This is a genomic window from Pseudonocardia sp. OZ21 (assembly GCF_059359135.1).
This window is the reverse complement of record NZ_JCADBN010000005.1, coordinates 453,394-567,042: the sequence shown is the minus strand read 5'-3', so window position 1 is coordinate 567,042 and position 113,649 is coordinate 453,394. Positions and strand designations below refer to the sequence as shown.

The 113,649-nt window shown below is 72.5% G+C and carries 112 protein-coding genes (2 of these 112 cut by a window edge); 51 read left to right on the top strand and 61 right to left on the bottom strand.

The window, feature by feature from the left end; genetic code table 11:
* The 5 genes from AC5L35_RS15720 to AC5L35_RS15700 form a co-directional block, all read left to right on the top strand.
* Positions 1-107 carry the end of a pentapeptide repeat-containing protein gene (locus tag AC5L35_RS15720; protein ID WP_495060407.1) on the top strand. Its footprint begins 175 nt before the window's first position, so the window shows 107 of its 282 coding nt (coding positions 176-282); its start codon lies beyond the left edge, outside the window; the stop codon is at positions 105-107.
* Positions 108-157: 50 nt separating this feature from the next.
* Positions 158-1,012 carry a bifunctional methylenetetrahydrofolate dehydrogenase/methenyltetrahydrofolate cyclohydrolase gene (locus AC5L35_RS15715; protein ID WP_495060406.1) on the top strand — a complete coding sequence of 285 codons (855 nt, stop codon included), beginning with the start codon at positions 158-160 and terminating at the stop codon, positions 1,010-1,012.
* Between the two features lie 70 nt (positions 1,013-1,082).
* Complete coding sequence (locus AC5L35_RS15710; protein ID WP_495060358.1) at positions 1,083-1,400, top strand: DUF3017 domain-containing protein; 318 nt, start codon at positions 1,083-1,085, stop codon at positions 1,398-1,400.
* Positions 1,401-1,442: 42 nt separating this feature from the next.
* Positions 1,443-2,024 (top strand): carboxymuconolactone decarboxylase family protein, encoded by a 582-nt coding sequence (locus AC5L35_RS15705; protein WP_495060357.1) that lies wholly within the window; start codon positions 1,443-1,445, stop codon positions 2,022-2,024.
* 57 nt (positions 2,025-2,081) lie between these two features.
* Positions 2,082-3,392: a DUF2252 domain-containing protein gene (locus AC5L35_RS15700; protein ID WP_495060356.1), complete on the top strand. Its 1,311-nt coding sequence runs from the start codon at positions 2,082-2,084 to the stop codon at positions 3,390-3,392.
* Here AC5L35_RS15700 and AC5L35_RS15695 read toward each other — a convergent pair whose 3' ends face one another.
* The 4 genes from AC5L35_RS15695 to AC5L35_RS15680 form a co-directional block, all read right to left on the bottom strand.
* The gene (locus AC5L35_RS15695; protein ID WP_495060355.1) at positions 3,393-4,334 is read right to left on the bottom strand and encodes an ABC transporter ATP-binding protein; all 942 of its coding nucleotides are present in this window, start codon (positions 4,332-4,334) and stop codon (positions 3,393-3,395) included.
* Entirely contained in the window at positions 4,331-5,155 is an 825-nt protein-coding gene (locus AC5L35_RS15690) for an ABC transporter permease (RefSeq protein WP_495060354.1), read from the bottom strand. The genes AC5L35_RS15695 and AC5L35_RS15690 overlap by 4 nt, the downstream gene beginning before the upstream one ends.
* Before the next feature lie 61 nt (positions 5,156-5,216).
* On the bottom strand, positions 5,217-6,002 hold the full coding sequence (locus AC5L35_RS15685) for an ABC transporter permease (protein WP_495060353.1): 786 nt from the start codon (positions 6,000-6,002) through the stop codon (positions 5,217-5,219).
* Positions 6,003-6,150: 148 nt separating this feature from the next.
* Positions 6,151-8,364, bottom strand: coding sequence for an NADP-dependent isocitrate dehydrogenase (locus tag AC5L35_RS15680; RefSeq protein WP_495060352.1), 2,214 nt, complete (start codon positions 8,362-8,364; stop codon positions 6,151-6,153).
* Between the two features lie 219 nt (positions 8,365-8,583).
* Here AC5L35_RS15680 and AC5L35_RS15675 point away from each other — a divergent pair, with 219 nt between their 5' ends.
* The 4 genes from AC5L35_RS15675 to AC5L35_RS15660 all read left to right on the top strand — a co-directional run bounded on the left by AC5L35_RS15675 (position 8,584) and on the right by AC5L35_RS15660 (position 11,772).
* Positions 8,584-8,931, top strand: a complete 348-nt coding sequence (locus tag AC5L35_RS15675) for an SH3 domain-containing protein (protein WP_495060351.1) — start codon at positions 8,584-8,586, stop codon at positions 8,929-8,931.
* A gap of 14 nt (positions 8,932-8,945) precedes the next feature.
* Entirely contained in the window at positions 8,946-9,737 is a 792-nt protein-coding gene (locus tag AC5L35_RS15670; RefSeq protein ID WP_495060350.1) for an exodeoxyribonuclease III, read from the top strand.
* Complete coding sequence (locus AC5L35_RS15665) at positions 9,734-11,155, top strand: serine/threonine-protein kinase (RefSeq protein ID WP_495060349.1); 1,422 nt, start codon at positions 9,734-9,736, stop codon at positions 11,153-11,155. The genes AC5L35_RS15670 and AC5L35_RS15665 overlap by 4 nt, the downstream gene beginning before the upstream one ends.
* A 125-nt stretch (positions 11,156-11,280) precedes the next feature.
* Positions 11,281-11,772, top strand: a complete 492-nt coding sequence (locus tag AC5L35_RS15660) for a YbaK/EbsC family protein (protein ID WP_495060348.1) — start codon at positions 11,281-11,283, stop codon at positions 11,770-11,772.
* 41 nt (positions 11,773-11,813) lie between these two features.
* On the opposite strand, the gene AC5L35_RS15655 is transcribed toward AC5L35_RS15660, so the two are convergent.
* Positions 11,814-12,791, bottom strand: coding sequence for an SDR family NAD(P)-dependent oxidoreductase (locus AC5L35_RS15655; RefSeq protein WP_495060347.1), 978 nt, complete (start codon positions 12,789-12,791; stop codon positions 11,814-11,816).
* 73 nt (positions 12,792-12,864) lie between these two features.
* On the opposite strand from AC5L35_RS15655, the gene AC5L35_RS15650 reads away from it, so the two are divergent.
* Entirely contained in the window at positions 12,865-13,830 is a 966-nt protein-coding gene (locus tag AC5L35_RS15650; protein ID WP_495060346.1) for an AraC family transcriptional regulator, read from the top strand.
* On the opposite strand, the gene AC5L35_RS15645 is transcribed toward AC5L35_RS15650, so the two are convergent.
* Positions 13,815-14,516: an NAD(P)-dependent oxidoreductase gene (locus AC5L35_RS15645; RefSeq protein WP_495060345.1), complete on the bottom strand. Its 702-nt coding sequence runs from the start codon at positions 14,514-14,516 to the stop codon at positions 13,815-13,817. The genes AC5L35_RS15650 and AC5L35_RS15645 overlap by 16 nt on opposite strands.
* Before the next feature lie 22 nt (positions 14,517-14,538).
* Positions 14,539-15,252, bottom strand: coding sequence for a hypothetical protein (locus AC5L35_RS15640; protein WP_495060344.1), 714 nt, complete (start codon positions 15,250-15,252; stop codon positions 14,539-14,541).
* Between the two features lie 70 nt (positions 15,253-15,322).
* Here AC5L35_RS15640 and AC5L35_RS15635 point away from each other — a divergent pair, with 70 nt between their 5' ends.
* The 8 genes from AC5L35_RS15635 to yhjD all read left to right on the top strand — a co-directional run bounded on the left by AC5L35_RS15635 (position 15,323) and on the right by yhjD (position 24,641).
* Positions 15,323-15,805 (top strand): MarR family winged helix-turn-helix transcriptional regulator, encoded by a 483-nt coding sequence (locus tag AC5L35_RS15635; RefSeq protein WP_495060343.1) that lies wholly within the window; start codon positions 15,323-15,325, stop codon positions 15,803-15,805.
* Between the two features lie 60 nt (positions 15,806-15,865).
* Positions 15,866-16,918: an iron-siderophore ABC transporter substrate-binding protein gene (locus AC5L35_RS15630; protein ID WP_495060342.1), complete on the top strand. Its 1,053-nt coding sequence runs from the start codon at positions 15,866-15,868 to the stop codon at positions 16,916-16,918.
* 99 nt (positions 16,919-17,017) lie between these two features.
* Positions 17,018-19,618 carry a bifunctional FO biosynthesis protein CofGH gene (locus AC5L35_RS15625; protein ID WP_495060341.1) on the top strand — a complete coding sequence of 867 codons (2,601 nt, stop codon included), beginning with the start codon at positions 17,018-17,020 and terminating at the stop codon, positions 19,616-19,618.
* Between the two features lie 315 nt (positions 19,619-19,933).
* On the top strand, positions 19,934-20,926 hold the full coding sequence (locus tag AC5L35_RS15620; protein WP_495060340.1) for an isopenicillin N synthase family dioxygenase: 993 nt from the start codon (positions 19,934-19,936) through the stop codon (positions 20,924-20,926).
* Between the two features lie 131 nt (positions 20,927-21,057).
* Positions 21,058-21,228, top strand: coding sequence for a hypothetical protein (locus AC5L35_RS15615; RefSeq protein WP_495060339.1), 171 nt, complete (start codon positions 21,058-21,060; stop codon positions 21,226-21,228).
* A 39-nt stretch (positions 21,229-21,267) separates the two neighbouring features.
* The gene (locus AC5L35_RS15610; RefSeq protein ID WP_495060338.1) at positions 21,268-22,494 is read left to right on the top strand and encodes a CoA transferase; all 1,227 of its coding nucleotides are present in this window, start codon (positions 21,268-21,270) and stop codon (positions 22,492-22,494) included.
* Between the two features lie 64 nt (positions 22,495-22,558).
* A complete protein-coding gene (gene trpS, locus AC5L35_RS15605) occupies positions 22,559-23,584 on the top strand; it encodes a tryptophan--tRNA ligase (RefSeq protein WP_495060337.1) in 1,026 nt (341 codons plus the stop codon).
* Positions 23,585-23,594: 10 nt separating this feature from the next.
* Positions 23,595-24,641 (top strand): inner membrane protein YhjD, encoded by a 1,047-nt coding sequence (gene yhjD / locus AC5L35_RS15600; RefSeq protein ID WP_495060336.1) that lies wholly within the window; start codon positions 23,595-23,597, stop codon positions 24,639-24,641.
* A gap of 132 nt (positions 24,642-24,773) precedes the next feature.
* Here the strand turns inward: yhjD and AC5L35_RS15595 are convergent, their stop codons facing one another.
* On the bottom strand, positions 24,774-25,928 hold the full coding sequence (locus tag AC5L35_RS15595) for a D-alanyl-D-alanine carboxypeptidase family protein (protein ID WP_495060335.1): 1,155 nt from the start codon (positions 25,926-25,928) through the stop codon (positions 24,774-24,776).
* 829 nt (positions 25,929-26,757) lie between these two features.
* Here AC5L35_RS15595 and AC5L35_RS15590 point away from each other — a divergent pair.
* The 5 genes from AC5L35_RS15590 to AC5L35_RS15570 all read left to right on the top strand — a co-directional run bounded on the left by AC5L35_RS15590 (position 26,758) and on the right by AC5L35_RS15570 (position 32,268).
* Positions 26,758-27,891, top strand: a complete 1,134-nt coding sequence (locus AC5L35_RS15590; protein WP_495060334.1) for a BMP family lipoprotein — start codon at positions 26,758-26,760, stop codon at positions 27,889-27,891.
* A gap of 85 nt (positions 27,892-27,976) precedes the next feature.
* Complete coding sequence (locus tag AC5L35_RS15585; RefSeq protein ID WP_495060333.1) at positions 27,977-29,521, top strand: ABC transporter ATP-binding protein; 1,545 nt, start codon at positions 27,977-27,979, stop codon at positions 29,519-29,521.
* Positions 29,518-30,615: an ABC transporter permease gene (locus tag AC5L35_RS15580; protein WP_495060332.1), complete on the top strand. Its 1,098-nt coding sequence runs from the start codon at positions 29,518-29,520 to the stop codon at positions 30,613-30,615. Before AC5L35_RS15585 ends, AC5L35_RS15580 begins: the two co-directional genes overlap by 4 nt.
* Positions 30,612-31,880, top strand: coding sequence for an ABC transporter permease (locus AC5L35_RS15575; RefSeq protein WP_495060331.1), 1,269 nt, complete (start codon positions 30,612-30,614; stop codon positions 31,878-31,880). Before AC5L35_RS15580 ends, AC5L35_RS15575 begins: the two co-directional genes overlap by 4 nt.
* Positions 31,873-32,268, top strand: coding sequence for a cytidine deaminase (locus AC5L35_RS15570; protein ID WP_495060330.1), 396 nt, complete (start codon positions 31,873-31,875; stop codon positions 32,266-32,268). Before AC5L35_RS15575 ends, AC5L35_RS15570 begins: the two co-directional genes overlap by 8 nt.
* On the opposite strand, the gene AC5L35_RS15565 is transcribed toward AC5L35_RS15570, so the two are convergent.
* Positions 32,265-32,417: a hypothetical protein gene (locus tag AC5L35_RS15565; RefSeq protein WP_495060329.1), complete on the bottom strand. Its 153-nt coding sequence runs from the start codon at positions 32,415-32,417 to the stop codon at positions 32,265-32,267. The two genes, AC5L35_RS15570 and AC5L35_RS15565, sit on opposite strands and share 4 nt — an antisense overlap.
* 257 nt (positions 32,418-32,674) lie before the next feature.
* Between AC5L35_RS15565 and AC5L35_RS15560 the strand changes: the two genes are divergently transcribed.
* Entirely contained in the window at positions 32,675-32,854 is a 180-nt protein-coding gene (locus AC5L35_RS15560; protein WP_495060405.1) for a hypothetical protein, read from the top strand.
* Here the strand turns inward: AC5L35_RS15560 and AC5L35_RS15555 are convergent.
* Positions 32,844-33,563 carry an alpha/beta fold hydrolase gene (locus AC5L35_RS15555; RefSeq protein ID WP_495060328.1) on the bottom strand — a complete coding sequence of 240 codons (720 nt, stop codon included), beginning with the start codon at positions 33,561-33,563 and terminating at the stop codon, positions 32,844-32,846. The two genes, AC5L35_RS15560 and AC5L35_RS15555, sit on opposite strands and share 11 nt — an antisense overlap.
* Positions 33,564-33,688: 125 nt before the next feature.
* Between AC5L35_RS15555 and AC5L35_RS15550 the strand changes: the two genes are divergently transcribed.
* Positions 33,689-34,639, top strand: coding sequence for an AraC family transcriptional regulator (locus AC5L35_RS15550; RefSeq protein ID WP_495060327.1), 951 nt, complete (start codon positions 33,689-33,691; stop codon positions 34,637-34,639).
* A 40-nt stretch (positions 34,640-34,679) separates the two neighbouring features.
* The gene (locus tag AC5L35_RS15545; protein ID WP_495060326.1) at positions 34,680-35,960 is read left to right on the top strand and encodes a thymidine phosphorylase; all 1,281 of its coding nucleotides are present in this window, start codon (positions 34,680-34,682) and stop codon (positions 35,958-35,960) included.
* Between the two features lie 114 nt (positions 35,961-36,074).
* Here AC5L35_RS15545 and AC5L35_RS15540 read toward each other — a convergent pair whose 3' ends face one another.
* Together AC5L35_RS15540 and AC5L35_RS15535 are read right to left on the bottom strand one after the other, a co-directional pair.
* Positions 36,075-37,142, bottom strand: a complete 1,068-nt coding sequence (locus AC5L35_RS15540; protein WP_495060325.1) for a PA containing protein — start codon at positions 37,140-37,142, stop codon at positions 36,075-36,077.
* A 195-nt stretch (positions 37,143-37,337) separates the two neighbouring features.
* On the bottom strand, positions 37,338-38,096 hold the full coding sequence (locus AC5L35_RS15535) for an SDR family NAD(P)-dependent oxidoreductase (RefSeq protein WP_495060324.1): 759 nt from the start codon (positions 38,094-38,096) through the stop codon (positions 37,338-37,340).
* A 61-nt stretch (positions 38,097-38,157) separates the two neighbouring features.
* Here AC5L35_RS15535 and AC5L35_RS15530 point away from each other — a divergent pair, with 61 nt between their 5' ends.
* Together AC5L35_RS15530 and AC5L35_RS15525 are read left to right on the top strand one after the other, a co-directional pair.
* Positions 38,158-39,549, top strand: a complete 1,392-nt coding sequence (locus tag AC5L35_RS15530; RefSeq protein ID WP_495060323.1) for a serine/threonine-protein kinase — start codon at positions 38,158-38,160, stop codon at positions 39,547-39,549.
* Between the two features lie 185 nt (positions 39,550-39,734).
* A complete protein-coding gene (locus tag AC5L35_RS15525) occupies positions 39,735-40,823 on the top strand; it encodes an adenosine deaminase (RefSeq protein WP_495060322.1) in 1,089 nt (362 codons plus the stop codon).
* A gap of 21 nt (positions 40,824-40,844) precedes the next feature.
* Here AC5L35_RS15525 and AC5L35_RS15520 read toward each other — a convergent pair whose 3' ends face one another.
* The 11 genes from AC5L35_RS15520 to AC5L35_RS15470 form a co-directional block, all read right to left on the bottom strand.
* A complete protein-coding gene (locus AC5L35_RS15520) occupies positions 40,845-42,065 on the bottom strand; it encodes a SatS C-terminal domain-containing protein (RefSeq protein ID WP_495060321.1) in 1,221 nt (406 codons plus the stop codon).
* Between the two features lie 25 nt (positions 42,066-42,090).
* Complete coding sequence (locus tag AC5L35_RS15515) at positions 42,091-42,975, bottom strand: aldehyde dehydrogenase family protein (protein WP_495060320.1); 885 nt, start codon at positions 42,973-42,975, stop codon at positions 42,091-42,093.
* Between the two features lie 98 nt (positions 42,976-43,073).
* Positions 43,074-43,730, bottom strand: coding sequence for a response regulator (locus AC5L35_RS15510; RefSeq protein WP_495060319.1), 657 nt, complete (start codon positions 43,728-43,730; stop codon positions 43,074-43,076).
* A gap of 17 nt (positions 43,731-43,747) precedes the next feature.
* On the bottom strand, positions 43,748-45,340 hold the full coding sequence (locus AC5L35_RS15505; RefSeq protein ID WP_495060318.1) for a sensor histidine kinase: 1,593 nt from the start codon (positions 45,338-45,340) through the stop codon (positions 43,748-43,750).
* A complete protein-coding gene (locus AC5L35_RS15500; RefSeq protein WP_495060404.1) occupies positions 45,303-45,986 on the bottom strand; it encodes a phosphatase PAP2 family protein in 684 nt (227 codons plus the stop codon). Before AC5L35_RS15500 ends, AC5L35_RS15505 begins: the two co-directional genes overlap by 38 nt.
* A 112-nt stretch (positions 45,987-46,098) precedes the next feature.
* The gene (locus tag AC5L35_RS15495; protein WP_495060317.1) at positions 46,099-48,858 is read right to left on the bottom strand and encodes an ATP-binding protein; all 2,760 of its coding nucleotides are present in this window, start codon (positions 48,856-48,858) and stop codon (positions 46,099-46,101) included.
* Positions 48,855-50,234: an MFS transporter gene (locus AC5L35_RS15490; RefSeq protein ID WP_495060316.1), complete on the bottom strand. Its 1,380-nt coding sequence runs from the start codon at positions 50,232-50,234 to the stop codon at positions 48,855-48,857. The genes AC5L35_RS15495 and AC5L35_RS15490 overlap by 4 nt, the downstream gene beginning before the upstream one ends.
* A 68-nt stretch (positions 50,235-50,302) precedes the next feature.
* The gene (locus tag AC5L35_RS15485; RefSeq protein ID WP_495060315.1) at positions 50,303-50,887 is read right to left on the bottom strand and encodes an NADPH-dependent FMN reductase; all 585 of its coding nucleotides are present in this window, start codon (positions 50,885-50,887) and stop codon (positions 50,303-50,305) included.
* A 143-nt stretch (positions 50,888-51,030) separates the two neighbouring features.
* The gene (locus AC5L35_RS15480; RefSeq protein ID WP_495060403.1) at positions 51,031-52,464 is read right to left on the bottom strand and encodes an aldehyde dehydrogenase family protein; all 1,434 of its coding nucleotides are present in this window, start codon (positions 52,462-52,464) and stop codon (positions 51,031-51,033) included.
* Positions 52,461-53,357: a deoxyribose-phosphate aldolase gene (gene deoC, locus AC5L35_RS15475; protein ID WP_495060402.1), complete on the bottom strand. Its 897-nt coding sequence runs from the start codon at positions 53,355-53,357 to the stop codon at positions 52,461-52,463. The genes AC5L35_RS15480 and deoC overlap by 4 nt, the downstream gene beginning before the upstream one ends.
* A 306-nt stretch (positions 53,358-53,663) precedes the next feature.
* Positions 53,664-53,900 carry a hypothetical protein gene (locus AC5L35_RS15470; protein WP_169395244.1) on the bottom strand — a complete coding sequence of 79 codons (237 nt, stop codon included), beginning with the start codon at positions 53,898-53,900 and terminating at the stop codon, positions 53,664-53,666.
* Positions 53,901-54,491: 591 nt separating this feature from the next.
* Here AC5L35_RS15470 and AC5L35_RS15465 point away from each other — a divergent pair.
* Together AC5L35_RS15465 and AC5L35_RS15460 are read left to right on the top strand one after the other, a co-directional pair.
* Positions 54,492-55,403, top strand: coding sequence for a haloalkane dehalogenase (locus AC5L35_RS15465; RefSeq protein WP_495060314.1), 912 nt, complete (start codon positions 54,492-54,494; stop codon positions 55,401-55,403).
* Positions 55,400-56,983, top strand: coding sequence for a metallophosphoesterase family protein (locus tag AC5L35_RS15460; protein WP_495060313.1), 1,584 nt, complete (start codon positions 55,400-55,402; stop codon positions 56,981-56,983). The genes AC5L35_RS15465 and AC5L35_RS15460 overlap by 4 nt, the downstream gene beginning before the upstream one ends.
* 66 nt (positions 56,984-57,049) lie before the next feature.
* Here the strand turns inward: AC5L35_RS15460 and AC5L35_RS15455 are convergent, their stop codons facing one another.
* A complete protein-coding gene (locus AC5L35_RS15455) occupies positions 57,050-58,414 on the bottom strand; it encodes an MFS transporter (protein ID WP_495060312.1) in 1,365 nt (454 codons plus the stop codon).
* Between the two features lie 112 nt (positions 58,415-58,526).
* Between AC5L35_RS15455 and AC5L35_RS15450 the strand changes: the two genes are divergently transcribed.
* Both AC5L35_RS15450 and upp read left to right on the top strand, forming a co-directional pair.
* A complete protein-coding gene (locus AC5L35_RS15450) occupies positions 58,527-58,979 on the top strand; it encodes a winged helix-turn-helix transcriptional regulator (RefSeq protein WP_495060311.1) in 453 nt (150 codons plus the stop codon).
* A 53-nt stretch (positions 58,980-59,032) separates the two neighbouring features.
* Positions 59,033-59,656 (top strand): uracil phosphoribosyltransferase, encoded by a 624-nt coding sequence (gene upp / locus AC5L35_RS15445; RefSeq protein ID WP_495060310.1) that lies wholly within the window; start codon positions 59,033-59,035, stop codon positions 59,654-59,656.
* Between the two features lie 31 nt (positions 59,657-59,687).
* Here the strand turns inward: upp and AC5L35_RS15440 are convergent, their stop codons facing one another.
* The 4 genes from AC5L35_RS15440 to AC5L35_RS15425 all read right to left on the bottom strand — a co-directional run bounded on the left by AC5L35_RS15440 (position 59,688) and on the right by AC5L35_RS15425 (position 64,032).
* The gene (locus AC5L35_RS15440; RefSeq protein WP_495060309.1) at positions 59,688-60,257 is read right to left on the bottom strand and encodes a TetR/AcrR family transcriptional regulator; all 570 of its coding nucleotides are present in this window, start codon (positions 60,255-60,257) and stop codon (positions 59,688-59,690) included.
* A 17-nt stretch (positions 60,258-60,274) separates the two neighbouring features.
* Positions 60,275-61,897: a phospho-sugar mutase gene (locus AC5L35_RS15435; protein ID WP_495060308.1), complete on the bottom strand. Its 1,623-nt coding sequence runs from the start codon at positions 61,895-61,897 to the stop codon at positions 60,275-60,277.
* Positions 61,894-62,694, bottom strand: coding sequence for a purine-nucleoside phosphorylase (locus tag AC5L35_RS15430; RefSeq protein WP_495060307.1), 801 nt, complete (start codon positions 62,692-62,694; stop codon positions 61,894-61,896). The genes AC5L35_RS15435 and AC5L35_RS15430 overlap by 4 nt, the downstream gene beginning before the upstream one ends.
* A gap of 84 nt (positions 62,695-62,778) precedes the next feature.
* Complete coding sequence (locus tag AC5L35_RS15425) at positions 62,779-64,032, bottom strand: serine/threonine-protein kinase (protein WP_495060306.1); 1,254 nt, start codon at positions 64,030-64,032, stop codon at positions 62,779-62,781.
* A 478-nt stretch (positions 64,033-64,510) separates the two neighbouring features.
* Here AC5L35_RS15425 and AC5L35_RS15420 point away from each other — a divergent pair, with 478 nt between their 5' ends.
* On the top strand, positions 64,511-65,692 hold the full coding sequence (locus AC5L35_RS15420) for an amidohydrolase (RefSeq protein ID WP_495060401.1): 1,182 nt from the start codon (positions 64,511-64,513) through the stop codon (positions 65,690-65,692).
* A 93-nt stretch (positions 65,693-65,785) separates the two neighbouring features.
* Here AC5L35_RS15420 and AC5L35_RS15415 read toward each other — a convergent pair whose 3' ends face one another.
* Positions 65,786-66,235, bottom strand: coding sequence for a gamma-glutamylcyclotransferase (locus AC5L35_RS15415; protein ID WP_495060400.1), 450 nt, complete (start codon positions 66,233-66,235; stop codon positions 65,786-65,788).
* 72 nt (positions 66,236-66,307) lie between these two features.
* Between AC5L35_RS15415 and AC5L35_RS15410 the strand changes: the two genes are divergently transcribed.
* Positions 66,308-67,711, top strand: a complete 1,404-nt coding sequence (locus AC5L35_RS15410) for an NAD(P)H-quinone dehydrogenase (RefSeq protein ID WP_495060305.1) — start codon at positions 66,308-66,310, stop codon at positions 67,709-67,711.
* Between the two features lie 210 nt (positions 67,712-67,921).
* Here AC5L35_RS15410 and AC5L35_RS15405 read toward each other — a convergent pair whose 3' ends face one another.
* Positions 67,922-69,277, bottom strand: coding sequence for an FAD-dependent oxidoreductase (locus AC5L35_RS15405; protein ID WP_495060304.1), 1,356 nt, complete (start codon positions 69,275-69,277; stop codon positions 67,922-67,924).
* Between the two features lie 251 nt (positions 69,278-69,528).
* On the opposite strand from AC5L35_RS15405, the gene AC5L35_RS15400 reads away from it, so the two are divergent.
* Complete coding sequence (locus AC5L35_RS15400; protein ID WP_495060303.1) at positions 69,529-69,894, top strand: hypothetical protein; 366 nt, start codon at positions 69,529-69,531, stop codon at positions 69,892-69,894.
* A gap of 40 nt (positions 69,895-69,934) precedes the next feature.
* Here the strand turns inward: AC5L35_RS15400 and AC5L35_RS15395 are convergent, their stop codons facing one another.
* From AC5L35_RS15395 to AC5L35_RS15370, 6 genes are all read right to left on the bottom strand, one after another.
* Entirely contained in the window at positions 69,935-71,020 is a 1,086-nt protein-coding gene (locus AC5L35_RS15395; protein WP_495060302.1) for a peptidoglycan recognition protein family protein, read from the bottom strand.
* Between the two features lie 95 nt (positions 71,021-71,115).
* Entirely contained in the window at positions 71,116-71,910 is a 795-nt protein-coding gene (locus AC5L35_RS15390; RefSeq protein WP_495060301.1) for an ESX secretion-associated protein EspG, read from the bottom strand.
* Between the two features lie 188 nt (positions 71,911-72,098).
* Complete coding sequence (locus tag AC5L35_RS15385; RefSeq protein WP_495060300.1) at positions 72,099-72,338, bottom strand: tautomerase family protein; 240 nt, start codon at positions 72,336-72,338, stop codon at positions 72,099-72,101.
* A 33-nt stretch (positions 72,339-72,371) separates the two neighbouring features.
* Positions 72,372-73,088, bottom strand: a complete 717-nt coding sequence (locus AC5L35_RS15380) for an SDR family NAD(P)-dependent oxidoreductase (RefSeq protein WP_495060299.1) — start codon at positions 73,086-73,088, stop codon at positions 72,372-72,374.
* Positions 73,089-73,132: 44 nt separating this feature from the next.
* Positions 73,133-74,320 (bottom strand): YbfB/YjiJ family MFS transporter, encoded by a 1,188-nt coding sequence (locus AC5L35_RS15375; protein ID WP_495060298.1) that lies wholly within the window; start codon positions 74,318-74,320, stop codon positions 73,133-73,135.
* Between the two features lie 159 nt (positions 74,321-74,479).
* A complete protein-coding gene (locus AC5L35_RS15370; protein WP_495060297.1) occupies positions 74,480-75,484 on the bottom strand; it encodes a LysR family transcriptional regulator in 1,005 nt (334 codons plus the stop codon).
* 6 nt (positions 75,485-75,490) lie between these two features.
* On the opposite strand from AC5L35_RS15370, the gene AC5L35_RS15365 reads away from it, so the two are divergent.
* Together AC5L35_RS15365 and AC5L35_RS15360 are read left to right on the top strand one after the other, a co-directional pair.
* Positions 75,491-76,687 (top strand): sensor histidine kinase, encoded by a 1,197-nt coding sequence (locus AC5L35_RS15365; protein WP_495060296.1) that lies wholly within the window; start codon positions 75,491-75,493, stop codon positions 76,685-76,687.
* Positions 76,680-77,330 carry a response regulator transcription factor gene (locus tag AC5L35_RS15360; RefSeq protein ID WP_495060295.1) on the top strand — a complete coding sequence of 217 codons (651 nt, stop codon included), beginning with the start codon at positions 76,680-76,682 and terminating at the stop codon, positions 77,328-77,330. The genes AC5L35_RS15365 and AC5L35_RS15360 overlap by 8 nt, the downstream gene beginning before the upstream one ends.
* Here the strand turns inward: AC5L35_RS15360 and AC5L35_RS15355 are convergent.
* From AC5L35_RS15355 to AC5L35_RS15270, 18 genes are all read right to left on the bottom strand, one after another.
* Entirely contained in the window at positions 77,290-78,018 is a 729-nt protein-coding gene (locus tag AC5L35_RS15355) for a hypothetical protein (protein ID WP_495060294.1), read from the bottom strand. The genes AC5L35_RS15360 and AC5L35_RS15355 overlap by 41 nt on opposite strands.
* A gap of 410 nt (positions 78,019-78,428) precedes the next feature.
* Positions 78,429-78,905: a hypothetical protein gene (locus AC5L35_RS15350; RefSeq protein WP_495060293.1), complete on the bottom strand. Its 477-nt coding sequence runs from the start codon at positions 78,903-78,905 to the stop codon at positions 78,429-78,431.
* Positions 78,906-79,127: 222 nt separating this feature from the next.
* Positions 79,128-79,673 carry a GNAT family N-acetyltransferase gene (locus AC5L35_RS15345; RefSeq protein ID WP_495060292.1) on the bottom strand — a complete coding sequence of 182 codons (546 nt, stop codon included), beginning with the start codon at positions 79,671-79,673 and terminating at the stop codon, positions 79,128-79,130.
* A gap of 20 nt (positions 79,674-79,693) precedes the next feature.
* Positions 79,694-81,460, bottom strand: a complete 1,767-nt coding sequence (locus AC5L35_RS15340) for an acetyl/propionyl/methylcrotonyl-CoA carboxylase subunit alpha (RefSeq protein WP_495060399.1) — start codon at positions 81,458-81,460, stop codon at positions 79,694-79,696.
* A 106-nt stretch (positions 81,461-81,566) separates the two neighbouring features.
* On the bottom strand, positions 81,567-81,977 hold the full coding sequence (locus AC5L35_RS15335; protein WP_495060291.1) for an SCO6045 C-terminal-like domain-containing protein: 411 nt from the start codon (positions 81,975-81,977) through the stop codon (positions 81,567-81,569).
* Entirely contained in the window at positions 81,974-82,834 is an 861-nt protein-coding gene (locus tag AC5L35_RS15330; RefSeq protein ID WP_495060290.1) for an MbnB/TglH/ChrH family RiPP precursor modification enzyme, read from the bottom strand. The genes AC5L35_RS15335 and AC5L35_RS15330 overlap by 4 nt, the downstream gene beginning before the upstream one ends.
* Positions 82,827-83,741 carry a TIGR04222 domain-containing membrane protein gene (locus AC5L35_RS15325; RefSeq protein WP_495060289.1) on the bottom strand — a complete coding sequence of 305 codons (915 nt, stop codon included), beginning with the start codon at positions 83,739-83,741 and terminating at the stop codon, positions 82,827-82,829. The genes AC5L35_RS15330 and AC5L35_RS15325 overlap by 8 nt, the downstream gene beginning before the upstream one ends.
* Positions 83,742-83,838: 97 nt before the next feature.
* A complete protein-coding gene (locus tag AC5L35_RS15320; protein ID WP_495060288.1) occupies positions 83,839-84,279 on the bottom strand; it encodes a SufE family protein in 441 nt (146 codons plus the stop codon).
* Positions 84,280-84,325: 46 nt separating this feature from the next.
* Positions 84,326-85,216: a sulfurtransferase gene (locus AC5L35_RS15315; protein ID WP_495060287.1), complete on the bottom strand. Its 891-nt coding sequence runs from the start codon at positions 85,214-85,216 to the stop codon at positions 84,326-84,328.
* Positions 85,217-85,269: 53 nt separating this feature from the next.
* Positions 85,270-85,989, bottom strand: coding sequence for a tetratricopeptide repeat protein (locus AC5L35_RS15310; protein ID WP_495060286.1), 720 nt, complete (start codon positions 85,987-85,989; stop codon positions 85,270-85,272).
* Between the two features lie 34 nt (positions 85,990-86,023).
* Positions 86,024-86,662 (bottom strand): Maf family protein, encoded by a 639-nt coding sequence (locus AC5L35_RS15305; protein WP_495060285.1) that lies wholly within the window; start codon positions 86,660-86,662, stop codon positions 86,024-86,026.
* 19 nt (positions 86,663-86,681) lie between these two features.
* Positions 86,682-87,344 (bottom strand): response regulator, encoded by a 663-nt coding sequence (locus tag AC5L35_RS15300; protein ID WP_495060284.1) that lies wholly within the window; start codon positions 87,342-87,344, stop codon positions 86,682-86,684.
* Positions 87,341-88,456 carry a sensor histidine kinase gene (locus AC5L35_RS15295; RefSeq protein ID WP_495060283.1) on the bottom strand — a complete coding sequence of 372 codons (1,116 nt, stop codon included), beginning with the start codon at positions 88,454-88,456 and terminating at the stop codon, positions 87,341-87,343. The genes AC5L35_RS15300 and AC5L35_RS15295 overlap by 4 nt, the downstream gene beginning before the upstream one ends.
* Positions 88,453-89,001, bottom strand: coding sequence for a hypothetical protein (locus AC5L35_RS15290; protein WP_495060282.1), 549 nt, complete (start codon positions 88,999-89,001; stop codon positions 88,453-88,455). Before AC5L35_RS15290 ends, AC5L35_RS15295 begins: the two co-directional genes overlap by 4 nt.
* Positions 89,002-89,072: 71 nt before the next feature.
* Positions 89,073-90,038 carry a threonine ammonia-lyase gene (locus AC5L35_RS15285; protein ID WP_495060281.1) on the bottom strand — a complete coding sequence of 322 codons (966 nt, stop codon included), beginning with the start codon at positions 90,036-90,038 and terminating at the stop codon, positions 89,073-89,075.
* A gap of 86 nt (positions 90,039-90,124) precedes the next feature.
* Positions 90,125-90,367 carry a hypothetical protein gene (locus tag AC5L35_RS15280; protein WP_495060280.1) on the bottom strand — a complete coding sequence of 81 codons (243 nt, stop codon included), beginning with the start codon at positions 90,365-90,367 and terminating at the stop codon, positions 90,125-90,127.
* A gap of 152 nt (positions 90,368-90,519) precedes the next feature.
* On the bottom strand, positions 90,520-90,759 hold the full coding sequence (locus AC5L35_RS15275) for an acyl-CoA carboxylase subunit epsilon (RefSeq protein ID WP_495060279.1): 240 nt from the start codon (positions 90,757-90,759) through the stop codon (positions 90,520-90,522).
* The gene (locus AC5L35_RS15270) at positions 90,756-92,393 is read right to left on the bottom strand and encodes an acyl-CoA carboxylase subunit beta (RefSeq protein WP_495060278.1); all 1,638 of its coding nucleotides are present in this window, start codon (positions 92,391-92,393) and stop codon (positions 90,756-90,758) included. The genes AC5L35_RS15275 and AC5L35_RS15270 overlap by 4 nt, the downstream gene beginning before the upstream one ends.
* 193 nt (positions 92,394-92,586) lie before the next feature.
* On the opposite strand from AC5L35_RS15270, the gene AC5L35_RS15265 reads away from it, so the two are divergent.
* The 4 genes from AC5L35_RS15265 (at position 92,587) to AC5L35_RS15250 (ending at position 96,155) form a co-directional block, all read left to right on the top strand.
* A complete protein-coding gene (locus AC5L35_RS15265; RefSeq protein WP_495060277.1) occupies positions 92,587-93,393 on the top strand; it encodes a biotin--[acetyl-CoA-carboxylase] ligase in 807 nt (268 codons plus the stop codon).
* Positions 93,394-93,409: 16 nt separating this feature from the next.
* Positions 93,410-93,898, top strand: coding sequence for a PH domain-containing protein (locus tag AC5L35_RS15260; RefSeq protein ID WP_495060276.1), 489 nt, complete (start codon positions 93,410-93,412; stop codon positions 93,896-93,898).
* 94 nt (positions 93,899-93,992) lie between these two features.
* A complete protein-coding gene (locus AC5L35_RS15255) occupies positions 93,993-94,910 on the top strand; it encodes a hydroxymethylglutaryl-CoA lyase (RefSeq protein WP_495060398.1) in 918 nt (305 codons plus the stop codon).
* Positions 94,911-94,985: 75 nt separating this feature from the next.
* Positions 94,986-96,155: an LLM class flavin-dependent oxidoreductase gene (locus AC5L35_RS15250; protein ID WP_495060275.1), complete on the top strand. Its 1,170-nt coding sequence runs from the start codon at positions 94,986-94,988 to the stop codon at positions 96,153-96,155.
* A 95-nt stretch (positions 96,156-96,250) separates the two neighbouring features.
* On the opposite strand, the gene AC5L35_RS15245 is transcribed toward AC5L35_RS15250, so the two are convergent.
* Together AC5L35_RS15245 and hisN are read right to left on the bottom strand one after the other, a co-directional pair.
* Complete coding sequence (locus AC5L35_RS15245) at positions 96,251-96,700, bottom strand: MaoC family dehydratase (RefSeq protein ID WP_495060274.1); 450 nt, start codon at positions 96,698-96,700, stop codon at positions 96,251-96,253.
* The gene (hisN, locus tag AC5L35_RS15240; RefSeq protein ID WP_495060273.1) at positions 96,697-97,491 is read right to left on the bottom strand and encodes a histidinol-phosphatase; all 795 of its coding nucleotides are present in this window, start codon (positions 97,489-97,491) and stop codon (positions 96,697-96,699) included. The genes AC5L35_RS15245 and hisN overlap by 4 nt, the downstream gene beginning before the upstream one ends.
* A gap of 165 nt (positions 97,492-97,656) precedes the next feature.
* On the opposite strand from hisN, the gene AC5L35_RS15235 reads away from it, so the two are divergent.
* Both AC5L35_RS15235 and AC5L35_RS15230 read left to right on the top strand, forming a co-directional pair.
* Positions 97,657-98,313 (top strand): response regulator transcription factor, encoded by a 657-nt coding sequence (locus AC5L35_RS15235; protein ID WP_495060272.1) that lies wholly within the window; start codon positions 97,657-97,659, stop codon positions 98,311-98,313.
* Positions 98,314-98,325: 12 nt separating this feature from the next.
* Complete coding sequence (locus AC5L35_RS15230; RefSeq protein ID WP_495060271.1) at positions 98,326-99,615, top strand: ATP-binding protein; 1,290 nt, start codon at positions 98,326-98,328, stop codon at positions 99,613-99,615.
* Positions 99,616-99,644: 29 nt separating this feature from the next.
* Here AC5L35_RS15230 and AC5L35_RS15225 read toward each other — a convergent pair whose 3' ends face one another.
* Complete coding sequence (locus AC5L35_RS15225; protein ID WP_495060270.1) at positions 99,645-100,154, bottom strand: GtrA family protein; 510 nt, start codon at positions 100,152-100,154, stop codon at positions 99,645-99,647.
* Between the two features lie 57 nt (positions 100,155-100,211).
* Here AC5L35_RS15225 and AC5L35_RS15220 point away from each other — a divergent pair, with 57 nt between their 5' ends.
* Both AC5L35_RS15220 and purE read left to right on the top strand, forming a co-directional pair.
* Complete coding sequence (locus AC5L35_RS15220; RefSeq protein WP_495060269.1) at positions 100,212-101,432, top strand: 5-(carboxyamino)imidazole ribonucleotide synthase; 1,221 nt, start codon at positions 100,212-100,214, stop codon at positions 101,430-101,432.
* Positions 101,425-101,928, top strand: coding sequence for a 5-(carboxyamino)imidazole ribonucleotide mutase (gene purE / locus AC5L35_RS15215; RefSeq protein ID WP_495060268.1), 504 nt, complete (start codon positions 101,425-101,427; stop codon positions 101,926-101,928). The genes AC5L35_RS15220 and purE overlap by 8 nt, the downstream gene beginning before the upstream one ends.
* A gap of 329 nt (positions 101,929-102,257) precedes the next feature.
* Here purE and AC5L35_RS15210 read toward each other — a convergent pair whose 3' ends face one another.
* Complete coding sequence (locus AC5L35_RS15210; protein ID WP_495060267.1) at positions 102,258-103,082, bottom strand: YmdB family metallophosphoesterase; 825 nt, start codon at positions 103,080-103,082, stop codon at positions 102,258-102,260.
* A 304-nt stretch (positions 103,083-103,386) separates the two neighbouring features.
* Between AC5L35_RS15210 and AC5L35_RS15205 the strand changes: the two genes are divergently transcribed.
* Positions 103,387-104,808 carry an MFS transporter gene (locus AC5L35_RS15205; protein ID WP_495060266.1) on the top strand — a complete coding sequence of 474 codons (1,422 nt, stop codon included), beginning with the start codon at positions 103,387-103,389 and terminating at the stop codon, positions 104,806-104,808.
* 29 nt (positions 104,809-104,837) lie between these two features.
* Here AC5L35_RS15205 and AC5L35_RS15200 read toward each other — a convergent pair whose 3' ends face one another.
* Positions 104,838-105,530: a TetR family transcriptional regulator gene (locus AC5L35_RS15200; RefSeq protein ID WP_495060265.1), complete on the bottom strand. Its 693-nt coding sequence runs from the start codon at positions 105,528-105,530 to the stop codon at positions 104,838-104,840.
* 58 nt (positions 105,531-105,588) lie between these two features.
* Here AC5L35_RS15200 and AC5L35_RS15195 point away from each other — a divergent pair, with 58 nt between their 5' ends.
* Positions 105,589-106,746 (top strand): acyl-CoA dehydrogenase, encoded by a 1,158-nt coding sequence (locus AC5L35_RS15195; protein WP_495060264.1) that lies wholly within the window; start codon positions 105,589-105,591, stop codon positions 106,744-106,746.
* Positions 106,747-107,200: 454 nt separating this feature from the next.
* On the top strand, positions 107,201-108,490 hold the full coding sequence (locus AC5L35_RS15190; protein ID WP_495060263.1) for an MFS transporter: 1,290 nt from the start codon (positions 107,201-107,203) through the stop codon (positions 108,488-108,490).
* Positions 108,491-108,589: 99 nt separating this feature from the next.
* On the opposite strand, the gene AC5L35_RS15185 is transcribed toward AC5L35_RS15190, so the two are convergent.
* Together AC5L35_RS15185 and AC5L35_RS15180 are read right to left on the bottom strand one after the other, a co-directional pair.
* The gene (locus AC5L35_RS15185) at positions 108,590-109,315 is read right to left on the bottom strand and encodes a TIGR03089 family protein (protein ID WP_495060262.1); all 726 of its coding nucleotides are present in this window, start codon (positions 109,313-109,315) and stop codon (positions 108,590-108,592) included.
* A gap of 14 nt (positions 109,316-109,329) precedes the next feature.
* Entirely contained in the window at positions 109,330-111,075 is a 1,746-nt protein-coding gene (locus tag AC5L35_RS15180) for an LCP family protein (protein WP_495060261.1), read from the bottom strand.
* Between the two features lie 163 nt (positions 111,076-111,238).
* On the opposite strand from AC5L35_RS15180, the gene AC5L35_RS15175 reads away from it, so the two are divergent.
* From AC5L35_RS15175 to AC5L35_RS15165, 3 genes are all read left to right on the top strand, one after another.
* Positions 111,239-112,066 (top strand): glycosyltransferase, encoded by an 828-nt coding sequence (locus AC5L35_RS15175; RefSeq protein WP_495060260.1) that lies wholly within the window; start codon positions 111,239-111,241, stop codon positions 112,064-112,066.
* A 47-nt stretch (positions 112,067-112,113) separates the two neighbouring features.
* The gene (locus tag AC5L35_RS15170; protein WP_495060259.1) at positions 112,114-112,962 is read left to right on the top strand and encodes a tetratricopeptide repeat protein; all 849 of its coding nucleotides are present in this window, start codon (positions 112,114-112,116) and stop codon (positions 112,960-112,962) included.
* An 81-nt stretch (positions 112,963-113,043) separates the two neighbouring features.
* A protein-coding gene (locus AC5L35_RS15165; protein WP_495060258.1) for a glycosyltransferase family protein crosses the window boundary here: on the top strand, positions 113,044-113,649 show its 5' portion. It continues 300 nt past the right edge of the window; the window shows 606 of its 906 coding nt (coding positions 1-606); the start codon lies at positions 113,044-113,046; the stop codon falls past the right edge of the window.

Genomic DNA, 113,649 nt, shown 5'->3' with positions numbered 1-113,649 from the left:
CCCGCATCGGCGCCGACGGTCTCGTCCAGGCCCAGCTGCTCGGGGCCACGATCGACGCCGAGCAGGCCATCGCGTTCGCGGCGGCCCACGGACTCCGCATCTCCTGACGGGCTGCCGGTGGCATCGTCGGGCGAGACGCGTGAGGGAGGATGGTGGCGTGACGGCGACGCTGATGGACGGCAAGGCGACCCTGACCGAGCTACTGGGCGAGCTCGCGGGCCGCGTCGAGAAGCTCCGCGCCGACGGAGTGGTGCCGGGCCTGGGAACCGTGCTCGTCGGTGACGATCCGGGATCGCATTCCTACGTGCGCGGCAAGCACCGCGACTGCACGAAGGTCGGGATCACCTCGATCCAGCGCGAGCTGCCGGCGGACGCCACCCAGGCCGACGTCGAGCGGACGATCGACGAGCTCAACGCCGATCCGGCATGCACCGGCTTCATCGTGCAGTTGCCGCTCCCGAAGGGTCTCGACGCAGGCGCCGCGCTCGAGCGCATCGACCCGGCCAAGGACGCCGACGGCCTGGCGCCCGTCAGCCTCGGTCGCCTCGTGCTGGGCGAACCCGGTCCGCTGCCGTGCACGCCGCGCGGCATCGTCGAGCTCTGCCGCCGCTACGGCGTGGAGCTGAACGGGGCGCGGGTCACGGTCGTCGGCCGCGGGGTCACCGTCGGGCGGCCGCTCGGGCTGCTGCTCACCCGGCGCAGCGAGAACGCCACCGTGACGCTGTGCCACACCGGTACCCGTGACCTCGCTGCGGAGGTGCGCCGTGCTGACATCGTCGTGGCGGCGGCGGGTGTACAAGGGCTGATCACGGCCGACATGGTCCGGCCGGGCGCCACGGTGCTCGACGTCGGCGTCACCCGCACCGACTCCGGCCTCGTCGGCGACGTCGCTCCTGAGGTGGCGGAGGTGGCGGGCCTGCTCGCGCCGATGCCCGGTGGGGTCGGTCCGATGACGCGGGGGATGCTGTTGACGAACGTGGTGGAGGCAGCCGAACGGAGCTTGTCGAAGTGAGCATCAGCACCGAACGGAGCTTGTCGAAGTGAGCATCAGTACCGAACGGAGCTTGTCGAAGTGAGCTGTCATGCCCGACGGCCGGTCGGGGGCTGACATGGCCGGTCTCCGCACGCGGCTCCCGGTGTACGCCCCGGTGGTCCTGGTGATGCTCATCGCGGCCGCCGGCATGGTGCGGGTGCTCACGCAGCACTGGCGCGAGGGCGCCGTGCTGCTCGGCGGGGCCCTGATCGTGGCGGGGTTGCTGCGCATCCTGCTTCCCGTCGACCGCGTCGGCCTGCTGGCGATCCGCAGCCGCCCGGTCGACGTCCTCTGCTACGCCGCGTTCGGTGTGGTGATGACGGCGCTCGCGGTGACGATCACGCGCGGCTCCTTCGACTTCGGGTGAGGGCGGCTCGTCGCCGCGGCTCCGCTGGGGCACCGTGTGGTCATGGTCTCCCGACGGTTGCGGCCCCTGCGTCCCGATGAGCTCGACGCCGAGCAGCGCGCGTTCCTGACCGCGCTGGACGATCGGCCCCGGCCGGTGCAGCGCGCGGCGGACGGCAGCCTGGAAGGTCCGTTCGACGCGATGCTGCGCGCTCCCCGCAGCGGTGTGGCCCTGCAGGGTGTCGGCGCTGCACTGCGGTACCGGGGCGTCCTGTCGGACCGGGAGCGCGAGCTCGCGATCCTGCTGGTGGCCGCCCATCAGCGCGCCGGCTTCGAGTGGCACGCGCACGCCCCGCTGGCCAGGGCGGCGGGTCTGCCGGACGCGCTGCTGGAGTCGGTGCGCACCGGCGGTGCGGTCGAGCCGGAGGACGCCGGCGAGCGGGTGGTCTCCGTGGCCGTCACGCAGTTGCTCACCATCGGGGACGTCGACGACGACACGTGGGGCGCGGCCGTCGCCGCGCTCGGCGAGGCGGGTGCGGTGGAGCTGACCACGGTCGTCGGCTACTACTCCTTGCTCGCCCTGCAGATGCGGGTGCTCCGGGTGCCGCTCCCCGAGGGCGCCGCTCCCGTCGTCTTCGATGCATGACGGCATCGATCGTGGCGAGCGGGCGTCGATCACCGGACTTCGCGGCATGATCGGGGTATGAGCGACCGTTCGGGAGAGATCGTCGCAACGCTGGTCGATGCCTTCTCGGAGCTGATGACCGCGAACCCGGCGGCGTTCCGCACCAAGTTCCGCAAGATGGCGGCCGACCCGTTCGCGTTCTACCGGGGCAGCGCGTGCCTGTTCTACGCCGACGTCGCGCAGCGCGAGGACCCGTGGGCCGACGAGCGGACGAGCCGCGTGTGGATCCAGGGTGATCTGCACGCGGAGAACTTCGGCACGTACATGGACGGCGACGGGATGCTGATCTTCGACGTCAACGACTTCGACGAGGCCTACGTCGGGCACTTCACCTGGGACGTCACGCGCTTCGCCGCGAGCCTCGCGCTGCTGGGGTGGCGCAAGGCGATCTCGGACGACGACATCACGATGCTCGTGCAGCGGTACGCGCGGGCCTACCTCGACCAGGTGCGCTGGTTCGTCGACCGGGCCGATGACCGCAGCTTCTCGTTGCGGCTCGGCACCACCGACGGCGCGGTCCACCAGGTGCTGCAGCTGGCCAGGCTGCGCACGCGGGTGCGGCTGCTCGACGGGATCACCGAGACCGAGGGCTTCGACCGCGTGCTCCGGGAGGTACCCGGCCTGCGCAGGCTCGACGACGGGGAGCGCGCCGCCGTCACCGAGGCCGTGGAGCGCTACATCGAGACGATCCCGACGGCGAAGCGGTTCCGCGGGGTCACCTACGCCGTGAAGGACGTGGCCGGGCGCTCCGGGTTCGGCATCGGCAGCGCGGGACTGCCCGCGTACACGGTGCTGATCGAGGGCTACAACCAGGCACTGGACAACGACGTGGTGCTGTCGATGAAGCAGGGCAACGTCGCGGCGCCGTCGCGGGTGGTCACCGAGCCGGCGATCGCGGGAGCGTTCCAGCACCACGGGCACCGCACGGCGGTGTCCCAGCGTGCGCTGCAGGCGCACGCCGACGCGTTCCTGGGCTGGACCGACCTCGACGGGGTCGGGTTCGTGGTCGGCGAGGTGTCGCCGTACGAGGCCGACCTGGACTGGTCGGAGCTGACCGAGCCGTCGGAGATCGCGCCGGTGGTGGACTACCTGGGCCGGGCGACGGCGAAGGTGCACTGCGTGGCCGACTCCGACGCCGACCACTCGCTGGTGCCGTTCCAGACCGAGGACGCGATCATGCGGGCGGTCGCCGGGCGGGACGACGAGTTCGTGGCGTGGGTCGTGCGGTTCGCCCACGACTACGCGGCACAGGTGCGGGCCGACCACGCCCTGTTCGTCGAGGCGTTCCGCAGCGGTGCCATCCCCGGGGTCAGCAGCAGCACCTCCTGATCAGCGTGCGTAGAGCGTCCGGACCAGGTCCTCGATGGACGGCTCGACGACCGAGACGTCCCGCAGCTCCACCCGCTGCGCCACGGTCGCGATCAGCTCGGCGGCCGTGGTCGCTCCGGGTGAGAACTCCAGCCGCTGCCGCAACCCCTGGGCCTCCACCGCGACGTCCACCACGCCGGCCAGGCCGAGCAGCGGCGGTGCGGGCTCCGTGAGCTCGACGACGAGCACGCGGTTGCCCGCGAACCCCTGCCGCAGCGCGGCCAGCTCGTCGTCCACCAGCACGCGGCCCTGGTCGATCACCACCACGCGCCGGCACAGCCGCTCGACGTCGGGCAGGTCGTGCGTGGTGAGCAGCAGGGTGACCTCCCCGCGCGCGTTCACGTCCGACAGGAACGAGCGCAGCCGCTCCTTGCTGGTGAGGTCCAGGCCGATCGTCGGCTCGTCGAGCACGAGCAGCTCGGGGGAGTGCAGCAGGGCGGCGGTGACCTCCCCGCGCATCCGCTGACCCAGCGACAGCTGGCGCACCGGGGTGCGCAGGAAGTCGCCCATGTCGAGCAGCTCGACGCACTCGTCCAGGCGCTTCCGGCGCTGCGCCGGGGGGACGCGGTGGATCGCGGCGTGCAGGTCGAAGCTCTCCACCAGCGGCAGGTCCCACCACAGCTGGCTGCGCTGGCCGAACACCACACCGATGCGACGGGCCAGCTCGCGCCGCTCCCGCACCGGGTCGAGCCCGCACACGCTCGCCCGGCCCGCGGTGGGCACGAGCACCCCGGTCAGCATCTTGATCGTGGTGGACTTGCCGGCGCCGTTCGGCCCGAGGAACCCGACGGCCTCCCCGCGCTCGACGTCGAGCGTCACGTCCTCCACGGCCGTGACGCGGCGGCGCCGCAGCCGGGTGCCGACGAGGAAGTCCCGGCGCAGCCCGTCAGTCGTGATGATCATGATCCCGTTCCCTGGTAGTGCCGGACACCGGTGCGCCAGACGAGACCCGCCCCGACCACCGCGACCCCCGCCGCGAGCGGGGAGCTCCACCGCAGCGCCTCGGGCAGCCCGAGCGGGTCGGGGCGGCCCAGCAGCGCGAGGGCCGGGAAGTACGCCACGAATGCAGCAGGCACGGCGTAACACATGACCCGCCGCAGCCACGGGCCGTAGATCGTGATCGGGTACGAGGTGGAGAAGCCCGACCCGTAGGTCACGGAGTTCGCCACCTCACGGCCGTCGACCAGCCAGAACGAGACGGCGTTGGCCGCCACCCAGATCGCGGCGAGGATGACCGCCCCCACCAGCGGCGCGGTGACGGCGAGCAGCACGCGTCCCGGCGTCCAGTCGATGTCGAGCCTGATCAGCGACCACCCCAGCACCCCCAGCCCGAAGGCGACGCGCCCGAGCCGCTTGAGGGCGACGTCGGCCGACAGCAACTGCGGGAGCGTGCCGAGCGGACGCAGCAGCATCACGTCGAACTCGCCGGTGCGGATGTAGGTGGGCAGCTCCTCGACCTGGCCGACGGTGAGGTCGGCGATCCCGAACGCGGTGGCGGCCAGCCCGAAGATCAGCACGACCTCGGGCGCCGAGAACCCGCCGAGGGAGCTGACCTGGGTGAACACCACGAGGATCACGACGAGCTCGATGGCCTGCCCGATGAACTGCGCCACGACGTCGAGCACGAACGACCCGGGGTAGGCGAGCTGGCTGCGCACGCGCGACGCGACGATCCGCCGGTAGACGCCGCGGGCGTTCCCCCGTTGCAGCAAAGCCACGTTCATGCCATCTCGTTGCGTGAAAGTGGCTTTGCTGCAACGGCGGGGTGGGCCGCCAGGGCCGCGGTCAGCCACCCTGCACCACCAGGCGCCGGCTGCCTCTCGCCAGGACGGCGCGGCCGGCGAGGAGGAGCAGGGCGGCCCAGGCCAGCTGGGTGGCGAGCAGCCCGACGGGGTTGCCGCGCTCGGTGAACACGTCGATCGAGCTCTGGAACATCGACGGGAACGGCGTCCACCACAGCACCGCCTGTGCCCACGGCGGGAACCACGCCAGCGGCACCACCAGCCCGCTCAGCACCCCGCCTGCGACACCCCAGACGGCCAGCACGCCCCGGGCGTCCAGCAGCCAGAACGCGCTCGCGTTGAGCAGGAACCGGATGCCGAAGCTCACCACCACCGCGAGCGCGACGGAGACGGCGAACAGCAGCCAGGTCTCCGGCCGCTCGGGCCAGCGGAACGGGAACAGCAACGCCCCGACGGCGGCGGGCGGGAGCAGCCGCATCGCGACCGCATGGCAGGCGCGTCCGAGGTCGGTGGCGAGCATCGCGGACTGGAGGTCCCACGGCCGCCCGAGGTCGACGACGACGTCGCCGGTGCGGATCCGGCGGGCCAGTTCCTGGTCACCCCACAGCAGCACGACGTTGATCAGGCCCTGCCCGAGCCAGACGTACGTGACGGCCGTCGGCAGGTCGTAGCCGGCGACCGTGCCGCGTTCGGCCAGCACGGCGGTGAGCACGGCGGCCCGCAGGAGACCGAAGACGAGGTTGGTGGCGAGTCCGGCGAACGTGGCCTGGCGGTAGCTCGCGTAGCGCCGGTAGCCCGCGGCGAGGAGCTGGGGATAGGGCGCGAGCACGCCTGTCGACGCTACGGGCGGCCACAACCGGTTTTCACTCGCGCGGTGGCCGCCGGGGGCGCCGACCCGATTGCAGCAAAGCCACTTTCACGCAACGAGGTTGCATGAAAGTGGCTTTGCTGCAATCCGGGGGTGGTGCGGCGGCGGGCTAGAAGGCCGCGATCGCCTCGTTCAGGGTGGTGCTGGGGCGCATGATCTCGTCCGTCTTCGCCTTGTCGACGTAGTAGTAGCCGCCCAGGTCCACCGGCTTGCCCTGCACGGAGTTGAGCTCGTCGACGATCGTGGTCTCGTCGGCGGCCAGGCGCTCCGCCAGCGGGGCGAAGATCGTCGCCAGCTCCGGGTCGTCGGTCTGCTCGGCCAGTGCCTGGGCCCAGTACAGCGCGACGTAGAAGTGGCTGCCCCGGTTGTCCAGCTCACCGGCGCGGCGCGACGGCGACTTCCCGTTCTCCAGCAGCTTGCCGGTGGCGTCGTCGAGTGCCTTGCCGAGCAGTGCGGCGCGGGGGTTGTCGTCCTTATCGGCCAGGAACTCCAGCGAGACGGCCAGCGCGAGGAACTCGCCGAGGGAGTCCCAGCGCAGGTGGTTCTCGCGCACCAACTGCTGCACGTGCTTCGGTGCCGAGCCGCCCGCGCCGGTCTCGAACAGCCCGCCACCGTTCATCAGCGGGACGATCGAGAGCATCTTGGCGCTCGTGCCGAGCTCCATGATCGGGAACAGGTCGGTGAGGTAGTCGCGCAGCACGTTCCCGGTGACCGAGATCGTGTCCTCGCCGCGCTTCGTGCGCTCCAGCGTGTACCGCGTGGCCTCGGCGACGGGGAGGATCTCGATGGTCAGGCCGTCGGTGTCCTCGTCGGCCAGGTACGTGCGGACCTTGGCGATCACCTCGGCGTCGTGGCCGCGCGTCTCGTCCAGCCAGAACACGGCCGGCGAGCCGGTGGCGCGGGCTCGGGCGACGGCGAGCTGCACCCAGTTGCGGATCGGGGCGTCCTTGGTCTGGCAGGCGCGCCAGACGTCGCCCTCGGCGACCTCGTGCTCCAGCAGGGTGGTGCCGGCCGCGTCGACGAGCCGGACGGTGCCGGCCGCCGCGATCTCGAACGTCTTGTCGTGGCTGCCGTACTCCTCGGCCTTCTGCGCCATCAGGCCGACGTTCGGGACGGTGCCCATCGTGGTGGGGTCGAACGCGCCGTGCTCGCGGCAGAACGCGACGGTCTCGGCGTAGAGCGCGGCGTAGGACGAGTCCGGGATGACGAACTTGGCGTCCTGCAGATCACCCTTGGCGTTCCACATCTGCCCGGAGGAGCGGATGGCGGCCGGCATCGACGCGTCGATGATGACGTCGCTGGGGACGTGCAGGTTGGTGATGCCGCGGTCGGAGTCGACCATCGCCAGCGCGGGACCGCTGTCGTAGGAGGCGGTGATCGCCTTCTCGATGGCCTCGCGCTTCTCGGCCGGCAGCTTCTCGAGGGCGGTGAGCACGCTCGCGAGACCGTCGTCGGGGTCGGCACCGACCGACGCGAGGTCCTCGCCGTACCGCGCGAACACGTCGGCGAAGTACGTCTCGACGGCGTGGCCGAACAGGATCGGGTCGGAGACCTTCATCATCGTGGCCTTGAGGTGCACCGAGAACAGCACGCCCTTGGCCTTGGCGTCGGCGATCTGCTCGGCGAGGAAGGCCGTGAGCGCGTTCCTGCGCGTCACCGCGGCGTCGACGATCTCCCCGGCCAGCACCGGGAACGCGGGCTTGAGCACGGTGACCGTGCCGTCCGCCGCCACGTGCTCGATGCGCAGCTCGGTGGGCTCGTCGAGGGTGAGCGACACCTCGGAGTGGCGGAAGTCGCCGTCGCCCATGGTGGCGACGTGCGACGCCGACTCGCCCGACCACTCGCCCATGGAGTGCGGGTGCTTGCGGGCGAAGTTCTTGACCGACGCGGGGGCGCGGCGGTCGGAGTTGCCCTCACGCAGGACGGGGTTGACCGCGCTGCCCTTGACCGTGTCGTACGACGCGCGCGCCGCCTTCTCGGCGTCGGACCGCGGGTCCTCCGGGTAGTCCGGGATGTCGTAGCCCGCGCCCTGCAGCTCCTTGATCGCCGCCTTCAGCTGGGGGATCGAGGCGCTGATGTTGGGCAGCTTGATGATGTTGGCTTCTGGCGTCTTCGCCAGGTCGCCGAGCTCGGCGAGCGAGTCGGGCACCCGCTGCGCGTCGGTCAGCCGATCCGGGAACTGCGCCAGGATGCGGGCGGCGAGGGAGATGTCACGCGTCTCGACGTCCACCCCCGCCTTGCCGGCGAACGCCTCGATGATCGGCAGGAACGAGTGCGTGGCGAGCGCAGGCGCCTCGTCCGTGTATGTGTAGATGACCTTCATCGTTGCTTCGGGCCTGCCTCGGGACTGGTCGGACCTGGACGGCGGAGCGCGATGCTCCTTTCCCGACACGCTATCCCCTGTTCCGGACGCCTGTTGGATCGAGTCGCGCACACGACGATCAGACCGGACGACGTCACATCCGGCGAAGATCGTCGGTGGGATCCGGGTGGTCGTTCCGCTACCGTTGGTGCACACCACCGTCCCCCGGGAGACATGGCCGTGGCAAGGTTCAAGGTTCCGAAGCTCGAGAAGAAGACGTTCCGCGGCTGGACGTTCGTGGTGTTCGCCGGCGTGGTCCTCGCGCTCGTGGCCATCATCGACCGGGGCGGCCTCGACGAGCTGCGCACGGGCGCCGACGGGTCCACCGGCTGCCAGCTGGAGGTGGCAGCCGACGAGCTGAACGTGCGCACCGAGCCCAGCGCGGACTCCACGCTCGTCCAGACGCTCGTCCGCGGTGACCGCGTCGACGGCACCCGGATCATCACCGACGGGTTCCGTCAGCTCGAGGGCAACCGGTGGGCGGCGAGCCAGTTCCTGACCCCGTTGCCGGGGACGAACTGCGCCTGAGGGACGCTGCGGGCGTGCGCACCGTCAGCTCGGTCAACGTCAACGGGGTACGGGCGGCCGCCGCGAAGGGCTTGCTCCGGTGGCTGGCCGGCACGTCGGCCGACGTCGTCTGCCTCCAGGAGACCCGCGCGCAGCTCGACGAGGTGCCGCCCGCGATGCTCGACGGCTGGCACCTCGCCTACGCCCCCTGCGAGAGCGCCCGCGGCCGCAACGGGGTCGCGGTGCTCACCCGCGAGCCGCCCGACGCCGCCCGGGTGGGCATCGGCGCCGCCGAGTTCGACGGGTCCGGTCGTTATCTGGAGGTCGACCTGCCCGGCGTCACGATCGCGTCGCTGTACCTGCCCAACGGCACCGTCGGCACGCCGCGGCAGGAGGAGAAGGACCGCTTCCTCGCCCTGTTCGCCCCGTACCTCGCCGAGCGGCGCGAGAAGGCGGCCGCCGAGGACCGCGAGGTGCTGGTCTGCGGCGACTGGAACATCGCGCCCGCCGAGGCCGACATCCGCAACTGGCGAGGCAACGTCAAGAACTCCGGGTTCCTGCCCCACGAGCGGGAGTGGATGGCGGCCCTGTTCGACGGCGGATGGACGGACGTCGTGCGTGCGCTGCACCCGGGCGTCGACGGGCCGTACTCGTGGTGGTCCTACCGGGGCCGCGCCTTCGACAACGACGCGGGTTGGCGTATCGACCACCACGTCGTGACGCCCGGGCTGGCCGCCCGTGCCGTCTCCGCGGTGGTGGAGCGGGCCCCGAGCCATGGCGAGCGTTGGTCGGACCACGCCCCCGTCACCGTGGTGTACGGGTCATGACCCCGGTCAGCCCGACGCGCCTGATCGGCGGTCGCTACGTGGTGCTGGGCGAGCTGGGTCGCGGCGGCATGGGGATCGTGTGGCGTGCCGAGGACCGGGTGATGGGCCGGCAGGTGGCGGTGAAGGAGCTGCACCTGCCCGAGGGGCTCGGCATGCAGGAGCGGCGCTCGTTCCGCGAGCGGCTGCTCCGGGAGGCGCGCACGGCCGGGCGGCTCAACGACCCCGGCATCGTCACCGTCTACGACGTGGTCACCGACGACGGCGTCGACCACATCGTCATGGAACTGGTGGAGGCCCCCACCCTCGCCGAGGTCGTGGCCCGGCAGGGGCCGCTCGACGAGCGCACGGCCACCGCCGTCGCCCAGCAGTTGCTGAGCGCGTTGCGGGCCGCCCACGACAACGGCGTGGTGCACCGCGACGTCAAGCCCAGCAACGTCATGCTCGGCCCGAACGGCCGCGTGCGGCTGGCCGACTTCGGGATCGCCCAGGCCGTCGACGACCCGGGGCTGACCACCACGGGCTCGCTCATCGGGTCGCCCGGCTACATGTCACCGGAGCGGCTGGAGGGGGCGCAGGCCACCCCGGCCACCGACCTCTGGGCGGCCGGAGCGACGCTGTTCCACGGCCTGCACGGCGTCGGCCCGTTCGCCCGCGAGACGGCGGCGGCCACGATCTCCGCCGTGCTGCACGCCGACGTGCCGACCGCCCGCACCCGCGGGCCGCTCGGAGCGGTCATCGCGGGGCTGCTGCAGCGGTCCCCGCAGGCCCGGCTCACCGGCATGCAGGCTGCGGCCCTGCTCGCCTCGACGGGGTCGGAGACCACCCCGCTGTTCGGCGGCCCACCGACCGCCCAGCTCACGCCCGCCACCGCGTCCCGCCGGTGGGGGTGGCCCGTGGCGGCGCTGGTGCTGGGCCTGGTGCTGGGTCTGGTGGGCGGGTTCGCACTGGCCGCGGCGGGCGTCTTCGCCCCGGCCGGCCCCGCCGTCACCGCAATGACCTACGGCCAGGGCGGGGACGTGCCGGTGTTCGGGTCCATGTCCCGGGCCTGCCTGCAGGGGCAGCTGGCGCCGGGCCGGGCGTTCCCGATCGGCTCCACGGTGAGCTGCGACGGCCCGCACGATCTCGAGATCTTCCAGACCTTCGACCCGTTCGGCACCCAGCGCGAGCTGCCCTACCCCGGGCGCGACCAGCTCGCAGGCTATGCGGGGCAGGCCTGCTCGCTGGTCTTCGACTCGACGCTGGTCGCCGGGGTGGACAAGGACCGGCTCGAGGTCGCCACCCTCGTGCCGTCGCAGGCGTCGTTCGAGACCAGGGCCGACACCTCCTCCAGCTTCACGGGCCGGGACGTCATCTGCCTGCTGCGCGCGTCCGACGGCCGTCAGCTCACCGGCACCCGGATCGCGGAGAACCCCGGCTGAGGAGCCCCTCCCGAGCCCGTCCCCGGGTTGCAGCAAAGCCACTTTGACGCAACCTCGTGGCATGAAAGTGGCTTTGCTGCAATGGGGTCGCTCCCTCGCCACCCGGCGTGGTGGGATCCTCGGCCATGAGCACTGCCACCCACCGCAACATCGACCTCGTGGTGACCGCCCTCGCCGCGGGCGGCGCCGACGCGTCTCGGATCGCCCGGATGCGGGTGCTGCCGGACGCCGTCACCACCGCCGCGGCCGCCGCGGCGGCGCTGGGCGTCGAGGTGGGGCAGATCGCCAACTCCCTGGTCTTCGAGATGTCCGGCGGCGTCCCGCTGCTCGTGCTCACCTCCGGCGCGCACCGGGTTGACACGGCCAAGGTCGCGGCGCTCCTCGGGGTGGAGCGGGTGCGCCGGGCGTCGCCGGAGTTCGTGCGTGAGGCCACCGGGCAGCCCATCGGCGGCGTGGCGCCGGTCGGGCATCCCGCACCGCTGCGCACGCTCGTCGACCGGGATCTGGAGAGCTTCGACGAGGTCTGGGCGGCAGGCGGCATCCCGCACGCGGTGTTCCCCAGCACCTACGCCGAACTGGTGGCCGTCACCGGCGGAGAGCCGGCGGACGTCGCGTAGGCGGGCTGCCGGGGCGCCGGTTCCACCCCGGTCCACGGGTGTCATGGCGTGAGCAGCTGCTCGCTCAGCTCCCACAACCGCCGCGCCGACGTGGGGTCGACGGCGTAGGGCATGACGCCTGAGGTGGGGCCGATGCCGCGACGGGTGACCGCCGCGGGGTCGGCCAGCGGCGCGATGTCGTTGTTCATCAGGAACACCCCGCCGATGCCGGCGAGCAGCGGACTGGCCGCTGCGAACACGGTCGTGCTCGCGCCCTGCTGCGGCGTCTTCTGGTCACGGTCGGGGTCGATGACGGGCCGACCGGAGTCGTCGATGAGACCGATCGATCGCCGTTCGTCGCCCAGCCATGGCGCCAGGTTCGTGGTGACGATCTGGCCCGGGTGCACCGAGTAGCCCCGGATGCCGTCCCCGGCCCATCGACGGTCCAGCTCGACGGCGAACAGGACGTTGGCGGTCTTGGACCGGCCGTAGGCCAGCATGCCGTCGTACCCGGTGTCGAAGTGGGGATCGTCCCACCGGATGTCGGTCAGGCGATGGCCTCCGGACGACACCGAGACCACCCGAGCACCGGCGGCGGCGCGCAGTGCGGGCAGCAGGGCGTTGGTCAGCTGGAAGTGGCCGAGATGGTTGGTCGCGAACAGCGACTCGTAGCCGCGGGCGTCCCGCACCAGTTCGCGGCTCATGATGCCCGCGTTGTTGATCAGGGCGTGGAGCGGGCGGCCGGAGCGGAGGTACCGGGCGGCGAAGGTGTCGATCGACGTGGGGTCCATGAGGTCCAGCCGGCCGATCTCGACGCGCTCGATCCCGGTCAGCGCGGCGGCGGCGCGTTCCGGGTCGCGTGCACCGACGGTGATGGATGCGCCGGCCTTGCTGAGAGCACGGGTGGTTTCCAGGCCGAGCCCGGCGTGGCCGCCGGTGACGACGACGTCGGTGCCGGACAGGTCGATGCCCTGGAGAACGTCGTCGGCCGTCGATGCCGCGGTGAAGCCGGATCCCATGGTGTTCTGCTTCTGGGTCATGCCACCACGGTGCGCGCCGCCGATCGAACTCTGAATAATCGACGATCCGTATTTCTTGCGCGATAGTACGGGGATGGTCGGCGATCACCTGTCTGACGTGTTCGACCTCGTCGAGGTCCGCGGAGTGGTGTCGGGCGGGTTCGCGGCGCAGGGCCGCTGGGTGTCGCGTTCCACCATCGAGGACCCGCTGAAGCTCTTCGCGATGGTGCGCGGCCGGGCTCGGCTGACCACCGATGGCCTCGACGGTCCGATCGAGCTCGAGGAGGGCGACGTCGCCATCCTGAACAACCGGTCGTGGCTGGAGCTCGAGGGCGGCACCGGCGAGGGACGGCCCCGCGAGATCGCCGTCCCGGCAGGCGATCCTTCCGTACGCCTCGACGGGGCGGCCGACGGCGCAGCCGACGTCGTCATCGGCGGGCACGTCGACCTCAACGCGGCAGGTCGGGCACTGCTGCTCCAGGCGCTCCCGCCGGTGGGGCACGTCCGGGCGTCGGCCGCCTCGGCGACCACACTGCGCGCCAACCTCGACAGGGTGTTCGACGAGGCCACCGGTGACCGGGTCGGCTCGGCGTTCGCGATCCGGCAGTACGGCCAGCTCCTGCTGCTCGACGTGCTGCGGGCCTACGTCGACCAGGCAGAGCTGCCTCCGGGATGGTTGCGGGTGCTGACCGACGGACGGTTGCGTCCGGCTCTCACCCTCCTGCACGCCGAACCCGGAAAGCCGTGGCGGCTGGAGGAGTTGGCGCGTGCCGCGGCGATGTCACGGACGTCGTTCGCCGAGCGCTTCCGGACCATGGCGGGCGTCCCGCCGCTGACCTATCTTCACCGCTGGCGGATGCTGCTGGCCCAGCGCGCTCTCCGGGGTGGTGACGTCCGCGTCGGATCACTGGCGTTCGAACTGGGGTACGCATCGGAGAGTGCGTTCAGCACCGCCTTCAAACGGGAGGTGGGGGAATCACCGCTGCGCTACCGCCACCGGGCGCGCGAAGAGTTGTCGGCCCGCGCCGCGCCACCCACGTTGCTTCATCCGCCGAGGTGAAGCGCTTCTCGGATGAAGACCTTCAGGTAGTTGGGGGTGCCCTGGGTGGTGGTCACCTCGATGCAGGCGCGTGGGTGCCGGTCGTCGACGGCTTCGCGGAGAAGCAGATCGGCCAGGTCGGCGCGGGAGGTGAACATCCCGGTCACCCGGTGCGGAGCGACCATGACGCCGTAGTCGCTGACGGCGGCGCTGTCGAACAGCCCGGAGGGGCGCACGATCGTCCAATCGAGATCGGTGGCGCGGACGATCTGCTCCATGCGGCGTACGTCCTCGTAGACGGAACGTCCCATGCTGAGCAGGACCGGCCCGACGACCCTGCGGAAGAGGAACGTCATCTCCGGCGGTATGTCGGTGTGCACGCCGATGGAGCTGACGCAGACCAGCCGGCGCAAGCCGTGGCGGCTCATCGCTTCCGCGATGTTGCGGGTGCCGTGGGAGAAGGTCGTGACCGGCTCCTTGGTGTACGGGACGCCGAGTGTCGAGATCACCCGGTCCTGGCCCGCCACCGCTCGGTCGACCGCGGCCGGGTCGAGAGCGTCGGCGCCGGCCACCCGTAGCTGCGGGGCCGTCAGCGGGAACGCGTCGGGCCGTCGGGTCACTGCTGTCACCGTGTGTCCCTCGTCGAGGGCCTGCCGGGTGAGCAGCCGTCCGGTGGGGCCGTTCGCCCCGAACACCACCAGCTTCACGTGCTTCTCCTTCGGTGACCGGTCACGCCGGACGCAGCAGGAGCGGGAGGAACGTCATCCCGTGGGCGCGCAGCCGGGCCCGAACCTGGCGGTAGTAGCTGGGGGAGACGAGCTGGCGCAGCAGGAACGGCACCGGGGCGGTGGGCAGCCGAACGTAGTTGACCAGCGCATAGGGGGCCTCGGGCTCCGGGCGCAGCAGGATGGAGTTGTCCACTCCGAGCACCCCGGCGTACCAGCCGGAGATGTCGTCCCAGGCGGCCTGTGCATCGTCTGCATCAGCAGCGGTGAAGTGGTTGAGCAGGAACGTCGCGTCCCGGGTGCGCTCGGTGTCGCCGAAGCGGCGCACGTTGTGCGCGGTCATCGCCTGCACCACCGGGATGCCGTCGGCCTCGAACCTGGCCCGGAGCGCCGCGAGCGGCGCAGCGTCGTCCACTGCGCCGTACGCGCGGGCGAGCACCACCACGTCGAAGCGCGGGACCCCGCTGATCGGCGGGATCAGCACCGTCTCGAACACGGTCGCGTCCGCGAAACCGCGCTGCTCACCGACCCCCACGTCGTCGAGCAGCGCGTGGCAGCGCGCGATCACCCGGGCCCGCTCGGCGCTGCGGCGCACCTTGGGGCCGACCGTCCTCGGGTCGGCGGCCAGCCCGAGATAGAGCCAGGTGCCCGGGGTCGGCTCGGTGAACGGGGGTCGGGGAAGGGGTGGGGCGAGGGCCTCCTGATCGGGCCTTGCCATCTCGGTCCTCCGATCCGGTTACTTTGGATACACAAACACTTTGTATACCCGAACCTTATACGCTGGGCTGGTGGCCGACAAGGACGAGTTGCCGAGCGGGGACCAGGTGGCGCAGGTGCTGGGGTACATCCCGCAGATCGGGGCGTACTTCCGGCGAGAGGCCGCCGAGGTTCCGCAGGCACTCGCCGTGCTGTTCGCCGAGCACCGGCTGACCGCGCGGCACGGCGGCGTGCTGGCCCAGCTCGCGCCGTCGCCACCGCTGAGTGTCACCGAACTGGCCGGGCGGATAGGGGTGTCGCTCTCGACGGCCAGCGAGCTGGTCGGCGACCTGAGTCGGGCCGGGATCGTGGCCCGACGGGAGGACTCGGACAACCGCAGGCGCACCCTGGTCAGCATCTCCGACGACTGGCGTGAGGTCGTGCAGGGCGTCGTCGCCGAGCGCTCCGCGCCGCTGCTCAAGGCGCTCGGCGCGCTCTCTCCGCGCGACCTCGAGGGCTTCGCCCGCGGCCTGGCGGCGTGGGCCCGGGAAGTGCGGCCGGACGGATCATCATGACGAAACGGGTAAGGGAAGGCTATCCTCCGGTCCGCCCTGATGATCTGCCCTGGAGGCACCGTGCCCGCCACGCTTCGCGAACCCGTTCTCGACCGCATCACGCGCCGCAGGCTGCTCACCGGCGCGGGTGCGCTGGGTGCGCTCGGGCTGTTGACGGCCTGCGGCGGCGGCACAGACAGCGCCACCGGGGCGTCCCCGGCGACCGGCACGGGCGGCTTCCCGCTCAGCGTGGAGCACCGCAACGGGACGACCTGGATCCCCGCCGCGCCTCAGCGGGTCGTCACCGTCGGGTACAGCGACCAGGACCCGGTGCTCGCGCTCGGCGTCCGCCCGGTCGGGGTCACCGACTGGTACGGCGACCACCCGTACGCCACCTGGCCGTGGGCACAGGACGAGCTGGGCGATGCCCAGCCGGTGGTGATGAACCGCGGCACCTTCACCGGCACCCCCGAGTACCGGTACGAGGAGATCGCCGCAATGGCTCCCGACCTGATCATCGGGCTCTACACCGGCATGGACGCCAGCCAGTACGAGACGCTCTCGCGCATCGCGCCGACCGTCGGGCCGCCCGCCGGGTTCCCCGAGTGGGGGGCGCCGTGGCAGGAGTACACGCGGCTGGCCGGCCGTGCGATCGGCCGTCCGGAACGCGCCGACGAGCTCATCGCCGGTATCGACGCCCAGCTGGCCGCCGCACGTGCCGCGCATCCGCAGTTCGAGGGCCGCAGCGCCGTGGTGGCCGAGCGCAACGAGCCGGGGCTGTCCTTCGTCCGGTCGCCCAACGACCAGCGCTCCCAGCTGGTCGCCGCGCTCGGCTTCACGATCCCGCCGGAGATCGGTCAGCTCGCGGGCGACCAGGACGGCGCGGCGATCAGCGACGAGCAGATGGGTCTGCTCGACCGCGACGTGCTGTTGTGGAACACGGGCTTCAGTCCGGAGGTGCGGCCGGAGGTGGAGGCCGCTCCGCTCTACTCCCAGCTGGGCGTGGTCCGGGCCGGGCGCTCGATCTTCGTGGAGGATCCGACGGTCTCCGCGGCGTGGACCTGGGGCACGGTGTTGAGCCTCCCGAGCGTGATCGACTCCCTGGTGGCGCAGCTGGCCGCGGCGGTGAAGTAAGGGCCGTGCCGGCCCCGTCCGGGAGTGGGGTGGTGCCCGTCACCCCGGCCGCAGGCACCGTCGGTCGACCGCTCCGATTCTGCGACCTACTGTTCAGGAGTGTCTGATTTCGTGAGCGTGCCGGAGTTGCCGGTCTCTGCCTCCGCCCTGCGTCGAGCCCTGCGCCGGGTCCGTGACGGTGCCGCGCTCGATGTCACCGAGGCAGCCGTGCTGCTGGCCGCGCGCGGGGAGGAGCTCGACGAGCTCTTGGCCGCCGCGTCCCGGGTGCGGGACGCCGGCCTGGTCGCCGAGGGCCGCCCCGGTGTGGTGACGTACTCCCGCAAGGTCTTCATTCCCCTCACCAGGCTCTGTCGCGACCGCTGCCACTACTGCACGTTCGCCACGGTGCCGCATCGCGTTCCGTCCGCGTTCCTGGAACGCGACGAGGTGCTGGAGATCGCCAGGGCGGGCGCGGCTGCCGGGTGCAAGGAAGCCCTGTTCACCCTCGGCGACCGCCCGGAGGACCGCTGGCCCGCGGCCAAGGAGTGGCTCGAGGCGCGTGGCTACGGCTCCACGCTCGACTACGTGCGGGCCTGCGCGATCGCCGTGCTGGAGGAGACGGGCCTGCTCCCGCACCTCAACCCCGGTGTGCTGAGCTGGGCGGAGCTGACGCGGCTCAAGCCGGTGGCCCCGAGCATGGGCATGATGCTGGAGACCACGGCCACGCGCCTGTGGTCCGAGCCGGGCGGCCCCCACTACGGGAGCCCTGACAAGGACCCCGCGGTCCGGCTGCGCACTCTGACCGACGCCGGGCGGGTGGGCGTCCCGTTCACCACGGGGATCCTGATCGGGATCGGCGAGAACCGCACCGAGCGGGCCGAGTCGATCTTCGCGATCCGCTCGGCCGCCAGGGCGCACGGCCACATCCAGGAAGTGATCATCCAGAACTTCCGCGCCAAGCCCGACACCGCGATGGCCAACGATCCCGACGCCGATCTCGAGGACCTGGCGGCCACCATCGCCGTCGCCCGTGTGGTGCTCGGCCCGAAGATGCGCGTGCAGGCTCCGCCCAACCTCGTCGGCGAGGAGTTCGCGCTCATGCTCCGCGCGGGCATCGACGACTGGGGCGGCGTCTCGCCCGTCACGGCCGACCACGTCAACCCCGAGCGGCCCTGGCCCGCGATCGACGAGCTCGCCGTCCGCTCGGCCGCGGCCGGGTTCACCCTGCGGGAGCGGCTCACCGCGTACCCGAAGTACGTGCTGGCGGGCTCGCCCTGGATCGACACGCGGCTGCACGCGCACGTCGCCGCGCTCGCCGACCCGGAGACGGGCCTCGCCAACGCGAGCGCGGCGGTGCAGGGGCGGCCGTGGCAGGAGCCCGACGGCGGGTTCGAGTCGACCGGCCGGATCGACCTGAACACCGAGATCGACACCGAGGGACGCACCGAGGACCGCCGCGGCGACTTCGAGTCGGTGTACGGCGACTGGAACGAGCTGCGGTCCGAGCTGGCGGCGCACCAGCAGTCGGCGCCGGAGCGGCTCGACTCCGACGTCCGTGCCGGGCTCGTGCTCGCCGCCTCCGACCCGGCGGCGCTGCTCGACCCCGCCCACGAGGCCGCCGCGATGGCGGTGCTCACCGCCGACGGCCGCGCGCTCGAGGAGCTCACGCGGCTCGCCGACGAACTGCGCGCCGACGTCGTGGGCGAGCCGGTGTCGTACGTCATCAACAGGAACATCAACTTCTCGAACGTCTGCTACGTCGGCTGCCGGTTCTGCGCGTTCGCCCAGCGCGAGCGCGACGCCGACGCGTTCCGGCTGTCGTTCGACGAGGTGGCCGCCCGCGCCGTGGAGGCGGCGCAGGACGGCGCCACCGAGGTCTGCATGCAGGGCGGCATCGACCCCCAGCTGCCGGTCACCTTCTACGCCGACCTGGTGCGCGCTGTGAAGGCCGCCGTGCCGGACATGCACGTGCACGCGTTCAGCCCGATGGAGATCGTCAGCGCGGCGGCGAAGGCCGGTGTCTCGATCGAGGAGTGGCTCACCGAGCTGCGCGACGCCGGCCTGGGCTCGATCCCGGGCACCGCGGCGGAGATCCTCGACGACGAGGTCCGGTGGGTGCTCACGAAGGGCAAGCTGCCCGCGGCGCAGTGGCTGGAGGTGGTGGGCACCGCCCACCGGCTCGGCATCCCGTCGTCGTCCACGATGATGTACGGCCACGTCGACGAGCCGCGGCACTGGCTCGGCCACCTGCGCACCCTCGCCGTCCAGCAGGACAGGTCCCGCGAGGCTGGCGGCGCGTCGTTCACGGAGTTCGTGCCGCTGCCGTTCGTGCACCACAACGCGCCGATCTACCTCGCAGGAATCGCCCGGCCCGGACCCACCACGCGGGACAACCGCGCGGTGCACGCGTTCGCCCGCCTCGCCCTGCACGGTCGCATCGACCACGTGCAGTGCTCGTGGGTGAAGCTCGGCGACAACCTCTCCGCGCAGATCCTGCAGGGCGGGGCCGACGACATGGGCGGCACGCTCATGGAGGAGACGATCAGCCGGATGGCGGGCTCGGAGAACGGCTCCGCGCGCACCGTCACCGAGCTGGCGGCGATCGCGGAGAAGGCGGGACGGCCGGTGCGGCAGCGCAGCACCACCTACCTCGAGCCGGTGGCCCGCGTGGTGCCGGCGGAGCGGCCGGGTCCCCGGCTGATTCCACTGACCTCCGCCTGACGCGAGGCGCGTCGCTTTCGGGAGGAATGGCTTTCCGGGCCGCGCGGTCGATTCACGAACAATGGACGACTGCGGGGTCCTGGGCCATTCCTACCGATGATCCCGGTATTTTCACGGGCCGGTTACATCGGATCTCGCGTGTTTTCCGGGAAACCCCTAACGTGGACGGGGCGAACGCGCCAGGAGCGTCGCCGAGGCAGCCGCCGCCCCGCGGGTGAAGGCGCGTGGCCCGAGGAGCGCGGTGCTGGGGCTGGTGGTGCGCCGGGGCCCGGACGTCGGACGGCGGCCGGTCCTGCACCGACCAGGAGGAACCGCATGACGCTGCTGTCCGTACCTGTGATCGACATCGGGCCGTTCCGGAACGGGAGCCCCGCGGATCGCGCGGCGGTGGCCACGGCGGTCGACGGCGCCTGCCGCGACATCGGTTTCCTCGTCGTCTCCGGCCACGGGGTCCCCGAGACCACCCTTGCCGCGATCGCCGACGTCACCCGCCGGTTCTTCGACCTCCCCATCGAGGAGAAGCTCCGGGTCCACCGTCCGGCCCCGGACGTCTCGCGGGGCTACGTGGGCATCGAGGGCGAGTCGGTCGGGCGGTCCCGCGGCGCCGCCACGGCCGGCGACCTCAACGAGAGCTTCATGATCGGCCCCGTCGACCTGCCCGACCCCGAGTACGCCGGGTCGCTCGCGGCGGGCATGCACTTCGCTCCCAACCTCTGGCCCGCGGAGCCTGCCGGGCTGCGGAAGATCTACTGCACCTACTACCGGGCGATGGGCGGCCTCGCGGCGCTGCTCATGGAGATCTTCGCCGTGGCGTTGGAGCTGCCTGCTGACTTCTTCGCCGACAGGATCGACAAGCACATCAGCAGGCTGCGGGTACGCAACTACCCCGAGCCGCAGGTGGCGCCGCTGCCCGGACAGCTCCGGGTCGGCGCCCATTCCGACTACGGCAGCCTCACGATCCTCGCCGCGGAGGACCGGCCCGGCGGGCTCCAGGTGCGCACCGCCGACGGCCACTGGGTCGACGTCCCGATCGTCCCGGGCGCGTTCATCATCAACATCGGGGACCTGCTGGCCAGGTGGACGAACGACCGGTGGGTCTCGACGCTGCACCGGGTGGTCAACCCCGACGAGGGCGACGTGGCCGGGAGCCGCCGGCAGTCGGTCATCTTCTTCCACAACCCCAACTACGACGCCGAGATCCGCTGCATCCCGACCTGCGTCGAGCCGGGAACGGAGCCCAGGTACGAGCCGATCACGTCGGGGGCGCACCTGCGCAGGCTGTTCGTCACCACCCAGAACGTCGCCTGAGCACAGCGATCTCCGATGGTGACCTGCTCGGCTCGCCGAGGTCGCGCTCACGGCGGTGACCGGCGCATGACGGGCACCGCCTGCCGCTCCGGAGCGGACGCCGACCGGGGTGACCGCCGTATCGTGGGGCCATGGGCATCCTGGGCGAGCTCTTCCCCGGTTCGAAGATCCGTGACGAGTCCGGCGAGTCCGGCAACGGGCAGGAGTGGGAGCTCGGCCCGATCGACCTCGACAAACGCACCTTCGAGGTCCGCCGGGTCGAGCCGGCCGGTGAGGAACCGGCACCCGACCCCGAGCGCTGAGCCGAGGACCGAACTGTCGTCCACCACCAGGGGAACCGGATGAGCCGCCCGCTCGAGGGCCTGCACGTGGTCGAGTGCGCGAGCTTCGTCGCCGGCCCGACCGGCGGGATGACCCTCGCCCAGCTCGGCGCCGACGTCGTGCGCGTCGACCCGATCGGCGGTGGCAGCGACCAGCACCGCTGGCCCGTGGCCGGCAACGGGACGGGCGGTGCACAGGCCGAGTCGTACTACTGGGCGTCGCTGAACAAGGGGAAGCGCTCGGTCGCGCTCGACCTGCGCTCCGCGGAGGGCCGGGAACTGCTCACCGCCCTCGTCACGGCGCCGGGGCCGGACCGCGGCGTACTCGTCGACAACGTGGTCGGGCGCCGTTGGATGGCCAACGACGTGCTCGTCGCCCGCCGTGCCGACCTGATCCACGTGCGCGTCCAGGGCTACCCCGACGGGCGTCCAGCGGTGGACTACACCGTCAACGCGGAGGTGGGGATCCCGCAGATCACCGGGCCGGAGGAGGGCGGCGCGCCCGTCAACCACGTGCTGCCCGCCTGGGACTTCACCGCAGGCCTCAGCATCTCCACCGCCGTGCTCGCCGCCCTGCACGACCGGGCGCGGACGGGGCGGGGCGCGTACGTCGAGCTTGCTCTGTCCGACGTGGCGCTGGCCGGTGTCGCCAACCTGGGCTGGCTGTCGGAGGCCGCCGAGCGCGGTCGGGAGCGGCCACGGCACGGCAACCACGTGTACGGCAGCTTCGGCGTCGACTTCGCCTGCTCGGACGGCCAGCGGGTGATGGTCGTCGCGCTCACCGAGGGGCAGTGGGACGCGCTGCGGAAGGTCACGGGCACGGCCGCCGTGTTCGCCGCACTGGAGACGGCCCTGGAGGCCGACCTCAACCGCGAGTCGGAGCGCTACCGGCTCCGGGAGACGATCGCGGCGATCCTGCGGCCGTGGTTCGCCGCGCGTGACCTGGAGCGGGTCAGCGAGGAGCTCGACGCGGCCCGGGTGCTCTGGGGCCGCTACCGCGGCATGACCGAGGTGGTCGCCGCCCACCGCCAGGGCGCCCACCCCGTGCTCGCCGACATGTCCCTCCCGAGCGGCGCGGAGGCGATCACCGCCCGCTCGCCACTGCGCTGGAACGGCGACCACGGGGCGCCGGGCCACACGCCGGAGCTCGGCCGCGACACCGAGCAGGTCCTCGCCGAGATCCTCGGCCTCGACACCGCCGAGATCGGCAGGCTCGTCGCAGCGGGCACCGTCGCCGGAGCCGGCTGACCGCTCGCTGTGGCGCCGGGCACCGGCCCGTCACCCCGTGGGCCGCAGTTGCGAGAATCGAGGCATGACCGCAGCCACCGACCGCCGCCCGCGGGTGCTCTCCGGCATCCAGCCGACCGCGGAATCGTTCCACCTGGGCAACTACCTCGGTGCGATCCGGCAGTGGGTGGCGTTGCAGGACGACCACGACGCGTTCTACTTCGTCCCCGACCTGCACGCGATCACCGTCGAGCACGACCCGAAGACCCTCGCCGCCCGCACCCGCAACTCGGTGGCGCAGCTGCTGGCGCTCGGTCTCGACCCCGACCGGTGCACGATCTTCGTGCAGTCCCACGTGTCCGAGCACACGCAGCTGGAGTGGGTGCTGGGCTGCATCACCGGGTTCGGTGAGGCGAGCCGGATGACGCAGTTCAAGGACAAGTCGGCGCGTCAGGGCTCCGACGATCGGGTCACCGTCGGCCTGTTCACCTACCCGATCCTGCAGGCCTCCGACATCCTGCTCTACCAGCCGGAACGGGTGCCGGTGGGCGAGGACCAGCGCCAACACGTGGAGCTCACCCGCGATCTCGCCCAGCGGTTCAACTCCCGCTTCGGCAAGGCGCTCACGGTGCCGCAGCCCTACATCCTCTCCGGGGCCGCCAAGATCCAGGACCTGCAGGACCCCACGGCGAAGATGAGCAAGTCGGCGTCGAGCCCGTCCGGGATCGTCGAGCTGCTCGACGACCCCAAGGTGAGCGCGAAGAAGATCCGCTCCGCGGTCACCGACGCCGAGCGGGAGATCCGCTTCGACCAGGAGGCCAAGCCCGGCGTCTCCAACCTCCTGACGATCTACTCCGCCCTCACCGACCGCAAGATCTCCGAACTCGAGGCGGAGTACGCGGGCAAGGGCTACGGCGACCTGAAGAAGGACCTCGCCGACGTCGTCGCAGACTTCGTTGATCCGCTGCAGGAACGGGTACGCACGTATCTGGACGATCCGGCAGAGCTCGACCGGGTGCTCGCCCGCGGCGCCGTGAGGGCGCGGGAGGTCGCCGGGGCCACGCTGGCCGCCGTCCACGAGAAGATCGGGTTCCTGCCACCGACAGGATGAGGTGAGGCGCGTGGCCGCCCCCCCAGCCAAGGCGAAAGCAGCCGGGCCGTCGAAGGTCGAGAAGCTGCGGGCGCGCTACGCATGGATCGACCATCTCGTGCGCGCCGGCATGCGCTACAGCGAGCGGCACGGCAACCATTACGCCGCCGCCATCACGTACTTCAGCGTGCTGTCGCTGGTCCCGCTCGTGATGGTCGCGTTCGCCGCGGCAGGCTACGTCCTCTTCTTCCGCCCTGAGCTGCTGGCGGAGCTCCAGGCCGGGATTTCGAAGAACGTGCCGGCCGGGCTGGAGACCGTGATCAACCCGATCGTCAACGGGGCGATCGAGTCACGCAACGCCGTGGGTGTGATCGGCCTGCTGGGCGCGCTCTACTCCGGCATCAACTGGATGTCCAACCTGCGCGAGGCACTGTCGGAGCAGTGGGGCCAGGTGCCGGCCACCCCGGCCATGCACAAGCGCCTGTTCTTCGACCTGCTCACACTGATCGGCCTCGGGCTCGCGCTGGTCGGTTCGTTCGCCATCACCGGGCTGGCATCGGGTTTCGCCGCCACCCTGCTCGGTCTCGTCGGGCTGGGTGACGAGGGCTGGGCCCCGGTTCTCCTCACCGTGCTCGGGGTCGTGCTCGGCCTCGTGGCCAACTGGTTCATCTTCCTCTGGGTGATCGCCCGCCTGCCCCGCGAGCACGCCACCCTGCGCAGCGCGGCCAAGGCGGCGCTACTGGGCGCCGTCGGATTCGAGGTGCTCAAGCAGGTGATGACCTACTACCTCGCCTCGGTCACCACCTCGCCGAGCGGTGCGATCTTCGGCCCGCTGCTGGGCCTGCTCGTGTTCGCCTTCTTCGTCTCCCGGTTCATCCTCTTCGTCACGGCCTGGGCCGCCACCGCGGACGAGAACGAGCAGGAGGAGCCCGCCCCCGTCCCGGGCCCGGCGGTGATCCGCTCCGAGGTCACGGTGCACTCCGGCCCCACCCGCAGCACAGCCGCCGGCCTGCTCGGGGCGGGCCTCGTCACGGGCCTGCTCAGCAGCCGCCTCCTACTGGGCCGCCGCCGCGACTGACCACCTGACCGCCCCACCCCCGGCCCACCCCGCCCAAACCCCGCGAGTCGCCCGTTTCTGGTGCGCGAGTCGCCCGCCCCGTCCCCGCGAGTCGCCCGCTTTCCGTGCGCGAGTCGCCCGGATCCCGTTGGCTCAGCGGCGGGACCGGCGCCCCAACGCCACCACGACGACGGCGGCGCCGACCACGACGGTGATGCCGATCGGCAGAAGGGCAAGGTCCGTCGCGCTCCTCGGCCGGCTCGGTTCTATCGCCTCCACGGCCGGGGCGGGAGCGGCGCTCGTTGCTGTGGGGGCGACCACCGGCGCCCGGTCCACGAGGGTCCCGACCGGCGTTCTGTCGATCGGCTGGGCGAAGCCCCAGTCCAGGAGCGCCGCGGCTTGCCTCCACATCGGCTCGGGACGCTGCTCGCCACGCATGAGGGCGACCACGAGGCGTCGCCCGCCGTGCTGGGCAGCACCGACGAGCGTGTGCCGTGCGGCGTCGGTGAACCCGGTCTTCTCCCCGAGGGAACCGGGATAGCGGGCGAGCAGCCTGCTGGTGTTCGACAACTCGAACCCCGGCCGGTTGCCGTATCCGGGGAAGGGCACGGACGGCGTGGTGATCGTGGCGGCGAACAGCGGGTTCCGCATGGCCACCCGGAACAGGACCGCGAGGTCGTAGGCCGACGACGCGATCCCCGGCCCGTCGAGTCCGGAGGGCGTGGCCGGGAGCGTGTCGAACGCACCCGCCTCGCGGGCGACGGCGGTCATCCGAGCCCGCATCATCGTGTCGCCACCCAGCGCGCGGCTGAGTGCCTGGGCGGTGTCGTTGCCGGAGTTGAGGAGCAGGCCGGCCAGCAGTTGGCGCACGGTGTAGTGGCCCCCGGTCCCGATGCCGGCCTTGCTGCCCTCGATCTGCATGTCTTCCGTCGTGGCGCCGACCACCGCGTCCGGGTCGAGGTTCCGCAGCGCGACCAGTGCTGTGAGCACCTTGAGCGTTGACGCGGGCCGGTGCCGCGCATGTGGTGCTCTGGCGGCGAGCACGGCACCGGAGTCCAGGTCGGCCACGACCCACGACGCGGCTCCCACCTGCGGCGCGCCCGTCGTTCCGATCTCGCCGCAGCCACCCAGTTGTGGACCTCCCACCGGCTCGGCAGGCCAGGGCAGCGGCTCCGGTGCCGGCCCGACGACCTCGGTGGGGGCGGGTGGCGGCGGAGGCACCTGCTGACCGGGGCAGCCGACGGAAGGCCCGGAGGCGACGGGCGCAACAAGGGCAGCGACCACCGCAATCACGCCCAGGAATTGCACGCTGCGACTCTACGGTCGGGTACAGCGGCGACGGTCGTCGGTGACGGGAGCACCCCCCTTGTCGGCCGAATCCATTCACCCGATGCGGGAGGCCCGGGGACTGAAATGACCGAATTCACATAATCCGCACTCGGCTCGGTCGGGTCGGGTCGGGTCGGGTCGGGCGATGAGGATGTCAGCAGTTCCGCTGCGAGTTCGACAATGGCGCAGACCGCCGCGGCCGCGCACCGAGACCCCCGCGCGGTGCGTGCCGCATTGGCCGCGGCGGGCTGGTGGTCTCCCACGAGCCCTCGGGTGGTCGTCGACTCCGGCGAGGCCGTGACCCCGGGTTTCCACCGCGCCGATCCGCGGGCCGGCCCTCGGGACAAGGGTGCGCACCCCCCTCGTCCGGGACCGGTGGGCCGGTGAGGGTTGTCGATGGCACGAGACATCGGCCGCGGGCCGAATCCTCGGACGGACGACAGGTATCGGTGCGGTCGCGCGCTTCCGGAGGGGTGGAGCGCTCGACGACATCCCTGTGGGACTCGCGCACAAGAATCGGGCGACTCGCGCGCGGGGAACGGGCGACTCGCGGGCACGGGACGGGCGACTCGCGCACCCGGGACGGGCGACTCGCGGGCACGGGACGGGCGACTCGCGGGGGTGGGGGTGGCCGGGGGGTTGCGGGGGGTGACCCTGCGATCACCGACCGGAGCCGACGATTCGGTCACGCCGCGGAGTCCTTCGTGTGAACTGATCCGTCGCTCGGCTACGGTCCCTCCGTCGTGCCGTCCGAGATCGGGACGGCCGGAACAGGAGGCGTTCTTCAGTGCGGATCAGACGAGGATTCGTGCTGGCAGCTGCCGTGCTGACCAGCGCGCTGGTGGTGGTGGGCTGTGCCCGCGACACCGGGACCACCCAGCCTTCCGGCGGCGGTGCAAACAACGCGGGAGCGTGCGCGAAGAACGCCGCGCCGCAGGTCCCGGCGGGGGGTGCCACGAGCGCGACGGCGCCTCTGCCGAACGCCGACGCGAGCGGGCTCAAGGTCGGCCTGGCGTTCGACATCGGTGGGCGCGGTGACGCGTCCTTCAACGACGCCGCGGGCGCCGGTCTCGACCGGGCGATCAGCCAGCTCGGTCTGGTCAAGGAGAACACCAAGGAGCTGACGGCCGCGCCGAACGAGAGCGAGGACGCCGCGGCGACCCGCCTGCGCCAGCTCGTCAGCGAGGGCTACAGCCCGATCATCACGGTCGGCTTCAAGTACGCCACCGCGCTGAAGACGGTCGCGGCCGAGAGCCCGAACACCAAGTTCGCGATCGTCGACGACAACTCGGTCGAGCTGCCGAACGTGACGCCGCTGGTGTTCGCGGAGGAGCAGGGCTCCTTCCTGGTGGGTGCCGCCGCCGCGCTCAAGACGCAGACCTGCAAGATCGGGTTCGTCGGTGGTGTCGAGCAGCCGCTGATCCAGAAGTTCCAGGCCGGCTACGTGCAGGGCGCGAAGGCGGTGGCCCCCGACATCCAGGTGGACGTCGACTACCTCACTCCGGCCGGTGACTTCACCGGCTTCAGCGACCCGGCCAAGGGCCAGGTCGTGGCCACCGGCCAGCTCGACGGGGGCGCCGACGTGATCTACCACGCCGCGGGCGCGTCCGGTCAGGGTGTGTTCCAGGCCGTGAAGGCCGCGGGCAAGTCGGCCATCGGCGTCGACTCCGACCAGCACAACATCCCGGGCCTGGCCGACGTGAAGGACGTGATCATCACGTCCATGCTGAAGCGGGTGGACGTGGCGGTCTTCGACTACATCAACGCCTCCGCGGCCGGGAACCTCACCACGCTGCCGAAGGTCTTCGACCTGAAGGTGGACGGGGTCGGATACGCCACGTCCGGCGGCAAGGTCGACGACATCGCCACCCAGCTCGACGCCTACAAGGCGGCCATCATGAGCGGCGCGATCTCGGTCAGCTCGACGCCGTCGTCGTCCTGAACCCGGGGCACCATCGGGGGCCGGGATCCGCCGTACGCGCGGCCCGGCCCCCTGATCCGCGTCCCCCTTCGAAAGGCCTGATTTCATGGCCACGAGCGCGGCCGAGTACGCCGTCGAGCTCACCAACATCACCAAGCGCTTCCCCGGCGTCGTCGCCAACGACGACATCCATCTCCGGGTCCGCCGCGGCGAGGTCCACGCCCTCTGCGGCGAGAACGGTGCCGGCAAGTCGACGCTGATGAAGATCCTCTACGGGATGCAGCAGCCCGACGAGGGCACGATCTCGGTGGACGGGCGGGTGGTCCGGTTCCGTTCCCCGTCCGATGCGATCCGCGCCGGGATCGGCATGGTCCACCAGCACTTCATGCTCGCCGACAACCTGACCGTCGCGGAGAACATCCTGCTCGGGGCCGAGGCGATGCTGGGCATCGGCGGCGCGGCCCGGCGCCGGATCGCCGAGCTCGCCGCCACCGTGGGGCTCGAGGTCGACCCCCGGGTTCTGGTGGAGCGGCTCGGGGTGGCCGACCGGCAGCGCGTCGAGATCATCAAGGTGCTCTACCGCGGTGCGCGCACGGTGATCCTCGACGAGCCCACCGCGGTGCTGGTGCCGCAGGAGGTCGACGAGCTGTTCGACACCCTGCGCACGATGCGCGCCGACGGTTTCACGTTCCTGTTCATCTCCCACAAGCTCGACGAGGTGCGCGCCATCGCCGACTCGATCACGGTCATCCGCCGCGGCACGTCCGTCGGCACGGCCGACCCGACCTCGGTGACCAGCCGCCAGCTCGCCGAGATGATGGTCGGGAGCGAGCTGCCCAGCCCCGAGACCCGCGACTCCACGGTCACCGACCGCGAGGTGCTCCGCGTCGACGGGCTGGAGCTGCAGGCCGAGTCCGGTGCGCGTCCCCTGCTCGCGGGGATCGACCTCGTGGTGCACGCCGGTGAGGTGCTGGGCATCGCGGGTGTCGAGGGCAACGGCCAGACCGAGCTCGTCGAGACGATCATGGGGATCCGCCGGGCGAGCGCAGGCACTGTCGTGCTCGCGGGGACGGACCTCAGCCACGCCAGCACGCTGGAGCGGCGCGAGGCCGGGATCGGCTACGTGCCCGAGGACCGCACGCGGCACGGCATCCTGGCCAGCCAGCCGCTGTGGGCCAACCGCATGCTCGGCTACCAGAGCAGGCCGCCGGTGTCCCGGGGCGGCCTGCTGGGCCTGCTCGACCGGGCGGCCGCCCGGCGCGACACCGAGCGGATCGTCGCCGAGTTCGACGTCCGCACGCCGAGCGTCGACGTGCCGGCCGCCGCGCTGTCGGGCGGCAACCAGCAGAAGCTCGTGGTCGGCCGGGAGCTGTCGGGCGATCCGGTGCTGCTCATCGCGTCGCACCCGACCCGCGGGGTGGACGTCGGGGCGCAGGCGGGCATCTGGGAGGAGCTGCGCAAGGCCAGGGCACGCGGCCTCGCGGTGCTGCTGATCAGCGCGGACCTCGACGAGCTGATCGGGCTGTCCGACACGATCAAGGTGATGCTGCGTGGAGCGCTGGTCGCCGACGCCGATCCCGCCACCGTGACGCCGGAGGATCTGGGTGCGGCGATGACCGGCGCCGACGACGGGCGAGGAGCGGTGGCATGACGCGCATCCGGACGGTGCTGCTGCCGCCTGCCCTGGCGATCGTCTTCGCCGCGTTGCTCTGCGCGGTCGCCCTGCTGATCAGCGGCGACTCCCCGCTCACCGCCCTGCGGGTGATGATCACGCAGGTCGGCGAGGGCACGACGGCCGTGGACATCGTCAACAGCGGGGCCGTCTACTACATCGCCGCGCTCGCCGTCGCGATCGGCTTCCAGATGAAGCTGTTCAACATCGGTATCGAGGGCCAGTACCGGCTGGCGGCCTGTGTGGCCGCGATCGTCGGCGGTGCGCTCGTGCTGCCCCCGGTGGTGCACACGCTGGTGATCATCGTGGTCGCGGCGGTGGTGGGCGCGGCGTGGGCGGGCATCGCCGCGCTGCTCAAGGCCTACCGCGGGGTCAGCGAGGTCATCTCGACGATCATGCTGAACTTCATCGCGACCGGCCTGATCGCGTTCCTCATCAAGCCCGACTCGTTCGGCGTGCTCCAGGGCAACAACATCTCCACCGCCCCGATCGAGCCGAGCGGGCAGTTCCCGGGCATCTCCTTCGGCTCCGGCGGCACGCTGTTCGGGATGGTCGGCGTGGCCGCGCTGCTCGGGCTGGGCTACTGGTTCCTGCTCAACCGCACGCGGTTCGGGTTCGAGCTCAAGGCATCGGGGGAGTCACCGACCGCCGCCACGGCGGGTGGGGTCGACGCCCGCCGGATGGTGATCATCGCGCTGGTGCTCTCCGGTGCGGTTGCCGGGCTCGTCGGGCTGCCCGAACTGCTCGGGCGCGACTTCGCCTACACGCTCACCTCGCCGCAGGGCTACGGCTTCACCGGGATCGCGGTCGCCCTGCTGGGCCGCAACCATCCGCTGGGCATCGCGCTCGGGGCGTTGCTGTGGGCGTTCCTGGACAAGTCCGCGCTCGCGCTGGACAACGTCGGGGTGCCCCGGGAGATCGTGCTGATCATGCAGGGATCGGTGGTGCTGTCCGTGGTCATCGCGTACGAGATCGTCCGGCGCTACGAGCTGGCGGCCGAGCAGCGCAGGGTCGCCGCTCAGCTACGGGACACCGCGGCTGCCGAGAAGGCGACCGAGAAGGTGCCGTCATGACGACGCTCCGCACCGCGCCGGTGACGTCGCCGCCTCCGGCCGCACCGGCCAAGCGGCGGATCCCGGCCTGGGCGCGCGTGCTGATCGTCGTGGTGGTCGGGGTCGTGATCCTCTCGGTCACCGCCACCCTGACCGGCCAGTACCAGCTCACCTCGCGGGGCACCACGCAGGCTGCGGTGCTGCTGCTGCTCCCCATCCTGTTCGCCGGGCTCGGCGGCCTGTGGAGCGAGCGGTCGGGGATCATCAACATCGGCCTCGAGGGCATGATGATCCTCGGCACCTGGGGCGCGGCCTGGGCCGGATACCAGTGGGGGCCATGGGCCGCGGTCGCGGGCGGCATCGTGTTCGGGGCGCTCGGCGGCCTCCTGCACGCCGTCGCCACGGTGACGTTCAACGTCAACCACATCGTGTCCGGGGTCGCGATCACGCTGCTCGGCATGGGCGTCACGAAGTACCTCTCGACGCTGCTGTTCGAGCCGATCTCGCAGAACCCGCGCCAGTCCCCACGGGTCGAGGCGTTCGACACGTTCTCCGTGCAACCGGTGGCCGACGGGCTGGCGTCCGTCGAGTCCCAGCAGCGGGTGCTGCTCTCCGACGTGGCGGGGCTGCTCGGCGGCCTGGTCAGCGGGCTCACGCCGCTCGTCATCATCGGGTTCGCGCTCGTCCCGATCAGCTACCTGGTGCTGTGGCACACGCGCTTCGGCCTGCGGCTTCGGTCGTGCGGGGAGAACCCGGTGGCCGCCGAGTCGCTCGGCGTGAAGGTGGCCACCTACAAGTACATCGCGGTGGTCACGTCGGGCGCGCTCGCCGGGCTCGGCGGGGCGGCGCTCACGCTCAACCCCGGGCAGCTGGGCTACCTGGAGGGCCAGACCGGCGGCCGCGGGTACATCGGGCTCGCCGCCATGATCTTCGGCAACTGGCGCCCCGGTGGCCTGCTCGCCGGTTCGGCGCTGTTCGGCTACGTCGACGGCGTCCAGCTGCGGGCCGGTGGCGAGGCCGTGCACGGCCTGCTCTACGGGGCCACGATCCTGGCGGTCGGGCTCGCGCTGCTGTGGGCGGCGCGGCGCCGGTGGCGCGCGGCGCTGATCGCGGCGGTCGCGGGTGCCGCGGTGTACGCCGTCTATTTCTCGATCGACACGGTGCCGCGGGAGTTCGCGGCGTACGCACCGCAGCTCGTCACGCTGCTGGTGCTGGCCGTGGCGTCGCAACGGCTACGACCGCCTGCCGCCATCGGGGTCGAGTACCGGCGAGGCGAAGGTGACTGAGCCCGACTGGGACGCCCTGCGCGCGGCCGCCGTCGCCGCAGCCGGTTCGGCCTACGCCCCGTACTCACACCTGCAGGTCGGGGCGGCGGCCCTGTGCGACGACGGCCGGGTCGTCACGGGATGCAACGTGGAGAACGCGTCCTACGGGCTCGGCCTCTGCGCGGAGTGCACGATGGCCGGGCAGCTGCGCCTGACCGGCGGCGGCCGGTTCACCGCGGTGGCGTGCCGGTCGGGCACGGGAGACCTGCTCATGCCGTGCGGGCGGTGCCGCCAGATCCTCTACGAGTTCGGCGGCCCGGACTGCCTGGTCGACACCCCGCGCGGCATCCTCCCGATGCGCGAGGTCCTACCGGACGCGTTCGGCCCGGACGACCTGCCGCCGCGCTAGGCGGGGCTCGTGGCGGGCAGGCCGGCCAGCGCGTCGCTGATCTCGCCCACGAGGTCGGCCAGCTCGGCCGGCCGGGACAGGAACGGCGAGTGGCTGGTCGGGAGGTGCCGGACCAGGTCGGGCTTCTGCGGCAGCCGCTCCGTCAGCACCTTCGGGTCGCACCGCGGTCGGCTCGACGTCCGGTGGGAGGCCGTGTTCGACGGCCGGTGCCGGCTCTCCGTCGAAGGGCTGGCCGAGCCGCTGCACCTCACCCGGGGTGATACGTACCTCGTCGTCGGCAGACGGCCTTGCCGGGTGGGCAGTGATCTCGAGGCCGAGGACGTGCCGGGAGTCGCCCCGCTGGACCACTTGCTCCGGCTGCGCATGCACTCCGCGGCCCGCGCGCTGAACGAGACCCGACCGCACGATCGCCGCCATCGCTGCCGAGGTCGGGTACGGCACCGAGAGCACGTTCAGCGTGGCCTACAAGCGCGTGATGGGCGCGTCACCGAGGGAGCATCGCATCCGGATGGCGGCTCGGGTCCTCGGCGATCACCTGGCAGCTACGAGGGACGCCAAGCACGCCCCGGCCGCGCTCAGCTACTGAGCTTGTCCGGCAGGGCCGTCAGCTCGGCGCTGATCTCACCGATCAGGTCGGCGAGTCCGGCGGGCCGGGACAGGAACGGCGAGTGGCTGGTCGGGACGTGATGGACCAGGTCGGCCTTCGGCGGCAGCGTCTCCGCCAGCACCGGGGGGAAGATGCGGTCCTCGTCGCAGACGATGAACGCCGAGGGGAGCCGGCGCCAGGCCTCGCGCGTGAGTGGCTCCAGGAACGACGCGGCGCTCTGCGGCCGCAGCCTGGCCACGGCGGCCTCCGCGAGGTCCGCGGGCACGTCCGCGTACATGAGCGCCCCCGAGCTGTCGGGCACCGGCAGCAGCGGCGTCTCCTCCGGATCGAACCACGGCCCGCCCGTCGGCCCGACGACGGACTCACCGACGTCGAGCATGTGGGCGGCCAGGTAGACGAGCTGCGTGACCTGGGGGACGGTGTCGGCCACCTCGGTGACCGGCAGGCCTCCGTAGGAGTGGGCGAGCACGGTGATGGGGCCGTCGATGCCGGCCAGGTGCTCGCGGACGACCTCCGCGTCGCGGTACATCCCGGCCTCCGGATCGCCCGAGGCGCTCGGCAGGTCCACCGTGGAGGTCCGCCAGCCCCGGACCGCGAGCTCGGGGACGAGCAGCTCCCAGGCCCATGCTCCGTGCCATGCGCCGTGCACCAGCACCAGCGTCCGTCCACGTGCCGCGTCGGCGACCACGGGCCACTCCTCGTTCTCGGTTGTCGACCACGGCCCGTCCGGGCCGCCCTTCACCGACGCTAGGTGGGGGCCCGCGTAGGGTCCATTTGCCGATGTCCGTCGTCCCTTCGTGATCGTCCGGAGCTGTGGTGGACCCCCTGGAGCACGTACTGGCGCTGCTGAGCGTCGAGGGGATGGTGTCGGTTCCGCTCCACGCAGGCGGACGCTGGGCGATCGCGTTCAGCGGGCGGCTGGACATCCGGTGCGAGGCGGTGGTCGAGGGCGCCTGCTGGGTCACCGCCGAGGGCCGGGACGAGCCACTGCGCGCCGAGCAGGGCGACTGCTACCTCGTGGTCGGCAGGCGGCGTTACCGGCTGGGCGGCGACCTGGAGACCCCGGCCGTCCCGGCTGTCGCGGTCTACCGTGCCCCCGACGGGACGCGCCGGCCGGATCCGCGCGTAGGTTCCGGGCACGACACCACGCTGGCGGGCGCCGGCTTCACGTTCGACGTGCACGCGGCACCTCTGCTGCTCGACGTCCTGCCGCCGGTGGTCCACATCCCCGCGGAGTCCGGGGACGCCGCCGCCCTGCGGGCGACGATCGGCCTGCTCGGCGACGAGGTGGGCGGCGACCGGCTGGGCCGGGCGGCCATGCTGAACCGGCTCTCCGCGGTGGTCCTGCTGCAGGCGCTTCGGGCGTACGCGGAGGCCGACGGGTCGGCGACCAGCGGCTGGCTGGGGGCGTCGCTCGATCCGCAGATCGGTGCCGCGCTGCGCGCGATGCACGCCGACGTCGCCTATCCGTGGTCGGTGCCCGAGCTGGCCGGGATCGCGCGCATGTCCCGGTCGACCTTCTCGCTCCGGTTCAAGGAGGCCGTCGGCGCCTCCCCGGCCGACTACGTGCTCCGGGTGCGCATCCACACCGCGGCCCGGGCGCTGCGAGAGACCGGGCGGACGGTCGCGTCCATCGCGGCAGGGGTCGGCTACGGCAGCGAGAGCGCGTTCAGCGTGGCGTTCAAGCGCGTCATGGGCCGCTCACCGGGGCAGCACCGGCTGCAGGGCGCCCCCCGCGACATCGGCCCGGCCCGGGCGTCCTGAACCGGGATCGCGCCGGAACCGGGATCAAGGAGGAACGGAATTGCCGAACGCCATCGACGTCATCACCGCCAAACGGGACGGGAGGCGGCTGTCCGACGACCAGATCGACTGGGTACTCGCGGCGTACACCCGCGGGGAGGTCGCCGACGAGCAGATGGCCGCGCTGGCGATGGCGATCCTGCTGAACGGCATGGACGCCGACGAGATCGCGCGCTGGACGCAGGCCATGATCGACTCGGGTGACGTGCTCGCGCTCGCGGACGTCGGCAGGCCGTTGGTGGACAAGCACTCCACCGGCGGGGTCGGCGACAAGATCACGCTCCCGCTGGCCCCCCTCGTCGCCGCGTGCGGGGCCGCCGTGCCGCAGCTGTCCGGGCGGGGGCTCGGCCACACCGGCGGCACGCTGGACAAGCTGGAGTCCATCCCGGGCTGGCGCGCCGCGCTGTCGCTGGACGAGATCGCCGCACAGCTCTCCGACGTGGGCGCGGTGATCTGCGCGACCACCCCGACGCTCGCCCCCGCCGATCGCAAGCTCTACGCGCTGCGCGACGTCACCGGCACCGTCGAGTCCATCCCGCTCATCGCCAGCTCGATCATGAGCAAGAAGATCGCCGAGGGCACCGGCGGTCTGGTGCTGGATGTCAAGGTCGGGTCCGGGGCCTTCATGAAGACCGAGCCGCTGGCCAGGGAGCTGGCCGAGACCATGGTGCGGATCGGCGGCGCCCACGGCCTCGCGACCACCGCGATCCTCACCGAGATGTCCGTGCCGCTCGGGCGCGCCGTCGGGAACGCCCTCGAGGTGGCCGAGTCCGTTGAGGTGCTGCGCGGCGGGGGCCCCGCCGACGTGGTCGAGCTGACCGTGGCACTGGCCCGGGAGATGCTGGCGCTGGCCGGCATCACCGGGGTCGATCCGGCCGTGGTGCTCTCCTCCGGCGCCGCCTACCCCGTGTGGGAGCGGATGATCGCAGCGCAGGGCGGCGACCCGTCGGCACCCCTGCCGGCCGCGACGCACGTGGAGCCGGTGCTCGCCGAACGCTCGGGCGTGCTGAGCAGGGTGGACGCCATGGCCGTCGGCGTGGCGGCGTGGCGGCTGGGAGCGGGCCGGGCCCGCAAGGAGGACGCGGTGCAGGCCGCGGCCGGGGTGCTGCTGCTCGCCGGACCGGGCGATGAGGTCGAGGCGGGACAGCCACTGCTGGAGCTGCACACCGACACCCCCGACGCGGTGCCCGGGGCTCGTGCCGCACTGGCCGACGGACTGGTGATCTCCGACGAGCCCGTCACCCGCGGCGCCCTGCTGCTGGACACGATCCGCACCCGGTGAGCACGGCCGCCCCGGCCTGATCGGTCCGAAACCCGCGGATCCGCCCCCACAAGGGCGGATCCGCGGGTTTCGCGGCGATCATGCGCCCGCCGCGAGATCCGGGGCGGTGGGCCGTCAGTCGTCCGGGTCGTCGTTCACGATGTCGCCGACCGACGCCCCGTTGGGGGACTTCACGACGACCTTGCGCGACTGCCGGCGCTGCGCGGGGCGGGGCGGCGGGGGAGGCGACTGGACGGCGGCGCCGCGCCCCAGGATCAGCTCCGCGAAGGTGGCCATGGCCTCGTCGAGCTGGCCGGCGTTGCGCCGCTCGGACTCCTCGTTGGCCTGCTCCACGAGCGTGCGGACCGAGTGGGAGTCGGGCCGGGCCACCAGCGCGGCGTCGAGCTTGCCGAGCTTCTGGTCGATCTCACCGCCGAGGGAACCGAGACGCCCGGACAGTCCCTCCTCGAGGGAGTCCAGCCGGGCGCTGACGGTCTCGAGCCGCTCGGCCAGCGACCCCAGCCGCGTGGCGAGCCCGTCGAGCGGCTCCGTGGGGTCGACGGCGGGGCGGGCGGCCAGCTCCTCCAGGCGCCGGTGCAGCCCGATGCTGGTGTCGCCGAGGAGGTTGCGCATGCCCTCGTCCGACTCGTCCATGGCACGGACGGCGTTGTCGAGCTGCTCGCGGACGGTGCGCTCGATCCCGTCGATCCGCTCCTTGATCGGGGTGCCGACCGACGACGGCATCGCGTCGAGGCGCATCTCGTGGCGGTCGAGGCGGTTGTCGAGGTCGTCGAGGCGCTTGTGCAGGCCCCCGAGACGGTCGTCGAGCCCGTCCATCCGGCCCGACACGCCCTCCAGCCGCCCGGCCATGCCGTCGAGCCGCCCGTCCAGCTGGGCGATCGGCTTGGCGATCTTGTCGGGTAGCGCCTCGACGGCCCGCATGACGGCGGCGATCGCGGCGTCCTGGGCGTCGAGCTTGGCGACCGTCTCGTCGAGGCGCTCGGCCAGGACACTGACCTCGGTGCGGTCGGGCAGCTCGGTCATCCGCTTGCGGATCGTGCCCAGCGCGTCGAGTGCGGCGAGCCGGGCGTGGATCTCGTCGAGCGAGTCGAAGATCTGCTGCTGCTCGCTGTCGCGGATCTCCGCGGCTCGCATGAGCATGCCGCGCATACGGTCGAACGACAGTGTGGAGTCATTGCTCATGGCGGCGGGGAGCTTCCTCTGAGCCGGACAACGGGGAGTGCCGTGCGCACTGAGGGTAGCGACCCGTGTTGATCACCCCCTCGGCGCTCCCCGATCGGAGGCCGTTAGCCCGTTCGGAGCAGTATGGAGGGCTTTCGCTCACCCACCGCAGCCGGGAGTCGGGCCTCGTGAGCGGGGCCGACTCCGCCGTGGACGTCAGGTCCTGAGGTAGGACGCGCCGTTGACGTCGACGATCGCGCCGACAGCCGACTCCGTGCCCGGCGACGCCAGGAACACGATCACCCTGGCGATCTCCTCCGGGGTGGCGGCCCTCCCGAGCGGGCTCTGTGCCCGTACCGCGTCGCCGTCGGGTCCGTGCAGGTAGGGCGCTGCCATGTCGGTCTCGACGAAGCCCGGAGCGACCGCGGTGACGTAGATGCCGTGCGGCGCCAGCGCCTGCGCGAGCGACTGGCTGAAACTGTTGAGCCCGGCCTTGCTCGCCCCGTACGCGGGGTGGTCGGGCTCCCCGCGGAAAGCGCCCCGCGAGGTGATGTTGACGATCCGCCCGCCCCCGTTCTCGACCATGTGGGGGACCACGCAGTGCACGAGGTTGGCTGGTCCGATCAGGTTGGTGTCGATGGTCTCCCGCCAGGCCTCCTGCCACGTCGCGTAGCCGGTGTCCAGTACCGGGTGCCGGGTGTAGACACCGGCGTTGTTGATCAGCACGTCGACCCGTCCGAGGCGGTCGACCACCGACCGCACGAGGTTCTGCACCTGCGTGGGGTCGGCGACGTCGGCCTGGAGCGCGATGTGCCGGCCGCCGCCGAGCGCCGCGAGCACCTCCTCGGCCGCGTCGCGATCCTGGCGGTACTGGATCGCGACCGTGGCGCCCGCCGCGGCGAACTCGAGGGCGGTGGCCCGGCCGATACCGCGGGAACCGCCCGTGACGAGCACGACAACGCCATCGAAGGCCATGGAGATCAGCATGTCAGGCCGGTGCGGGATTGAGCGGAGGGGCACCGGGGAAAGATCACCCGTGCCCGATGCCGACGAGGACCGCTCCGTGCCCGCGCTGGCCGAGCGCTACGAACTCGGGGACGTCCTCGGTGCCGGTTCCGCTGCGACGGTGTACCGGGCGGTCGACCGCCACTCGGGACGACCGGTCGCGGTGAAGCTGTTCGACCCGCAGGTGTCCCGCCCGCGCCGTCCGGGCCACGTGGTGGAGGCGGCGGCGTTGGGCGAGCTGCGCCACCCCGCTCTCGTCGAGCTCTACGCCACCGGCGCGGACAACGGCCTGGCCTACCTGGTCATGCAGCTGGTCGACGGGGAGACGCTGTCGGAGCGCATCGCCAGGGGGGCGGTGCCGGTCGGGACGGCCGCGGCCATGGGGGCACGCCTGGCGGACGCACTGGCGCATGTGCACGAGCAGGGTCTGGTGCACCGCGACCTGAAACCCGGCAACGTCCTGCTCGACGCCGATCAGCGGCCCTACCTCGCCGACTTCGGGGTCTCCCGGCTCATCGACGCAACCCGGGTGACCGCGACCGGGTTCGTCGTCGGCACGCCGGCGTACATGGCTCCCGAACAGGTCCGGGGCCAGGTGGTGGGGCCGCCGGCCGACGTCTACGCGCTCGGCCTGATCCTGCTCGAGGCGGTGACGGGCAGGCGCGAGTACCCGGGCGACGTGGTGGAGTCCGCGGTCGCGCGGCTGCACCGGCGGCCCGCGGTTCCCGCGGGGCTCCCGGCCGACCTGCGATCGCTGCTGACCGCGATGACCGCCGACGACCCGGACCAGCGACCCACTGCAGCCACCGTGGCGGCCGAGCTCACGGCGTCGGCCGGGGACACGGTGGCCGGCCTGACGGGCTCGGCACCAGGTCCGAGCCGCCGGTGGACGTGGCTTGCTGCGGCCGCCGCGAGTGCCGTGCTCGCAGCGGGGGCGCTGGTCATGACCACGGCCACGGACACCCCCGCGACGCCCCGAGCCGCCGCCGACGGTCCGTCCTCCCCGCCCCCCGCTGCGCCGGTCGCGCCGGTCGTGGTGGCACCCCTCGCAGCGCCACGAGCGGCGCCCCCGCAGGCGGGGGCCGCTGTGCTCACCGCTGCTGCTCCCCGTCCTGTCCCGACCCGCTCGGCGACGGCCGCGGCCGAACGGGTCGCCGCGGACAGCGATGCGCAGCGATCCCGGGACGCGCGGTCGGGCTCGACGCCCCCGGCCGGCCGGCCCGACGACCCCGATACCGGTCGCCCCCGCCCGGGGGCGGGCAGGGGCACGGCCGAGGACGACGGCGACAGCAGCGCGAAGAACAACAGCGGTGCCACGAACCGCCGTGGGGCGGAGAACCGGGGCGATGCCGCGGATCACGGCGGCAGCAAGGGCAGCGGCAAGGGCAGCGGCAAGGGCAGCAAGGGCGGCAAGGGGAAGTGAACCACCCGGCTGGGTCGGACGGCCGACAATCCGATCGGCTCCGCCGACCCGGCGTGTTGCGCGTGCCGCTACGGAAGGCGGCGGACGCGGCCCGCGCGGCCGTCTCCCGACCGGTGACCGCCGCCCGAAGCTCGCGTACCGGATCGGGCACCCGCGCGACGGCGCTCGTGTTCTAGCGTGACGGGGTGCCCGTGCCGCTGAACATCGACTCCGTCCGGGACGCACCGAAGGTGCTGCTCCACGACCATCTGGACGGCGGGCTGCGGCCCGCCACCGTCGTCGACCTCGCCGACGCCGCCGGCTACGCCGGACTGCCGAGCACGGACGCCGAGGAGCTGGGCAGCTGGTTCCTCGCCGCCTCGCACTCCGGCTCGCTCGAGCACTACCTGGAGACGTTCGGGCACACCGTCGGGGTGATGCAGAGCGTCGACGCGCTGGTCCGGGTGGCAGCCGAATGTGCCGAGGACCTGGCCAGCGACGGCGTGGTCTACGCCGAGGTGCGGTTCGCTCCCGAGTTGCACGTCGAGCAGGGCCTCGCGCTCGACGCCGTGGTCGAGGCCGTGCTGGAGGGGTTCCGGGTCGGTTCGGCCCGGGCCGCCGAGCGCGGCAGGCGGATCCGCGTGGGCTGCCTGCTCACCGCCATGCGGCACGCCGCCCGATCCCGGGAGATCGCGGAGCTGGCGGTGCGCTACCGGGACCTCGGAGTGGTGGGCTTCGACATCGCCGGTGCCGAGGCCGGGTTCCCTCCAACCCGTCACCTCGACGCGTTCGAGTACCTGCGCCAGCAGAACGCGCACTTCACGATCCACGCCGGGGAGGCGTTCGGCCTGCCGTCGATCTGGGAGGCGTTGCAGTGGTGCGGTGCCGACCGGCTGGGCCACGGCGTGCGGATCGTCGACGACATCATGCTGGGCGCCGACGGCACCCCCCGGCTGGGCCTGCTTGCCGCCTACGTGCGTGACAAGCGCATTCCGCTGGAGATGTGCCCCACGTCCAACGTGCACACCGGCGCGGCCAAGTCGCTGGCCGACCACCCGATCGGCCTGCTCACCGAGCTGCGGTTCCGCGTCACGGTCAACACCGACAACCGGCTGATGTCGGACGTGTCGATGACCAGCGAGATGGCGGCGCTCGCCGACACGTTCGGCTACGGCTGGGCCGACCTGCAGTGGTTCACGGTCAACGCGATGAAGTCGGCCTTCCTCGGCTTCGACGAGCGGCTCGCGCTGATCAACGACGTGATCAAGCCGGGCTACGCGGCGCTGCTGGCCTGACGGCCCGGCCGTGCGGGTGGGTCAGTGCACGGTGAGGCGCGCCGTGAGCTCCTCGACCAGCTCCCGGAACCGCGCCGCCTCCGCGTCGAACGGCGGGCTGGGCGCGAGCCGGGTGGGGTCGGGCTTGATCACGAACGAGACGAGCCAGCCGAGCGCCTGCGACTCGGCCAGCGCCTCACGGGCGTCGTCGTCGCCTGCCCACTCGCCCACGTCCAGCAGCAGCTCGACGGCCAGCTCCAGCTGGGACGGGTCGACCGTGAGGGTGCCCTCGGCGATGTCGTCGTCGAGCCCGGTGAGGGTGTAGGCGTTCAGCTCGTCGACCTCCACCTCCAGCTCGCCGACCGCCGCCCGCTCGACGACCTCCGACCACGTGGAGGCGGCGACGAGGTCGTGCCCCTCGGCGCCGTCCTCGCCGATCCAGCGGGCGAGCGCGCGCTCGGTGGTGAAGACGTCGATCTTGCCGTTCGAGCCGAGGAAGACCGGGGCGTCGTCGAGGTAGCAGCGCAGCGTGACGTACTCGCCGTCGCGGGTGGTGATCCGGACCGGGTCGATACCGACCTCCTCCCAGAAGCCGGCGGGCTCGTCGTCCTCGCTCTCGTCCCGGTCGTCGCCGACGGTGGCGATCACGGGCTCGTCGACATCGTCGACGACCACGACCTCCTTCTCCGCCGCGGCGAGGGCCGCCGAGTCGACGTCGGGGGTGACGACGAGGTCGTCGAGCGCGTCGATGACCTCGTCCCACCGCTCCGCGACCGTGTCGACCAGCTGCGTCCACAGCCGCGCGCCCTCACGCCCGACGAACGGCAGGGTGCCCTGGCGCAGCAGCCCGAAGGCAGGCGCCGAGTCGACGACCTCGGTGACGACGTCCAGCTCGCAGACGTCGGCGATCGACCGCACCATGTCGGTGATCTCGGCGAGCTCGCTGATCGTCCAGGTGTCGGGGTCCTCGGCCACGAGCTCCGGCACGCCGACGATGTCGTAGCGCTGGGTCTCCTCCGGCGTCAGCTCGGCGACGGTCAGGTCCGGCACCACCGACCACGCCGGGTGGTCCACCAGGTCGTGTTCGGGGGCGGTGCGAACGAACGCGGCGAGCTGGGCGACCTCGGCAAACGCGAAGAGCGCTTCGTCGTCGCCGAGGAACGCCTCCCACTCCTCGCCGTCCTCGCGCCACCGCGGGGCCCACAGGGTGACGAGGTCCCCCTCGGTGAGGGAGAGCTGGATCGGGACGATGTCGCTGGCCACGACGAAAGGGTAGGCCGCTGGCGGGTCAGCGCCCGACCGGGTGCCAGACCGTCTTGATCTCGGTGTAGCACCGCAGCCGTGCGATCCCCGGCGGACGCAGCGGATCGGGCTCCGTGGCGGGCCGGGGCAGCACCCGTTTGACGGTGTCGGCCGCGGCCCGTTCGAGGTCGGTGGTCAGCTCCGCGGGGGCGCCCGCCAGGTCGAGCGCGTGCACCTCGGCGTGGGCGGCGAGCCACGGCGCCAGCTCGGCGACGTGGCCGGTGAGCACGTTGGCGACCCCGCCGGGGAGGTCCGAGGTGGCGAACACCTCGGCGAGCTCGATCGCAGGCAGCGGCCGGTTCTCCGACGCCACGACGACGGCGGTGCACCCCGTGGCGAGCACCGGGGCGAGCACATCGACCAGCCCGAGCAGCGCCGACGACTGTGGCGCGAGCACACCGACGACGCCGGTCGGCTCGGGGGTGGACCAGTTCACGAGCGGACCGGCCACCTGGTTGACCGAGCCGAGCACACCGGCGATCTTGTCGGTCCATCCGGCGTACCAGACCCAGCGGTCGATCGCCGCGTCCACCAGCGCCGTCGCCCGCTCGCGCGGCACCCCCTCGGCCTCGGCCACCACGTCGACGAACCGGTCGTGGCGGCCCTGCAGCATCTCGGCGACGCGGTAGAGCACCTGCCCGCGGTTGTAGGCGGTGGCTCCCGACCAGCCGCCGAACGCGGAACGGGCGGCGCTCACGGCGTCGCGGACGTCCTTGCGGGACGCGAGCGCGGCGTGCGCGAGGAGCGCGCCCTGCGCGTCGCGGACGGGGTAGCTGCGGCCGGACTCCGACCGCGGGAACGCGCCGCCGACGTAGAGCTTGTAGGTCTTGGCGACACCGAGGCGGCCGTCGACGGCGGCGGGCTGACTCATGCCGCCGAGCCTACGGCCGGGACCCCCCGATCACGCCGCGCGAGTCGCCCATTCCGCGCACGCGAGTCGCCCGTTTCCTCCGCGTGAGTCGCCCGTTCTCAGCGCGCCTTGCGTGGGATGAGGCCTGCCTCGTGGGCCAGGATGGCCGCCTCGACCCGGTTGCGGACCCCGAGCTGCCGGAAGATCCCGCTCACGTAGACCTTCACGGTGCCCTCGACGACGTGGATGTGCTCGGCGATCTCGGCGTTGGACAGCCCGGATCCGAGTAGCCCGAGCACCTCTCGTTCACGGTTGGTCAAACCGTCGAGCTGCCGCGCGGCGCCGAGGTGCGACCCGGTGGCGGCGAGGTGGTCGATCACCCGCCGGGCGACGGACGGCGAGAGGTAGGCCGCGCCGGAGGCGACGGCACGCACCCCCGCGATGATCTCGGTGGGGTCGCCCGTCTTGAGCACGAAGCCTCCCGCTCCCTCTCCGAGCGCCCGGGAGATGTAGGTGTCCTCGGCAAAGGTGGTCAGCACCAGCACTCCGGTGCCGACGGTCAGCCGGCGGATCTCCGCCGCGGCTTGGATCCCGTCGAGCCGCGGCATCCGGATGTCCAGCACGGCGACGTCCGGGCGGTGCGCCAGCACCAGGTCCACCGCATCGCGCCCGTCCTGCGCCTCGGCGACGACCTCGACCTCCGGCGCCGCGGCGAGCACGGCCCGCACTCCGACGCGCACGACGGCCTCGTCGTCGGCGAGCACGACACGGATCATGCCGCCATCCTGGCCCGTCACCGTGCGCCCCGGACGAGCTCGTCCTTGCTCACCAGCCGGCCGTCCCGGAAGCAGAGCCGGTACAGGTCGCTCCCGCGTTCGTCGAACGGGTTGGGGTGGGTGCTGTAGTGGCGGCAGGCCGAGCCGGCAGGCGGCGGCGTCACACCGCCGGGCTGGTCGACCCGCGTCTCGGCGGGCAGCAGCAGGGCGATGGACGGCTCGTCCTGCCCGATCGTGAGCCGCGCGTAGTCGGCGGGTTCGAGCACCGACGTGGCCGCGTCGACGACCATGTAGGCCATCACGCAGGCGACGACGCCGGCCGACACCCCGGCGGTGACGAGGATCGTCCGGCGCCCACTGCGCCGGACCTGCAGCTCGGCCTGCCTGCGGTGCAGGTGAGTGGCCGTGGCCGGGCCCGCGGGGGTCGAGGGCCGGTGGGGGACGTGCGCCGTGACCTCGTACCCGCCGTCGGCGCGCCGCCCGGCGTCGAACCGCCCCCCGACGAGCCGCACTCGTTCCGCGAGCCCGAGCAGGCCGTACCCACCGGTGACCGCGCGTCCGGGCGGCTCGGCCGCCGCCGCGTTGGCCACCCGCACGACGCTGCCCTCGCCGGTCTCCTCGATCCGGACGCTCACGCCCGCCCCAGGGGCGTGCTTGACGGCGTTGGTGAGGGCTTCGGCGACCACGCGATGGATCGTCCGTGCGATGACGGGGTCGTGGTCGCGCGGTGGGTCCGTGACGAGATCCACGTCCAGCCCCGACGTCCGGCTCCGGGCCACGAGTTCGGCCACGGACTCGCCGGGACTGTCGGGGCGGGCCTGGTCCGCGCGAAGCACGCGCACGGCGTCGGCCAGCCGTTCGGCAGCGGTGGTCACGGCCGCGCGGGCGCCACCGGCCGCCGATCGATGCGCCGGGTCGAGCCCGGCGTCCAGCTCGAGCGCCCCGATGCGCAGTGCGGCGTGCGCGAGCTCGTGGCCGAGCAGGTCGTGCATCTCGCCGGCCAGCCGGGCCCGTTCGCGGTTCCTGGCCCTGTCCTCGGCCAGCCCGAGCTCCCGCTCCACCCTTTCCGCGTGCTCCCAGCCGGCCCGCACCATCTGCATGTACTGACGCCGGTACCGGCCGATCGTCCAGGGCACGACCGCGAGCACGGCCACCGCGGCGACCGTCCCGAGCGCGGCGTCACCCCCGCCGCCGAGGGCCAGCGGAGCCGCAGCACCGGTCGCGGTGGCCGCCAGCAGCACCATCGCGCCCGCGGTGCCCGCGGTCGCGTTCCGGCCTGCCACGAAGCTGACCGCCACCAGGCCTCCCGCGAACGCGATCACCCCGAGCGTGCTGTTCAGCTCGGCCCGCGACAGGAAGGTGACCTGCCACGCCGCCACCACCAGCGCGAGCGCCGCGACCGGCAGGCGGTGCACGAGAGCCGTGGCGACGCCGAGGACGGCGAGCCCGGCGAGGGCCTCGGCTACCGAGAGCCGGCCGTCCCACGGTCCGACCGCGGCCGCGAGCACCGGCACTGCCGTGATCGTCCAGAGGGCGAGTGCGCGCACGCCCATCAGTGTCGCGGACGCCGTCTCAGGCGCGTGGGCGTCGAAGGCGAACCGTCGGCGCATCTCCCGCTCCCGCATCGCCCACCAGCCACCCCGCCGCGGCCCGGTTCCGGGCCCGGGTGATGACCGGAGCCAGCAGACGTGCCGGTACCGGGAGGACGAGGGCCACGGCTGCCCCGAGGAGGAGGCCGGCGATCACTTCGTGCGGATAGTGCACGCCGACGACGACCCGTGAGGCTGCGGCGAACAATGCCATGCCGATGGCGAGGAAAGCGAGGCGCCCGCCCGTCCAGGCGAGAGCGACGGCGGCCGCTGCCGCGACCGTCGCGTGATTGCTGGGAAAGGACCAGTCGCCGTACTCGGGGCACGCCGCGATCGTGGCCAGGCCGCCGAGCGTCCGGCACGGACGTTCGGCCTGCCACAGCTCCTTCGCCGTCTCGCTCAGCAGGTACGCCATCACCGTCACCGCAGGCACCAGCAGCCCCCGCGCCATCAGCAGCGGTGGGCCGGTCCGCGCGCGCCACCACGCCGCCACGAACATCGCGGCGAGTACGACGGCGACCGCCTCGCCGGCGACCACCACGACTACGTGGAACACCTCGGGGCTCGCCGCAGCCGATTCGACGATTTGTCGATACCATTCCGCGCTGATATCGGGCACATCCGGAATTCCGGTGCCGTCCGGAATCGGCTCCACGAGCGCGTTCATCACGGGGAGAACGCTATTCATCGGGGCCGGTCGACCGCCGTCGTCGGAAGCGTCGTGCTGCCTCTGTCGTTCGTCAGGGTCGAGCACCTGACGATCGACAGGGCGGCGCGGCTCAGGCGGGCAGGTCGAGCCGGACGAGCTGCGCGCGGGAGGTGACGCCGAGCTTCGGGAACGCCTTGTACAGGTGGTAGCCCACGGTGCGCGGGCTGAGGAACAGCTGCGCCCCGATGTCCCGGTTGCTGAGCCCGGCGGCAGCGAGCCGGACGACGTGGCGCTCCTGCGGGGTGAGCTCGGTGAGCAGGTCGGGGCCCGGCTGCGCGTCGGCGCGGCTCTCCCCGGTGGCCCGCAGCTCGGCCCGCGCGCGCTCGGCCCAGGGGCGGGCGCCGAGCTCCTCGAACGTCTCCAGCGCCGACCGCAACGGTGCCCGGGCCTGTGCCCGGTGCCTGCCCCGTCGCAGCGACTCCCCGTGGAGAAGCTCCGTGCGGGCTCGTTCGAAGGGCCGTGCCCCGTCGAGCCGGTGGAGCGCCACGGCCTCGGCGAAGAGGCGTTCGGCCCGGTCACCGCCTTCGACGAGAGCCCGGCAGCGCAGCGCGACCGCCTGCGCCCAGTCCTGCCCGACGTGGCCCGCCCACCGATCGAAGCGCGCGGCCGCGTCGCGGGCGAGCTCCGGGCGGCCTGCGCGGGTCGCCGCCTCCACGAGGTCGGGCAGCGACTGACGACGGCTCGGGTGCGCGACGAGCTCGGTGAGCCGGTCGGCGGCGGTCTCGAACCGGCCGAGTCCCACGTCCAGGAGGCTGCGCGCCGCCGCTGCCGCCTCGGAGAAGCCCCGCGGCTTCCGTCGCCCGTCGAGCTCGGAGAGGACGGCCGCCAGGCGCACCTCGTCCCCCTCGACGGCCGCCAGTTGCGCCGCCACGGCCACGAGCTCTCCGACGGCCTGCTCGTGGCCCGCGTCGCGGGCGAGCTGCAGCCCCTCGGCGGCTGCGGCTGCCGCGTCGTGGCGGTGGCCCAGGTGCCACCGGCCCGCGGCCAGCACGGCCAGCACCCGGGGCAGCACGCCGTGCGCGCCGCGGGTGCGGCAGTCGCGCTCGGCGGAGGCGGCGAGCTCGTGGGCGGTGACGTGGTCGCCGAGTGCGAGGTGCCAGGCCGCGAGGGTGGCGCCGACCCGCGGCGATCCCGGACCATGGCAGACCACCAGCTCACGCAGGCCCGCGACCGCGCTCGGCAGTGCGGTGTCGTCGGAGTCGGGGAGCTGGGCGAGCGCCACCGCGGCCAGCGCCCGGACGTGTCGCGCGTCGCCGAGGCGGTCGGCGGCGGCCACCACCCGCTCGATCATGCCGCGGTCCCGAGCCGACCATCCCGCCTCGACGGCCCACATGAACATCTCACCGGCCGGCCCGGGCGCGACGGCCGCCGTGGGCACCGCCGCCTCCATCAGCAGCCGGTGCGTCTCCTCCGGCCGGTTGACCTCGTCGGCGAGCCGGGCGTGGATCAGCGCGAGCCGCGCAAGCTGCGCACGGCCTGCCACGGGCCGTGCGGCGTCGACCGCCAGGGTGGACGCCCACTCGCGGTGGCCTGCGTCCGCCGCGGCCTCCGCTGCCGCGGTCAGCCGGTGGGTCCGCCGGGCCGGGTCGGGACTGAGCGAACCGGCGCGTTCGTACGCTGCGGCCGCCCCCTCGTTGCTGCCCCGGTCCGCTGCCCCGCGCGCGCTCTCCTCGAGCGCGGCGGCGACGTCCTCGTCGGGCCCGATGCTCGCGGCGGCCCGGTGCCAGTTGCGGCGGTCGACGTCGGGACGCCCGTCGAGCACGTCGGCGAGCGCGCGGTGGGCCTCCTGCTTGCCCACCACGGTGGCACTGCCGTAGGCGGCCGTGCGGATCAGCGGGTGCTGGAAGCCGAGGCACCCCTCCTGGAACATGAGCAGGCGCGCGCGTTCCGCCGCCTCCAGATCGGCCAGGGAACAGCCGAGGCGTTGCGCCGCCGCGAGCACCACCCCGGTGTCGCAGGTGTTGTCGGCCGCCGCCACGAGCAGCATGGTGCGGACGCTGTCGGGCAGCGCCGCGATCCGGGCGGCGAACTCCCGCTCCACCGGACTGTGGGTCGGCGCCGACCCGCCGCGCCCGGCCTCGGGCGGACCGAGCGGGTACACCGGTGACCGGCCCGCGCGGTGCGCCGCGGGCAGCTCGTGCAGGGCGAGCGGGTTGCCTGCCGCCTCGCGCAACAGCTGTTCCCGGATGTGCCGTGGGAGGTCGCCGGCCCCGGAGTCCAGGACGTGCCGGGCGGTCGCCTCGTCCAGCCGGGGCAGGGTGAGCTCCGCCAGCCCCGGGCCCGGGAACGCGGGGGCGTGCCCGGTACGCGCCGCGAAGATCAGCACCACGGCCTCGGCGTCGAGGCGGCGCGCGACGAACAGCAGCACCTGCGCCGAGGCGCGGTCGAACCAGTGGGCGTCGTCGAGCAGGCACAGCACGGGCCGCTGCGCCGCCAGCTCGGCGAGCAGCGTCAGCACGGCGAGGCCGACCAGGAACCGGTCGGGCGCCCGTTCCGTCGTCGCCAGCCCGAGCGCCGCGCGCAACGCGCCCGCCTGCGCCTCGGGCAGCTCGTCGACGCCCGCCATGTTGTCCTTGAGCAGCAGGTGCAGGGCGGCGAACGGCAGCTCCGTCTCGGTCTCGACGCCCGTCCTGGTGAGCACCAGCATGTCCGGCGCGGTCGTGGCGGCGTGCCGGAGCAGGGTCGACTTCCCGATCCCGGCCTCACCACGGACCACCAGCGCGGCGCTGCGTCCCGCGCGGGCGGTGTCGAGCAGGCGCTGCACGCCTGCCGTCTCGGCGGCCCGGCCGGGGAGAGCGCGGTGGCCCGGCGCCGCGGCCACGTTCTTCATCGGGCCCCCTCCGCCTCGGGCCGGGTGGCTCCCGACGAGGCGGGTACCAGCAGCACGAGTAGCCCGATGCCCGCCGCCGCGGTGACCACGACGACGCCGGCGCGGAAGCCCGCCGCCCCGCCCCCGGCCACCGTCCAGGCCAGCGCGGTCACCGCCGGGGCGACCGTCATCGCGACCGTGCGCACCGTCATGCCGACGCCACCGGCCACCCCCTCCGACCCGGCCGGGGTGCCGGCGAGCAGTGCGGTGTTGATCGCCGGGTTGAACAGCCCGGACCCCACACCGAGCAGGATCAGCCGCCAGGCCAGGTCCGCCAGTCCGGAACCGGCGTCCAGCGTGAGCATGGAGAGCATCGCGACCACGGTCACCGCGCTCCCGACGATCGCGACGACCCTGGTCCCGTAGCGGTCGGACAGCAGGCCCGCGAGCGGGGAGATCGGTGCCATCGCGCCGACCACGAACAGCAGCGCCACCCCGGTGACGTCCGGCCCGTCGCCCAGCACGTCGGCCACGAAGTACGGGAGCAGGAACGCGATCAGGCCGCCGGTGAAGGTGGTCGCGAACAGTGCGAGCAGCGTGCCGGCGAACGAGCGCCCGCGCACCAGCGCGATCACCGGCCCCGACTCCGTCAGCCGGGCCCACCACAGCCCGAGGCCGACCGCCGCCACCCCGAGAGCGGCGGCGACGAGCGGCTGCCCGTCCACCGCGTCCAGCGCGAGCAGCAGCGTCGCCACCGCACCCCCGAGCAGGAGCGCCTCGCGCACGAGTGCACCGCTCGGCCGGGGCAGGCCGCGGTCCGGGGTACGCGGGATGCTGCGCAGCCCGATCCACAGCACGACGGCCGCCAGCGGGATCTTCATCAGGAAGACCTCGCGCCAGGTGAACACGTCGGCCACCAGCCCGCCGACGGGCATGCCCACCGTGGCGCCGATCGTCATGATCGTGATCACGAACCCGATCGCCCGGCCCCGCTGTGCCGGGCGGACGCTGCCGCTGATGATCGGCATGTACGCGGCCACCACGAGCGCACCGGCGATCCCCTGCAGCAGGCGGCCGACGACGACCAGTGCGAAGGACGGAGCGAAGGCCACCAGCACGCTCGCCAGTCCGAGGCCGGTCAAGGCCAGGGCGAAGACCGCGCGGACGTCCGCGCCGTCGGCCCAGCGCCCGGCCGGAACGGACACGGCGGCCGACGGCAGCGCGTAGGCCAGCAGCACCCACGCCGTCGCCGCCGGGGACACGCCCAGGTCCGCGCCCATGCCGGGGAGGGTCACCGCGGGGATCGTCATCTCGGAGGTGACCATCAGCATCGCGAGACCGAGCGCCACCACCGGCGGCCAGCTCGTCCGGCCGGGTTCTACCGCTCTCGTGACCATCGTCGTCCCCTCTGGGCGGATCGGGACTCGGACGTTAGGAGTTGAAGTTGAGTCGAGGTCAAGTTCGATCACCCGGTGACGTACGGGCGGGCGGCACGGGCGTCGCGCAGGGCCACGGCCCACCAGGCGAGCTGGTCGAGCAGTATCTTCGCCGCCGCCGAGCACTCTGCCTCATCGAGCGGCCGGGCGTCCTCGCCGAACCGGGCCCACGCGCCGTGGAAGCTCACGGTGTCGCGCACCGTGGTCGCGTGGACCTCGGCGAACACCGGCCGCAGGTGCTCCACCGCACGCAGGCCGCCCGACATCCCGCCGTAGGACACGAAGGCCACCGGCTTGGCCTGCCACTCCCGCCCGTACCAGTCGACGAGTGTCTTCAGCGGCGCCGGATAGCTGTGGTTGTACTCCGGCGTGATCACCACGAACGCGTCGGCGGCCGCCAGGCGCGGCGCCACGGCCGCCACCTGTGGCGGCGCCGGCTGCCCGAACCCGGTCAGCCGGTCCGGCAGCGCGGCGTCGGCGAGGTCGAGCACGTCGACGTCCATGTCGGCGTGCTGCGTCGCCTCCCCGACGAACCAGTCGGCCACCGTGGGCCCGAACCGGCCCTCCCGTGTGCTCCCGATGATCACCACCAGGCGCAGTCGCTCGTCGGTCATGGTGGGCTCCTTCCCCTCGTCGCTGTTGATGCGAGGGACGCTAGGAGCGAGGAGGGACCCACCGAATCCGTCACGTGACCGGCGCTGCCGATCACCACGACCCGTACGTGACGGCCGCGCCGGTGTGCGTCCCGGAGGCGGCGTCAGGCGTCGAGGTAGGCCTCGAGGCCGATCCGCCCGCCTTCCCGGCCGAAGCCGGACTCGCGGTAGCCGCCGAAGGGCGCCGTGGGGTCGAAGCGGTTGAAGGTGTTGGCCCAGACCACGCCGGCACGCACCCGCTGCGCGGTCCAGAGCGCCTTGGCGCCCTTCTCGGTCCAGATACCGGCGGAGAGGCCGTACGGCGTGTTGTTGGCCTTGGCGACGGCCTCGTCGGGGGTGCGGAACGTCAGCACCGACAGGACCGGCCCGAAGATCTCCTCCCGCGCCACCCGCATCGTCTGCTCCACGCCGGAGAAGACGGTGGGCGGGAAGAACAGACCGCGCTCGGGCAGCGCGCAGGAACTGGTCCAGCGCTGCGCCCCCTCGGCGTCGCCCGCGGCGGCGAGGTCGACGATCCGGTCCAGCTGGGCACGCGAGTTGATGGCGCCGACGTCGGTGTTCTTGTCGAGCGGATCGCCCACTCGCAGCGTCTCGATCCGGGCGCGCAGGAGCGTCTCGAACTCCTCCGCGATCGACTCCTGCACCAGCAGCCGCGACCCCGCACAGCAGACGTGGCCCTGGTTGAAGAAGATCCCGTCGACGACGCCGTCGACGGCCTGGTCGAGCGCCGCGTCGTCGTAGACGATGTTGGCGGCCTTGCCGCCCAGCTCCAGCGTGAGCCGCCTGCCGGTGCCGCCGAGGCGCCGCTGGATCTCCTTGCCCACCTCGGTGGAGCCCGTGAAGGCCACCTTGTCCAGCCCCTGGTGACCCACGAGGGCGGCGCCCACGTCACCGGCGCCGGGGAGGACGTTCAGCACGCCAGGGGGCAGCCCGGCATCGGCGGCGATCTCGGCCAGCACGAGCGCGGTGAGCGGGGTGGTCTCCGCAGGCTTGAGGACGATCGTGTTGCCGCAGGCCAGTGCCGGAGCGATCTTCCAGACGGCCATGAGCAGCGGGAAGTTCCACGGGATCACGGCACCGACCACGCCGAGCGGCCGAGGGTCGGGGCCCAGCCCCGCGTAGCCGAGCTTGTCGGCCCAGCCGGCGTGGTGGAACAGGTGCGCCGAGGCCGTGGGCACGTCGATGTCGCGCGACTCGCGGATCGGCTTCCCGTTGTCCAGCGTCTCCAGCACCGCGAGCTCGCGGGAGCGCTCGGCGACCACGCGCGCGATCCGGAACAGGTACTTGGCCCGTTCGGCCCCGGGCATCGGGCCCCACACCTCGGTGTACGCGCGGCGGGCGGCCGCCACGGCCCGGTCGACGTCGGCCGGGCCCGCCGTGCCGACCTCGGCGAGCACCTCCTCCGTCGCCGGGTTGATCGTCTTCAGCGGCTCGCCGCCGCCGTCGACGAACTGCCCGTCGAGGAACGGGCGGTAGGCAGGCTGCAGGTTCGCGAGCGCCGCGGACTCGGGGGCGGGGGCGTAGGTCCAGTCCATCAGGCGTTCCCGATCCGGTCGGTGCTCTCGTAGTGCCCGTCGAGCTGGGTGCGGCGCTGCCGGAGGAGGTCGCCGAGCAGGGACGACGCGCCGAACCGGAAGAGCTGCGGGGTGAGCCATGCCGGCCCCGCGATCTCGTTGACCGCCACGAGGTGGCGGATGGCGTCCTTCGCGGTGCGGATCCCGCCCGCGGCCTTCACGCCCCGCAGCTCGCCGGTGGCGCGGTGCCAGTCACGCACGGCCTGCAGCATCAGCTGCACCACGGGCAGCGTCGCCGCCGGGGAGATCTTGCCCGTGGAGGTCTTGATGACGTCGGCGCCCGCGAGTAGGGCGAGCCAGGACGCGCGGCGCACGTCGTCGTAGCCCGCGAGCTCCCCGGTCTCCAGGATCACCTTGAGGTGGGCGCTGCCGCAGGCCTGCTTCACGGCGGCGATCTCCTCGTACACGGCGCCGTAGCGACCGGTGAGAAAGGCGCCGCGGTCGATCACCATGTCGATCTCGGAGGCCCCGGCCTCGACGGCGAGCGCGGTGTCGGCGAGCTTGACCACCCGCGACGACCGCCCGGACGGGAACGCGGTGGCGACGGCGGCGACCGCCACCCCCGAGCCGCGCAGCGCCTCCACCGCGACCCCGGCCAGGTCCGGGTAGACACAGACGGCGGCCACGGGCGGTACCTGCGGGTGGTCGGGATCGGGGCGGCGGGCCTGCGCGCACAGCGACCGCACCTTGCCCGGGGTGTCGGACCCTTCCAGCGTGGTGAGGTCGATCATGGAGATGGCCATGTCGAGGGCCTGGAGCTTCGACTCCCGCTTGATGCTCCGTGTGGCCAGCACCGCTGACCGGCGCTCGAGCCCTACCTGGTCGACGCCCGGCAGCCCGTGCAGGAAGCGGCGCAAGGAGGCCTCGTCGCGGGCGACGTCGCCGAACCCCGGCCCGGCGACGCCGTCTCCGGTGTCGACAGGCGCTCGGCCTGCGCTGCGCGCGTCGGGCCGCGGGGCGGGGACGATCGTTGTCACGGCGCTGAGTGTAGGGGCCGGAGGCCCGCGATCGAGGGTCGTCGCCGCGGACGTCCGGCCTCCCGGCGCGATCACCCGGAGGGCGCCGGCCGCACTGCTCGATCCTGAACAGCGCGCCGCCCGCTGCGCCGATGGGCGCAGCGGGCGACCGCGAGTGTTGGGGGGAGCGTCCCGTAGCGGGTGGGGTCAGGTGGAGCTGTGCAGACGGACGACGCCGACAGTGACGTCCTCCAGTCCACCGCGATCGAAATCGCGGCGCAGTTGATCGGCCTTGACTGTTGCCGTCAGGCCGTCGAACGGTCCGTGGGCATCAACCTCTCCGGTCTGAGGGTCGACGGCGAGCACAACATAACCGTCGCACTGCGTAAGCTTCTCCGCTGCAGCGACCAGCGTCGCTTCGTCGGAAGTTGAGTTCTCCGGCACCGGATCACCTCCTAGTCATAAGTACAGCGTCGGGGAGGCCTTCGGCGTGACAGTGTTTGTGGCAGACCACCCATTCGGGTCAGGGTGAATCTGCAAGTTCGATCACGGTGGGTACCGACAAGTGGGTGATAGGGCCGTCGAAACGGTGTACACCCGCCCCTGACTAGGATCAACGTGTCGATCTTGACACTCTTAGTCATCATTACCCTCGGTACGGACTTCGCCCGTCGAGCCGGTGCCGACGATGATCCAGGGACGGTCCGGACCAGGTGTTCCGCTGCTCCATCGAACCTCGGCCGCCCGTCCACGATGGAGTAGCACGCCCCGGAATCGTTGCGGAATGTGATTGGCCGCGGACCGCGGTCGGGTGTTCGTCTCCCGATGTGGTGACGGCCCGCCTCGACCGGCGCCGGTAGCGGGCGGTCGCCGCCGGTGCCCGTCGCAACTGTGGCGCCGGTCACCGTCCGTCCCAGGATCGCGGACGGTCACCGCGGACTGTGGGCCGCGTGCCGCCGGAGCGGCTCGCGCGGGAGTGCCACGGCTCAGCGAAGCGGCGTCGGTCGGTACGGGGGCGACTGTCAAGATCAGCTCATGCGCTGCCTCCGCACACCCGGCGAGCGGTTCGCCCTCCTTCCCGGCTTCGCTCTCACTCCCTGCTACGGCGACGTCCCCGATCCCGACGGCGGATCGTTACGCATGGCCTGGGTGGAGGCAGGCCCGGCGGACGGCCCGCCCGTCCTGTTGCTGCACGGCGAGCCGAGCTGGTCGTTCCTCTACCGGACGGTGATTCCCGTGCTGGCCGCGGCCGGGCTGCGGGTCGTGGCCCCCGACCTCGTCGGGTTCGGCCGCTCCGACAAGCCCACCGAGGTGACCGACCACAGCTACGCCCGGCATGTCGAGTGGCTGCGGTCGCTCGTGTTCGACGTGCTCGACCTGCGCGGCGTCACGCTCGTCGGGCAGGACTGGGGCGGCCTGCTGGGGCTGCGGCTGGTGGCCGAGCACCTCGACCGGTTCGCCGCCGTGGTGGCCGCGAACACCGGGCTGCCCACCGGCGACCACGACATGCCCGACGTCTGGTGGCAGTTCCGCCGGGCCGTGGAGAGGGCGGAGCGCCTCGACATCGCCCGGCTGGTGCAGGCCGGCTGCCGCACGCCGTTCGTCCCGGAGGTCAGCGCGGCCTACGACGCGCCGTTCCCGGACGAGAGCTACAAGGCGGGCCCGCGGGCGATGCCGCTGCTCCTGCCGACCCGGCCCGACGACCCGGCAACGGAGGCCAACCGCGTGGCATGGGCGACGCTGTCGCGCAGCGAGATCCCGTTCCTCTGCGCGTTCAGCGACGGGGACCCGATCACTGCGGCCATGGAGCCGGTCCTGCGCCGCACCATGCCGGGCGCGGCAGGCCGGGAGCATCCGACGATCACCGGCGCCGGGCACTTCCTGCAGGAGGACGCCGGGCCCGCGCTGGCCGCCGAGATCGTGCGTTTCGTGGGGGGTGTGCGGTGACCGCACTGCGTCCCGAACTCGGGAGCGAGCCCTCCCGCAGCTCCACGGGCGGTGCCGGCTGGGGCTGCAGGCAGCAGGGCGTCGGCGCGGGCCTCGCGCCCGTCGACAACCGGCTCAGCTGGTTGTCGCCCGGCCCGCTCATCGCCTCGCGCAACGACATGGTGGCGCGCAGGCTCGGTGACCCCACCGACGGCCAGCGCCGGGAATGGCTGCGCAGGCTCGACGCCTACGCCGAGGCGGCAGGCGCGCCGCCGCCACCGCGCGACCGGCTCGTCACCCGCTTCGCCGACCGCGACCGCATCTCCGTCGCGGTGCTCGGCGACCCCGGCGAGGGGGACGCCTCGCAGTACGTGGTGGTGCCGGTGCTGGATCGGGTGGCGGGCGACACCGACCTCGGCGTCGTGTGCAGTGACGTCGTCTACCCGGCCGGTGGGGTCCGCGCCTACCGCGACCGCTTCTACCGCGCCTACGCCGGCTACCGGGCTCCGCTCTACGGCCTGCCCGGCAACCACGACTGGTACGACGGGCTCACCGGCTTCATGACCACCTTCTGCGACGTGGCGCCCGACGTGGGGGAGCCCTCGCCCGAGGTGCCCGGCCCCTGGTGGAAGCGGGCGCTGCACCGGCTGCTCTGGCGGCACGCGCCGAAAGCCACCGCGGAGGACGTCGCCGAGATGCGCCGCTACCGCGACGCGGAGTCGCAGCAGGCGGTGCAGCCGGGTCCGTACTGCGCGATCGACGCCGGTCCGGTGCGGCTGGTGCTCATCGACGTGGGGATCGACGGCCACCTCGACCGCGACCAGGGCGACTGGTTGCGGGAGGTGTCGGCGGGCGACCGCCCCAAGATCCTGCTCACCGGGAAGCCCCTCTACAGCTACGCCCACGCGCAGCCGTGCCCGATCGAGGGCGGCGGGTTCGTCGACGACATCGTCGCCGACCCGGCGAACAACTACGTCGCGGCGATCGGCGGGGACGACCACAACTACCAGCGCTACCCCGTGCGCCAGCCCGACGGGCGCACGATCCTGTACCTCGTGGCGGGCGGCTCGGGCGCCTATCTCTCGGCCACCCACCAGATCCCCAACGTGGACCGGCTCGCGCCCGCCGTCCGCGAGGAGGACTTCCGCTGCTACCCGCTGCGCGGTGACTCGCTCGCCCACTTCAGCAGGCGCTACGACAGAGTCCTCGGCCTCGGGCTCGGCCGGTTGGTGATCTCCCCGGACGACGCGACCACGCTGATGGCCGAGCGGGTGGGCATCACGCCGCCGCGGCCGGGCTCGCCCTCCGTGCCGGCCAGGGAGCGCCGGGCCGCCGACGTCATCTTCCCGCTGCCCGCGCGGGGCACGGCGCCGGCGCACAACCTGATGTCGGTGCTGTTCGACTCGAACGCCGTGCCCCAGTTCAAGAGCTTCCTGCGGCTCGACGCCACCGGCGACGAGATCGTGGTGTCGTGCTGGGCCGCCACCGGCTGCCGGGAGCACGAGGTCGACCCGGTGCTGGAGGACCGGATGCGCGCCACCCGGCAGCCGGACGGCCGGTGGGTATGGACGAGCGAGACCCCGGGCCGTCCGGTGCCGTGACCCGCCCGTTCTGCGTGCGCGAGTCGCCCGTTCTGCGTGCGTGAGTCGCCCGCCGCGGGCCTCGGGTCACGCTGCTCGCGGCGCCCGCCTGCGCAGCCCGGCCATGGTGAGCACCGCGCCGAGCACCGCGCCGACGAGCGGCACCACCAGCCCGGCCTGCAGGCCGTCGAGCGTGGTGCCGCCCGCGGAGTTGGCGGCGATCACCGCCGCCACCACCGCGAGCCCGAGCGCCGCGCCGAACTGGAACGAGGTGGTCAGCAGCCCGCTCGCGAGACCCTGCTCCTCGTCGGCGACGCCCTCGGTGGCCGCGATCGTGAGCGGGCCGTACGCCAGCGCGAAGCCGGTACCCAGCACGAGCAGCGCCGGGAGCATCGCGAGGTAGCCCCAGTCCGGCCCCACCGGCAGGAACAGCAGGTACGCGACGGCCGCGAGCACGAGCCCGCCTGCGGCCACCCGCGCGTTGCCGAAGCGGTTCACCAGCCACGGGGTGAGGGTCGGCGCGAGCACGGCGTCGATGCCGGCCACGGCGAGCGCGAGCCCTGTCTCGACCTCCGACCAGCCGCGCATCTCCTGCAGGTACAGCACCACCGTGAACTGGAACGCCATGAACGAGCCGACGAGCAGGAGCGCTCCCGCGTTCGCCCGCAGCAACGGCGCGGAGCGCAGGATCCCGAGCCGGACGAGCGGTGCCGCCGACCGCTGCTCGACCAGCACGAACGCCACGAAGAGCACGACGGCTGCGACGAGCGTGCCGATCGTCGTCCCGATCCCGACCTCCGGCGCCCGCACGACCGTCACGACGAGCAGCAGCATGCCGCCCACCAACGTGACGGTGCCGGCGATGTCGAAGCCTCCGGAGACCGCTGTCGGTCGTGGCTCCCGGGGGATGAGGAGCACCGCGGCCACCAGGATCGCCGCGGCCATCAGCACCGGCGCGAAGAACACCCACCGCCAGTTCACGGCCGCCAACAGCCCGCCGACGACCATGCCGAGCGAGAACCCACCGGCCGCTGCACCGGCATAGATGAGGACGGCGCGGTTGCGGGCGCGGCCCGCCGCGAACGTCGTGGTGATGATCGAGAGTCCCGCGGGAGCCAGGAAAGCTGCAGCCACTCCCGTCACGAAGCGGGCGAGGACGAGGAGCCAGGCGTCGGTGGCGAGGCCGCCGAGGCCGGAGAAGACCACGAACACCACGAGCCAGGTCACGAACATCCGGCGCCTGCCCAGCAGGTCGGCCGCACGGCCGCCCAGCAGGACGAAGCCGCCGTAACCAAGCACGTAGGCGGTCACCACCCACTGCAGCGAGCTCGTGGACATGCCGAGTTCGGCGCGGATCGACGGCAGGGCCACGCCCATCATGGAGATGTCGATGCCCTCGAGGAAGATCGCGCCGCAGAGGACGAGAAGCAGACCCCACGCGCGGCCGCTCATGCGCTCATGGGGCGCCGCCGGCGCCGGCGAGGACGTGGGTACGGACACCGAATTGCTCCGATCGTCGGTTCTGTCTTGTAACCGACCACATCGTGAGTCACCATCGGGAGGCATGGAAGAAGGCACTTCGAAGTCACCGACGCACTGCTGCGGTACCGGCCCACAGCACGGGGACACCGAAGGACACGGGGATCCCTACCAGTGGGACACCCGCGAGGACTGCGAGGTCCGGCAGATCCTCGACCGGGTGGCCGACAAGTGGTCGCTGCTGGTCATCGCGCTGCTCGAGCGGCGGAGGCTGCGCTTCACCGAGCTGCGCCGCGAGATCGACGGCGTCAGCCAGCGCATGCTCACCGTCACCCTGCGCCAGCTCGAGCGCGACGGGCTGGTGCGCCGCACCGTGTACCCCGTCGTCCCGCCGAGAGTGGACTACGAGCTCACGCCCCTCGGCTCCACGCTCCACGAGACCATCCAGGCGCTGGTCACCTGGACCGAGGCCCACCAGAACGAGATCGCCGCCGCGCGTGCCGCCTACGACGCGGCGCAGACCGCACCGTCGCCCTGACAGGACGGACAGGACGCCCGTGCCGTCCGGAAGGTCGGCGCTAGCCTTCCGCCATGGACGTGCAGGTCGTCGACCACCCACTGGCCAAGGCCCGGCTCTCCGAGCTGCGCGACGCGCGCACGGACAACCCCACCTTCCGCGCGGCGTTGCGGGACCTGACCCTGATGCTGATCTACGAGGCCACCCGGGACGCCCCGCTGGCCTCCGCCCCGCTGCACACGCCGGTGGCGCGCACCGTCGGGTTCCGGCTGGCCAACCCGCCGCTGCTGGTGCCCGTGCTGCGTGCCGGGCTCGGCATGGCGGACGCCGCACTCGGGTTGATGCCGGAGGCGCAGATGGGGTTCGTCGGGCTCGCCCGTGACGAGGAGACCCACCAGCCCGTCCCGTACATGGAGTCGTTGCCGGACTCGTTGCAGGGGCGCCCGGTGTTCGTGCTCGACCCGATGCTCGCCACCGGCGGCTCGATGGCGCACACGATCCGGCTCCTCACCGAGCGGGGTGCCACCGACGTCACGGCGATCTGCGTGCTGGCCGCGCCCGAGGGCGTCGAGCACCTGCGGGGCAGCGGCCTCCCGGTACGGGTGATCACCGCCAGCATCGACGAGCGGCTCAACGACTCGGCGTTCATCGTCCCGGGCCTGGGGGATGCGGGCGACCGCCAGTTCGGCGCCGTCTGACCCGTCCGCGGCCACCCCGTGCGCGGGCCGGTTACGGAGCCGCCGCGGCCCACCCGGCCGTGACGGAACGGAGCGCGTCCTCGAAGCGGGTCTCCGCGCCCGGCGGGAGCAGGCCGCGCAGCTGCAGGCACACCCAGCCGTGCACGGTGGCCCAGAGGGCGAGCGCGGCGGTGGCGGGATCGAGATCGGGCCGCAGCGCGTCGTCCTCGACGGCCCGCTGCACGAACTCGCGCAGCGGGGCGAGTGCGGCACCGCTCGCGAGCTCCTGCGGGTCGCCGTCGAACACCACCTCGAACAGGTGGGGCTGCGCGAGCGCACCCTGCCGGTAGGCGAGCGCCAGCTGGACCAGGTCGTCGAGGGCGTCGTTGCCCGGCGGGACGGCCAGGTGGGCGCGGAACCGGCACAGCGCCTCGTCGAACAGGGCCGTCAGCAGCCCGGCCTTCCCGCCGAACAGCGAGTAGACGGCGGTGGTGGACGTGTCGCACTCGGCAGCGAGGGCGCGCAGGCTCAACGCCGGCATCCCGTCGGCCGAGACGCGCTCCAGCGCGTGCCGGAGTAGTCGGTCCCGCAGCGCCTCGTCGTGGACCTTCGGCCGCGCCATCGGCGCAGGCTAGCCCGTCAGCCGTCCAGCAGTTCGTGGACCTCTGCACGCAGGGCGTCGAGGCGGCTCTGGGCGGTGGCTTTCGCTCCGGCCAGCGCCGCGGCGTGCGGCACCGGCTCGACCACCTCGAGGTAGGCCTTGACCTTCGGCTCGGTGCCGGACGGGCGGATCACCAGCCGTGCACCGTGGCGCCGCAGGACGAGGACGTCGGGTGCGGGTCGTTGCGCCGACCACCCTGCCGGCGCCCCGGACCGCAGCCGCTCGACGAGAGCGTCGCGGGCTGCCGGGTCCCGGCGCACCGACACCCCTTCCGTGCGGTGCACCCCGTGCGCCACGGCCAGCTCGTCGAGCCGGTCGGCCGGCCCCTGGCCCGCTGCCTTCAGCCCGGCCGCCAGGTCGCAGGCCAGCACGGCAGCAGCGATGCCGTCCTTGTCGCGCACCGCGTCGGGGTCGACGCAGTAGCCGAGGGCCTCCTCGTAGCCGTACACCAGCCCCGGGCCACCCCGGACGATCCACTTGAACCCGGTGAGGGTCTCGGCGTACCGCGCCCCGTAGGCGGCGGCGAGCGGCCGGAGCATCGACGAGGAGACGACCGTGGTGACCACCAGCGGGTCGTCGTAGGGCACACCCCGGGCGGCGCCCGACCGCAGCAGGTGGTCGCCCAGCAGCACACCGGTCTCGTCGCCGGTGAGCATCCGCCAGCCGCCCCCGGCGTCCGGCACGGCCAGCGCGCAGCGGTCGGCGTCGGGGTCCAGGGCGATCGCCAGGTCGGCGTCCACCTCGGCGGCGAGCGCGAGCAGCGCGTCGGTGGCCCCCGGCTCCTCCGGGTTGGGGAAGGAGACGGTCGGGAAGTCGGGATCGGGGGTGGCCTGCGCGGTGACGACGTGCACGTCGGTGAACCCGGCCCGGTGCAGCGCGTGCACCGCGGTGGCCCCGCCCACCCCGTGCATCGGCGTGAGCGCCACCCGCAGCTGCCGCGCCGTGCCGCGCGGCAGCCGCCCGACGCGGTCCAGGTAGGCCTCCGTGACGTCCACGGTGGTGGCGGTGGCGGCGGTCGGGACGGACACGGCGGCCGGAGCCGCCCTGATCGCCGCCTCGATCTCGGCGTCCGACGGGGGCGCGAGCTGCGCGCCGTCGGCCAGGTAGACCTTGTAACCGTTGTCGGCGGGCGGGTTGTGGGATGCCGTGATCTGCACGCCCGCCACGGCCCCGAGCTCGCGGACGGCGAACGCCAGCACCGGCGTGGGCAACGGCGCCGGCAGGGTCAGCACCCGGAACCCCGCGCCCGCCAGCACCTCCGCAGCCGCCGCCGCGAACGCCTCCGACCCGTGCCGGGCGTCCCGGCCGACCACCACCGGTCCCGAATCACCCCGGCCGGCCAGCCAGGCGGCCAGCCCGGCGGTGGCCCGGCGCACCACGGCCACGTTCATCCCCGCGGGACCCGCCCGCACCGGGCCGCGCAGCCCGGCGGTGCCGAAGCACAGCATTCCCGCCATCCGGTCGCGGAGGTCGTCCACCGCGCCCGGCGTGCCGACCATGGCCGCGGCCAGCACCCGCTGCAGCTCCGTGCGCGTCAGGGGGTCGGGGTCGTCGGCGATCCAGCGCGTGGCGGCGTCACGCAGGTCGGGCGGCAGGGTCACGAGCGGGCGATGAGGTCACGCAACAGCGCACCCATCCGGCCTGCCGACGCCGCACCCGCGGCCAGCACCTCGTGGTGGTCGAGCGGCTCGCCCGTCATCCCGGCGGCCAGGTTGGTGACGAGCGACAGCCCGAACACCTCGATGCCCTCGGCGCGCGCTGCGATCGCCTCCAGCACCGTGGACATCCCGACGAGGTCGGCTCCCAGCCCGCGCAGCATCCGGATCTCGGCGGGCGTCTCGAAGTGCGGGCCGGGCAGACCGGCGTAGACACCCTCGGACAGCGACGGGTCGATCTCCCGGGCGAGCGCACGCAGCCGTGGCGAGTAGAGGTCGGTCAGGTCCGTGAAGCGCGGGCCCACCAGCGACGAGCGCCCGGTCAGGTTCAGGTGGTCCGAGATCAGCACGGGCTCACCGACCCACATGCCCTCCCGGATGCCGCCCGCCGCGTTGGTGAGCACCACGGTGCGGCAGCCCGCCGCCGCGGCCGTGCGGACGCCGTGGGCGACCGGGTCGGCGCCGTGGCCCTCGTAGAGGTGCGTGCGGCCGAGCAGGACGAGCGCCCGGTGCTCTCCGACGGGGACCGACCGGATCGTGCCGCCGTGCCCGGCGACGGCGGGGGCGACGAAGCCGGGCAGGTCGGCCATCGCGATCTCGTGGGCCGGTTCGCCGATGATGTCGGCGGCGGGCCGCCAGCCCGACCCGAGCACCACGGCCACGTCGTGCTTGTCGACTCCGGTGGCTGCGGCGATGGCCGCTGCCGCGGCGTCGGCGGGTGCTGGGGAGACCTCGGCGCTCATGAGCGGAGCTTATCGACCGACGGTGACGTCAGGCGGTGGTGAGGGCGGAGCCGGCAGCGTTCAGCAGGTGCCGGCCGGCCACGTTCACGGTGCGGTGTCGGCCGACGAGACGGTGGCGGTGGTGAACGGGGACTGCCCGCCCAGCAGCCGGGTGGCGGTCCACCCGCCGATCGCACCGGCCACGACCACCGCCGCCCCCGCGACCACCAGCCCGACCGCGGCCCAGCCCGTCACGGGTGCCGCGGCCGCCGAGTGGCGCCGGGAGCCCGTGGAGGCCACCGGCCGGACCGGGGCGGGCTGGCGGGTCCGGGACGGCGGCAGGGGGCCGGGCGACGAGGCCAACGGCGCCGGCTCCACGAGGTGACGCGCGCCGGTCGGCGCAGGCGGCAGGGGAGCCGGGCGACCGGCGCTGAACTCGGCGCGCTCCGCGGCGGTCGGAACGGGGAGACCCGCCCCGATGGTGGGCGCGTCCGGCGAACCGGGGTAGAGCGGGTCGTCCGGGTCGTCGATGAGCGGCCGCAGCCGGTGGCGGACCTCGTCGAGCGGCATCCGCGCGTCGGGGTCCTTGACCATCAGCGCCATGATCACCTCGGCCACCGCGTTGGACGTCCGCGGCCGCGGGACCTCGCCGTCCACCACCTCGGTGATCGTGGACACGGGGTCGCCGTGCACGTCGTAGGGCGGCCGCCCCTCCAGCGCCGCGAAGAGCGTGGCGCCCAGTCCCCAGAGATCCGCCGCGGGCGTCACCGGCTGGCCTGCCGCGACCTCCGGCGCGATGTACGCGGGGGAGCCGAGGACGAGCCCCACGCTCGTCATGGGGGCGTCGGCGATGTTGCGGGCGATGCCGAAGTCGGTGAGCTTCACGCGGCCGTCGTCGGCCACGAGCACGTTGCCCGGCTTGACGTCCCGGTGCGTGATCCCGCTGCGGTGTGCTGCCCGCAGGCCGCCCGCCGTCGCGAACCCGACCACCGCCGACTGCTGCAGCGTCAGCGTGCCCTGCTCGCCGATCATCGTCGCCAGGTTGCGGGACGGCACCAGCTCCAGGACGACCACCGGTGCACCGTCGACGTCGACGACGTCGAACACGGTGATGATGTTCGGGTGCGACAGGCCGCCGAGGGCCCGCGCCTCACGCATGATGCGCTCGCGCGCCTCCGCCGCCTCCTGGTCGGGCACACCCGGCGGGACCTTCAGCTCCTTGACCGCCACCCGGCGCTGCAGCACCTCGTCATAGCCCGCCCAGACGGTGCCCATGGCGCCGCTGCCGAGGAGATCGGAGAGCCGGTACCGGCCTCCGATCAGGCGCACGTGCTGGCCCTCCGGGCTGTCCTGCGACACGTGCCCATTCTCACCGGCCCGCACAAGAGCGCTGATGGCGCCCCCCGCGTACGTACGCGAGTCGCTCCCGGGTTGCTCCCCGAGGGGGGAGTTGACCCCTGTGGGTGTGGGTGATTGTCGACAGGGCCGTCATGGCGACACTGCGTTCCACGCCCGCGTTCGACGAGCGGCGACGAACGGTGTCAACCCCCGTTCGCCTCAGCTTCCGGCGACCGTTCGTCACAGTCCGCGTGCCCGCCCGCAGCAGATCCGCAACCCCTCGGCGCGGATTCCGCCCCCTGATGCGTTTCCGGTTGGAACACCGCCGTCCGGGTGAGCACCATGGCTGGATGCACGACGAAGCAGCCTCAATGCGCGCACCGCTGACGTTGCGCGCTGCGACCGGTCCTCGGGGGACCGCTGCACGCGGTGGTGTGCGGTGACCTTGCTGGAGGCTCACAACGACCTCGTGCCGCCTGCGGAGCTGGCCGTGAATGATATGGGTGCGGGCAGTGGCCCGCCATGGCTCGACTCCTGGCTCGCGGCACACCGAACCGACGTGGTCGCCTGGCGACGCGCCATACACGCCGTACCGGAGCTCGGGCGCGCCGAGCACCGCACCACCGAACTGGTGGCGCGGCGGTTGATGGCGGCGGGGCTCGAGCCCCGCACCCTCCCCGGCGGCACCGGCCTCGTCTGCGACATCGGATACGGCGACCGCTGCGTCGCCCTCCGCGCAGACCTCGACGCCCTTCCCCTCAAGGAGGACACCGGACTCCCGTTCGGCTCCACCGTCGACGGCGTGATGCACGCCTGCGGGCACGACGCGCACACCGCCATGCTGCTCGGGGCCGGTCTCGCGCTGGCCTCCGCGCCTGCGCTGCCCGGCCGGGTGCGGCTCATCTTCCAGCCCGCCGAGGAGGTCCAGCCCGGCGGCGCGATCGACATGGTGGCCGACGGCGTCATGGAGGGTGTCGACCGCGTCTTCGCCCTGCACTGCGACCCTCGGCTCGAGGTCGGCAAGGTCGGCACCCGGGTCGGGCCCATCACGTCGGCGTGCGACGTCATCGAGGTCCGGCTCACCTCTCCCGGTGGCCACACCTCACGTCCGCACCTCACCGCCGACCTCGTCGAGGCACTCGGGCTGCTCATCACGCAGCTGCCGCTGCTCCTCACGCGCCAGGTCGACCCGCGCTCGGGCACCGTCCTCGTCTGGGGTGCCGTGCACGCGGGGGAGGCGGCCAACGCCATCCCGCAGCACGGCGTCCTGCGGGGCACCCTGCGCACCGCCGACCACCACACGTGGGGGGAGCTCGAGGCCAAGATCCGCTCGCTGGTCTCGGCGCTGCTCGCACCCACCGGCACCGGCTACGTCCTCGAGCACATCCGCGGCGTGCCGCCCGTGGTCAACGAGGCCGTCAGCGCGGGCATTATGGCCGACGCCGCCATCACCGTCCGGGGTCCCGACGCCGCCACCAGCACCGAGCAGAGCAGCGGTGGCGAGGACTTCGCCTGGTACCTGGAGCACGCTCCCGGCGCCATGGCCCGGCTCGGGGTGTGGCCTGGTCACGGCCCGATGCGCGACATCCACCAGCCCACGTTCGACCTCGACGAGCGCGCCCTGCCCTTCGGGGTCCGCGTCCTCATCCAGGCCGCTCTCACGGCCCTCACCGCTCCCTGACCCCTGTCCGATCGAGATCGGCGTGGGAGTGGTCGGGTGCGCTCCTGGCCACGCTCACGTCGATCTCGCCGTCCGGAACGTCCAGCGCGAGGGTCAGACGGATTTGCCGCTCGGGCGGTTGCGCAGCGCCGAGACGTAGTCGGCCGGGGCGCCGGCCTGTTCGGCGGCGTCGGCGATGACCCCGAGGTAGCGGGCGCTGGGCATCCCGCCCTCATAGGCGTCGAGCACGTAGATCCAGGCCAGGACGTCGCCGTCGAGGGTGTGCACGCGTAGCCGCAGCTTCTTGTGCAGCCCCAGCTCGCCACCTTCCCAGCGGTCGAGCTGGTCGGCGTCGAGTTCGGAGACGTCGTAGAGCACGACGAACACCTGGGAGTCCGGGTCCTCGACGACCGTGGAGAGCGCGCCCTCCCAGCCGTAGTCCTCGCCTCCGAAGGTGAGCCGCCAGCCGACGAGCCACCCGGTACCCGCCATCGGCGAGTGCGGGGCACGCTCCTTCATCTGCGCGGGATCCATGTTCGACCCGTAAGCGGCGTACAGCGGCACCGCCACAGAGTAGTGCGCCATCGCCCGCGTACCGTGCTCGGGGAACCGGACATCAGGAGGAGGCATGCATCGGTGACGCGCATCGTGATCATGGGCGGGGGGCCTGCGGGGTACGAAGCGGCCCTGGTGGCCGCTCAGCACGGCAGTGACGTCACCGTCGTCGAGCGCGAAGGGATGGGCGGCGCGTGCGTGCTCGACGACTGCGTGCCGTCCAAGACCTTCATCTCGTCCGCGGGCATCAGAGTCGACCTGCATCGTGCCCCTGACCTGGGCGTCACCGCCGACCGGCAGGCCATCGGCATCGACCTGCCCACGGTGCACGCCCGGGTGAAGCGCCTCGCGCTCGCGCAGTCCGCCGACGTGCGCGCCCGCGTGGAACGGGAGGGTGTGCGGATCGTCCGCGGCACCGCCGTCTTCACCGACGAGCCCTCGGTCCGGGCGCCCCACGTGGTCGAGACACGGACACCCGATGGTGGTCGCGAGGAGCTTCCCGCCGACGTCGTCCTCATCGCCACCGGCGCCACCCCGCGCGTGCTGCCGGACGCCGCCCCCGACGGCGAACGCATCCTCACCTGGCGCCAGCTCTACGACCTCCAGGCACTGCCCGAGCACCTGATCGTCATCGGTTCCGGGGTGACGGGCGCGGAGTTCGTCTCGGCCTACGTGGAGATGGGGGCGCGGGTCACCCTCATCTCCAGCCGCGACCGCGTCCTCCCCGGCGAGGACGCCGACGCGGCCGCCGTGCTGCAGGACGTCTTCGCCGAGCGGGGGGTCGAGATCCTTCCGCAGGCGCGCGCCGAGACGGTGAAGCGCGACGGGGACGGCGTGGTCGTCACCCTCGCCGACGGCCGCACCGTCACCGGCTCGCACGCGCTCATGACCGTCGGCTCGGTGCCCAACACCGCCGACATCGGGCTGGAGAAGATCGGCGTCGAACTGGGGCGTGGTGGCTTCATCCCCGTCGACCGGGTCTCGCGCACGTCGGTGCCGGGCGTGTACGCGGCAGGCGACTGCACCGGGGTGCTGATGCTCGCCTCGGTGGCCGCGATGCAGGGACGGATCGCGATGTGGCACGCGCTCGGTGAGGGCGTGGCGCCGATCAAGCTGAAGACGGTGGCGGCCGCCGTGTTCACGCGGCCGGAGATCGCGACCGTCGGCATCAGCCAGCGTGCGATCGACGCGGGTGAGGTGCCGGCTCGCACGATCATGATGCCGCTGTCCACCAACCCACGGGCGAAGATGCAGGGGCTGCGCCGCGGGTTCGTGAAGCTCTTCTGCCGCCCCGCCACCGGCGTGGTGGTGGGGGGTGTGGTCGTGGCCCCGGTGGCGAGCGAGCTGATCCTGCCGATCGCGCTGGCCGTGCAGAACGGGCTCACCGTGGCCGACCTCGCCCACACGTTCTCGGTGTACCCGTCGCTGTCGGGTTCGATCACCGAGGCCGGACGCCAGCTGATGCGCCACGGCGACCTGGACTGACCGCGAGGTCTGGACGCCGCCGCCCGTGCCGCGTCATGGACACATGGTGCGGCGTCGGGCCGCTCCGGGACAGCGACCCGGGACCACAACGGTGTCACCGTGGCCGTCCCCAGCAGGAACGGGCGACTCGCGCACACGGAACGGGCGACTCGCGGGCGCGGAGCGGGCGACTCGCGGGGCCGTGTGTCGCGGCGCTGCCCCGGCGCTGCATCACCTGCCGGGCTGGCTCCGGAGGCCGGTGCGCAGCCTGGCGCCCACGGCACGCACGAGCGTGCTGGGCCGGGCCAGCGTGCTCGGGTGCGCGAGCATCGTGGTGACCATGCTCATTCGCCGGTTGATCTCGGGGTCGACCGCCGACATCGCGAGAACCATGTCGCCCAGCTTGGAGATCAGCGCGTAGCCGGGTGGGTAGGGGCCGTCGACGTGGGGCAGCGCGAGGTCGGCGAGGGTGGAGACCTGCCAGGCCGCGTCGACCACCACCCGCACCTTGTCGAAGTACTCCCGTGCCGGCTCGTCGAGCCGTGGCTCCCCACGCAGGTACGACGACAGGCAGGACGCATGCAGCGCCGCCGAGGTCATCCCCTGCCCGTAGACGGGGTTGAACGACGCCACCGCGTCACCGGTGGCCAGGAGCCCGGCGGGGAACCGCTCCAGCTCGTGGAACTCGCGCCGCCTGCTGTCGGCCTGGTGGTAGGTGATCACGTCCCCGAGCATCTCGGCCTGCTCGGCGATGTCCCCGAAGACGGCCGGGAAGTCGCGACGGCAACGGGTGGCGAACTCGGCGGGATCCCGGCTCGGCCGGTCGTCGGCGTAACCCGAGATCAACATGATCCAGCGGTCGTCCTCCACGGCGTTGATCCCGCCGATCCGGGCCACCCGGCCCGCCGCGGGGCGCGTCTGCGACACGGCGACGCTGATGTCGCTGATCCGCTCGTCGCGCCGGAACATCGCCGTGGCGTAGTTCAGCTTGATCGGCATCCGCTGCATCGGCGGCCGGGGCCAGCCGTTGTCCTCGAGCCAGTCGCTGAGGCGGCTCGACCGGCCCATCGCGTCGACGACCAGGTCGGCGGGCTCTGTGGTCGGTTCGGCGTCGGCGCTCTCGCCCGTCGGCCGATACCGCACTCCCGTGGTCCTGTCGCCGGTGAGGACCACGCCATCGGCGCGTCCGTGGACGATCCGGATGTTGGCGATGGCCGTGGTGCGGCGCCGGACCATGGCCTCGAGGAACGGCCGGGTGGTCACCAGCGCGATGCCCGAGCCGGCGATCCGCTGCGGGGGCGGCTGCAGCACGCCGTTGAAGTACATCCGGGTGCCCGTCGGGGACGGCACCACGGCGCCTGCCGCGAGCGCCTCCTCGGCGAACCCGGGGAACCACCGCTCGAGCTGCACCTGACCGGCCGGCAGGAGCGCGTGCACCTGGCTGCCCTGCGGCACCCCCGGCCGGGGCTCGTACCCGGTGTCGGCCGCGTCGCGCTCGATGACGACGACCTCCTCGGCGTGGTCGCTGAGCACCCGTGCGGCCAGCAGGCCCGCCATGCTGGCGCCGAGCACGACCGCGCGCCCCATGACCGGTCTCGTGTCCGTCGGCCGTCGGGACGTGCTGAGCTCCGTGAAGACGCGGGATGCGGACGGCACTGGGAGAGCTCCTGCCGGTGCGGCCGGACGACGAGGTCCGGCGGATGGGGCAAACGGGATCTTGAAGCTACCCCGGGCGCTCGCCAGGGCAAGGCCGATCCCGGCGCCCTGCGGTCCCGGCTCCGGGTCCGGTCCGGGCGATCCCTGATGTCGGCGCCCGGCAGGCCGCGCACGATCGAGTGATGACCACTCTGCCTGCAACGTCCCGCGTGCCCGCCGGCGCAGTGCTGATCGCCGGGATCGGCGCGCAGCTCGTGGACGACGCCGCCTACCTGATCCTGCCGCCTGTCGCTCTGCTCGCCCCCCTCAGCGGGCTGCTCGCGATCCTGCTCACGGCAGGAGCCGCTCGCTACGTGTCCCGGGACCGCACGGGGGCGGCGGTGGCGCGCACCGGGCTCGCGGTCGGCGCGGTGTCCGCGGTGATCGGGTTGTTCGTCGGCGGCCTCGGGCTGGTGGCGATCCTGCTCGCCGGGGTGACGGTGGTGGCGGGCGTCGCCGGGGCGGTGGCCGGGCGCGGCACGGCCGTCAGGAACGCCGGCAACGGCTGAGCGCTCCGGCCCGCGCCGGTGAGCCACGCCGAGCCGGCCCTCAGGCCACGACGGCGGCGATCTGCTTCCGGATCCCGGGGAGCTTCGCGCTGAGCTTGTCGCCGGGGCACTCCGTGGTGGGCTCCCAGTCCTGGTGCCCGGAGATGGTCGGCACCGTGGCCGTGGCACCGGAGATCGGGTTGACGTAGTCGGTGGTGCCGGTGGGATCCAGCCGGCTGACGCGGGTGAGCACCGTGAGCACCTGGACCAGGGTGTCCAGCGCCGCGGATGTGGGCTCCACGTCGGTGAGGTCTCCGAGCAGCACCACCCCGACGTTGCCCGCGTTGAGGCCGCCGACATGGGCGGCGTTGGCCATCAGCGGTGCCTTCGGGGTGGACGCGCCGCCGAAGACCGGAACCGGGTCGTCGCCCGACCAGCGGCCCTCGTAGAGAGCGCCGGCCTCGTCGATCAGCAGGTGGTAGCCGATGTCACCGAACTCGCGCGTGACCGTGTGGTCGTAGTAGATCCCGCGCACCGTGCTCGCCGGGTTGGGGTCGTTGTTCTGGGTGGCCGAGTGGTGCACGGTCAGCGTCTGCACCGGGTGCCAGGTGGGCGGGAACAGCTCGGTGCCGTCAGCGCCGAACCGCAGCCCCTCGTCGGCACCCCATCCGGCACGGGTGCGGTAGACCAGGCCGCCGTCCCACTTCTCGCTCCGAGGTCCGGGCGCCGGCTTCGGCTCGGCCATCGTGTTGATCTCGCCGACCCGGACCGGGGTGTCGGTGCCCATCTCGAGTGTGTACTCCCCGGTGTCGGGGACGGCCACCAGCGCGGAGCGCCGTCTGCCGGGCCTGTCGTCGCGGCCCCCGCCGCACGCCGCCGGAACCTTTACGGCGTGCCATTCGGACCCGATCCGCACCCTCAGCCCGACGTCCGGCTCGCCGGACCAGCTCAGCCCGAGATGGGTGAGGCGCTGCTCGGCCCGGACCGGCGCCGTGTTGCCGAGCACCCGGAGCGTGCCGGTGACCCCCGGCTCGCCCGGCGGCGGGACCGGTACCGGGGTCTGCGCGAAGGCTGTGGTGGTGCCCGCGGCGACGGCCAACGCCGCCGATCCTCCACCGAGAAGCAGCGCCCTGCGACTGACGGCCATGGTGATCCTCCGAGGGGCGAGAGGCGGGTACGTTAACCCGTTCGGAGGTATGCCCGACAAGCGGGCATGATCTTGGCGAGCCGGGTGCAGGGGCCTCAGCCGCTGCCCACGGCGGCTCTCGCCGCGGTGAGCAGCTGCGACACCCGGTGGCCCAGCCTGCGAGGGTCGGTGGGCGCGACCGTGGTCCACTCGACGCCGTCCTCGCTCGCGGAGCGCGTCATGAGGTAGCGGCCACGGGGCCCGTCGAGGATCGCGAGGACACCGCCCCCGCGGTGGAGCACGCCCCAGCGGTCGGCGCTGAGTGCGACGATCTGCGCGCCCGCGTCGACGCCCGTGACCATGCGGGCCAGGAGGCCGGCGTCGGCGGGGGCGACCTTCCCGGCGAGGAGCGCCGTCCGCAGCGCGGTGCCCGGAGCGGCAGCGGCGAGCACGGCCGAGGGCACGGTGGCGGCCCGCCCGGGGCCCGGCGGGGCAGCGGGGAGCGCACGCAGCAGAGCGGCCGGCAGCGAGCCGTGCGCTCCCAGGGTGACGGTGGCGTCCTGGCGGACGGCCAGCACGCACGCGTCGGGGGCACCGGCGGCCACGGCCCGCACCCGGTGCTGCCACCGCCCCCGCAGCTCCAGTTGCTCGACGGGGCGGGCCAGCAGGCGCAGCAGCCGGGCGAGCTCGGGGTCGGGCCCGGACGGCCCGGCGAGCCCGCGCCGGCGCAGCGCCTGCCAGCCCGCCGCCTGGAGCTCCCGCCGCCCGGCACGGGTGCGGCCCGGCGACTCCAGGCGCAGGACGACGGGCGTGGGGCCGAGCCGGAGCCGTTCCCACAGCACGTCGAACTCGACTGCGGTGAGCACGTGCCGGGGTGCGCCGGGCAGCGGTTCGAGAGCGGGCTCGGCCATGGTGTCCTCCCGTGCGCGAGATCTCGCGGCGACGGTAGGGCGGGAAGGTCCGGTGCCGGGGGCTTTCCCGGGAAGCCGTGTGCGGACGTGAACGACCCGGGACGCACGACGGCCGGTGCGGCTGCAGTCCGCACCGGCCGTCGCGGCCTCCGGCACCCGGTCGAACCCGTCGTCGGACCTCTTGTTGGTCATTCGGCCTGACGCGCACGCAGTTGCTCACGGAACCGCTCCACCGGCAGGCCGCCCCAGCCCCAGTTCTCGGTCTCGACCTCGTCGATGATGACGAAGGTGGAGTCGACCGGCTTGTTGAGCACGTCGAGCAGCAGCGCACTGACTCCGCTGATGAGTGCGGCCTTCTCCTCGGCGGTCACCGAGTGCGCGTCAGGGGTGGTTCCCTCTCGGGTCACCTGGATGGTCACGACCGGCATGTCGTCTTGCTCCTCTCCGAGATGGTGCGCGAGTCAGTGACCGGCGCTCTGGCCGCCGTCGACGTGCAGGACTTCTCCGGTCACGAAGGGCGCCGACTCGAGATAGACCACGGCGTCGACGACGTCGCTGATCTCGCCCATGTGACCAACGGGGTGCAGTCCGCCCAGCGCCTCGTGGGTCGCGACCGGTTGCATCGGGGTCTTGATGATTCCCGGAGACACGGCGTTCACGCGGATGCCGCGCGTCGCGTACTCGATGGCCAGCGACTTCGTGGCGGCGCTGAGGCCGCCCTTCGTCAGCGAGGCGAGCACGGACGGCACGTTCGAGTTGGCGTGGTCGACCAGGCTCGTCGTGATGTTGACGATGTGACCTGTTCCCTGGCTCTCCATGAGTTCCACGGCGCCTTGCGTGACGCGGAAGAACCCGGCCAGGTTCACCCCCACCACTGCGGCGAAGTCCTCCTCCGTGTACTCGGTGAAAGGCCTCGCGATGAAGAGGCCGGCGTTGTTGACCAGCGTGTCGACGCGGCCGAACCTGCTCAGCGCCTCTCCGATCACCCGCTGCGCAGTGTCCGCGTCGGCGATGTCGCCCTGGACGCTCACGACGTCCGGGTCCTCGGACGGCGTAATCGAGCGCGAGTTCGCGACCACGCCGTAGCCCAGCTTCCGGAAGGCGCTGACCAGGTCGGCGCCGATACCCTGCGAGGCGCCGGTGATGATGGCGACCTGCTGTCCCTGGAGGTTTCCCATCGATCTGTTCCCCTTCGTGTTCTCTGGTTGTCGTACGGAGTGGGTTATCGAGCGATTTCCGCCACGCGATCCGGCCGGCGTCGGAATCGCGGTGCCGCGGAGGCGAGGGCGGCGGCGAGGACGGCGGCGGCGCCGACCAGCAGAGGCTGCTGGTAGCCATGGCTCAACAACGGGGTGACGATCAGTGGGCCGGCGATCTGCCCGACGCCGTACCCGGTGGTCAACAAGGCCACCGCACGCGGGAACCGCAGGTGCGCACCGATCGCGAGTGCCATCGAGGTGACACCCACGAACGTCGCACCGAACAGCAGAGCTGACACCACTGCTGGTCCGGTGCCCCCGGAGACAGCGGGCAGAGCGATGCCGAGAGCCTGGATCACCAGCGCGACCGGCAGCAGCACCGATGCCGGCCACCGCGTGCCCAGCCGCGCCCACAGGACGCAGGACGGCAGGGCGGCGAGCCCGACCAGAACCCATGCACCGCTGCCGGCCGGGCCGGAGGCGTTCTGGTCCATCGCCGCGACCAGGAACGTCCCGGCGATGATGTAGCCGACACCTTCCAGCGTGTAGCCGGCGAACAGCGCCCAGAACCAGCGGTCCGTCCCCGGCCCGGCCCGGCGAACTCCGGCCGCGCCCGCGGGTTCCGGTGGTTCCGGTTCCAGCGCCCAGGCGCCTGCCGCGAGCACGAGCGCGAGAGCCGCCGACGCCCACCAGGCGGCACGCCAGGTGGCCACCGATCGGAGGAGGAGCACCAGGATCCCGGACAGGGCGATGCCGGTGCCGATGCCGCCGAACGCCCATCCGGTCAGGTGGGCACCGTGATCACGCAGGTGACGGTGCACGGCACTGACGGCGATGACGAACACGAGAGCGCTGGTGGCGCCCGCGCCCAGCCGCAGCACGGCCCACACTGCGTCGTTCTGCGTGACCGGCATCAGCGCCAAGGTCGCGACCAGCACGATCAACGACGTGCGTAGCACCACCGCCGACCGCACCAACGTCGGGACGAGGATTCCGGCCGTCGCCCCGGCGAGATAGCCGACGTAGTTCGCCGTCGCCAGCGCCGACCCCCACTGCGGGGACAGGCTCGTCTGCGCTTGCATGAGGGGCAGGATCGGGGTGTAGACGAACCTGCCGATCCCCATGCTCGCCGCGAGTGCCGCTGCGCCTTGCACGACGGTCGGCCAGGGAGACGACGACGCTCCCCGGCACATAGCCTGCCTTGCACTCACGACGCGGATCATGACGACGAGTTCTCCCTTGTCGGCTCGTCATCGAACGTAAGCGTGGCGCAGCGACTTGTTAAATGCCTGGCGTAGCGCATCCATGTTCCGCAGGTATGGACGTCGGGCTACGTAATTCTCCGGCGCTCGCCGCTTTCGGTCAGCAGTTCAGGAACCGATCGCTGCAACGGCGGCTTCGACGAACTCCCGCATCAATGCCTCCTGCACGTGCGGCATGAATGCGAGGGAAACGGGAACCGGTGGCGCGCCGACCAGGGGGACGAACCTGACGGCCGAGTGAATGTGACGCCGCCTCGCGACGTCGGGGACCACGCCGATCCCGCGGTCGGCGGCCACCGACTCCAGCCATTCGTCGAAGTTCGCGGTCTCGATGATGCGAGCCGGTCCCTCGCCCGGCGCCCACGTCCAGGGTCCGGTCGTGCCGCTGAGGGTGTTCACCACGAGCGGCCACCGGGGCACGTCGCTCCACGCCAACTGTTCCCGGTCGGCCAGTTCGGAGTGTTCGGAGCACACCGCGACCCGATTCTCGTCGAACAGGTGCACCACGCGGATCGGTGACGGGGCGATGTCGCCGCGCACGAGCGCGACGTCGATCGTGTGTTGCCGGAGGCAGGAAAGCGCGTCGTCGCAGCGGACCAGCGAGACGGTATTGCCAGTGGCCTGCTCGAACATGCTCACCGCGTGCTGGGCCCATGGATCGGGCAGCAGCCAGCTGAACCCGAGGCGGACGGTGACCTGCCCGCGCACGGCCGCCAGAGCCTCGTCCATCTCGGCGAGCACCCGCTCGGCACGGATCAGGAAATCCTGCCCGGCCTCGGTGAGCTCGAACCGGCGCGAGGTCCTGTCGAGCAGTCGCACCTGGAGTGCCGCCTCGAGTTGCTGGACCGTGCGGGTCAACGCCGGCTGGGTGATCAGGAGTTGCTCCGCCGCGCGGGTGAACGACCGCTGCCGCGCGACGGCGGCGAACGCCCGGAGATGACGGAGTTCGACGTCCACGCCTGAGCAGCATAGGTCCGGGTTCGCCGGGCAGGAGATGGCCGACGACGCGTTCTGGCCGGGAACGGTTCCTCCCCGCCGACCGCGCATCCCCCGTGACAGGGGGAGCGTCCCCCGGACGGGGGAGGCGTCCGATGCGGGCGTGGTGGGCATCATGGACGCATGAGCTGGCGGGAGGTGCCGCGCCGCGCTGTCTACCTGCTGATCGGCGCCGCGATCTGCCTCGCTGTCGCAGTCGTCGTTGCGACCGTCTCCGCTGCGTTGGCAGGGCCTGGCATGCCGATGCCGGCAGTGGTGGTGGGGGTCGGGTTGCTACCAGTGCTGACCGTCGGCCTGCTACCGGGTATCCGCGACCTGCAGGTCGCGGCGGCCGGGTCGCTGCTACGGGTCGACACCGGGCTGGCCCGTCCGCAACGGCTCCGGTGGGAGCACCGGTGGCGCACCGCCGTCTACACCGCCGCCCACCAGATCCTGGGCTTCGTCACCGGTCTGTCGGTGGTGCTCGTGGTGTGGGCACTGGGCGCGTTGGCCGTGGTCATCGTGAGGGGCGGACAGGTCGAGTTCATCGTCTGGCTGGCCCGGCCGTCGACTCCACTGGGCTGGGCGCTCACCGCGGCCGGGGCGGTGAGCGCTGTTGCCGGGACCATCGGGCTCGTCCTCGGTGCCGGCGCGGCAATGGCCCGGGCCGCGTCCCGGCTGCTGGGCCCGACCAGCACAGACCGGCTCGCCGAGGTCACGGCCCGGCTGCACCAGGAGACCGAGTACCGCCGGCTGTCGCGTGAGCTGCACGACGGCGTCGGGCACGCGCTGAGCGGTATCTCCTTGCACGCAGCCGCCGGGTCCCGGCTGCTGCGCCGCGATCCCGACGTGGCGGCTGAGTCCTTCGCCACGATCGAGTCACTTGCCGGGCGAGCGCTCGGCGAGCTGGACCAGGTGCTGGCACTGCTGCGCGACGACGAACCGTTGCGACAGCCCGAACCGGGGCTCGACCAGCTCGAAACCCTCGTCGACGAGCATCGCAAGCTCGGTCTGGACGTGACGTTCGAGGTAGCCGAGCTGCCGGCCGGCGCGCTCCTGTCGACCACGGCATACCGCGTCTGCTCGGAGGCCCTGCACAACGCCGCCAAACACGGCGGCCGCGGGCCCGTCACTCTCAGGGTGGTACCCGAGGACGACCATCTCGTCATCACCGCGACCAACCCCGCTGGTACCGGCTCGCCGTCGGGCCGCCGCGGCCGCGGGCTCATCGGGCTCGACGAACGCGTCGCGCTGCTCGGCGGCCGGTTCGAGGCGGGCACCGAGAACACCCAATGGCGTCTGTCTGCGCACCTGCCGTGGGGGGTGGGCCACCGTGGTTGAACCGATCTCCGTTGCGGTCGTCGACGACGAGCCGATCATCCGCAGCGGCCTACGCAACCTGCTGCAGTCCGAACCGGACATCGAGGTGGTCGGTGAGGCGAGCGACGGCGTCGAGGCGGTGGGACTGGTACGCCGCGTACGTCCCGCGGTCGTGTGCATGGACGTCCAGATGCCCAAGCTCGACGGCATCCACGCAACCGAGCAGCTGCTGACGCTGCCCGACGCGCCGCGGGTGCTGGTCTTCACGACGTTCGGCACCGACGAGTACGTCTTCAGGGCGATGCGCGCCGGCGCCTCCGGGTTTCTGCTCAAGCGCGCGAACGCCGAGCAGATCATTTCCGCGGTGCGGACGGTCGCCCTCGGGGAGAGCCTCGTGTTCCCCCAGGCGCTACGAACGCTCCTGGCCACCCGGGCCCCCACAGAGGTGACCTACCGGGGGCCGGCGCTGACCGACCGGGAGACCGACGTTCTGACCCAGGTGGCTGCGGGGCAGACCAACGCCGAGATCGCGCAAGCGCTCTTCCTGGGCGTCGAGACCGTGCGCACTCACATGTCACGGATACTGGCCAAGCTCGGAGCACGCGACCGCACACAGGCCGTGGTCATCGCTTATACGACAGGCCTCGTCCCGCTCCATCGATGACGCTCTCAGGCCCCGTTTGCTCGAGCCCCTGACACTCGGGTTTGGTCAGGCGGTAGTAGGAGGTCGACGCGATGAGCAGTCCGGCACCCCAGATCGTGTAGCCGCCGATCTCCATGATCGCACCCGGGCCGGCGGGAGTCGCCCCGACGGCGATCGCACTCATCCCGCCGACGCCGAAATACGCGCTCAACCCGACCCCCATGAACACCCCCGGACCGAGCACCAGCCACCTGGGGACGAACTGCCCTGCCCATGGCGACCAGCTCGGCCACACTCTTCCCCAGGGGTGAGCAAGCGCCAACGGCAAGAGTGTCCCCGCCAGGATCATGAGGCCGAAGAAGATCGTGAACCCCGGCCCGCCCGGCCCATCGAGGTTCAGTCCTTCGACGATTGCGGGGCTGAGACGTACCGCCAGACCTGCGACAGCCACGTAGGCGCCCGCGTAGGCCCACCACGGTGACGGCTCGGTGCGCCGCTCCGGGGACAGTCCGTGGATCCGGCCGCAGCGATCACATGCCGACCGCACACGGCGGAGGTCCGTGGCAGCACACCACAGTGTCAGACCTCCAGCCGCGACTCCCGCGGCCCGCAAGGGCAGGCCGGCGAGTTGATCTCCGCTGTCCACACCGAAGGGCAGCATGACGATCATCGTCAGATCGATCCAGAACAGGAGGCAGTACGCGATCATCGACGCCCCCGCGGCCCATCCCAGGCCGGCCAGTAGCAAGCGCGCTCGTGGCGGCCAGCTGCGTGTCGCATGCAGACCTGTCACCAGGCAGACCACTGCAGCCAGGGCCGCTGGTATCACCGGAACCCACCCTGCTGGAAAGAACGGCACTCCGCTGAACGACGGTGAGTCGACAACCGCGCTCGAGGCAAGGATCACCGCGTACCCGGCAGACCAAGCGGCAGAGAACAAGGCCGGCCTGCTGTCCGAACAGAAACCCATGCGAAAGAAAGCTAGGCGACGACGGAACCAGATCAGTCCCCCTCGCGTGGGATCCCATCCCTCGCAGGGGGCCTGTTTCCGTCCGACGGGTCGCGGCCCGACGCACGACGGCCGGTGCGGCTGCAGTCCGCACCGGCCGTCGTGGAGCGTCAGCTCGTCCTCGCCAGCACCGCCTCCGGTGTCCGGCACCCGGCGAGCGGGCAGAGGGTCGAGCAGCCGATGCGGGCGTGGAGATCCGCATCGGTGAGGGTCCTGGCGAAGGGCCAGTGCCCGGTGAAGCGTTGCAGGTACCAGTACAGGAACAGATAGTCCGGTTCTGCGGTGTCGGCGACGAACACCGGACGCCCGGGGAGTCGGTCGATCCACTGGGCGAAGGCGCTCATCGCGAGGGCTGGTGGACGGGTGGCCCGGCGGGTGGAGAGCCAGTCGTCCGCCCGCCGCCTCCAGGTCTGGAGGGCGACGGGGTGGAGGGTGGCACCGGGCAGCTCACGCACGTTGGTGGTGAACACGGCTGTCGGGTCTCCGCCGGGCGAGTGCGCGGCGGACGTGAGGGTGAGCAGGGAGTGTGGACCGGGTATCGGCCCGTCGATGTGGATGTGCGTGGTCACGAACGTGTCGGGGGGCATACGGATCCTGGTCGCCGGTCTGGATGGGGGCGTGTTCGCGGCGCGGCCTGAGCCTGCGTGGCGAACGGATCCGCGGCGCGGCACTTCCGCGTGGCGGAGTCACCGGGCCCCGTGGTGGTCACGGGTTGCGTCACTGCTGTCCGCTATGCACTTGTCCAGCACGGTGCGGGGTCGCTGTGGAATGCCTGGCTCGACGACGGTAGGACGCTGTGTGCTCGAAGGTCAACCGTCCGTCGCCGACCGGGCCGCCACCAGGACGTCCATGTGCCGCCCGTCGACCACCCAGGCCGACGGCTGCCGCGCCTCCGGCCGGAACCCGCACTTGATCGCCACGCGGGCCGACGCGTTGTTGCCCTCGGCCCACGCGTAGGTGACGCGGTGCAGGCCCAGCCCGGCGAACCCGAACCGCAGCACCGCAGAGAGTGAAGTGGTGGTCATCCCCTTGCCGCGGGCTTCCGGGAGCGCCCAGCAGGCCGCCTCTGCCGTGCCTGCAGCGAGGTCGAGAGCGGCCAGTTCGACCTCACCGAGCATCTCCCCGGTGGTGGGCGCGCACACCGCCCACGTGTAGCGCTCGTCGCGGCTCCACTCGCGCGTGCGGAGCCGGACGTAGGCGTCGGCCTCCGCCCGGGTGGCCGCCGGGCGGCGGCGCCAGCGGCGGATCTCCGGATCGAGGCAGGACGCCACCACGGCGGGCCGGTCGTCGATGCGCTCGTCGGCACGCAGAGCGCGCAGGTACCAGGTGCCTGCGTTGATCTCCACCGGTTCCATGGCGGGAGCGCGCGGCGCGCCTACTCCTTGATCTCGCAGATCACGGTGCCCTGCGACAGGGAACTGCCGGTCTCCGCCGACAGGCCGGTGATCGTGCCGTCCTTGTGGGCCATGACGGGATTCTCCATCTTCATGGCCTCCAGCACGACCACGAGATCGCCGGCCGAGACCGTGTCGCCGTCGGACACCGCGACCTTGATGATCGTGCCCTGCATGGGCGCCGTCACCGCGTCGCCGGAGACCTTCGCGCCGCCCCGGCCGCCTCCGCGCTTGCGGGGCGCCGCCTTGGCCGCGGCCCCACCGGCCGCGCCTCCGCCGATGGCCAGGTCGCCGGGCAGCGAGACCTCCAGCCGCCTGCCGCCGACCTCGACGACCACGGTCTGGCGCGGTCCGGCGTCCTCCTCGGCGTCCTCGCCGCCCTCGAAGGGCGGGACGGTGTTGTCCCACTCGGTCTCGATCCACCGCGTGTGGACGGTGAAGTCCGGCTCCTCCGCCGCGGCGAACGCAGGGTCCTCGACCACGAGCCGGTGGAACGGCAGCACCGTGGCCATGCCCTCGACCTGGAACTCGGCCAGCGCCCGGCGCGACCGCTCCAGGGCCTGCGCCCGGTCCGAGCCGGTGACGATGAGCTTGGCCAGCAGCGAGTCGAACTGGCCGCCGATCACCGAACCGGCCTCGACGCCGGCGTCCACCCGGACCCCGGGCCCGGCCGGGAAGGAGATGGACCGGACGGCGCCGGGGGCGGGCAGGAAGTTCCGACCGGCGTCCTCGCCGTTGATCCGGAACTCGATGGAGTGCCCGCGCGGCTCGGGGTCCTCGAGGAGGTTGAGGACCTCGCCCTCGGCGATGCGGAACTGCTCGCGCACCAGGTCGAGCCCGCTCGTCTCCTCCGAGACGGGGTGCTCCACCTGTAGCCGGGTGTTGACCTCCAGGAACGAGATCAGCCCGTCCTGTCCGACGAGGAACTCGACGGTGCCGGCGCCGTGGTAGCCGGCCTCCGTGCAGATCGCCTTGGCTGCCTCGTGGATCGTGCTGCGCTGCTCGTCGGTGAGGAACGGCGCAGGCGCCTCCTCCACGAGCTTCTGGAACCGCCGTTGCAGGGAGCAGTCGCGTGTGCCGACCACGATGACGTTGCCGTGGGTGTCGGCCAGCACCTGGGCCTCGACGTGGCGGGGCTTGTCCAGGTAGCGCTCGACGAAGCACTCGCCACGACCGAACGCCGCGGTGGCCTCGCGGACCGCCGACTCGTAGAGCTCGGCGATCTCCTTCTTCTCGCGGGCCACCTTCATGCCCCGGCCGCCGCCGCCGAACGCAGCCTTGATCGCGATGGGGAGCCCGTGCTCCTCGGCGAAGGCCTCCACCTCCTCGGCCCCGCTCACCGGCTCGGCGGTGCCGGGCACGAGCGGCGCGCCGGCGCGGGTGGCGATGTGCCGGGCGGTGACCTTGTCCCCGAGATCGCGGATGGCCTGCGGGGTGGGGCCGATCCAGGTGAGGTCCGCGTCGATGACGGCCTGCGCGAAGTCGGCGTTCTCGCTGAGGAAGCCGTATCCGGGGTGGACGGCGTCGGCGCCGGCGCGCTTCGCGACGTCGAGCAGCTTGTCGAACGCGAGGTAGGAGTCGGCAGCGGTGGTGCCGCCGAGGGCGAACGCCTCGTCGGCCAGGCGCACGAAGGGGGCGTCCCGGTCGGGGTCGGCGTAGGCGGCGACGCTGCTCAGCCCGGCGTCGCGGCAGGCTCTGATGACGCGGACGGCGATCTCCCCCCGGTTCGCGACGAGAACCTTGCTCAAGCGCGCCACGGTCGGCCTCCTCGTGGTGTCCGCTGGGGACCGGTGCCCCGGGTCGGTTGTTACCGGGGAGTTTAGGGGGTGGATCCCTCCTGCCCGGCGCGGTCGGTCAGCGTCGGCCCGCGAGCTTCGCCACGATTCGCGGAAGGAGGCGCCGCGGCGTGGGGTGGCGGTGCCCGTCGTACCGGAACGCGGCCTCCCGCTCGGCCAGCTCGGCTCGGGCCGCGCCGCTGAGCTCGCCGCGCCGGTGCAGGGCGCGGGCGACGTCCCAGCCGTCGCGCAGCGCGCCGGAGGGCTCGCGGCCGGCGTGGTGCGCGGCGAAGACGCGGGGCCACTCGGCTCCCAGCGACGTCGCCAGCAGCGGCCACGCCGTCGCGGCCGCGCCCGCGCGCTTGCGCAGGAGCGCGCGGCGGGTGGCGTCGATCCGGGCGACGTCGAAGCCGTGGGGGACCGGTGCTCCCGTCACGAGCGCGGCCACCAGCTCGGCCTGCCGCGCCCCGAGGTCGCGGTCCTGGGTCACCACGGCACCCGCTGCTGGCCGACGGGCGGGTGCCCGGCCGCGGCCGCGATGGCGTCCAGCTCGGCCAGCAGCTCGGCGGCGGGTGGGTAGCGGCCGTCGCGCTCCAGCATCACCGGCGGAGCCTGCGCCGTCCGTTCCACGAGCCGTTGCAGCAGGCCCAGCACCGCTGCGGGCACCGGATGGGTGTGGGTGTCGTGGTAGATCCCGGGGTCGTCGGGGTGTTCCGCGCCCCCGGCGACGTGCACGTAGGCGACCCGGTCCAGCGGCAGCCGGTCGAGCACGGCCTCCGGGTCCTGGCCGCGGTTGACCGCGTTGGCGTGGATGTTGGCCACGTCGAGCAGGAGCAGCGCCCCCGTGCGCTCCAGCAGGGCGGTGAGGAAGTCGGGCTCGGTGTACTCGTCCTCGGGCCAGTCGAACAGCGCCGCGATCGGCTCCAGGGCGAGCGGGACGTCGAGCTCGGCCTGCATGCGCCGGACGTTGCGGGCGAGCACGTCCAGTGCCTCCCGCGTGCGCGGCACCGGGAGCAGGTGTCCCGCGTCGAGGTCGCCCGCGCGGACGAAGGCGACGTGCTCGCTCACCAGCGGAGCCTGCAGTGCGGCGGCGCACGCCGCGAGGTGCGTGACCCGGCGGGCCTCGACGGGTTCCGCGCCGCCGAGGGAGAGCCGGACGCCGTGGGGCACGACCGGGACGCCACGCTCCCGGAGCTCCAGCACCCCTCGATGTGCCGCTGCGGGAGCGAGCGACTCGGCGATCACCTCGCAGAAGGCCGGAGCGGCGAGGCGCGCGACCCACGCGGCGATCTCGGGTCGCCAGCCGATGCCGACCCCCGCGGGCAGCGGCGCGGCCGTCTCAGCCACCGCAGCCCCCGCCTGCGCCGCAGCTCGCGCCCCCGCCCCCATCGCCCCCGCCCCCGCTGTCGCCGTAGCTGCTGATCCCGGCGCCGCCGTCGCCCCCCGATCCGCCCGCAGCCAGCCGCTGGGCGGCGAGCTCGTCGGCGAATGCAGGGTCGGACGCCCACAGTGCACCCATTCCGAAGACCCCGACGCCCAGCGCGGCGCCGACAGGTCCGTGGACCGACCAGTCGGGCTTCACCTCGGGCGAGAGCAGGTGGTGTTCGGTGCGCAACGTCGCGAGCATCCGGTCACCGCCTCGCGTGCGTCGTGGGGCCCGTGCGAACTGCACGACGGCCACGAGCGCGACGGCGATGAGCGCCGCGACGAGGAACCCCACGGGCTTGGCCTCGGCCACCCCGGCGAGCACGCGCACCAGACCGAGCACGGCGACCGCCAGCATCCACACCCCGACGCGCCGGATGCGGAGCCGCTGCTCCTCCGACAACAGCAGGCCGGCGCCGACCAGCCGCTTCTCGATCTCGGACAGGGCGGTCAGCACGGGGCGGTGGAACGGCAAGCGGCTTCGGCGCACCCGGCCCCGAGCGGTGAAGTGGATGGCGCGCTCCAGCCCGTCGGTACCGGGATCGAGCCGGCCGGCGGACTGGACGGCGCCGCGCGAGGACGTGATCGTGCCGCGCAGGTGCATCGAGCTCAGCGCCGAGTACACCGCGAGCTCGGCACCGCCGTTGAGGTACGCGATGTCGTGCGGACGGGCCGTGAGGTCGGTGGCCGGGGCGGTGACCCGGGACTCGGCGAGCACCCGGCGCGCTCGGGTGCTCGCCACCCACACCGCCACCGCGATCACGAGATAGGCGAGCAGGAACGTCGGACCGCTGATGCCCCAGGTGTCAGCTGTTGCTGCGAGGGCCACCACACACCTCCTGAGCCGTCCTTATGAGACGTCTCACAGTGTTGCTGCCCTCTTACGGCGGCGAGAACCTTCTTGACCAGGACTTGAGGTTGCCTAGTCAGGCCGCTGCGGTGGCCGTGCGCACCTGGTTCTTGATCCGGGCGAGCATCGCCGCCATGCCGCGCAGCCGGAGCGGGCTGACGGCCTGGGCGAGCCCGAGTGCGGTGTAGAAGTCGTCGGGCACGGCCAGCACGTCGGCGGCGGGCTCGCCGTCGAGCCCGGTGTGCATGATCGACGCGAAGCCCCGGGTGGTGGGCGCCTCCGGCGGAGCGGAGAAGAACAGGTGCACGGCGCGGTCACCCGCAGGCTCCACCTCCACCGCCAGGAACAGCGGCGACTGGCACTCGTGCACCTGTTCCATCGTGTCGGCGGCGTCGGCGTAGCGCTCCGGGAGCGCGGGCAGCTCCCGGGACAGCTCCAGCAGCAGCTGCAGCCGGTCCTTCGGCCCGACCTCCGAGAAGTCCTCGACCAGCTCGGCGAGCTGCGGGGGGAGGCTCATCGCCCGCCCCCGCAGCCCTCGGTCGGTGCTGCGGTCGCTCGTGCGCTCATACCGAACCGCGCTCCGAGCCCTGGACGATCGGCACTCGCACGGTGTTGCCCCACTCCGTCCAGCTGCCGTCGTAGTTGCGGACCCTGCCGAAGCCCAGCAGGTGGGTGAGCACGAACCAGGTGTGGCTGGAGCGCTCGCCGATGCGGCAGTAGGCGACCACGTCGTCCTCGGGCGAGAGCCCCTGCTCCTGCACGTAGATGGCGTCCAGGTCGGCCCGCGGCTTGAAGGTGGCGTCCTCGCCGGCCGCGCGCGCCCACGGGACGCTCGCCGCGCCCGGGATGTGGCCGCCGCGGACCGCGCCCTCCTGCGGGTAGTCGGGCATGTGCAGCAGCTCGCCCGAGTACTCGCCGGGCGAGCGGACGTCCACCATCGGCTTGCCCAGGTGGGCCAGGACGTCGTCCTTGAACGCGCGGATGGTGGCGTCGTCGCGCTCGACCACCGGGTAGTCGGTGGGGGTCGGCTTCGTCTGCTCGGTGGTCATCTCGCGGCCCTCGGCGACCCACTTGGCCCGGCCGCCGTCGACGATGCGCACGTCAGGGTGGCCGAACAGTGAGAACACCCAGAGTGCGTAGGTGGCCCACCAGTTGTTGCGGTCGCCGTAGAAGACCACGGTGCTCTCCCGCGAGATGCCCCGCTCGGCACACAGCCGCGCGAACCCCTCGCCGTCGACGTAGTCGCGGGTGACGGGGTCGTTCAGCTCGGTGTGCCAGTCGACCTTCACAGCGCCCGGGATGTGCCCGGTGTCGTAGAGCAGCACGTCCTCGTCGGACTCGACGACGACGAGGCCGTCGGCGCCCAGGTTCTGCGCGAGCCACTCGGTGGTGACCAGCCGCTCCGGGTGGGCGTACTCGGCCAGCTTCGGGTCGGTGTCATGGGGCAGCGCCATGCGTTCAGGTTAGTCCTCACCGTCCGCGGGCGTACGGCAGCGAGGAGCGATGTTCACTCCCCGAGCGCCTCGCGGAGCCCGAGGCCGGTCCCCGTGGCGTACGCGGAGTCGAACCCGTCCCGCCCGAGCGCCGCGACCAGCCGGCTGCGGAGTTCCTTCTGCTCGATCGCGTCGTCCGGGTCGAGGATCTGCCCGAGCGTGCCGAGCGCGCTCTCGGTGGCGGCGAGCAGCCGGGCGGCGTGCGCCGGGTCGCCGTCGATCTCGGCCACGATCGCCGCGTCGAGCGTGACGTAGGGCAGGAAGTCGTCGATCCCCTGCTTGAGCGTCCGCCTGCAGGTCACGGTGAACAGCTCGCGGGCGCGGTCGACATCGCCGGCGTGCCACTCGACGTACGCCAGGTTGTGCAGCTCCATGACCACCCGGTCGGCGTTGCCGAACTCCTCGCTGAGCGCGATGCTCTCGGCGTGGTGCGTGCGTGCCGACGCGAGGTCCCCCATGATCCGCGCGGAGCCGGCCAGGATGTGCGTCGGAGCGAGCTCGAGCCGCCGCTCGCCCGCGCGCCGCGCGAGCTCCAGGGCCTCCCGGCCCAGCCGCCTGCCCTCGGCGACGTCACCGCCGCGCACAGCGACCCTGGCCAGCATGCAGAGCGCCTCTACCTCGGCGTCGACGTCGGCGCTCTCGCGAGCGCGGGCGAGCTCCTCCCGGCTCAACCGCTCCACGACCGCCGTGTCGCCACGACGGAACGCCGCACGCGTGTCCGCGTAGTAGCTCATGGCGCCGACGGTATACCGATTCCGGAGGAGTCGATCACGCCTCCGGTCGGGCTCCGGACGTCCACAGATCGGTCACGCGGACGCCGACACCGGCGAGCAGGCGGCGCGTCAACGGCAGGCTGATCCCGATGACGTTGGACGGGTCGCCGTCGATGCCCTCGACGAACCAGCCGCCCAGCCCGTCGAGCGTGAAGGCCCCGGCCACGGCGAGCGGTTCGCGGGTGGCGAGGTAGGCGTCGAGCTCCTCGTCGCTCGGCTCGGCGAACCGCACCACGGTGACCGCGTGTCCCTCGGCGACCCGGTCGATCTCCCCGTCGGCCATCCGCAGCACGGTGTGGCCGGTGACGAGCTCTCCGGTGCGTCCGGCCATGGCCCGCCAGCGCCGTCTGGCCACCTCGACGTCGCCGGGCTTGCCGACGAGCTCGGAGTTGACGTGCAGCATCGAGTCGCAGCCGATCACGACCGCGTCCGGGTGGGTGCCGGCGATCCGGCGGGCGATCGTGGTGGCCTTCGCGGCGGCGAGAGTGGTGACCTTCTCACCGGGCGAGGCGTGCGGCACGGTGTCGAGCAGCGCCTCCTCGTCGACGTCGGCCACCTCGACGACCGGGTCGAGCCCCGCCGCCCTCAGGACCGACAGCCGGGCGGGGGAGGCGGAAGCGAGTACGACACGCACGACGACCGACCCTAGGCGGTCACTCCGCGACGAGCCCGTGCCGGTAGGCGTAGCGCACGGCCTGGGCCCGATCGTGCAGTCCGGCCTTGGCGAACAGGTGGTTGACGTGCGTCTTCACCGTCGCCTCTCCGACCACGAGGCGGCGTGCGATCTCGCGGTTGGACAGCCCGGCCGCGATCAGCGCGAGCACCTCGGCCTCCCGGTTCGTCAGGCCGTCCGGAGGTGGGCCGGCCGGCCGGGGACCGGCGGCGACCAGTCGGGCGAGCGCGGCGGAGTCGATCGTGGACTGTCCCGCGGCGGCGGACCGCAGCGCGTGCCCGATCGCCTCGGCGTCGGCGTCCTTGGACAGCCACCCGAGCGCGCCTGCCCGCAGCGCGTCGACCACGGCGGCGTCGTCGGCGTAGGTCGTGAGCACGACGACCGCCGTGCCGGGGTGCTCGGCGCGCACCCGCTGCGTGGCGCCGACGCCGTCGCACACCGGCATGCGCAGGTCCGTGAGCAGGACGTCGGGGGCGTGCCGGGCGACGAGGGCGACGGCCTCCTCGCCGTCGGCGGCGGCGCCCACGACCCGGATCCCGGGCAGCAGGTCGAGCAGGGTGACCAGGCCCTCGCGCACGATCGTCTGGTCGTCGGCGAGCACGACGCGCAGCTCCGCGGCCGCGCTGCCGTCCCGGGCGCTCACGCCTGCACCTCGTCAGCAGCGGGCAGCCGCAAGCGCACCCGCCAGCCGTCCGCCACCGGGCCGGCCTCCAGCTCGGCACCGGCCAGCGCGGCCCGTTCGGCCATGCCGGTGAGGCCGTAGCCGCCGGGCCGCCGGGGTACGGGCGCCCCGCCGCGGTCGTGCACCTCCAGTTCGGTGGCCCCGCCGAGGCGGGTCAGTCGCACGTGCACCGGGGCTCCCGCGGCATGCCGGCGGGCGTTGGTGAGGGCCTCCTGTGCCGTGCGGAGCACCGTCTCCCGCTCGCCCGCCACCAGGTCGACCGGCTCGCCGTCGATCTGCAGCGTGGCGTCGGGCGCGTCGGCGACGAGGGCGCGCAGCCCCTCGACGACGTCGACCGGTTCCGTGCGCAGGGCGGTGACGGCCTTGCGTGCCTCCGCCAGCCCGTCGGCTGCCAGCCGCTGCGCCCGCTCCACCTGCGCGACGGTGTCCGGCGGGGCGCCGTCGCGCAGCAGCATCAGCCGCGCGCCCTGCAGTTGCACCGCGAGCGCGGACAGCGAGTGGGCGAGCACGTCGTGGACGTCCCTGGCGATCCGGGCGCGCTCGTCCAATGCCGCGGCGCGGGCGTGCTCCTCGTGCGCCCTCGCGGTGGCGACGACGGCGAGCTCACGCTGCTCGGCGCGGTGGGCGCTCTCGCGGCGCCCCATCCCGAACAGCAGCATCGCCACGAGCAGGAGCACGTACACCGTCACGACGGCTGGTGCGGCCCCGAGGCTCACCGCGACCAGGCCGATGACCGTCCCGGAGAGCGTCGCCGCCGCGGCGGCGACGGGGAGCCTGATGGCTGCGATCAGCACGGCATACAGGAGGAACGCGAACGGGGTGGGGGACTGCGTGGTGGCCAGGAGTGCGACGCCGCCCAGACCGGCGGCGGCGACACCGGCGGGCGTCCACCACCACGGTGGGTTCTCGCGCATCCACCCGAGGAGTGCCCAGCCCGTGGTCGCGGCGGTGGCGGCGACCACCGCGCCGAGCGGGTGGGCAGGCGGGGGCTCTCGCACGAACGACGCCACCAGCACGATCGGCAACCAGACCAGGTTGCCCGCCACCCGCAGGGGGCCGCGTTCCACGATCACGGGTCGAGTCTGGACCCCGCCACGGCGCCGCGTCGATCACGGGCACCCGGCCGCAGCGGCCTCCCGTCGGCCCGGACCCGCGCGGTCAGCACCGCGTACTGAGCGGCGAGGCTCACCCCCACCGAGAGCGCCACGGTCGCCTCAGCGGCCGTCCTCGCGTCGCCGGTGGTCAGCACGGCCAGGCCCACCCTGGCGCCGATCGAGACCACCCAGAGCACCAGGAGCGGCCAGCCACCGCGCTGGTAGAGGTAGCCGTCGCGCTCGGTCAGCCGGACCGCGGAGGCTCGCGCGGCCCCGAGTCCCACCATCAGCAGCAGGTCGAGCGCCACCACCCCGACGGCCGCTGCCGTCCAGCGGATGTCGGCGCTGTAGGCCTGGTCGAGCCCGACCAGCACGAGGACGAGCGGCACCGCCACGGCCCGTCGCAAGGACACGAACCGGCCCGTGAACTGCCGGGACAGCACCCAGACGAGGCCGAGGCCCGCAATGGCGTACGAGAGGTTCTCCATGCCGATGACCCTGCTGCGTGCGGGCTCGGTGATCATCGGCCCCGCGGTGGACCCGGGGTGGAGATCGCGTCTCCACCCCACGGTGGACCCACCTGCGGGTCAGCCGCTCACGTGCTCCATTCCCTGCTCCAGCCGAGGGCGTCGGGTGGCAGGTGGCCACCGCAGAGCGGGGTGAGAACGGTGCGGCCCCCGTACCGGACGGGGTCCGCCTGGAGCGCGGCCACACCGGCAGCACCGGCGGGCTCGACGAGGAGCCCGACCTCGGCGACCAGCCACCGCGTCGCGGCGCGGAGTCGCTTCTCGCTGACCAGGACCATGTCGTCGACGTGGTCGAGCATCGCCTCGACCGACTCCGGGAACGGCTCGCGCACCGCGATCCCGTCGGCGACGGTGGTGGCGCTCGCGGTGGTGACCACCCGGCCCGCCCGCCACGAGAGAGCCGGCGCCGCGGCGTTCTCGGCGCAGACGCCGACGACCTGGACGCCGGGACTGCGGTGCCGCAGCCACCGGGCGACCCCCAGGATCAGTGCGCTGTTGCCGACGGGAACGAGCGCGACGTCGGGCAGCGTCCCGGCCTCGGTGACCTCGAGCGCCATCGTTGCGGCTCCCGCGGCGATCCACGGGTCACGGCCGTCCTGCACGAAGCTCAGCCCGGACTCACTCGCGAAGCGCTGCGCGCTCGCGATGGCGGAGTCGTAGTCGGGCCCACCGACCTCGACCTCGGCCCCGAGAGCGCGGATCGACTCGACCTTCGCCGGGTTCGCGGAGGCCCCGACGAAGACCCGGCACGGGGTCCCGGCCGCGCGGGCCGCATACGCCAGCCCCTGGCCGAAGTTCCCCGCCGACGCACACACCACCCCGCCTGCCGTCGACCCGACCTCGCGCATCCACGTGACGGCCCCGCGCCCCTTGAACGATCGGATCGGGTTGAGGGTCTCGACCTTGAGCACGACCCGGGCGCCCCCGTCATCGAGCGTGGTGCCGGAGAGCTGGGGTGATCCGGCGAACACCGGATCGAGGTGCTCCGCGGCGTGCCGGATCTCCTCGACCGACGGCACCACGCGTTCCCCCATGCCCCGATCATGGCCCACCCCGTTGCAGCAAAGCCACGTTCACGCAACGAGGTGGCATGAACGTGGCTTTGCTGCAATCCCGGGCCTCAGCCGTTGCCGGGGTCGCCGCCCCCGCCTCCGTCGTGGCCCGTGGGGTGGCCGACGGGGTGGTCAGCGCAGGCGGGGGTGTGGTCGGCGCCGGTGTCGTGCTGCCCCCGCCGGCCGGACGCGGAGGCGGCGCCGGTGGCGCCCCGCCTGCTGGAGGTGCCGCGCAGGCTGGGCATCGCGGTCAGCACCGCGATGGCCACGAGCGCGATGAGGCCGATTCTGACGATCGTGTCGGTGTCCACGTCGGTCCCCTCCTCCTGGCCGTGGGTCTGCCGTCCGAACGGGCGGCCCGTCCCCCTCGGCCGGTGAACCGAGTGTGGGGGCGATCACAGCGAGGAGGCCAGGAACTTGGGTGAACCTTGAGGCTGGAGACGCGGTGCGGTCCGGGTCGTGCTCAGCGGGGCCAGGTGGAGGTCTTCCACGCGCCGGGACCAGGGTGCAACGGCACGCGGAACCTGGTCACGGGGTCCGACCAGCGGTCCCGGGCGGCAGGCGCCGACGACGTGCCCGGTGTGGTGGCCGCCGCGGCGAGCACCACGGTCAACGCGGCCACCTCCTCGTCGGTCGGCTCGCCCCGCACCACCCGGAACATCGCCCGGCGCTCCTCGGGCGTCGCCTCGCCCGGCGCCGTCACAGCGGGATGTTCCCGTGCTTGCGGGCCGGCACGGCCTCCCGCTTGGTGGCCAGCAGGCGAAGGGCGCGCGCGATGTGGCCGCGCGTGTGCGACGGCGGGATGACACCGTCGATGTAGCCGCGGTCGGCCGCGATGTAGGGGTTGGCCAGGGTGTCCTCGTACTCCTGCTGCAGCTCCGCCCGCCGGGCGGCGAGCTCGTCGCCCTCGAGGCCCTTGAGCTCCTTGCGGTAGAGGATGCTCACCGCGCCCGCCGAGCCCGTCACGGCGATCTGCGCGGTGGGCCAGGCCACGTTGACGTCGGCACCCAGGTGCTTGGACCCCATCACGTCGTACGCGCCGCCGTAGGCCTTGCGGGTGATCACCGTGACCTTCGGGACCGTGGCCTCGGCGTAGGCGTAGATCAGCTTGGCGCCGCGGCGGATGATCCCGTTCCACTCCTGCTCCGTGCCGGGCAGGAAGCCGGGCACGTCGACGAACGTGAGTACGGGGATGTTGAACGCGTCACAGGTGCGGACGAAACGGGCCGCCTTCTCGGAGGCGTCGATGTCGAGGGTGCCGGCGAACTGCATGGGCTGGTTGGCGACGATGCCCACGGACCTGCCCTCGACCCGGCCGAAGCCCACCACGATGTTGGGCGCGAACAGCTCGTGCACCTCGAGGAACTCGCCCTCGTCGAGCACCCGGTTGATCACCTCGCGGATGTCGTACGGCGTGTTCGGCGAGTCCGGGATGATGCTGTCCAGCTCGAGGTCGACGTCGGTGAGCCCGTCGGCGATCGCGCCGGCCACCGGCTCCGGCGCCGGGAAGACGGGTGGCTCGGAGAGGTTGTTGGACGGCAGGAAACTCAGCAGCTCCTTGACGTAGGCGAGCGCGTCTGCCTCGTCGTCGGCGAGGTAGTGCGCCACACCGGACTTCGTGTTGTGGGCCCGGCCGCCGCCGAGGTCCTCGAAGTCGACCTCCTCGCCGGTGACCGTCTTGATGATGTCCGGTCCGGTGATGAACATGTGGCTGGTGCCGTCGACCATCACCGTGAAGTCGGTGAGAGCAGGCGAGTACACGGCGCCACCCGCGGCCGGACCCATGATCAGTGAGATCTGCGGGACGACACCCGAGCTGCGCACGTTGCGCACGAAGATCTCGGCGTAGAGGCCGAGCGCGACCACGCCCTCCTGGATGCGGGCCCCGCCGCCGTCGTTGATGCCGATGACGGGGCACCCGATCTTCACCGCCAGGTCCATGACCTTGACGATCTTCTCGCCGTGCACCTCGCCGAGTGCCCCGCCGAACACCGTGGCGTCCTGGCTGAACACGGCGACGGGACGGCCGTCGATCGTGCCCGTGCCGGTGACGACGCCGTCGCCGAGCGGGCGGTTGGCGTCCATCCCGAAGTTCGTGGAGCGGTGCCGGGTGAGGGCGTCGAGCTCGACGAAGGAGCCCGGGTCGAGCAGCTGGTCGACCCGCTCGCGGGCGGTCTGCCGGCCCTTCGCGTGCTGGCGCTCGACCGCCGCCTCGCTCCCGGCGTGCACCGCGCCGTCGATGCGCCGGTAGAGGTCGGCGAGCTTGCCTGCCGTGGTGTGGATGTCGGGCTCGTCGGCCCCGGACGCGTCCCCGACCGGCTCCGCAGCGGCGCTCATCGTCGTCCCTCGCTCATGGCTGCGCAGCTTAATCCGGGCGTGGGGGCCCGTGCGCCGGAGACGCGACGGCGCCCGGCTGTCCGTCGGGGCGCGGACCTCCACCGGCACGTCCGTCGCCCGTCGGGGTCCGTCCGTCGCGGACATCCGTGCCGCATCCCACGTCGCGACCGGACCGCCGGTAGCGTCCGCCCGTATGAACCGGACCGCTCAGCCGCTGGACGCGGATGTGCTGCGCACGTCGCTCGTCGGCCCCTGGGCTCAGGTCGACGTGGTCGAGCGCACCGGCTCCACGAACGCCGATCTGATGGCCGCCGCCGCGGCAGGCGCTCCCGACCGCTCGGTGCTCGTCGCGGAGTTCCAGGAGGCCGGACGCGGCAGGCTCGCCCGCAGCTGGGTGGCCCCGCCCGGGTCCGGCATCACCGTGAGCGTCCTGCTGCGCCCCACCGGCGTCCCGCCGTCGCGGTACGGCTGGCTGCCGCTGCTCGCCGGGCTCGCCGCCCTCGACGCCGTCCGGGAGCTCACCACCGCTCCGGCGGGGCTGAAGTGGCCCAACGACCTGCTGCTCGGCGCGGAGTCCCGGAAGGTGGCGGGGATTCTCGCCGAGGTCGCCGACCACGCCCGCCCCGCCGTCGTCGTCGGGATCGGGATGAACGTGGTCGCGGCGCCCCCCGACCAGCCCGGCGCCACGTCGCTGGTCGCCGAGGGCGGCCCGGCCGACCGCACCGCCGTGCTCGTGACGTTGCTCCGGCGGCTGGCCGAGCGGGAGGCCGCATGGCGCGAGGGCCGTGGCGACCCGGACGCCACCCGGCTGCGTGCCGACTACCGGTCGGGGTGCGCGAGCCTGGGTGCCGAGGTGCGGGTGGAGCTGCCCGGCGGCACGGTCCTCACCGGCATCGCCGAGGACGTCGACCGGGACGGCAGGTTGCTGCTCCTCGACCCGGCGGGCCACCGGCGGGCGGTCGCAGCGGGTGACGTCGTACACCTGCGGCCCGCCGACTGAGCAGTACCGTGGCCGTGTGGCCTACCCGGACGAGCTCCTCGTCGAGGGCGAGCAGGTCGTGATGCACAAGCACCCGCACTGGAAGATGGTCGTCGTCCCGGTGCTGGTGCTGCTGCTGGTGGTCGCGGTCGGCACGTTTCTCGCCGCGGTGGTGCGCACGCAGACCTGGGCGCCGTGGGCCTGGCTGGCGCTCGCCGTGCTCGCGCTGGGCCTCGTCATCCGGTTCACGGTGGTGCCGGTGGTCCGGTGGCGCACCACCCACTTCGTCGTCACCACGCGGCGGGTGCTGGTCCGGGAAGGGGTGCTTTCGCGCCAGGGCATCGACATCCCGATGCGACGCATCAACAGCGTGCAGTTCCGGCACACGATCTTCGAACGGATCCTGGGCTGCGGCACCCTGGTGATCGAGTCGGCGTCGGACGAGCCACTGGAGTTCGACGACGTTCCGGGCGTGCAGAGAGTGCACGCGTCGCTGTACCAGGAGCTGGCCGACAGCCAGGCCTGACCTGCGCCGTGCGGCGTGTGCGTTGACCCGACGGCCGCAGAGCGCCAAGGTGTCGCGGGTGAGCGGTGGTGGACGGGGTGCCCGCGATCTTCCGATGGTCGTGCGTGATCCCACGCTCCCCGACCACGTCACGATCTACGAGGTCGGGGCGCGCGACGGGCTGCAGAACGAGTCGACGGTCGTGCCCGTCGAGGTGAAGGCCGAGTTCCTGCAGCGGCTCGCGCGAGCAGGTCTCCGCGTTCTCGAGGCCACCAGCTTCGTGCACCCGAGGTGGGTGCCGCAGCTCGCGGACGCCGCCGACCTGCTGCGCCGGATGGTGCGCGTCGACGGCATCGACTATCCGGTGCTGGTGCCCAACGAGCGAGGGCTCGACCGCGCCCTGGCCGCAGGCGTGCGGCACATCGCGATCTTCGCCAGCGCCACCGAGACGTTCGCGAAGCGCAACCTCAACCGCACCCTGGACGAGCAGTTCGACATGTTCGCCCCGGTCGTCGAGCGGGCGCTGGCGCAGGGGCTACGGGTGCGCGGCTACGTGTCGATGTGCTTCGGCGACCCGTGGGAGGGCGTGGTGGCGCCCGGCCAGGTGGCCGCGGTGGGGCGCAGGCTCGTCGAGATGGGGTGCCACCAGCTGTCGCTGGGCGACACGATCGGCACCGGCACGCCGGGCCACGTCGGTGCGGTGCTCGACGCGTGCGTGGCCGACGGGGTCCCGATCCGGCAGATCGCCGTGCACTTCCACGACACCTACGGGCAGGCGCTGGCCAACACGCTGGCCGCGCTGCGCCACGGGGTCACCACCGTGGACGCGAGCGCGGGCGGGCTCGGCGGCTGTCCCTACGCCGAGTCGGCCACCGGCAACCTGGCCACCGAGGACCTCGTCTGGATGCTCGACGGCCTGGGCATCCGCCACGGTGTGGATCTCGACACTCTCGTCGCCACGAGCACCTGGATGGCCCACCACCTCGGCAGACCGTCGCCGTCGCGAGTTGTGCGCGCGCTGGGCGGTACCTGACCTGACGAGGGGCTGCGCTTCCCCGTCGGCATGCCTACGGTCGAGAGGACTGTCGTCGACGACTGGAGTCCGCTCGTGACACGACTGCGTTTCGGCACCTTCCTGGCCCCGTTCCACCCGGCGGGGGAGAACCCGACCAGCGCCCTGCAGCGCGACCTACGGCTGGTCCAGCATCTCGACGACCTCGGCTACGACGAGGCGTGGATCGGCGAGCACCACTCCGCCGGCTCGGAGATCATCGCGTCACCGGAGATCTTCATCGCCGCAGCGGCCGAGCGCACGAGGCACATCAAGCTCGGTACCGGGGTGACCTCGCTGAGCTACCACAACCCGTTGTGGGTGGCCGAACGCATGGTGCTGCTCGACCACCTCACGCGCGGCCGCATCATGCTGGGGGTCGGTCCGGGCTCACTGCCCACCGACTCCGCGATGATCGGCCTGAACCCCACCGACACGCGTGAGCTGCTCGAGGAGAACCTCGACATCGTCATGCGCCTGCTGCGCGGCGACGAGCCGGTGAACGCGACGACGCGCACCCACACGCTGGTCGACGCCCGGTTGCACCTGCGGCCGTACTCCGACCCGCTGTTCGACGTCGCGGTCGCTGCGGTCGCCTCGCCGACCGGGCCCCGGCTCGCCGGCCGGTACGGCGTCGGCCTGCTCTCCATCGGCGCCACCCTCACCAAGGAGGGCTTCGACGCGCTGGCGCACCACTGGGGCGTCATGGAGGAGCGGGCCGGGGCGTACGGCACCGCCGTCGATCGGCTGAAGTGGCGCCTGGTCGGGCTCATGCACGTCGCGGAGACCCGCGAGCAGGCGTACAAGGACGTCGAGCACGGCATCGAGCAGTGGTTCCGCTACTTCCAGAAGGTGGCGGCGTTCCCGCAGATGGCCGTGGCGGGCGGCGACGTCCGGGAGATGATCGACTTCGTCAACGAGGCCGGCATCGGCGCCATCGGCACGCCCGACGACGCCGCCGCGCAGGTGCAGAAGCTCGTCGACCAGTCGGGCGGTTTCGGCGCCATGCTGCTGATGGCGCACGAGTGGGCCAACCCGGAGGCCACCCGGCGGTCCTACGAGCTCATCGCACAGCACGTGATGCCGAGGTTCCAGGGCCAGGCACAGGCCACGCTCGACGCGAAGGCCCGCGCCACCCAGACCCGGGAGGGGCACGCCGAGCAGCAGAACCAGGCCGTCGCCCACATGACGGAGAAGTACCAGAAGGAGCTTGCCGACCGCGGCTGAAAGGACCCCCCGGAGTTGCAGCAAAGCCACGTTCACGCAACCAGATGGCATGAACGTGGCTTTGCTGCAACGGGGGGCGGGCTGCGGGCGGAGGGCTACTCCGCGTCGCGCGTGCTGAACATCCCGGTGAACGTGCTGCTGTAGACCAGTTCGTCGCCGCGGTGCGTCAGCGCCCGCAGCCGCACCAGCCCCAGCCCCGGGCGGCTGCGGGAGCGTCTCGCCTCCAGCACCTCCATGGACGCGCGCAGTTCGTCGCCCGCGAAGACGGGTGCGGGCCAGCGGATCTCGTCGCCACCGGGGGAGCCGACGGACGTGGAGTGCGCCAGCACGCCGTCGACGTAGGCGCGCATCCAAAGCGCCGCGGTGAACCAGCCGGATGCCGCGAGGCCGCCGAAGATCGACGCCGCCCCCGCCTCCTCGTCGACGTGGAACGGCTGGGGGTCGAACCGGCGGGCGAACGCGAGCATCTCGTCCCGGTCCACGACCGTCGTCCCCAGGTCGAAGACCCGGCCGGTGGTGAAGTCCTCGTAGGCGAGCTCGGTCACAGGTTCGTCTTCTCCCTTCCGATGATCGCCAGCGCGGCGTCGTGCAGCTTGCCGTTCGAGGCGATCCCGTCCCCACCGGCGGGTGTCGCCACCCCGGCGAGGTCGGTGAGCGCGCCGCCCGCCTCGGCGAGGATCGGCAGCAGCGCGGCCAGGTCCCACGTGTTCGCGATGACGTCGACGGCGAGGTCGAGCACGCCCTCGGCGACGAGGCAGTGCTGCCAGAAGTCACCGAAGGCGCGGCTCTCCCAGCAGGAGTCGACGAGGCGCAGGTAGTGCTCGCGGCGCCCCAGCTCGGCGAACGTCTGGATGTCGGTGGTGGAGACGTAGGCGTCGGAGAGGTCCGTGACGCCGGAGACGGTGATCCGGCGCGGCGGGCCGCCCGGGGCGTCGGTGGTCCAGGCGCCGGCGCCGCGGGCCGCCCACCAGCGCCGGCCCAGCGCGGGCGCGCTCGCGACACCCACGACCGGCTCGCCGTCCACGGCGAGGGCGATCAGGCTGCCCCAGACGGGCATGCCGCGCGAGAAGTTCTTGGTCCCGTCGATCGGGTCCAGCACCCAGCCGCGGCCGGACTCCGGCACGCCACCCCCGCCCTCCTCACCGAGGACCGCGTCGTCCGGACGTTCCGCTGCGAGGGTGCGGCGGATGGCGTCCTCGGCCGCGGTGTCCGCGTCGGTGACCGGCGTGCGGTCCGGCTTGCGGGTGACCCGCAGGTCGGTCGCGCGGAACCGGTCGAGGGTGATCGCGTCCGCGGTGTCGGCGAGACGCAGGGCGAGCTCGAGATCGCTGTCCACAACCGGAGAGCCTGCCTCACGCGCCGGTGACGCCGGGTTTCCGCTCCCGCCGCACGGGCCGCCGGTGACCGTTGGGGCTCGTCTGTGACGGGGTGAGCAGGGACGCGCGACGTGCCGCGGCTCGATTGTCGGACAGCCCGACCAGAAGGTGCATACACTGGGGTTGTGACCACCGTCCTGTTAGCTGAGGACGACGCCGCCATCGCGGAACCTTTGTCGCGCGCTCTGCAGCGCGAAGGTTACGACGTGGACGTCGCCGTCGATGGCGCCGCCGCGCTGGAGCGGGTGCGGCTCGGGCACGTCGACCTGCTCGTTCTCGATCTGGGTCTACCCGGCATGGACGGGCTGGAGGTGTGCCGCAGGGTGCGGCTAGACGCCCCTGACCTGCCGGTTCTCATGCTCACCGCGCGCACCGACGAGGTCGACTTCGTCGTGGGCCTGGACGCGGGGGCCGACGACTACGTCGGCAAGCCGTTCCGGCTCGCCGAGCTGCTGGCCAGGGTCCGGGCGCTGCTGCGCAGGCTCACCCCGGAGTCGGTGGAGGTGGGCGGCGTACGCATGGAGCTGTCCGGCAGGCGGGTGCTCGTTGACGGGGCCGAGGTGGGCCTCGCCAACAAGGAGTTCGAGCTGCTGCGCGTGCTGCTGCTGCGCGCGGGCCAGGTCGTCACCCGCGAGGAGATCCTCCGAGAGGTCTGGAACGACCCGGAGATGAAGACCTCCAAGACCCTGGACATGCACATGTCATGGTTGCGCCGCAAGATCGGCGGTGAGCGCCGGATCGCTACTGTGCGCGGCGTCGGTTTCCGGTTCAACCACGACTGATCGGTCCCTGCGTTGCGTCGCCGCATCCTGCAGTCCACATTGCTCGTCGTCGCCATCACCGCGCTGGTGCTCGGCGGGCCGCTCACCATCACCACGTGGCGGCTCGTCGAGGACTTCACCCGCGGCGAGCTGACGTCCAGCCTCGAACGCGTCGCCGGTCGGCTGGACGCCACCCTCACCGGCGCGAACGGGGATTTCTCCAACGTCGACATGCGGGCGCTCGAGCTGGCCATCCCGGCGGGTGGCCGGCTCGTGCTGCAGCAGGCCGGTCAGCCGCCGCACGTGATCGGCCCCGACGTGGGAGCGAACCCCGTGTCGGAGACCATCCCCTTCGGGCCAGGTGGCTCGATCACGCTCGAGGAGCCACACCTGGTCCTGCGTGCCGAGCAGGTGCAGGTCACGCTCGTGGTCGCACTGCTGGTGGTGCTGTCGGTCGCCACGGGAGCGGTGGTGGCCACCGTCACCGCACGGCGGCTGGCCGAGCCGCTCCGCGGAGTCGCCGACCGCGCGGCCCGGCTGGGCGCGGGCGACTTCCGTTCCGCGCCCGAGCGGCACGGCATCCCCGAACTGGACGCGGTGTCCGACGTCCTCGACACCTCGGCCACGGCGCTGGCGGAGCTCGTGCAGCGCGAGCGCGCGCTCGTCGGTGACGTCTCTCACCAGCTACGCAGCCGCCTCACCGCCCTACAGCTACGGCTCGACGAGCTCACCCAGCATCCCGACCCGAGCGCGCGCCGGGAGGCACTGGCCGCGCTGGAGCAGGCCGAGCGCCTCTCCGCCGTGCTCGACGAGCTGCTCGAGGCGGCCCGCGCGGCCCGGGCGGCAGGGGCTCAGCTGCAGGACCTGCGGGAGGGCCTGAGCACCGTCGCGGATGAGTGGCGGCCCGCTCTGCGCGCCGCAGGGCGGTCGCTGAAGCTGCGGGTGCCTGCCGGGTTGCTGGCCCGGGTGACGCCTGCCCGGATCCGGGAGGCGGTCGGGGCGCTGGTGGAGAACGCCATCCAGCACGGCGCCGGCACCGTCACGCTCAGCGCACGGTCGGCGGAGAACAGCCTGCTCATCGAGGTCAGCGACGCCGGGGCGGGGGTGCCGGAGGAGCTGGTGCCCCACGTCTTCGACCGGGGGGTCTCGGTGGGGTCGTCCACCGGGCTGGGGCTCGCGCTGGCGCGCGCACTCGTCGAGGCCGATGGCGGGCGGCTCGAGCTGTCCAGAGCCCGGCCGCCGATGTTCACGATCTTCCTGCCGGTGGCGCGGGCGGACGCCGTGGTGGGCACGCCGCTGCCGGTCTCCTCACCACCGCGCTGACCGTCCCGGGGGCTTCTCCGGGGGCGGGCTCAGCTCGTGGGGACCCGGCTGCGCGCGTTCTCGTCGGGGAAGACGAACCGCCGGAACGCCCACCAGCGGAACGCCATGCCGGCGAGCACCCCGATGATCTGGCCGCTGACGAAGTCGGCGATCTCCTGCGTCAGGAGGCTCACGCCCGGCACCTGGAGATCGAGTACGTAGCGTGATATCGCCAGCGGAGCCGTGTAGACCACCACGCCCACGCCGCTGATGATGAAGAACAGCGCGGCCTCGTGGTGCCGGTCCCGGCCCCCACGGGTGCGGAAGGACCACTCGCGGTTCAGGACATAGGACACGATCGTGGCCACCAGCACCGAGATGATCTTCGCCGTGATGGGCTTGTCGCTGAGCACGGTGCTCTTGAGGAACAGGAAGATCGCAGTATCGATCACCCAGGTCGAGCCGCCGACCACGGCAAACTTGACGAGCTCGCGATGCTTGACGGCGACGTCACGGTAGGGCTGCGGGATGGCTGCCAGCACCGACTCGACCATAGGCACCTGCTCGATCGTGCCAGACGCCGACAGCGCGGCGCCCGCAGGTAGGCTTCCCGCATCGTGGACCCGTCCGTTATCCGCCCCCTCCCCGTCGTCGGCATGATCGGTGCCGGGCAGCTGGCCCGCATGACCCATCAGGCCGCCATCGCGCTCGGCCAGTCGCTCCGTGTGCTCGCCGAACGCCCCGGCGACCCCGCCGCGCTGGTCTGTGCCGACGTGCACAGCGGCGCCGCCACCGACCTGACGGCGGTGCGCGAGTTCGCCCGCGGCTGCACGGCGGTCACCTTCGACCACGAGCAGGTGCCGCAGGAGATCCTCCGCGCGCTCGTCGACGCGGGTGTCACCGTGCACCCGCGCCCGGACGCGCTGCTGCACGCCCAGGACAAGCTGGTGATGCGGCGCAGGCTCGCCGGGCTCGGTGCTGCCGTGCCGCGGTTCGCGGAGGTCCGCGACGTGAGCGACGTCGAGCGCTTCGGGGCCGAGCACGGCTGGCCCGTGGTGCTCAAGGCCGTCCGCGGCGGGTACGACGGTCGCGGCGTCTGGATACTCGACGCCCCCGCCGAGGACCTGGTCGCCGAACTGCTGGCCGCCGGCACGCCGCTGATGGTCGAGGAGGCCGTGCCGATGCGCCGGGAGCTGGCCGCGCTCGTCGCGCGCTCGCCGTACGGGCAGGCGGCGGCGTGGCCCGTGGTGGAGACGGTGCAGGAGCAGGGCCAGTGCGTCCAGGTACTGGCGCCCGCCCCCGGCCTGCACGAGGACGTGGCCGTCGCGGCGCAGGAGCTCGCCCTGCGGATCGCGGCCGAGCTCGACGTCACCGGCCTGCTGGCCGTGGAGCTCTTCGAGCGCACCGACGGCGAACTGGTCGTCAACGAGCTCGCGATGCGCCCGCACAACTCCGGGCACTGGACGATCGAGGGCTCCCGCACGTCCCAGTTCGAGCAGCACCTGCGTGCGGTGCTCGACTACCCGCTCGGCACCACCACGCCCACCGCTCCCGCCGTGGTGATGGCCAACGTGCTGGGCGCCGCGCAGCCGCCCGCCATGAGCACGGACGAGCGGCTCCACCACCTCTTCGCGCGCTTCCCCGACGTCAAGGTGCACCTGTACGGCAAGGAGGAGCGGCCGGCGCGCAAGGTGGGCCACGTGACGGTGCTGGGCGCCGAGATGGATGTCGTGCGCCGCCGGGCCGTCCTGGCCGCGGCGTGGCTCTCCACCGCCGAGTGGCCCGACGGGTGGTCGCCCCACACGGGCACGGTCGAACGTGAGGTGCAGCATGTCTGAGCCACTGGTCGGCGTGATCATGGGCAGCGACTCGGACTGGCCGGTGATGGAGGCCGCCGCTCTGGCCCTCGCCGAGTTCGACGTGCCCTACGAGGTGGGCGTGTACTCCGCCCACCGCACCCCGCAGCGCATGCTCGACTACGCCACCGCGGCGGCCGGCCGCGGGCTGCGCGTGGTGATCGCCGGCGCCGGCGGGGCCGCGCACCTGCCCGGGATGGTCGCCGCAGCCACCCCGCTGCCCGTGATCGGCGTGCCGGTGCCGCTGGCGAAGCTCGACGGGCTCGACTCGCTGCTGTCGATCGTGCAGATGCCCGCCGGGGTTCCGGTGGCCACGGTCGCCGTGGGCGGCGCGCGCAACGCCGGCCTGCTCGCCGTCCGGATCCTGGCGGCGGGCGACCCCGAACTTCTGGCCCGGATGGAGCGGTTTCAAGCCGAGCTGGCGGAGTCCGTCCTGGCCAAGGACACGGCCCTGCGGGCCACCGCGGGGCAGGGCTGAGGACACCGAAAATCCCGTGGCGCGCTGCCGCTTCCCGCACGTAGGGTGGCAGTACACGTGAGAGGAGGTGGTCCGGCGTTGATTAGCTACAGGACTCGTGAGGTGGCTGTCCGCTAGCACCACAGGACTCGTTTCGACGGCCAAGTGGAAGCCGGTGTGGTGCCGGCGAATTCCAGGCAGTCACCCGTGATCCCCGGGCCCGAGCCCGTCCAGCTCGGCTTGCGCACCCAATGGTGCGGCCCGGGGATCACGCACGTCCACGTCCCTCACGAGCTCGGCACGAGGGCTGCGGGGCGTCCTCATGAACCCGGTCGGGACATGTCGGATGGTCAGCTGACCCGCTCGATCGCCGTGGACCGGTTCCCGTCGATCGTCACCACGACCGCGCCGAGGGTCATGGGGCCGTCGGCGAGCTCGTACGGCGGGAGATCCGTGACGTCCTCGCCCCGCAACGTGGCCACCCAATGCGCCGGAGCGATGCCGGTGACCCCGCCGAGCCGCCCGGTCATCCCCACGTCGGTGACCAGCGCGGTGCCGCGGGGGAGCAGGTGCAGATGGTGGGTGGCCTCGTGGGTGTGGGTGCCCAGCACGGCGGCCGCCTGGCCGTCCACCGCATAGGCGAACGCCTGTTTCTCGCTGATCACCAGGCCGTGGAAGTCGACGATGGTGGCCCCCTGCCGATCGACGGCCTCCCAGGCCGGCCAGAGCGGGCCGACATGCCCCGGGTGGTCGAGCCAGCGCTGGAACATCGGCTGGGCCTCCACCACGGCTGATCTACTCATGATGTTGACCACCGTGATCGTGTGGTCGCGGACATGCAGCGTGATCGCACCCTTACCGGGAACGCCGGCGGGCATGTTCGCCGGGCGGAGCACGCGCGGATGCGCCAGGACCCGTTCCACCTCGGCGACCTCGCCGTCCCACGCGTGGTTTCCGCTGGTGATGACGTCCACACCGGACTCGCAGAGCCGTCGCACGATGTCCTGGCTCATACCGAAACCCGTGCGGATCTGCGGCCCGCTGCGCAGTGCATTCTCGGCGTTGACCACGACGAGATCCGCCCGTCGCTCCCGGCGGAGCGTCGGAATCCGCTCGCAGACGTAATCGACCGCATCGGGTCCGACGACGTCTCCCAGAAAAAGCACGCGCGACATGTCCGGTCCTTCCTTGTTGTCGAGTTTCCGACGAGTCGGCCGATCGGGGCGAATCATGGAAACGAGCGAGGAGGCGCCCTGATAATCGCATCCACCGTAGGCGCAACCGGCAGCTTCTGGCATAGATAGTTATCGCCACAGTATGGCCTCGGCCACTCCGGGGAACCGGATCGAGTTGTCCGGGCTTCGGTCGGTGCAGTTTCGCTGGAGTTCACCAGAGTGTCACGTCTGGTCAGCATTACCGTCGAAGAGCTTCTTGGAATGTTGAGGGAAGTCGAGTTGTGCCTGAAGTATGGAGCTGTAGATGCTGCGATCAGTCCGCCGTGGCCGGACGGCGGTGCCGGTGATATCCGACCCGATCGAGGAAGCGCTGGACGATGCGCCATTGAGCCTGTTCCATTTCAAGGCGGCGATCACGGCGGGTGCGGGTTTCTTCACCGACGCATACGACCTCAACGTCATCGGCACGGTGATGTTGCTCGTGAGACCACAGTTCGGGCTCGACGCGGGCCAGGTGGCGGTGGCCAGCAGTTCCGCGTTGCTGGCCACCGCGATCGGCGCGTTCCTCTTCGGGCGGTTGGGCGACCTGCTCGGCCGGCGCCGGATCTACGGGCTCGAAGCAGCGATCATGGTGGTCGGCGCCCTGCTCTCCGCCGTCTCACCCAACTTCACGTGGCTGCTGGTCGCCCGGTTCATCCTCGGTCTGGGCATCGGGGGCGACTACCCCGCGTCCGGCGTGATCATGACGGAGTACGCGAACCGCTTCAATCGGGGCAGGTTGGTAGGCCTGTCGTTCGCGTTCTACGTCCTCGGGCAGATGACGGCGTATCTCGTGTCGTTGCTCATCCTGGCGGCGGGCACGCCATCCGATCTGGCGTGGCGCCTCATCCTCGGCTTCGGCGCGATTCCGTCCATCATCGTGCTCTGGAACCGCAGGCACATGCCCGAATCACCGCGCTGGACGTTGCGGGTGGCGGGGGACCGGGAGCGGGCGGCCGACGATCTCGCCGCGTTCTCGGAGCGAAGCGAGACCATTGGGGTATCCCGCCAGGCTCGCGTCAAGCTCTCATTGAGCGACATGCTCCGGAACCGGATCTTTCTCATCACGCTCGTGGGCACCGGGGTGAGTTGGTTCTTCTACGACGTGGCGTCCTACGGCAACTCGGTGAGCCAGCCGCTGCTGATCAAGAGCATCTCGCCGGCCACCGACAACGTGACGAACGTGGCGATCAACGCCCTGCTGGTGGTCTGCTTCGGGGTGACCGGTGCGCTGGTCGGGCTCGCCGTGATCGACCGTATGCGGCGAACCACGTTGCAGATCTCAGGGCTCTGTCTGTGTGCGGCATCGATGCTGCTGATTGCAGCGATCCCGGGTCTGACGGACACGGTGGCGCCATTCGCGGTGGTGTTTGGGCTGTCCCTGTTCGGTTCCGCATTCGGTCCGAATCCGGGCCTGATTCTGCTGAGCGCGGAGTGCTACCCGACGGCGGCGCGGAGCACCGGCCACGGGATCTCCTCCAGCCTCGGCAAGGTGGGGGCGTTCCTCGGCGCTCTCGTCGCACCGCTCGTGCTGAGCGCCTACGGCCTGAGGACCACCACATTGCTCGCAGGTGTGTGCTTCGTGCTGGCGATACTCGCGACCCTGGTGCTGCGAGACCCGTCCGGCGTGCCACTGGACGCCGCCAGCGCGGAGATGGAGGGGGGCCTCCGCGGCACCCGTAGCTGAGGGCCCTGTGACCGACCCGGGAGGAAACGCTACTGCGCGGGGGGTGTCGTGCGCTCCAGGCGTACGACCGCCTGCTCCAGGCGCCGGGTCACCGCGTGCAGGCCGTTGGTGTGCTCAGGCTCTTCCGGCAGCATCTCGGCCACCCGCCGGAACCGGAGGCGGTAGGCCTCCATCCCGTCCTCGGGAGCGCCGGCCGCGAGCCAGGCACGCAGTGCCAGATTGTGCGCCGCCACCACCGCCGCGCCGATCACCGCGGCGCGCAGGTCGCCGTCCGGATCGCCGGCGAAGCGGCCGCGCAGGTGCCGGGTGAACAGCCGCCGGTAGTGGTCGACGCTCGCGGACTCGCGGTCGCGCAGCACCGGCACGTCGTGGGTGAGCCGGTAGCGCTCCACCGACAGTTGCGGGTCGTCGGTGTAGATGTCGAACACGGTCTCGCCTGCGCGCAGGGCCAGCGCTGCGGCGGGCTCGGTGGCGTGCGCGCCCTCGAAGACCTCCGCCGCCCTGGTCAGCGCCGTCTCGTGGTCGGGGGAGACCGCGTCCTCCTTGCTGCGGAAGTAGCGGAAGAAGGTGCGGCGCCCGACGCCGGCGGCCGCGGCGATGTCGTCGACCGTCGTGTCCTCGTAGCCGTGTTCCCGGAAGAGCTTGACGGCGGCCGCCACCAGGTCGCGACGGACCTCGGCGCGCCCCTGTGCGGAGCGGCCGCGGCGGGTGGCCCCAGTCATGGCACGCAGGGTAGCAACCGTCTTGAATCATGGCACGCAGTGCCGTTACGCTTGACCCATGGATGCCGCATTCGACACGTATCGGCTCAGCGACGAGCACGAGGCGCTGCGCGACGCGGTGCGTGCGCTCGCGGAGAAGGAGATCGCCCCCCACGCCGCCGAGGTGGACGAGCAGGGTCGCTACCCCGTGGAGGCGCGCACCGCGCTGGTGAAGGCCGGGTTCCAGGCCATCACCGTCCCCGAGGAGTACGGCGGCCAGGGTGCCGACGAGCTCGCGGGCTGCATCGTGATCGAGGAGGTGGCGCGCGTCTGCGCGTCGTCGTCGCTGATTCCCGCGGTCAACGGGCTGGGGCTCACCCCGATCCTGCTCTCGGCATCCGACGACCTGAAGAAGCAGGTGCTCCCCTCCATCGCCTCGGGCGAGGCGATGATCAGCTACGCCCTCTCGGAGCGGGAGGCGGGCTCCGACGCCGCGTCGATGAAGACGCGCGCCCGCCGCGACGGCGACTCCTGGGTGCTGAACGGCACCAAGGCCTGGATCACCAACGCCGGGGTTTCCACCTGGTACACGGTGATGGCGTCGACCGACCCGGAGCGCGGCGCCAACGGCATCTCGGCGTTCGTGGTGCACCGGGACGACCCGGGCTTCGAGGTGGGGCCCAAGGAGCGCAAGCTCGGCATCAACGGCTCACCCACCCGGGAGATCTACTTCTCCGACTGCCGGATCCCCGCCGACCGCATCATCGGGGCGGAGGGCACCGGCTTCAAGACGGCGCTGAAGACCCTCGACCACACCCGTCCGACGATCGGCGCGCAGGCCGTGGGTATCGCGCAGGGCGCGCTCGACATCGCGATCGCCTACGCCAAGGAGCGCAAGCAGTTCGGCCGCAGCATCGCCGAGTTCCAGGGCCTCCAGTTCATGATCGCCGACATGGCGATGAAGGTGGAGGCCGCGCGCCAGCTGGTGTACGTCGCCACCTCGCGTGCCGAGCGCGGCGAGCCCAACCTCGGCTTCATCTCGAGCGCGGCGAAGTGCCTGGCGTCGGACACGGCGATGAGTGTCACGACCGACGCGGTGCAGCTGCTCGGCGGCGCCGGGTACACGAAGGACTTCCCGGTGGAGCGCATGATGCGCGACGCGAAGATCACCCAGATCTACGAGGGCACCAACCAGATCCAGCGCCTGGTGATGGCCCGCGCCCTGCTGAAGGGCTAGACGCGATAGCCGGCCCGGCTGACGCCGGGCGGTGGCGCCGAGATCGACGTGGGAGTGGTGGGGGCGCGGCCGCCGCCACTCCCACGTCGATGTGGGAGGGCGCCCCGACGCCTGCTGCCGGCCGATGTCATGAACGCTGCGTAATTGCATCGAAATGACCGGTGACGTAATCCGGGTGCGATCAGCAAAGCCTTCGAGCCGACCTGTGACGTAACAAACTGCCGGTGACGTTGCTGCGTCCCGAAGGCTGGGGCATTGTGGCCGGAATCGGATCCGCGACCGGAGGAGTCATGACCAGATCAAGCGGGTCCACCGGCGCGCTGCCCAGCAACACTTCCGACGTCGCAGGTGAACCGGACAGCCGGGCGCCACAATCGCGAAACGGGCAAATCCGCTCCGAGTCGGAGTCGAATGCCGTCCACCGTTGTCCGTGCTCGGGCGTTGGGATGAATTCATGACCAGTACGCTTGCCGCTGCGCCGTCGCGGAACAGGATTGCTGTTGCCAGCTTCATCGGCACCGCGATCGAGTTCTACGACTTCTACATCTACGGCACCGCCGCCGCGCTCGTCTTCGGCAACCTGTTCTTCCCGTCCTTCTCGGCGGCCGCCGGCACGCTGGCCGCGCTGGCCACGTTCGCGGTGGGTTTCATCGCGCGGCCGCTGGGCGCGATCCTGTTCGGCCACTTCGGTGACCGGCTGGGCCGCAAGCGGATGCTGATCACCTCCCTGCTGGTCATGGGCCTGTCCACGGTGCTCATCGGCTGCGTGCCGTCGTTCGCCGCGATCGGCGTGGCCGCGCCGATCCTGCTGGCGGTGCTGCGTTTCCTGCAGGGCATCGGGCTGGGTGGTGAGTGGGGCGGCGCGGTGCTGCTGGCCACGGAGTACGCCCCGGCGGGCAAACGCGGGCTGTACTCGGCATTCCCACAGCTCGGGCCGGCGATCGGGTTCGCGCTGGGCAACTTCCTGTACCTGGTGCTGAATGCGAGCATGAGCGCGGAGGCGTTCGCGTCCTGGGGCTGGCGTATCCCGTTCTGGGCCTCGGCGGTGTTGCTGGTGGTCGGCTTCTACATCCGGCTGCGCATTGCGGAGACCCCGGTGTTCCGCGCGGCGGTGGAGGCCCACCAGCAGGTGCGGGTGCCGTTCCTCGAACTGCTCCGGCGTCAGCCCGGCGTGCTCGTGCTCGCCACTCTGTCGTTCATCCTGGCGTTCACGATGTTCTACACGATCACCACGTTCTGCCTGTCCTACGGCACCGCGACCTTGCACATCGACAAGACCACGATGCTCACCGAGGCGATCATCGCGTCGCTGGCCATGGGGGCCGCGACGCTCTGGTTCGCGGCACTCTCGGATCGCGTGGGCAGGCGCAAACTGTGTATCGCTGCGGCCGTGCTGTCCGGGCTCTGGGCATTTCCGCTGTTCTGGCTCATCCAGACCCGGCAGCCGGTATTGATCGGGATCGCGATGATCGTCGGTCTGCTGTGTTTCGCGTTGCTCTACGGCCCGATGGGTGCCTACTTCCCGGAGCTCTTCCGGGTGCGCTACCGCTACTCCGGTGCCTCGTTCGCCTACAGCGCCGCCGGAATCATCGGCGGCGGTATCAGCCCGCTCATCGCCACGGACGTGCTGGCCCGCACCCATGCGACGACGGGCGTGTCCTGGTACCTCATCGGGGTGGCGGTGCTGTGCCTGGTCTGCCTGCTGCTGATGCCCGAGACCCGCACCGACGACTTCACCGACTAGCTGTACCCGGCCACCCCCGGACGCCGTTGCAGCAAAGCCACTTTCACGCAAGGAGATGGCATGAAAGTGGCTTTGCTGCAATCAGGGACGGGGTGGGGGTCAGGGGTACAGGCGTTTCGTCGTGCGTTCGGTCTGCGCCTTGCGCTCCAGCGCGTCGGCCGCCGGGTTCCTGACCTGCACCAGTGACGCCCCGGCCGCGAGCACCGCGAGCAGGCCGTCCCCCAGGCCGTCGGGGCCCGACCACTCCAGGGTGGAGAGCACCCGGTCGGACGCCGTGAGCCCCAGCGCCGCGGCCCGGGCGTTGGCGTCGGCGAACACCTCGGTGACCGTGGCTCCGGCCAGCGCGGGGGTGCTGTCCGGGACGGGGGACCATGGCACGAAGTCGTCGCCGTGCAGCCGCACCTCGGTGGCGAAGTCGATCACGCCGGACGGGAGCCCGGGCACGCCCTTCCCGAAGGCGTCGAGCGACAGTGCCACCACGCCGCCTGCCGGCTCGGCGGCCAGCGCGAGGTCTATGCGGTCGGCGTCGCAGAGCACCCATTCCGCGTCCTCGGGGCCGGCCACGATCTCGGCGCCGCACCACCACGCGCCGAGCAGCACCGCCGCGGTCTGCCAGTGCGCGGGCAGGAGCAGCGCCACCGGGGTGCCCGGCTCCACGTCGCACTCGTCGCGGAGCAGGTTGGCGGTCTTCGCCGCCCAGTTGGCCGTGGTGACGGCGGACAGTTCGATGCGCTCACCCGTCGCGTCGTCGTAGAACGTGATCAGCGGTCTGGCGGCGGCCGCGCCGGAGCGCAGCGGGTCGAGCAGGGCGGCGGTGAGCGTCACCGCCTCACCGTAGGTCAGTCGACGCAGGGGACGCCCGCCGCCGTGATCGGCGCCGACGGCGGCGGAGCGGCGGGGGACGGGCTGGCCGGAGCGTCGTCGACGGGAGTGGGCACGGTCGCCGGGTTGAAGTCGGCCCCGAGCACGACGAGCAGGTGGCCCGGCGTGACCTGGTCGTCGCTCTCCACGGGGATGTCGCCCAGCTGAGCGGCCACGGCGCGCGCCGCATCACCGTCCGAGCCCGTGTAGTGCACGGTCGAGGTGGGCGTCGGGTCGGTGTTGTCCACCGTGCCCGGGACGAAGTCGAGGTCGCGCATGCGGTCGGCGACCGTGGCGGCCATTCCGGAGAGGTTCGAGCCGTTGCGCACGTCGACGACGTAGCGCGACGCGATCACGTCGAGCTGCGCCGGTGGCGGCGGCGGTGGGGGAGTCTCCTGGGTGGCCTGCACGGCCTGCTGCTGTTGCGCGATCCGCTGCTGGATGAACGTGTGCACGACGCCGGGGTCGACGAGTACGACGTCGCCGCGCGAATTGGTCTGGCCGCCTTGCGTGGGGATGGTGACGAACTCCAGGTGGCCCGCCGCCATGTCGGACGCCTGCTGCGCGAACGCGAGGAGGTTCCAGCCCGAGTCGATCACGAGTGACTTCTGGGCGACGTCGATCAGGGAGCTGAGCTTGCCCGGGTTGGTGAGCGTGCCACCGGAGAGGATCTTGTCGGAGACGGCGGCGAGGAACACCTGCTGGCGGCGGATCCGGGACAGGTCGCCCTCGGGCAGGCCGTGGCGCTGCCGGACGAACGAGAGTGCGGCGGCACCGGAGATCGTCTGCGGCCCGGCGGGGAAGTCAGCTCCGGAGTACGGGTCGTCCACCGGTGCCTTGAGGCAGACGTCGACGCCCCCGATCGCCGTGGTGAGGTTGTAGAACCCGAGCAGGTTGATCTCGGCGTAGTGGTCGATGTGCAGGCCCGTGAGGTTCTGGACGGTCTGGATCAGGGCGGTGCGGCCCTGCTGCGCCGACTCGGCGTCGACCTGCTTCGGGTCGTGCACGCCGTCGGCCACCAGCCGCTCCGCCGCCAGTGCCTTGGTCGCCGGGTAGGCCGCGTTGATCTTGTCGCGGCGGTAGCCGGGGATGTCGACGTAGCTGTCGCGGGGGATGGAGAACGCCGCCGCCGCTCCGCCGCCCTGCGGGACGTGGAGCACGATGATCGTGTCGGAGTTGAGCACGCCCGAGTCGGGGCCGCTGTTCAGGAGGCGCTGCACCTCGGGCGGCAGCGGGTTGCCCTGGGCGTCGGTGCGACTGTCCACGCCGACGAGCAGGATGTTGTCCGCGCCGTCGTCATCGCTGCCCGTGATGACGTCGGTGGTGGTGATCCCGGCGGTGATGTCCCGGAAGAGGCCCCACGCGGAGCCGGTGAGCACCAGGACGAGCGCCGACGCCACCACGAGGAAGAGCCTGATGCGTTCCCGGAGGGTGCGTGGGGGCTTCTTCGGACGTGCCGGCGGGGCCGGGCGGGTGCGTCTGGGGGGCGCCGTCGTCGTGCCCGACGCGGCGCGGCGGGTGGGACGCCGGGTCGGCTCCCGTGGCACGCCACGTGCTCTCGTCGGAGGTTCGGGCGAGGTCCGGCGGCCGGACCGGTACCGGGCCGTGCGGTCCGGATAGGGCTCGCTCTCGCGACGGGTGGGCCGGGTGGGGTGGTACGCGCTGCTTCGCGGCCTGCCGGACGACGACCAGGCCGACCCGTCCGACCAGCCCCGCCCGTCCACCTGTGCACCTCCGCTGGCCGTCGTTACCGGATCTCCTAGGGTGCAGCACCGGCTGCGCACTCCCGCGATGGCCGTGCGCGTGTCGCGGGTGACCATGGTCGCCCTCGTCGTCGCTACTGAGAGTCACCCGGGCTGGTAGCCCCGGGGAAGAGGGGAGCTCTCGTTGCCCGAGCAGCTGTCGTTGTTGCTGCCGGTGTGGGCCGGTGACCGGCCCGACTTCCTCACCGAGGCGTTCCGCTCGTCGGTGGAGGAGCAGACCCGGCGGCCGGACCAGGTCGTGATCGTGCGCGACGGCCCGGTGCCCGCCGCGCTCGGAGCGCGGATCGCGGAGCTCGCCGCGGCGAGCCCCGTGCCGGTGGACGTGGTGGCGCTGGAGCGCAACGTCGGCCTCGGGCCCGCGCTGGACGCGGGGCTGGTGGCCTGCCGCCACTCCGTGGTCGCGCGGATGGACGCCGACGACATCTCGCTCCCGCACCGGTTCGCCGTCCAGATGCCGATCATGGAGTCGGGCGTGGACATCGTGGGCTCCGGCCTGCTGGAGTTCGGTGCGGACCCGGGGGACATCGTGGGCATGCGCACCCCGCCGGTCGACCCGGCCGACATCCGCGCGCGGGCGCGGTTCGCCGTCCCGTTCAACCACCCCACCGTCGTCTACCGGCGCGACCTGGTGCGCTCCGTCGGTGGCTACACCGACTTCGCGCTGATGGAGGACTACCTGCTCTGGGCGAAGCTGATCGTCGCGGGGGCGCGGGTGGCCAACGTCGCCGAGCCGCTCGTGAAGTACCGGGTCGGGGCGGGCGCCTACGCGCGCAGGGGCGGGCTGCGCCAGCTTCGTGCCGAGGTCGCGATCCAGCGTCGCTTCAAACTGATCGGGTTCACGACGTGGCCCCAGTTCGCCCGCAACGTCCTCGTGCGGGGTGGCTACCGCGTGGTCCCCGAACGAATCCGCCGAATGGCTTACAGAACGGTGATCGCCACGTACAAGGGGTAAATCGGTCCGCATGGTGGGACGATCGATCACTCGATCGAGGGAGCCCCATGACACAGCCGTCCCCGGTGCCGCCGGAACCCCTGTCCGCGGAGGGTGCCGCCCAGCTCGACGCGGGTCACCCGCTCGACGCCGTCGACGTGCTGCGCCGCGCCGTGGCGGCCGGCGAGCCGTCGGCCGCTGATCTGCTGGCCCGCGCCTATCTCGACAGCGGGAGCTGGCACGCCGCCGCCGACTGGCTGACGGTGGTGGTGGACCAGGGCCACGTGCGCTTCGCCGGCCGCCTCGGGGTGGCGCTCGCGGAGCTCGGCGAACGCGCACGTGCCGAGAGCATGCTGCGGCTGGCCGTCGAGTCCGGGGAGCTCGTGGCGGCCAACGACCTCGCGATCCTGCTCCGCGACGAGGGCAGGCTCGCCGAGGCGGTGCAGCTTCTCGGTTACGCCGCGGAGTCCGGTGACGAGCTGGCCGCCGCGAACGTCGTGGAGCTGCACCTCGAGGCGGGCAACCTCTCCGCTGCCGCCGCTGCGGCCGAGCGGTACGCCGCCCAGAGCAGGCCGGACACGCTGGTGGCGCTCGCCGACGTCCGGGCGATGGAGGGCCGGACCGACGAGGCCGACGCGTGGTATCGCCGGGCCGGGGAGCTGGGCGCGCTGCGGGCCCACACCGCCTACGGCCAGTTCCTCGCCGGCCGGGGCGATTCCGCGGGTGCCGAGCGCGAGCTCCGCGAGGCGGAGCGGCACGCCGAGCCGGGCTGGGCGTACGTGCTCGGCCGGTTCCTCCTCGACGAGGGCAGGCTCGACGAGGCACGCCGCTACCTGCAGATCTCGGTCGACTCCGGGGACTCCGCTGCGCGGCAGGCGCTGGCGGAGCTGGACGGCGGCGACCCGACCGACGACTGAGCCGAAGGTTCACCGATCGGGTGCCTGCCGTTTCCGGTGGGCCGCGGTGGTCGGGTGCCGCATCGCCACTAGGGTTCGCGCGTGGACCGAGATCCGATCCGCGAGGCCCCCATCAATGGGGACACCCGCCGCGATCCGGTCTGGCTTGAATCGGCCACTCGCGACGCCGCCCGGGAGTACGGGAGCGAGTTCGCCGTGGTCGCCGTCGCGCGAGCGGGCCGCCCGGACGTCGACCGTCTCGCCGCGTCCGTGCCGGCCATCCGTCCGGTCCGCGTCGTGCTGACCGTCGTCGGGGGCGCCACCACGGTCGGCGACGTTCCCGGTGGGGGCGTCGAGGTGCTGCGACTCGCCGAGGACATCGGCCGCCCCGCCGCGATCAACCGCGCGGTGGCCGGCCTCGACGCCGAGGTGGGCTGGGTGCTGATCGCCGACCCGGCGGTGCGGTGGGACGCCGGCGTCCTGGACGGGCTACTCGCCGTCGCCGCCCGGTACCCGCGAGCAGGCCTGATCGGGCCACGGCTGCGCGAGGCGGCGGGGTCCGTCCTGCCGTCCGCCGGTGCGCAGCCCTCGATCACCCAGGCGCTGCGCGGCCGGATCCCGGTCGGGGCGGACGCCGGGCCGACGGGATGGCTCTCGACGTCGTGCGTGCTGCTGCGCCGGGCCGCCTGGGACTCCGTGGACGGTTTC

Bases quoted from the DNA above. Each gene is read 5' to 3' on its own strand.
- AC5L35_RS15615 (WP_495060339.1), top strand. From the start codon at position 21,058: ATGGGCATCCTGGGCGAGCTCTTCCCCGGTTCGAAGATCCGTGACGAG.
- AC5L35_RS15515 (WP_495060320.1), bottom strand. From the start codon at position 42,975: ATGAGTCAGCCCGCCGCCGTCGACGGCCGCCTCGGTGTCGCCAAGACC.
- AC5L35_RS15385 (WP_495060300.1), bottom strand. From the start codon at position 72,338: ATGCCGGTCGTGACCATCCAGGTGACCCGAGAGGGAACCACCCCTGAC.
- AC5L35_RS15345 (WP_495060292.1), bottom strand. From the start codon at position 79,673: ATGGAACCGGTGGAGATCAACGCAGGCACCTGGTACCTGCGCGCTCTG.
- trpS (WP_495060337.1), top strand. From the start codon at position 22,559: ATGACCGCAGCCACCGACCGCCGCCCGCGGGTGCTCTCCGGCATCCAG.
- AC5L35_RS15610 (WP_495060338.1), top strand. From the start codon at position 21,268: ATGAGCCGCCCGCTCGAGGGCCTGCACGTGGTCGAGTGCGCGAGCTTC.
- AC5L35_RS15350 (WP_495060293.1), bottom strand. From the start codon at position 78,905: ATGCCCCCCGACACGTTCGTGACCACGCACATCCACATCGACGGGCCG.
- AC5L35_RS15705 (WP_495060357.1), top strand. From the start codon at position 1,443: ATGGTCTCCCGACGGTTGCGGCCCCTGCGTCCCGATGAGCTCGACGCC.
- AC5L35_RS15655 (WP_495060347.1), bottom strand. From the start codon at position 12,791: ATGACCCAGAAGCAGAACACCATGGGATCCGGCTTCACCGCGGCATCG.
- upp (WP_495060310.1), top strand. From the start codon at position 59,033: ATGGACGTGCAGGTCGTCGACCACCCACTGGCCAAGGCCCGGCTCTCC.
- AC5L35_RS15315 (WP_495060287.1), bottom strand. From the start codon at position 85,216: ATGGCGCTGCCCCATGACACCGACCCGAAGCTGGCCGAGTACGCCCAC.
- AC5L35_RS15455 (WP_495060312.1), bottom strand. From the start codon at position 58,414: ATGAGCGGCCGCGCGTGGGGTCTGCTTCTCGTCCTCTGCGGCGCGATC.
- AC5L35_RS15365 (WP_495060296.1), top strand. From the start codon at position 75,491: ATGAGCTGGCGGGAGGTGCCGCGCCGCGCTGTCTACCTGCTGATCGGC.
- AC5L35_RS15265 (WP_495060277.1), top strand. From the start codon at position 92,587: ATGAACCGGACCGCTCAGCCGCTGGACGCGGATGTGCTGCGCACGTCG.
- AC5L35_RS15205 (WP_495060266.1), top strand. From the start codon at position 103,387: ATGCTGCGATCAGTCCGCCGTGGCCGGACGGCGGTGCCGGTGATATCC.
- AC5L35_RS15395 (WP_495060302.1), bottom strand. From the start codon at position 71,020: ATGGCCGTCAGTCGCAGGGCGCTGCTTCTCGGTGGAGGATCGGCGGCG.
- AC5L35_RS15680 (WP_495060352.1), bottom strand. From the start codon at position 8,364: ATGAAGGTCATCTACACATACACGGACGAGGCGCCTGCGCTCGCCACG.
- purE (WP_495060268.1), top strand. From the start codon at position 101,425: ATGTCTGAGCCACTGGTCGGCGTGATCATGGGCAGCGACTCGGACTGG.
- AC5L35_RS15310 (WP_495060286.1), bottom strand. From the start codon at position 85,989: ATGAGCTACTACGCGGACACGCGTGCGGCGTTCCGTCGTGGCGACACG.
- AC5L35_RS15320 (WP_495060288.1), bottom strand. From the start codon at position 84,279: ATGAGCCTCCCCCCGCAGCTCGCCGAGCTGGTCGAGGACTTCTCGGAG.
- AC5L35_RS15290 (WP_495060282.1), bottom strand. From the start codon at position 89,001: ATGATCACCGAGCCCGCACGCAGCAGGGTCATCGGCATGGAGAACCTC.
- AC5L35_RS15510 (WP_495060319.1), bottom strand. From the start codon at position 43,730: ATGATCCGTGTCGTGCTCGCCGACGACGAGGCCGTCGTGCGCGTCGGA.
- AC5L35_RS15285 (WP_495060281.1), bottom strand. From the start codon at position 90,038: ATGGGGGAACGCGTGGTGCCGTCGGTCGAGGAGATCCGGCACGCCGCG.
- AC5L35_RS15485 (WP_495060315.1), bottom strand. From the start codon at position 50,887: ATGACCGACGAGCGACTGCGCCTGGTGGTGATCATCGGGAGCACACGG.
- AC5L35_RS15390 (WP_495060301.1), bottom strand. From the start codon at position 71,910: ATGGCCGAGCCCGCTCTCGAACCGCTGCCCGGCGCACCCCGGCACGTG.
- AC5L35_RS15640 (WP_495060344.1), bottom strand. From the start codon at position 15,252: ATGGCAAGGCCCGATCAGGAGGCCCTCGCCCCACCCCTTCCCCGACCC.
- AC5L35_RS15575 (WP_495060331.1), top strand. From the start codon at position 30,612: ATGACGACGCTCCGCACCGCGCCGGTGACGTCGCCGCCTCCGGCCGCA.
- AC5L35_RS15505 (WP_495060318.1), bottom strand. From the start codon at position 45,340: ATGCGCCGACGGTTCGCCTTCGACGCCCACGCGCCTGAGACGGCGTCC.
- AC5L35_RS15400 (WP_495060303.1), top strand. From the start codon at position 69,529: ATGACCACTCTGCCTGCAACGTCCCGCGTGCCCGCCGGCGCAGTGCTG.
- AC5L35_RS15450 (WP_495060311.1), top strand. From the start codon at position 58,527: ATGGAAGAAGGCACTTCGAAGTCACCGACGCACTGCTGCGGTACCGGC.
- AC5L35_RS15420 (WP_495060401.1), top strand. From the start codon at position 64,511: ATGGGTGCGGGCAGTGGCCCGCCATGGCTCGACTCCTGGCTCGCGGCA.
- AC5L35_RS15465 (WP_495060314.1), top strand. From the start codon at position 54,492: ATGCGCTGCCTCCGCACACCCGGCGAGCGGTTCGCCCTCCTTCCCGGC.
- AC5L35_RS15620 (WP_495060340.1), top strand. From the start codon at position 19,934: ATGACGCTGCTGTCCGTACCTGTGATCGACATCGGGCCGTTCCGGAAC.
- AC5L35_RS15380 (WP_495060299.1), bottom strand. From the start codon at position 73,088: ATGGGAAACCTCCAGGGACAGCAGGTCGCCATCATCACCGGCGCCTCG.
- AC5L35_RS15355 (WP_495060294.1), bottom strand. From the start codon at position 78,018: ATGATCGCGTACTGCCTCCTGTTCTGGATCGATCTGACGATGATCGTC.
- AC5L35_RS15665 (WP_495060349.1), top strand. From the start codon at position 9,734: ATGACCCCGGTCAGCCCGACGCGCCTGATCGGCGGTCGCTACGTGGTG.
- AC5L35_RS15660 (WP_495060348.1), top strand. From the start codon at position 11,281: ATGAGCACTGCCACCCACCGCAACATCGACCTCGTGGTGACCGCCCTC.
- AC5L35_RS15255 (WP_495060398.1), top strand. From the start codon at position 93,993: ATGGTCGTGCGTGATCCCACGCTCCCCGACCACGTCACGATCTACGAG.
- AC5L35_RS15490 (WP_495060316.1), bottom strand. From the start codon at position 50,234: ATGGTCACGAGAGCGGTAGAACCCGGCCGGACGAGCTGGCCGCCGGTG.
- AC5L35_RS15710 (WP_495060358.1), top strand. From the start codon at position 1,083: ATGCCCGACGGCCGGTCGGGGGCTGACATGGCCGGTCTCCGCACGCGG.
- AC5L35_RS15440 (WP_495060309.1), bottom strand. From the start codon at position 60,257: ATGGCGCGGCCGAAGGTCCACGACGAGGCGCTGCGGGACCGACTACTC.
- AC5L35_RS15540 (WP_495060325.1), bottom strand. From the start codon at position 37,142: ATGAGCAATGACTCCACACTGTCGTTCGACCGTATGCGCGGCATGCTC.
- AC5L35_RS15195 (WP_495060264.1), top strand. From the start codon at position 105,589: ATGGATGCCGCATTCGACACGTATCGGCTCAGCGACGAGCACGAGGCG.
- AC5L35_RS15190 (WP_495060263.1), top strand. From the start codon at position 107,201: ATGACCAGTACGCTTGCCGCTGCGCCGTCGCGGAACAGGATTGCTGTT.
- AC5L35_RS15430 (WP_495060307.1), bottom strand. From the start codon at position 62,694: ATGAGCGCCGAGGTCTCCCCAGCACCCGCCGACGCCGCGGCAGCGGCC.
- AC5L35_RS15170 (WP_495060259.1), top strand. From the start codon at position 112,114: ATGACACAGCCGTCCCCGGTGCCGCCGGAACCCCTGTCCGCGGAGGGT.
- AC5L35_RS15370 (WP_495060297.1), bottom strand. From the start codon at position 75,484: ATGATGCCCACCACGCCCGCATCGGACGCCTCCCCCGTCCGGGGGACG.
- AC5L35_RS15500 (WP_495060404.1), bottom strand. From the start codon at position 45,986: ATGAACGCGCTCGTGGAGCCGATTCCGGACGGCACCGGAATTCCGGAT.
- AC5L35_RS15650 (WP_495060346.1), top strand. From the start codon at position 12,865: ATGGTCGGCGATCACCTGTCTGACGTGTTCGACCTCGTCGAGGTCCGC.
- AC5L35_RS15690 (WP_495060354.1), bottom strand. From the start codon at position 5,155: ATGAACGTGGCTTTGCTGCAACGGGGGAACGCCCGCGGCGTCTACCGG.
- AC5L35_RS15495 (WP_495060317.1), bottom strand. From the start codon at position 48,858: ATGAAGAACGTGGCCGCGGCGCCGGGCCACCGCGCTCTCCCCGGCCGG.
- AC5L35_RS15580 (WP_495060332.1), top strand. From the start codon at position 29,518: ATGACGCGCATCCGGACGGTGCTGCTGCCGCCTGCCCTGGCGATCGTC.
- AC5L35_RS15695 (WP_495060355.1), bottom strand. From the start codon at position 4,334: ATGATCATCACGACTGACGGGCTGCGCCGGGACTTCCTCGTCGGCACC.
- AC5L35_RS15200 (WP_495060265.1), bottom strand. From the start codon at position 105,530: ATGACTGGGGCCACCCGCCGCGGCCGCTCCGCACAGGGGCGCGCCGAG.
- AC5L35_RS15700 (WP_495060356.1), top strand. From the start codon at position 2,082: ATGAGCGACCGTTCGGGAGAGATCGTCGCAACGCTGGTCGATGCCTTC.
- AC5L35_RS15585 (WP_495060333.1), top strand. From the start codon at position 27,977: ATGGCCACGAGCGCGGCCGAGTACGCCGTCGAGCTCACCAACATCACC.
- AC5L35_RS15405 (WP_495060304.1), bottom strand. From the start codon at position 69,277: ATGGGGCGCGCGGTCGTGCTCGGCGCCAGCATGGCGGGCCTGCTGGCC.
- AC5L35_RS15210 (WP_495060267.1), bottom strand. From the start codon at position 103,082: ATGTCGCGCGTGCTTTTTCTGGGAGACGTCGTCGGACCCGATGCGGTC.
- AC5L35_RS15270 (WP_495060278.1), bottom strand. From the start codon at position 92,393: ATGAGCGCCGCTGCGGAGCCGGTCGGGGACGCGTCCGGGGCCGACGAG.
- AC5L35_RS15535 (WP_495060324.1), bottom strand. From the start codon at position 38,096: ATGGCCTTCGATGGCGTTGTCGTGCTCGTCACGGGCGGTTCCCGCGGT.